Raw genomic sequence first — 115,343 nt, 5'->3', positions numbered from 1 at the left:
TTCGAAGCCAGCAGAAGCGGCAACACAGCGTGCTTCGTTAGTCTCTGAATCAAGCAACCAGATTGAGTTTAGTAGGTCATCGTTAGCTGATTTGGTGATTTGAATACCTTGGATCATGACTTTCTTCTCCGTATAAGACTTATTTTTATGACCTAACCCCTGAGGTTTAAGCCTGATTTTGCAAAATTATGACTAGTGAAAAATATGACCGGATGTCGGTATTTATGATAATGAGAAGCCTTGTGAGCAAAAGGTTCCAACCGTCATGAGCCATATTTTTTAGTAGTTATAATTCACAATCACCGCTTGCAGGGGATGTCGTTAGTTTTTTAATTTTCTTGTTGAGTTGCGTATTATATACCTCGGTGGTGATGATTGTGTATTGATTTAGATCAAATTACAACAAAAAACCTTAAATTATGAAGGGCGATTTTATTGAGCTAGGTCAACTAAGCCGCACTTTTATTGATGATTAACTAATGTTTTATCATTTAAAAAATAGTTTAATGGATCATTTGTAGTAAAATTACATCATAAATTGAGCGCCATTCCCCTAACCTCTCGGAAAATGGATCCTTGTCTCGATCAATCTGTAAGCGCTGACGTTGATAAATAACGTACAATCGGTGCTTAAAATGAAAAACGTCAAAGTAGGAAAAAAATGAAATTAATTGGTGCGCACGTATCTGCTGCCGGAGGTGTACATAACTCACCAGAAAATGCCAACAAGCTTGGAGCCAATGCGTTTGCCCTATTCACCAAAAATCAGCGCCAATGGGCAGCCAAGCCACTGGAGCAGGATGTGGTTACGGCGTTCAAGGCGCGGTGCCAGCAATACGGCTTCAGCCCTGATGCTATTCTTCCCCATGACTCATACCTGATAAACCTTGGAGCACCAGAGAGTGAGAAGCTGGAAAAGTCGCGCAATGCGTTTATTGATGAAATGGCCCGCTGTCAGCAGTTGGGGTTGCACTTGTTAAACTTCCACCCTGGTAGCCATTTGAAAAAAATGCCAGAGAATGACTGCCTATCTTTGATTGCCGAGTCCATCAACCTTGCACACGCCGAGGTACCCAATGTCGTCGCGGTGATTGAAAATACAGCAGGGCAGGGCAGCAACCTCGGCTGGCGCTTCGAGCAACTGGCTAGCATCATTGAGCAGGTTGAAGATAAATCTCGGATTGGGGTCTGCATCGATACTTGCCATGCCTTTGCCGCCGGTTATGACTTGCGCAGTGAAACGGCCACGGATAAGACGTTTGCTGAGTTTGATGAGGTTATCGGAATGGAATACCTGCGTGGTATGCACCTTAATGACTCTAAAGGTGGACTAGGGAGTCACCTTGACCGCCATCATAGTTTAGGGGAAGGCGAAATTGGTTGGGACTGCTTCCGCTACCTCATGAAAGATAGCCGGTTTGATAATATTCCATTGGTACTGGAAACCATCAATCCAGATATTTGGCAACAGGAAATCGCAACCTTGCGTTCGTTTATTCCTGAAGCCGAATGATATTTGCAATAATGGATCAACGAGCACCAATATAGGGCAATGTCGGCTGGGTTTTATTGGGTGATATTTTTAAGTTGTTTGTTTTATAAGGTTATTTTTCTTCATCTTAACTTTGGCACTAATCTTTCATAGTTGCTTTTAGTGATAAAGCAAAGAGAGGGAAAGGTTATGAATAGTGAAATGATGGTTTTGAATTATGGCGCCTCACGATTACCACAGGCTCACCGCCACATTCAGGGGCGGGGACATTGGCGTACGCCCATTACCCCTAAAGCGCGCTATCAAGTGGATTGAATACTGCGCCCATCTTCTCCTTTTGATAAGCCTCTTATCCAGTTGAGTGGGTAGGGGCTTTGTTTTATCAGCTAAACCCATACAATAAGCAGCAAAAGTAATACCACTGGGTTTGGTATAAGAGGAGCAGAAAATGAGTGCTGTACTGAGCTGGCAAGATGTCATAGAAGCCGAACGCGATAAACTGTATTTCCAGCAAGTGGAGCAATATGTCGCATTAGAGCGAGCGGCTGGAAAAAATATATATCCCCCCCAAGAGGATGTATTCAGTGCGCTGATAGCGACACCGCTATCAGAAGTCAAGGTGGTGATTTTGGGACAGGATCCCTATCACGGTCCGGGTCAAGCGCATGGTTTAAGCTTTTCGGTCCGCCCCGGAGTGAAGATCCCGCCGTCTCTGGCCAACATGTACAAAGAGCTGATAACGGATATCGACGGCTTTGTCCCGCCAAATCATGGTTACCTGCAGAGCTGGGCTGAGCAGGGTGTGTTGTTGCTCAACACTGTGCTGACAGTAGAGCAGGGTAACGCCCACTCGCATGCCAAGATTGGCTGGGAGGTGTTTACTGACCGCCTGATTGAAGTGATTGATCAACATTGCGAGGGCGTTATTTTCTTGCTGTGGGGCGCACATGCCCAAAAGAAGGGAAAGAAAATCAATACCGAACGCCATCATGTGCTGCGTTCTGCCCATCCATCACCATTGTCTGCATACAGAGGATTCTTTGGCTGTAAGCATTTCTCTCAAACTAATCAGCTATTAAGACAGATGAATAAGCCAGATATTAACTGGTTGCTGAAAGATTAAGCTTTACTTGTCAAGATGTATGGATAATGTAAAATATTTGCTCATTAAATAACCAAGATCAAGGTGCGTTATTTCATCTTTATATACACTTTCAGTAATGGAGTTGACTGGGAGGTTTATGCAATGATGCTGGATGATATTCACACTGAACATGGTTATATTTGCCGACTGTTGAAGATCCTACAACAGAAGTTGGTCGCGATACGAAATGGGCAAGAGGTTAACTATGGCCTGATCAAAGACATTGTGGATTATCTGCAGAACCATGCCGAATGTTGCCACCATCCTAAAGAGGATGTGCTCTACCATTATTATCAAGCTCACTATGCCGATAATGCTGGTCAGGTAGCAAGCCTGGAAAAAGAGCATGAAGAGCTGGCAAGATTAACTCAGGAATTTGCCGATACGGTTGATATGATCCTGATGGACGCGGTGATCCCACTCGATGTGTTTGCCGAAAAACTCAATGCTTTTGTTGTTAGCCAGTTTGCTCATTTGGAGTTTGAGGAAAAACACATTCTACCTTTGATCCGTAAGCACTTTACCCAAGAGGATTGGCTGGCGGTGTCACAACAGTATGAGAAGTGCGATTGTGACCCGCTATTTGGCGGCCAGGTTACCGAGCGGTACCGTCATTTAGCTGAGCGGTTGCAAGCATAATCGACGGAGTGACCAATATAAATGAAAGGGCCGGCGCTGAGCCGGCTCTTTGGTTGATCGTTTGGTCTTTACAGGCTAGAAATCAATATCTTCGTATGATGAATCTTTGAACATATCAATATCAGCCAATTCACGGCGCAACCTTTCCCTATCTTTTAGCGCTTCAATTTCACGCCACTTGCGTTTTACCGGCTTGCTACGAGCACCGCGTCTTGGCGTTTCTGTTGCAAGAATGTCATCGAATGCATAGCTGTCCATAGAGCACCTCTTCCTTACAATCGGTTCTATTTAAATATCATAGCAAGACCCAAAATAAAATTGATGTGTTTCGCAAATGTTACTTAACGATGAATATTTTATGTGCGGCAGGTCCCAATGCGAGCGGGGTTGTATAAAAAAGCACCGGAAAGAGAAAGGGTTAGCCGTTGCTTAGATGTGTGAAAAGTCAAAGATCGACACTCAATTCGCCAGTATTATGCGAGATAGGCAATATTCATGTAAGGGATGTTGATTTTTGCTGGTTATCTTTGCATGATCATCTGCCATCTGTAGTTATACCGTAATAGGTTAAGTTGGCAGGTGGCTATCTTCTTAAGCCTCTTGTTAACATCATGCCTACATCTAGCTGCGCTGGATAGCGGCCCACACTGGCTGGCGTGGCTCATGTGCCGCTGTCTTTTACCACATAATAAAACTAAGGTTGTAGTAACTGTTTTGTTTAATCGGCAGATTATTGTCAGGTTGGCAAGCGGGCTGAACCGATACTTTTTGCTTGCGGCCTGATTGGCCGGCTTCAGCTACTTATTGATTTTTAGAGGGTTCGACGTGTCAAGTCAGATTAATTTTTTGAACGATCTGTTATGGGGCTCAGTGCTCATTTATTTGCTGATTGGCGTTGGCGTGTTTTTTACCTATCGGTTGGGGTTTATTCAGTTCCGTCATTTTGGCCATATGTTCAGCGTGATGAAAAACAGCCGTAAGTCGGATAAGTCAGGTATTTCATCATTCCAAGCACTGTGTACCAGCCTGGCAGCCCGTGTCGGCACCGGTAACATGGCGGGTGTTGCTGTGGCGCTGACGCTTGGCGGCCCTGGTGCTATTTTCTGGATGTGGTTGATTGCCATGTTGGGTATGGCGACGGCGTTTGCCGAAAGCGCGCTGGCTCAGCTCTACAAGACCCGAGATGATGACGGTAACTACCGTGGTGGCCCTGCTTATTATATGGAAAAAGGGTTGGGCATGCGCTGGATGGGGGTTGTATTCTCCATTTTCCTTATTATTGCGTTTGGCTTGGTCTTCAACTCGGTTCAGGCTAATTCGATCACCCTTGCGATGAATGTCGCCTTCGGCTGGAACCCGGCTTATGTCGGCGTTGTGCTGGTGGTGATGGCCGGTGTGATTATTTTCGGCGGCCTGCGGACGATTGCCCGTACTGCCGAGATCCTGGTGCCTGCGATGGCCCTGTGTTACCTGGTGCTTGCCCTGTTCATCATGTTTACCAACCTTGGCAAGCTACCTGAAGTGCTGGGTTTGATTTTCCGTAGTGCGTTCGGCCTGGAAGAAGCGGCGTCGGGGGCGTTGGGCTACACTATTGCTCAGGGCATGATCAATGGCCTCAAGCGTGGCTTGTTCTCCAATGAAGCTGGTATGGGGTCGGCACCGAATGCTGCCGCTTCCGCCACGCCTTATCCACCACACCCTGCTTCTCAGGGATATGTGCAGATGCTCGGCGTATTCATGGACACCATTGTGATCTGTTCGGCGACGGTAGCGATTATCTTGATGTCGGGCGAGTATGTCCCGCATAGCGAGATCACTGGTATTGAGTTGACCCAGCGTGCTTTGAGCTCTCAGGTGGGCGGTTGGGGGGCCATTTTCATTGCCGTGGCGATCTTCTTCTTTGCTTTTACCTCCCTGGTGGCCAATTACTCATATGCCGAAACCAACTTGATTTTCCTCGAGCACAACCATAAAGCGGGCCTGACCGTGTTCCGGTTTGTGGTACTGGGTATGGTGATGTTCGGTGCGGTGGCCGATTTGCCGACGGTCTGGGCCATGGCGGATGTGTCAATGGGGATGATGGCGATAATCAATTTGATAGCTATTGTGCTGCTGTCCGGTACAGTGGTGAAACTGGCCAAGGATTACAACCAGCAGCTCAAGCAAGGGAAAGTCCCTACCTTTGATAGCAAGGATTACCCTGAGCTACACGCTCAGCTAGAAGAAGGGATCTGGGATCAGCCTAAAAAGGGGTGATTTACGCTAGCCATCGAATTTGACGATAGCAGTAATAGAAAAGACCATGCGTACAACGCGTGGTTTTTTTTTGTCATGCTGTTAACATCTTAGCCATATAAGATCAAAAGGAAGCATCCCATGTTAATTGTGGTTTCACCGGCAAAAACACTCGATTATGACTCTCCGTTGGCAACAGAGATGTTCACCCAGCCTGAGCTGACTGATCATTCGGCAGAGCTGATAGAAGTGTGTCGCGAGCTGACCCCGGCCCAGATAGCCAGCCTGATGAAAGTCAGTGATAAAATCGCCGGTTTGAATGCGGCCCGTTTCGCTGAGTGGCAACCTGAATTTACCACCGATAACGCCCGCCAAGCGATTTTAGCCTTCAAAGGTGATGTTTATACCGGTTTGGCCGCCGAAACCATGGATGACGCCCAATTTGCTTATGCTCAGCAGCATCTGCGAATGCTATCGGGCCTGTATGGCCTGCTGCGCCCGCTTGACTTGATGCAGCCATACCGCCTGGAAATGGGGACCAAGCTGGCCAACCCGCGCGGCACCAATTTGTACCAGTTTTGGGGCAATATCATTACTGATAAGATCAACCAGGCATTAGTTGAGCAAGGTGATGATACCCTGATCAACTTGGCGTCAAATGAATACTTTAAGGCGGTTAAGGCCAAGCAGGTGGCGGGTAAGGTAATAACTCCAGTGTTCAAAGACTGCAAGAATGGTACTTACAAGGTTATTAGCTTCTACGCTAAGAAGGCGCGTGGCATGATGGCGCGTTACATCATTGATAACCAAGTGGATTCGGTGGAAAAGCTCAAGCAGTTTGATACCGCGGGTTATTACTTTGTGCCAGCCGAGTCGACGGCGACCGAGTTGGTGTTTAAGCGCGAAGAGCCGTAATTATTATCGTGTAGAGTCGTGGTACCAATATTATTGGGTTTGGTATTAGAAAAAACGGGCTGGTGAATACCAGCCCGTTTATGTATTAGGTGAAAGCAGAAGTATTACTTCTTCGCTTTTTTCTTTTTCACAGCCGCTTTCTTTTTCGGATCTTTTTTCTTCTTCTTTTTCACGGTCAGGGCTTTTTTGTGTTTCGGGCGCATGCCTTCGATAAAACGCTCTGCTACTTCTTCGTTCATGTAGCGACCAACACGATCGATCATGCTTTGATCATGTGCTTCGATAAGCGATATGGCAGTGCCTTTCTTACCGGCCCGGGCGGTACGGCCAATTCTGTGTAGGTAAACGTCGGCAGTACGTGGCATGTCGAAGTTGATGACGTGGCTGATATCCGGCAGATCGATACCACGGGCAGCAACGTCGGTTGCCAGCATGATATTTATTTCGCCATCACGGAAGCGGCGGATAGTATTGTTACGCGAGGCTTGGGCCATTTCGCCTTGGAGCCAGCAGCAAGGGATCTGCATCGCAGCAAGCTGGTCACGCAGTGTCGCCAGACGTTCTCGAGTCTTGACGAAAATGATGGTGCGTTCGGCTTCGCTTTTAAGAATCGTCTCCAGCAGCGCCAGCTTGTGGGCCATGTCGTCGCAGCGGTGGTAGTACTGATGGATTTTCTTGCGCTCACGACGTGGCGGCTCGGCATTGACTTCAACTGGCTCGTTAAGGATGGTGCTTGAGAAGTCGCGGACACCTTTGCCTTCCAAGGTTGCGGAGAACAGTAAGCTCTGGCGGCGCCAGCGACATTCGTTGTGAAGACGTTGGACGATTTTACCAAAGCCCATGTCCAGCATGCGGTCAGCTTCGTCGAGGATCAGGCATTCAATTGCACGGCAGTCAAAGCGCTCGCTTTCGATGTACTCCATCAGGCGACCCGGTGTTGCCACCACGATATCTTGGGTTTTGCCCAATAGCTCGGCATGCTCATCGTAGGAGATGCCGCCGGTAATGGTGAAAACCTTCAGCTGGGTGTGCTTGGCAAGCGCGCGGGCTTGATCGGCGACCTGAATAGCCAGCTCTCGGGTTGGTGTTAGTACCAGTACGCGCGCAGGCCCCGGCTTTTTACGCGGGAAATCCTGCAGGTGCTGGATCATCGGCAGAAGAAATGCTGCGGTTTTTCCGGTACCGGTAGGAGCGGACGCTAGTACATCTCGGCCATCCAGCGCGTGCGGGATCGCTTCAGCTTGGATCACGGTTGGGCGATCGTAGCCGAGATCGGCAATGGCCTGCAGCAGCTCGCTATCTAATTCTAATTCGGAAAACTCTCTCACCAGTCATTTCTCCTTGGGGAAATAAGGGAATCCCCCTCTTTTATATGGGGAGCCTATAGATCGCCGGTTACGTGCAAAAAACATAAGGGGCGGCATTATAGAGATTATTGCCGCAACGATCACCGATAAAAGTATAAAAACTTCCGCATTTCGCCAAATTGAATGCGGTATTCACATTACATTTTCAAGTAAAACGCCTTGGTTAGGGCAATAAAGCCCTTGCTGTACAGGCCGCCTTGGTGGATCACCAGTTGTTCGCTTTGGCACGATGACGGATTTGTCCCCAATTCGATCAGCAGCCGGCTCGGTGGTTTGCGCTCGGTGGTTTTCACTTTGCACAACCGCTGGCAATAGAGCTGGTGGACACGCGCCGCTTCGATCAATTGCTCGCCTTCATACACCGGTAAAATGAGGCTGGCACTTCCCGTTGGGCTCAGCAGGTGGCGAATAGCCGCCAGCAACTCGTGATGTGGCAAGGTATCGGTATGACGTGCCGTTGCCCGTGCTTGGCTGTCAGCCTGCTCACCATGGTTGAAATAAGGCGGGTTACAGACAATCGTACCGACGGAGCCGGCTGGTTGCTGGTTAGCCCAAGCCTGAACGGTTTGGTGCGCTATTTTGATGCGTCCTGTCCATGGGGAGTCGGTGACGTTGCGCTGAGCTGCCAATGCTGCACCGTTGTCAATTTCAATCGCGGTGATGGGATTGCCTTGCTTAGCTGTGCGTTGTGCTGCCATCAGCGCTAGCAAACCGCTACCTGTGCCGATATCGAGGATCGGGCCAGATGGCGGCAGGGTTACCCAGGCACCGAGCAGAACCCCATCAGTACTGACGGGCATACCACAGCCGTGGTCATTAATGTGGAATTGCTTGAAGGTGAAACCTTTTGCCATGGCGTAGCTGGACCTTGTGATGTTTTTGACCTTGCCATTATAGCCTGCTCGGGAACAATTTAAGAATGATAACCTTCTGTTGAATAGTTGTTGCATGGTTATTGATTCTGTTTTTTATGTTTTTCATAAGTGGATTTTATCGGTATTTAACTTTGATCTGGTTGTTTTTTTTGGTTGTATATACTGGTTTTTTAGTGTTGAAACCAAAGAATGTAGTGTTTTTAACTGTGATATTGCTTATTGAGTGCTTTTTCGTCATTATGCTGCGAGCAAGGTCACATTCAGGTAATCCTTTTTTGTGGCCAAAAAAATAACAATATTTACAAAACAGCAGACATAACATCAAGAGTGGAAGGTGCAGTTTGAAAAAGTCACTCAGTTTTACCGATATCATGGCGTTGGGTTTTATGACCTTCGCTTTCTTCTTAGGCGCAGGTAATATCATATTCCCGCCACAGGCTGGCCAGCAGGCTGGTGATCACCTCGTACCGGCGATGTTCGGGTTCCTTTCAACCGGTGTTACCTTGCCGCTTGTTGCCATTATTGCCGTTGCCGTTGCCGGCGGTTGGAAAGGCATGACCCAAGACTTGCCGTCGAAAGTCGCCACATTACTGGCTGTGCTGATCTTTATCGTGATCGGCCCGGCATTTGCCGCTCCGCGTGCCGGTTTGGTTGCCTATGAAATGGGCGTGAAACCGTTTATTGCCGATGCAGGACAGCTTAGCCTTACAGTTTTCTCTATTGTCTTTTTTGGCATAGCGATGTTCCTGTCGCGTTCACGTGGCAATTTGGTTGATTTGGTCGGTAAGTTCCTGACACCGATTTTGTTTGTGGCCTTAGTGGTATTGGCTGTGAGCGTTGTCGTCAATCCGCAAGATGCGATTGAAGCGGCCAAGGGTGACTATGTCGAGATGCCGTTCCTCAAAGGCTTTGTCGAAGGGTATAACACCCTGGATGCGGTTGCCGCCTTGCTGTTCGGTATGGTGATTGTTGATGCCGTGCGTAACAAAGGTGTGACCGATGAGCAAGCAACCCGTAAATACCTGATCATGGCCGGCCTTATTGCCGCTGCCGGTCTGGCATTTGTGTATATCTCCCTGTTCTACTTGGGAGCGACCAGTGTCAACATTGCGGCCAATGCGTCGAATGGTGGTGACATTCTGGCGATCTACGTTGCGGCGCTATTTGGCCCTGCCGGCCAGATGATGTTGTCGTTGATTGTGTTGTTGGCATGTTTGACCACCGTGGTTGGCCTGATCAGTGCGTGTTCTGAGTACTTCTCTTCGCTGACTCGCTGGTCTTACGAAAAATGGGCGGTATTGTTATCAGTGATTTGCTGTGTGGTGGCCAATGTAGGTCTGAACCAGCTGATTGTCCTGTCGCTGCCAGCGCTATTTGCTCTGTATCCAATTGCAATGGCATTGGTTATCCTGACGTTCATCCGCCGCTGGTTGCCAAGCCCGACACTGTCTTACCGCGTTGTTATGCTGGTGGCGCTGTCGTTCAGCATGATTGATGCCGCTAAGGTCGCAGGGTTTAATGTTTCTGCATTCCGTGTTTTGCCGTTGTTTGATTACGGTATGGCGTGGGTGATGCCGACATTTGCGGCGCTGGTTGTGACTTGCTTTGTTGGTTCACAACAGGCGATTAAGCAAGACCAGCAGGAAAGCCAAACCGCTTAAGGTGATATAGATTGTATCGCTTTGACTAAAAGAGCGAAGACAAAAAAGGGATGCCTCGGCATCCCTTTTTGTATTTCCAGCCGCTCACGCACGGTTGGAGGGGGGCGATGAAAAAAGCGTTACAGCGTTTCGCTGTACTCAGTTAGGATTTGTTCACACCATGTCGTGATACGCTCATCGCTCAATTCATATTGGCTATCTTCATCCAGAGCCAGGCCAACAAATAGCGTGCCGTCGTCGGTAAGTGCTTTCGAGGCTTCGAAGTCGTACCCTTCATTTGGCCAGTAGCCGACAAACTGGGCGCCGGTCACCAGCAGTTTCTCGTGCAGCATGCCCATCGCATCGAGGAACCATTCGGTATAGCCTTCCTGATCGCCAAGGCCGAATAGGGCCACGGTTTTGCCACTCAAGCTGAGCCCGTCGAGTTGCTCCCACACGGCTTCCCAGTCTTCCTGCAACTCGCCGAAATCCCACGTCGAGATCCCAAGGATCAGCATGTCATACTGGTTCATCCCGCTGATATCTGCTTCTTTGATATTATGTAAATCAACCAGTTCAGCACCGATGCATTCGCGGATTTTCTCCGAGGCCATTTCGGTATAGCAGGTGGTTGAGCCGTAGAATAAGCCAATCTTCATGCTGCTTGTCCAATGTGTAACGAATAATGATAGGGGATTCTACCTAGCTTGGGCGGTCTTGACTATTTCTGAGTGATTGAGTCAGAAATTCCGGTTGCAACTGGGCCGAGTCGTTACATTTGACTGGAAATCGTCTACCATTGAGTACTGTGTATTTATCCATGTGTTTTTGCGGGAAATAACCCCTAAAGCGTACACCGAGGTTGTAGTGGAAAACGATGAAGTGATCATCGAGCGGTTTCTCGATGCGATGTGGATGGAGCGGGGCTTGTCTGAAAATACCCTGATGTCATACCGCAATGATCTGAAAAAAATGGAGAGCTGGCTCGACGAGCAAGGGCTAACGCTAGAGCGGGTGTCTACCGATGATCTGCAGCGATATCAGCAGTGGTTGTTCGATGCTGACTATAAACAGACTTCCCGGGCCCGCATGGTGTCGGCGATCCGTCGTTTGTTCCAGTATTTAAATCGGGAAAAAATGCGCGATGATGATCCCAGCGCTCTGCTCGTTAGCCCAAGGCTGCCCAAGCGCCTGCCCAAAGATATTACCGAAGAGCAAGTCGATGCTTTGTTGTCGGCTCCCGATCCCAACGATCCGATAGAGCTGCGTGACAAGGCGATGCTTGAGTTGCTGTATGCCACCGGGTTGCGTGTTACAGAGTTAGTCAGTCTGACGATGGAAAATGTCAGTTTGCGCCAAGGAGTGGTGCGGGTTATCGGTAAAGGTAATAAAGAGCGCCTTGTGCCGATGGGCGAGGATGCGATTGACTGGATTGAACAGTTCCTGCAAAACGGGCGCCCCCTATTGTTAGGGGAGAAAAGCTCGGATGTGGTATTCCCGAGCAAGCGAGCCAAACAGATGACTCGCCAGACATTCTGGCATCGGATCAAGCACTATGCGGTGAAGGCCGACATTGATGCAGAGACATTGTCCCCCCATGTGATGCGCCATGCGTTTGCGACCCACTTGCTCAATTACGGGGCGGATCTACGAGTGGTGCAGATGCTGCTCGGGCATAGCGATTTATCGACCACCCAGATTTATACCCATGTTGCGACCGAGCGACTCAAACAGCTACATGGTGAGCACCATCCACGAGCTTGAGTGGCTGTTTAGCCTTGCTTACCGTGATGGCTAACCTGCATCTGGTTGATACTTGGGTATATACTAGAAAGGGTGAGATTATTTGCGGAATGTGAAATTTTTTTGCACTATCGGGGTCATATACCCCGTAGTGATGGGTGCTGGCGGTGATCGCCATACTCCGGCACGAACTTATTTTTTTAAAGGAAAGAGTCGCATGCACTTTTTGAGTCGTACGTTACTTGCAACCGCAGTGGCAATGACTGCCTTTACGGCATCAGCCAAGCCAGATGAGGCGGCAATTACAAGCAAGTTGAGTAAACTGGGGCTGGCGCCGGTTTCTATCAGCGCTTCACCGCTACCTGGGCTCAATGAAGTCGTGACTGAGCGTGGCATTTTTTATGTGTCCGATGATGGTGGCCATTTCATTCTTGGCAGTCTATATCAGGCTACTGATGCAGAGCCGGTTAACCTGACCGAGCAGAAGATGGCTAAGTTGAACAAGGCCAAGCTACAGGGGATGGAGGACGAAATGATCGTCTATCCGGCCAAAGATGAAAAATATGTGGTAACGGTCTTTACCGATACCAGCTGTGGTTATTGCCGCAAGCTACACAGTGAAATGCAGGCCTACAATGATGCGGGTATCACCATTCGCTATTTGGCCTTTCCACGTGGGGGGGAGCGCTCGCGTAACTTCGGTGAGATGAGTGCTATTTGGGGAGCCAAAGATCCGGCGAAAGCGATGGATCAGGCCAAAGAAGGCACCTTTAACCCTGCCGGTGTTGAGACACAGAACGATTTGATCAATAAACATTATCAGCTCGGTGTCGCAATGGGTGTTTCCGGTACGCCGGCGATGATTTTGGAAGATGGCACTATGCTGCCGGGTTACCAGCCGGCGCAAATGCTGCGTCAGATGCTAGATAGCCGCGGTTAAAAAAGCATACACCCAGTGACTCGGGTACAAGGCCTCGGCTAAGACCGGGGCTTTTTTACACGCCGAATTTCTGTTGCCCGCTCATGTTCAGCGCCTATAATGGCTTGAGGCACATATGCCCAAGTAACCCTAACTTATCCCCTGCCTATAGACTGACCCAATGATTGAAATTAAACGCCGTCCAGAAGCCGATACCAGCCAGTTTACCGACTCAACTCCGCCTATCTTGCAGCGGATCTATGCTGCCAGAGGTATTTCTAGTGAAGTTGAATTGGAGCGCGGGGTACGCGGGTTGCTGGGTTATAACCAGCTGTACGGCATTGCCCCAGCGGTGGCACTGCTTAAGCAGGCATTAGCCGAGCAGCGTCGGATCATCGTTGTCGGTGATTTCGATGCCGATGGGGCAACAAGTTCAGCATTGTCCGTGCTGGCATTGCGGATGCTAGGCAGCCGTAATGTCGATTATCTGGTCCCTAACCGTTTTGACGATGGCTACGGCTTGAGCCCTGAAGTGGTTGAGCAGGCTGCCGATCGCGGGGCTGAACTGATCATGACGGTGGACAACGGGGTCTCTTCTATTTCTGGGGTTGCCGCAGCGAAAGCGCGCGGTATTCAAGTATTGGTCACTGACCACCACTTACCGGGAGATGTATTACCGGAAGCTGATGCCATCGTGAACCCCAATCTGCATGAGTGTACGTTTCCCTCCAAAGCATTGTGTGGGGTAGGGGTTGCCTTCTACCTGATGCTAGCCGTGCGTGCGTCGCTGCGTGAGGAAAACTGGTTTGCCGAGCAGGGGCTACCAGAGCCTAATTTGGCCGAGTTGCTGGACTTAGTCGCGCTGGGGACCGTGGCCGATGTGGTGGCTCTGGACGGAAATAATCGTATTTTGGTTCATCAGGGCCTGCAGCGTATTAGGGCTGGTAAGTGCCGGCCGGGGATCCGTGCCCTGATTGAAGTCGCCAACCGCGATCCAGCCCGTTTGGTCGCCACCGATTTGGGTTTTGCCTTGGGGCCGAGGATCAATGCGGCTGGACGTTTGGATGACATGTCATTCGGGGTGGAATTATTGCTGTGTGACAACATTCAGGCTGCGCGCAGAATGGCCACCGAGCTTGATGCCTTGAATCAGACTCGCAAGGAAATTGAGCACGGAATGAAAGAAGAGGCGGTGGCGATCTGTGAGCGCCTTAAGTTCAACAAACAGGACATGCCATACGGTTTGTCGCTGTTCCAGCGAGACTGGCACCAAGGCGTGATAGGGATTCTTGCCTCGCGTATCAAAGAGCAATATCACCGCCCGGTGATTGCCTTTGCTGATGCCGGTAACGGTGAAATCAAGGGCTCGTGCCGCTCTATCCCCGGTTTGCATATGCGTGATGTGTTAGATCTTATCGATACCCAAAACCCAGGGATGATCCTCAAGTTTGGCGGCCATGCCATGGCGGCAGGACTGACCATTCCTGAGACGCAATTGGACGCCTTTAATCAAGCCTTTGACAACGCGGTACGTGCTGAACTCGACGAAGATGCATTGCGTGGCGTGTTGCTCAGCGATGGTGAATTAATGCCGCAGGAGTTGAACTTGCAGGTGGCAGAAGTGTTGCGGGCTGGTGGGCCGTGGGGGCAGCAGTTCCCCGAGCCGATGTTTGATGGCCGCTTCCGTCTGCTGCACCAGAAGCTGGTGGGTAGCAAGCATCTCAAGATGATGCTTGAGCCATTGGCTGGTGGCAGCGTGATTGATGCTATTGCCTTCAATGTTGATGTTCGTCGCTGGCCGGATGCCTCGGTCCAGCAGGTAGAATTGGCATACCGACTGGATGTCAACGAGTTCCGCGGTAACCGCAGCGCCCAGTTATTGGTCGAGCACATCACGGCTGTTTAAGTGCCGTTTGGCGGGCAAAAACAGTCTGCCGCTATCCCGGTTGCAGAGAGGCAAGGTGAAAAGCCGCCTCTTTGTAACAGACGGCGTTTTTGTGATCGGGTTAAAAAAATAAATTCGCCGATTCCCTTCCCTTTCCACTGTATATTCTATCTACAATTCGATAGAATCCTTCGGTTATGTCCATTTCGGCTATGAAGAGTGGCAATGTTCGAGATTAATCCTATTAAAAACCGACTTGAGGATGTATCAGCACGTACTGATATCCTTAGGGGGTACCTTTGACTATGATGCTAAGAAAGAGCGTCTAGAAGAGGTCAATGCAGAGTTAGAGCAACCTGATGTATGGAATGAACCCGATCGCGCACAGGCGCTGGGGAAAGAACGTTCATCATTAGAAGCGATTGTTGATACGATCGATCAGCTGGACCAAGGCGTGGAAGACGTCGAAGGTTTGCTTGAGCTGGCGATTGAAGAAGAAGATCAAGAGACATTTGACGAGATTGAACCAGAACTCGCTGAGCTAGAAAGCAAACTGGCCAAGCTTGAGTTCCGTCGTATGTTCTCTGGCGATCACGATGGCTCAGATTGCTATATCGATCTACAGGCTGGTTCGGGTGGTACCGAAGCACAGGACTGGACGTCTATGATGCTGCGTATGTACCTGCGCTGGGCAGATGCCAAGGGCTTCAAAACAGAAGTTATCGAAGTATCTGAAGGTGATGTAGCTGGCCTTAAGTCGGCAACTGTCCGTATTAGCGGCGAATATGCTTACGGCTGGTTACGTACAGAAACGGGTGTTCACCGCTTGGTGCGTAAGTCACCATTTGACTCCGGTGGCCGCCGTCATACGTCATTCTCATCAGCATTTATTTACCCGGAAGTGGATGACAACATTGATATCGAGATCAACCCATCTGATCTACGTATTGATGTTTACCGAGCTTCGGGCGCAGGTGGTCAGCACGTAAACACCACTGAGTCGGCAGTACGTATTACCCACGTGCCGACCAATACCGTGGTGCAGTGTCAGAATGACCGTTCTCAGCACAAGAACAAAGATCAGGCGATGAAGCAGTTGAAAGCGAAACTGTTCGAGCTTGAGATGCAGAGACAAAATGCTGAGAAGCAAGCCAATGAAGACTCAAAGTCTGACATTGGTTGGGGTAGCCAGATCCGCTCTTATGTGCTGGATGACTCCCGTATTAAAGATTTACGTACCGGGGTGGAAAATCGTAACACCCAGGCCGTACTTGACGGCGATTTAGACCGTTTTATTGAAGCCAGCCTGAAATCAGGTCTGTAACCGACTCCGGTTAAAACATTTAAGGGTTAACCCATGACTGATCAATTACAAGATGAGAATAAGCTGATTGCTGAACGTCGCGCGAAATTGGATAAGATCCGCGAAAATTGCAAGGCAAACGGCCACCCAAATGATTTCCGTCGCGATAGCCTCGCGGCAGATCTGCAGGCTAAATACGGCGAACTGACTAAAGAAGAGCTTGCTGAAGCGGGTAACGTAGTAGCAATTGCTGGCCGTGTAATGGCTAAGCGAGGTCCTTTCCTTGCGATTCAAGATGTCTCTGGCCGTGTTCAGGCTTACGCTGACAAGAACGTTCAGAAAGAGCTGAAAGAAAAATACTCAGGTCTGGATATCGGTGACATCATCGGTGTTAAAGGAGCCCTGCATAAATCAGGTAAAGGCGACCTTTACGTTAACATGGACGAGTACGAGCTGCTGACCAAAGCACTGCGTCCTCTGCCAGAAAAATTCCACGGCCTGACTGATCAGGAAATGCGCTACCGCCAGCGTTACGTTGACCTTATCGTTAACGACGACTCGCGTAATGCGTTCATCATCCGTTCTAAGCTGGTAGCTGCAATTCGTAACTTCATGATGTCTAAAGACTACCTTGAAGTTGAAACGCCAATGATGCATGTGATCCCTGGCGGTGCGACAGCGCGTCCGTTCATCACTCGCCACAATGCACTGGACATCGACATGTACCTGCGCGTGGCACCAGAGCTGTACCTGAAGCGTTTGGTTGTGGGCGGTTTCGATCGTGTATTCGAAATCAACCGTAACTTCCGTAACGAAGGTCTATCGCCACGTCACAATCCAGAATTCACCATGATGGAATTCTACCAGGCTTACGCGGACTACAAAGATTTGATGGATCTGACGGAAGAGATGCTAAGTACGGTTGCGATGGAAGTACTGGGTTCAACGGCGATGCCTTACGGTGACGAGACGGTTGAGTTCGGCGGTACCTACACGCGTATGAGCATGTTTGAAGCGATCAAGCACTACAACCCGAACCACGAGCAAATCCAGGCGCTGACAGAAGAAGATCTGCAGAACCGTGAGCTGATGGTTTCTATTGCCAAGTCTGTTCACGTTGAAGTGGAAGATTTCTGGACATGTGGTCAGTTGCTAGAGGAGATCTTTGGTGAAACGGCTGAGCCGAAACTGATCCAGCCAACGTTCATTACGGGCTACCCGGCAGATATCTCGCCATTGGCACGTCGCAGCGATGACAACCCGTTCTTCACTGACCGCTTTGAGTTCTTCATTGGTGGCCGTGAAGTGGCGAATGGTTTCTCTGAGCTTAACGATGCTGAAGATCAAGACGCACGTTTCAAGGCACAGGTTGAAGCGAAAGATGCCGGTGATGACGAAGCCATGTTCTACGATGCTGATTACATTACAGCGTTGGAGCACGGTCTTCCGCCAACAGCGGGTCAGGGGATCGGTATCGACCGTCTGGCAATGCTGTTCACCAACACTCACACTATCCGTGACGTCCTTTTGTTCCCGGCTATGCGCCCGCAGAACAACGACTAATCCACGCTGATTGTGAATGATGAAAGCCACCTCCGGGTGGCTTTTTTATTGGCTATCAAAGCAATCTAAGGGCCTTTCTGATTGGGATCAGAGAGGCCTTTTTAATAGTTTCCAATAATAAATCTGGTTACAAAATGTTCGTATAGTAAACGCGTGGGTGTGATGAGGGGCACGTTTTCCGTAATTGATAATTATGTATACAAAGCCATATATCGCCAAACTTTGTGCTATTGATAGTGTGAATAAGTTACCGTTTTGCATGGATTTTAGTGTTTTGTTTTGGATTTATCGTCTGATTCTGGTGATTAATGATGTGTTTAAATTGTATCTGGATTGTAAAAATTATTCTTTTAAGTTTGTGTTCACTGTGTAAAATGACGCCCAATCTCGTGATGGACAGCGGGAATGGGAACTAAATATAGTTTTTAAAGCACAACAGACTGGAGATGGACGATGAAGAAATCGCTATCAGGAAAGATATTTGCAGGCTTATTTGCCGGCCTGATCATCGGTACGGCAATACAGTACCTGTTTAATGGCGTGACCTTGATGGATACTTATGTGCTCGGCTTGGCAGAAGGTGCTGGCGGCATGTTTGTCTCGTTGATCAAGCTATTGGTTGTTCCTTTGGTGTATGTGTCGATTGTTTGCGGCATCGTTGAACTGAAAGACATTACCGCGTTTGGTCGCCTCGGTGGTAAAACCTTTGCCCTATACATTATCAATACCATCATCGCCATTACCGCAGCCTTAACGGTTGGGATGATTTTCCAACCGGGCGCCGATGCCAATTTGGCCGGTACCGTGTCGGAAGCCGTTGAACTGACGACGACAGAAACCCCGGATATCTTCTCACTGATTGTAAACATCGTACCGAGTAACCCGGTGCAGGCATTTGCCAATGGCGATATGCTGCAGATCATTTTCATGGCGATCCTGACCGGCCTGGCGATTCAGGCACTGGATACCCGTGGTGGCCCTGCCATCAAGACCTTTAAAATGGCCAATGAGATCATGATGAAGCTGGTTGGCCTGGTGATGAGCTTAGCGCCATTCGGCGTGTTTGCCCTGATGATCCAACTGGGTGCCACTTTGGATGCCAACACCTTGATGTCAGTAGCCGGTTATGTGGCTCTGGTTGTCTCGATGCTGGTGTTCTGGATTTTCTTCTTCTACCCAATGATGGTGGGTCTGGCAACCGGTATCAAGCCGAGTGAGTTTCTCCGCCATACTCGCGAACAGATCCTGTTCTCGCTATCAACGGCGAGCTCGAATGCAACGATTCCTGTAACTATGCGTACACTGACTGACAAAATTGGTGTGTCGAAATCTGTGGCTGGCTTTGGTGTTCCATTGGGGGCAACGATGAATATGTCTGGGGTATCTATCTACATTGCCCTGGCAACGCTGTTCGTGGCCAATGCTTTCGGCCAGCCAATCAATAGTGCTGATATCTTCACTCTTGGTCTGACTATCCTGCTGCTCTCTATCGGTGCCGGTGGTGTACCGGGTGGTGGTGTGGTGATGGTGGGTGTGCTGCTGCACCAACTAGGCCTACCACCTGAAGGTTTGGCAATCATTGCAGCTGTTGACCGTATCAATGATATGTTCTGCACCAGCTCGAACGTGGTCGGTGACACGGCAGTCAACACCATTGTGGCGAAATCAGAAAATGAAATCGGCACCGCCGTTGAAACCGATTCAGAGCTTCAGGCTGAGCGCGCTACGGTGAGTTAACAATAGGTCTCAATGGGATGAAACATGAAAGCGCCTTCGGGCGCTTTTTTTATTTGCGTCTAAAATTTTTGTCTATCGCCAGACTTAGCTACAATTTTAATATTAAATTAATTGCGCATTAGTTGGATTGTATTAACTGGTTGGTTACAGACTATGTCTGAAATGGCACCTTAGCCAATAAGGATGCTCTGGCCGAGAAGGTATCGCGGATGAAAAGAACAAAGGGAAACAGTTCTGTCTTGGGGACATTGGTGATTTTAGGTGGTGGGGCACCGACCTGGATAAAGGTACTGGAGAAAGCGGGCTGGGCTTGCCATCGCTGTTACGATCTCCGTGCTGCCGAATCGTTGATGCTGGAAATTGGCCCCTGTATTGGCGTTGTCGATCTCACTCGGGATGACTTTAGCCTGCAAGGGGTGGCTGGGCTGGTCAACCGCAACAAACAGGTGCGCTGGCTGGCACTGGTACAAGAGCGTCAACTTAACCATGATTCTATTTGCCAGTTTATCGTTAACTTCTGTATCGATTACTTCACCGACCCGGTACCTGAAGCTCAGTTACTCGGCACCATCGGTCACCAGTTAGGGATGCTCCAATTGGAGCATAGGGTGTGGCCGCAGCTCGGAGTGTTTGGTCAATCTGGTTTGCAGGGCGAGCAGGCAGCAATGAAAAAGCTTCGTCATCATGTCAAAAGGATCGCGATGGCAGATGTCCCGGTTTTGGTCCAGGGAGAGATCGGCACTGGCAAGGAGTTGGTTGCCCAGGCTATCCACCAAGCGTCGACCCGTGGCAAGGGGGCGTTTGTCAGTGTGAATTGCGAAGCATTAACAGAGAGCTGGATGGCAGAGCTAGCGACTGGTAAACCGGCTGAGTGTTGCCTAGCCGCAGCAGATGGTGGGGTGCTGTTTTTTGATGAAATTACCCAGCTTGATCTCGAGCGCCAGCAGGAATTGGTTCGTTTGCTACAAGACGAAGCCTTTACTATGGTTTCGGGCCGAAAAGTGTCAGTGGATACTCGGGTTATTGTTTCAACCCGTTATTCTCAAGAAGAACTTTTGGAGTCCGGGCTGATCAGTGAGGAGTTGTACTTTAGGCTTAATGCCTTGGGGGTGATGGTGCCAGCACTCCGTGAGCGGGGCGAAGATATCGTGCTGTTGGCCGAGTTTTTTATGCTGAAATTTGCCCGTCAGTACAATAGCCCGGTCAAGCAGCTATCATCGGAAGCTGGCCAGCTACTGGTGAGTTATTCTTGGCCTGGCAATGTCAGGGAATTAATAGGCCATATCAAGCGGGCTATTTTGTTGGCTGATGATAAAGTATTACAAGCCGATCACCTTGATCTACCCCGAGTGATGGACGATAAGCAAAGCCTCAAAAAAATCCGGGCTGATTCGGAGCGTGGGGCAATATTGACGGTGCTCGAAAACAATAAAGGGCAAATATCAGCTGCTGCCAGGGAGCTGGGGGTGTCGAGGGCCACCATGTACCGCCTGCTCAACAAGCATGATTTAGTGCCACCGCCCAAACACTTTCGTCAAAGCTGAAACTGGTGGCATTGTCTGGCGTTATACGTGATAGCGGTGAATAATTCATCAAATTCTGCGGGGCCAAGCTAATGCGCAGAGCATTGTTTTTTTATCACCGCAATCGAGCCTAGGTGGTTGTTTTGTATCCACTACTTGTTACAATAAACCCATACTTCACATCTTCATAACTTATTACCGGAGGAGCTGATATGCCAGTTACTATCACGATGTCGTACACCAGTTCATTCGGTGAGACCTGCATCAAACCTAATCATTAACGGCAATCCGCTGTGTAAATGGGCCGCGGATTTCTGTCGCGGCTAGCTAAGTTTTTGCTTATGTTGTCAGCCTGAACGGCAGGATCTGTGTCCCTCCAACTATCTGTAATTATTTGGAGAGTACAATTATGCGCCAATCAGTATATCTACGCCTTGCAGTCTTTCTTGTCCAACTCGATGTAAAACGTGAGGATGCCCAGTGGCGTCGAGAACACCGTCGTGTTCAGGTCCACCTGCCGTACCATCTTTCGGCTTATATGCTAAAAGACATCGGTATCGATGAAGAGCAGCGTATGGCCCCACATCTACTGAGCACCTCTGCGAGTCGTAAGGTTCGCAATTTGAGACGGGAATACAAATCTAGACTCGTGACGTAATGCCTCCCTCCGTAAAACGGTTGCGGAGGGAGGAAAACATGACGAACTGTTAGCGACAGGGAGAGACCGTCATGGCTTGTAACATTTACCAACGCTTTGCGACGAATGCTCTCTAGAGCAAGGGTGGAAGCTTAGGTAAAGTAGCCGGGCATCAACAAAGGTGTCTACCTAAGTTGGTTGAGCTAATGTTTTTTGGCCCCCGTATTACGGGGGCTTTTTTTTTGCCTGCGATTTGCTGGCGGGGGCATTGGCAAGTCAAGGGCAAGGGTTGGAATATTGAACGCCGACCTGTTGCAGATCCTGCAACACCTCTTCACTTAGCTCGACATCTAGGCTGTCGATGTTTTCGTTAAGTTGTTCGAGCGTAGTGGCGCCGATGATATTGCTGGCGACAAAAGGACGTTGGTTGACGAAGGCCAGTGCCATCTGGCTAGGGTTCAAGCCATGCTTGTGGGCAATATTGACGTAGGCTTCGGTAGCGGCAATGCCTTGCGGTTTGAAGTAACGCGAAAAGCGTTCGAACAAGCTGCAGCGGGCTCCTTCCGGGCGGGCATTATTTAGGTACTTACCACTAAGGGTACCGAAAGCGAGTGGTGAGTAGGCCAGTAGCTCGACCCCTTCATGGTGGCTGATCTCCGACAAACCGACTTCAAAGCTGCGGTTGAGCAGGTTGTAGGGGTTTTGGATGGTGACCACTCGTGGCAAGTTGTGCTTTTCGGCCAGGCGTAAAAATGACATGACGCCCCAAGGGGTCTCATTGGATAGGCCGATATAGCGGATTTTCCCCGTTCTGACCAATTCGGCGAGTGCTTCAAGCGAGTCTGTCAGGGTAACGCCGGAATGATCCTCTTGGTATTGGTAGTTGAGCTGGCCGAAGCAGTTAGTCTCACGTTGTGGCCAGTGCAGTTGGTACAGGTCGATATAGTCGGTTTGCAACCGATTGAGGCTGGCTTCAACAGCGTCGTGGATATTGCGCCTGTCGAGGGCCATGTCCGGTCGGACATAAGGTAAATTGCGGGGCCCAGCCACCTTGGTCGCAAGGATAACCTTGTCACGTTGGCCGGTTTTTTTTAGCCAGCTACCAATATAAGTTTCGGTGAGCCCTTGGCTTTGTGCGTTGGGTGGAACAGGGTACATCTCGGCGGTATCAATGAAGTTAATCCCGCGTTCAAAGGCTAAATCAAGTTGGCTGTGTGCCTCTTGTTCGTTGTTTTGCTCACCAAAGGTCATGGTGCCGAGGCAGATTTTGCTGACCTCAAGGCTCGAGTGGGGGATCTTGTGGTATTTCATTAGCCCTCCTTGGACTGAGCAGATGTTCTGTCTTCGACTATAGCGCGAGTTTTATAGTGTGAGAAGTCCTACAGCACCTCGGCAGGTCCCTACCTTAGCCTTGCTGGGTTAGGGATTGTGACTAATAGTTAGGTATTGTCGAAACTGGTAATGCAGAGTAACGCTGGGGGAGGCGCGATGAAGCTGTCACAACTGAAACACTGGACCAAAGCGGGAGGCGGGGCTACTCCTGCTTGTATTTTGACAAGTTATGCAGGGTGTTCTGATTACCTGATCGAAGTGGAATACAAGCATCACCTCGAGCCGCTCAAAACCGAAAGTGGGGATATGGTTAAGTTTCAGTCCATCGAGCAGGTGAGGGAGCTGTTGCGGCCGCTGGGGATCACCAGTGTGACACTAAGGGTCATTGACCCCTATGATGAATTTTCGCCTGATGGGCTGCTGAGTAACTGCCGTGAGGATATGACGATTGCGCTATAACCGTGCCTAAAGGATAAAGTACTTTTCCAGCAGGCTGGCGGTAAACTGGGTCTTGAGGTAAAACCCTCTTGGCAGGGTTTTGATCGGTTGGCCATTGGCGCCGTATGCTTCGGTCTGCGCTTTACTGTTTGCCGCTTTAGGGCGCAATTGAAGTACTTCACCGTGGCGTGCGGTGATCTGCTCAACTTGGCCGAGTACGATCATATCCATCAGCTCCTCCCAGTCCTGCCGGAGTTGTTGCTCTTCCTCTGGTGAAGGGCTCCACAGTAGCGGAGAGCCGACATGACGATCGGCAAGAGGAATGTCTCGCTCTCCCTCAACCGGGACCCATAGTACCCGTGCGAGCTTATGGCGGATATGGCTGTTTTCCCAGCATAGGCCATGCAGTCCTATTAGCGGGGCAACACAGACGAAGGTCGTTTCCAGCGGTTTGCCGTGATATCCCACAGGAATAGTCTTGAGCTCAATGCCCAGGTCGTCGAAATCAGGCACCGGTTTGCTACCGGCACTGGCACCGAGGTGCCACTCCAGCAATTGCCCGACCCAGCCCTTGTCACGGCGGAGATCCGGCGGGACGACAATATTGGCGATCTGTGCCAGTTCACCGAGGGTCATTCCCGCGAGAGCGTTGGCACGCATCAAAAGTTCCTGTTCAGTCTTCGGGGTGGGTTGCATGACGTTTACCTTCTTTGTGGCAGGAGATCCTACCATAGCCGCCGTAGAGGATCCTATTATCTAGTTATCCACAGGGGGATGAAGGAAAAACTTTCCACCAGCCTGTCTGTGCATTTATACAGGTGTTGGTTGGTAAATTAATCAGTTTCCTGGTGCTTTTTTGAGTGATTGGTGCTTTTTGATGTGGATAAAATGATGATTGGTTGATCTTTGACCGATCGTGGTTGGTGGTGCAAAAATACGAGCTGTAAAACGTGGTTAGAGTTGCTTTTTTGGTTTTTAATTCATGTTTATTAAGGTTTTTACTTTAATGTTGAGTCTCTGTTTTTATTTATTAGTTACTACAAACTCAATAGTAATCCTCTGGATTGACGGCTTCTTAACAAATCTATCCACAGAAAACGTGTATAAATGTGGGCTATGTCTCATTGGGGTGTTCATAAAGTATCCAGTCACCGAAAGTTATCCAGATAATGAGGCTTGGCTAGTAAAATAGACGGATAAATAACAATGTTTGTTTACCCATTGAGTTGTCTGTGAAAAAATCACTATTAATAGAGATTTAATTGAGGTCGTCCAGTGATTGATGGCGATGGGTACCGCCCTAATGTGGGTATTGTGATCTGTAATAGCCATGGCCAAGTATTCTGGGCTCGACGATATGGACAACATTCTTGGCAGTTTCCGCAAGGTGGGATTGATGAAGGGGAAACCCCTGAGCAAGCCATGTACCGGGAATTATACGAGGAAGTAGGGCTAACCAAGAAGGATGTACGAATTGTGGCGTCAAGTCGCCACTGGCTTCGTTACAAGTTACCCAAGCGCTTGGTGCGCTGGGATTCCAAGCCGGTTTGTATCGGGCAAAAGCAGAAATGGTTTCTGCTCAGTCTAGAGTGCGATGAGTCAAAGGTGAATATGCAACGTGGCAGTACGCCAGAGTTCGATGGTTGGCGTTGGGTCAGCTATTGGTACCCGGTGCGTCAGGTTGTGTCTTTCAAGCGAGATGTTTATCGCAGAGCATTAAAAGAATTTGCTGCTATAGCTATGCCTTTTAAAGAGCGCAAAGAGCGAAAAAAGCGCCGGGGCAAGCGCGGCTAGGCCTGTTGGTAGGGAGCGGGGCGGATTATGCTGACGCAACTAAGAGAAATTGTTGAAAAGGTGGCGACGGCCCCGAGTCTGCTTGATGCCCTTGAACAACTGGTGATCAGTACGTGTAAGGCGATGAAGACCGAGTGCTGCTCGGTATACATTGCCGATCACCAACGCCAGCGCTTCACCTTAATGGCTACCAAGGGGCTTAAAAAGCCCCACCGTCATGTCGGCTTGCCTTTTGGTAAAGGGCTGGTTGGTTTGGTTGCCGACCGGGCTGAGCCCATAAATGTTGCCGATGCCCGGCATCACCCTCATTTCAAACATCTTCCCGGGATCGGGGAAGAGTCCTTCAGTTCGTTTTTTGGTACGCCAATTATCCATCAGCGCCAAGTGCTCGGGGTACTGGTGATCCAGCAGCGTGAACAGCGCGAGTTCGACGAAAGTGAAGAGTCCTTTATGGTCACGCTAGCCGCGCAGCTGGCAGTATTGCTGGCCCATGCCAAGGCGCAGGGTATGTGGCCGGATCAACATAACGGTTTGCACTTGATGGGATCGGCTGCGTCAACCGGGGTCGCGGTTGCCCGTGCTTGGTGGGATGATAACCAGCCCCGGCTTGAGTTGGTGGCCCCGGCTTCTTGTTTGGACCGGGATGCTGAGCAAGAGCGTCTGAGTATTGCTATTGAGTTGGCGAGTGCGGAGTTTCGTCGGCTGCGCAAGCGTTTCGACAGTGAACTGCACAAGGAAACGCTGGCGATTTTCGACTTGTTCAGTCATTTGCTCAACGATCCCATGCTGCGCAAGGATCTGTCCCATAAAATTGCCGGTGGCGACATGGCCGAGTGGGCGATTCGCCAGGTAGTGGAAATCTATTCTGTTCGCTTTTCCAATATGGAGGATGCCTACCTCAAAGAGCGAGTGCAGGATATCCGCGAGCTCGGCCAGCGGTTGTTGTACTTTTTGGCCAACGAGAAAGCCACTGAGCACTCTTGGGATGAGCCGGTAGTACTACTGACTCGTGAATTGACCGCTGCAATGCTGGCTAGTGTCCCGCGCGACAAGCTGGCGGCGGTGGTTTCCCAGGAAGGGGCCGCGAACTCTCATGCCGCGATTCTTTCCCGAGCGCTGGGGATCCCTGCTGTGATGGGGGTCGATTTTGTTCCGGAAAAAATTCATAACAGCCAAGTCATTGTCGATGGTTACCGTGGCGATCTGCTGGTCAATCCCAATCGTCATGTACTGGCTGAATACCTACGCTTGCAGAAAGAAGAGCAGGAATTGGCCGAAGTTGTCGAAACTGGGTTGGATAAACCCGCGGCGACGCTTGATGATGAACGTATTAATATTTTCCTCAATGCAGGGTTGAGTGCAGATACCAGTATAGCGGTCAACCGCGGTGTTGACGGTGTTGGTTTATACCGTACCGAGGTCCCTTTTTTGCTGCAGCGCAGCTTTCCTTCGGAAGAAGAACAAACCCAGCAGTACCAATCTATTCTCAAAACCTATGGCGGCAAGCCGGTGGTCATGCGCACGCTGGATATTGGTGGTGATAAACCGTTACCTTACCTGGCTATTGAAGAGGATAACCCCTTCTTGGGTTGGCGCGGGATCCGTTTCACCCTCGACCATCCAGAGATTTTCTTAATTCAGGTTAGGGCGATGCTGAAAGCCAGTATCGGGCATGACAACATGGATATCCTGTTGCCAATGATCTCCGGAATTGCTGAGCTGGACGATTCGTTGGCCTTGATAGAGAGAGCCTATACCGAGGTGGCAAAAACAGCGGCTGAACAAGGGTATGTATTGCGCCGGCCACGGGTCGGTATAATGATTGAAGTTCCCTCCATCCTTTACCAGTTACCGGCCTTGAAAGGGCGGGTCGATTATATTTCGGTCGGTAGCAACGACTTAACTCAGTATTTGTTGGCCGTTGACCGGAACAATTCACGGGTTGCCGGTATCTATGATGCGCTACACCCTGCTGTAATCCATGCTCTCAAGCATATTATTGACGTCAGCCAGCAGCTTGAGCTGCCGGTCAGCGTATGTGGCGAGTTAGCCGGTGATCCGATTGGTGCCTTGTTGCTGGTGGGAATAGGGTATCGTTCGCTCAGTATGAATACCCGTAACGTTGCAAAGATTAAATACATTTTGCGTCACGTGTCGGTCAGCGACATGGAACAGTTGGCGGAGTTCGCCTTATCGGCGACTTATGCCGATGAAGTAAGGCGTAATACTATTGAGTTTGTTGATGGCCATGGCTTGGGTGGGTTCATTCGTGCTGGTAAGTAAAGTCATCGTTTTAGTTGGTTGGTATAACCGTTTTCGTTGGTTGGTATAAGCAGCATGACCGACATGGTACCTTTGTATGCAAACGAGTTATGGGTGTTTGCTTGGTGCTTGGCTCTGGGGGGCGTGGTCGGGATCCTGGCTGGCCTGTTGGGGATTGGTGGTGGTTTGCTGGTGGTACCGGCGCTGGTATGGTTGCTGCCTCAGGCGGGTATTGATGCCGATATGGTGATGCATATTGCTCTGGGAACGTCCCTAGCGAGCATTGTTTTGACCTCGGGCTCGTCGGCGCGTAACCATTTCAAGCTAGGTAATGTGGATTTAGCCATCGTTCGCAGCTTGGCTCCGGGAGTCATTTTGGGAGGGCTGGGTGGCAGTTTTGTCGCAGAATTAGTGCCTTCATCGATGTTGCCGAAAATTTTTGCCATTATTGTGTTATTGCTGGCAACCCAAATGCTGTTGTCACTGCGCTTTAGCGCTCAGCGTGATATGCCGAGTGGTGTGGGCACATTTTGCTCTGGTGGGGTGATCGGGGTTGTGTCTAGCCTGGCCGGTATTGGTGGTGGTTCGTTGACGGTCCCTTACTTGAACTGGCACGGGGTAGAAATGCGCCGGGCCATCGGGTGTGCCTCTTTTTCGGGTGTACTGATTGCGATTGCTGGCATGAGTGGGTTTGTGTTGGCGGGTGTGGGTGAGCAAACGCTGCCTGCGATGAGCTTGGGTTATGTGTACCTGCCGGCTTTATTGGGTATCGTATTGGTCTCAATGCAGACGACACGTTTTGGTGCGGCTTGGGTAAGTTATCTACCGACACCGGTACTTAAGAAAATATTTGCGGTTTTTTTACTGTTTATCAGTATCAAAATGTTTATGGGATAATCATCATAGGCCTATCGCCTGTGAAGAATAGAGATTTATTAGATGAGCCAAGGTTTTTTTACGTTTCCAAATATTGATCCGGTATTGATTGAAATTGGACCGTTAGCCATCCGCTGGTATGGCATGATGTATCTGTTGGGGTTTGTGTTTGCCATGTGGTTGGCTAACCGCCGGGCTGACAAGCCGGGCAGTGGCTGGACCCGCGATCAGGTCAGCGATTTATTGTTTGCCGGTTTCCTTGGGGTAGTACTCGGTGGCCGTATCGGCTATGTGTTGTTCTACAACTTCCCGTTGTTCCTTGATAATCCTCTGTACTTGTTCAAGGTTTGGACCGGTGGGATGTCCTTCCACGGTGGTTTGCTCGGTGTGATTGCGGCTATGTTTTTGTATGCCTACAAAAACAATCGAACCTTCTTCAACGTCGCTGATTTTATCGCCCCGCTAGTGCCATTTGGGCTGGGCGTCGGCCGTGTGGGCAATTTCATCAATGGTGAGCTCTGGGGGCGGGTGACCGACTCGCCATTGGGCATGGTGTTCCCGACCGGCGGTCCACTTCCTCGCCACCCTTCTCAGCTGTATGAATTCTTCCTCGAGGGTTTGGTCTTAATGATCATCCTTAACGTATTTATCCGCAAACCACGACCGGCAGGGGCTGCCTCGGGACTGTTCCTATTCGGCTACGGTAGCTTTCGCTTTATCGTCGAGTATTTCCGCGAACCAGATGCGCATCTGGGCTTGTTTGGTGGCTGGATCAGTATGGGACAGATCCTGTCGTTGCCGATGGTGATTGGTGGAGCTTTGATGATGCTATGGGCTTATAAATACCAGCCGAAAGGCAAAACAGCCTAATCCAAATATACTCTAAGACAGGGCAGCCATTGGGCTGCCCTTTTTTATAGCGGGATATAACCTGAATAATTCGTGGTTTCGTGTAGAATTAGCCGCACTTTATTTGTTAACTAAGGCCAGCGGAACCATGAAACAGTATCTCGCGCTTTGCCAGCGCATTGTGGACGAAGGAGTATGGGTTGAGAACGAGCGAACGGGCAAGCGTTGCCTAACGGTGATCAATGCCGATTTGAATTATGATGTAGCCAACAACCAGTTTCCGCTGATCACTACGCGCAAAAGCTTCTGGAAAGCCGCGATTGCCGAGATGTTGGGTTATATCCGTGGCTATGACAATGCCGCTGACTTCCGTGCTCTGGGTACGAAAACGTGGGACATGAACGCCAATGACAATGCCGCGTGGCAGGCTAACCCTTACCGCAAGGGTGAAGATGATATGGGCCGCGTCTACGGTGTGCAGGGCCGTAGTTGGCAAAAGCCCGATGGCAGCACGATCGATCAGCTGCGCAAGATCATTGATAACCTGAGTAAGGGGATTGACGATCGTGGTGAAATTCTGACCTTCTATAACCCGGGTGAGTTCGATATGGGCTGTCTGCGTCCGTGCATGCATACCCACACGTTTTCTTTGCTGGGTGATACTTTGCACCTCACTAGCTACCAGCGCTCTTGCGACGTGCCACTGGGGTTGAACTTCAACCAAATCCAAGTCTTCGCCCTATTGGCGATTGTCGCCCAGATCACTGGTCATAAGCCTGGTCAGGCCTACCATAAAATCGTCAATGCGCACATCTATGAAGATCAGTTGGAGCTAATGCGTGATGTCCAACTTAAGCGTGAGCCGTTCCCATCGCCGCAGCTGAAGATCAATCCAGACATCAAGTCGCTCGAAGATCTTGAAACCTGGGTCACCATGGATGACTTTGAAGTCATTGGTTACCACCATCACGACCCAATCAAGTACCCTTTTTCTGTATAAAAGTATTTCTCCCGGTAACAAGGTGTTGTTGCTGAAATAACTTTACCCGCTAAAAAGTCCCTTTTGGGGCTTTTTTTATATCTCGCATTAGAGAGGGAAATAGAAATACAAGTAAATTTACGCTTGTCAGTTCTTGGTACAAAAACAGTTTACATTCTTACGAAGTAAGGCAGTGAAGACAATTAGACGATACCGCTCCTCAGTAGCGCATAGAAAGCGTATAGACGATGTGCAGTGAGTTACCCCTGTAAAGACTACTTTGTACTGTTAGCGAGCGTCTGGGCTCTTTTAGGGGGAAATCGAAGTCGGGTAGTAAAGAGTAATTGCAATGCCATATAGGGATAGCAGGGCGAGGGGCTAAACCGAGATAATAAAAAACCCGCCGGGGCGGGTTTCTTTTTAAAGCATCGTATTGGTGCTTAGGCAGTAAGAGCCAAGATAATGCCAGGTACTAGAACAAAAACAGTGCCTAGGTAAGCCACAACGGCCATCTTGTTTTTTGCGGCAACATCGCCCAGCCAGAAAGCACCTTTCACTGGCAGTTCTCGTAGGAATGGGATACCGAACACAACCAGAGTCGCCATAATGTTGAATACTAGGTGGACCAATGCGATTTGCAGAGCAAATACCGCGAACTCACCACTTGCAGATGTTGCTGCGATAAGGGCTGTGATACAGGTACCGATGTTCGCACCGACGGTGAACGGATAAACCTCACGTACTTTCAGGACGCCAGTGCCTACCAGTGGAACCATAAGGCTAGTGGTGGTAGAAGATGACTGCACCAAAATTGTCACAACACTGCCAGAAGCAATACCGTGAATTGGACCACGGCCGATAGCTGATTTCAGGATGTCGCGGGCGCGTCCAACCATCAGCTTACGCATTAGTTTACCCATTAAGCTGATTGACGTCATGATAATGGCAATACCCATCACGATCATCACGATACCGCCAATAGTAGGAGAGAACATCGTGCCGACAGACTTGAACAGGTCTGTCGCCGGGCCTGTCAGGGTCTTCATAAAGTTGAAACCGTTGGCCGCACTCATGTCACCGGCAGCGACCATTGGCGATACCAGCCACTCTGAGATACGATCCATAAGGCCGAACATAATTTCCAGAGGAAGAAAGATTGCCACTGCGATTAAGTTGAATACGTCGTGAATCGTTGCAGAAGCAAACGCACGGCGAAATTCTTCTTTACAGCGGGCATGGCCTAAGCTCACCAAGGTATTAGTGGTTGTTGTGCCAATGTTGGCGCCCATAATCATCGGAATAGCGGTTTCAACCGGCAGGCCGCCAGCAACCAAACCAACGGTAATAGAGGTTGTTGTGCTTGACGATTGAGTTAGCGCCGTTGCGATAAGACCAATCATTAAGCCGGCAACCGGATGCGAGGCAAATTCAAAGAGCGTTTTCGCTTGATCGCCAACCGCCATCTTGAAGCCACCGCTGACAACAGAAACGGCAACAAGTAGAAGGTATAGCATGAACGCTAGGTTTGCCCAGCGGACCCAATGCATAGAGCTGCTCATTGGCTGTTCAGCAGTAGTGGCTTGGGTAGTCATAATCATTTCTCCATGACAGGAATATGTCGTTTTGGTTTCATATTTTTGAAATCTGAGGGCGATGGTAGAGAACGATTATTTCAGAAATATGACAACTGCTGTCACGGAGTAAGTTTGTGCTCTTTTTGCGAGGTTAAGACGCGATTTTCGGTGTAATGAATATTTCACCTTGAAATTAAGGTGCTGATTTTTATTGTTTATTTTTAAGTTGGTTGTTTCATGGTGACGTTAAATTTTTTTCTCTTGTAAATGTGCTTTTTTTTAGAGTGAATGAGTAGCCGATGGTTTTTTGAGCCGTCATAAATGACAAGTATGACAGTGTAAATAAAACAGTACGGTTATTGCATGTATTGAAGCTATTATTGCTCGGTTTTACCGATGTTTATGTTCTGAACAAACGATTTAACAATATAGTGCTGTGACGTCTAAACTAAATTTACATTTTTCTTGTGACATTTGTTTCATGCAATTCATGCAAAGGAGTTCCGGTCCATGACCGATGCGATTCGTAAATTCTTAAAACTAGAATCTGCTGGTGGGATTATCCTGATCATCGCGGCAGCAGTGGCCATGATGATAGCAAACTCTCCGTTGCAGGATTTATATAACGGCACTCTGCACACTTATGTTGCAGGCCTATCTATTTCCCATTGGATCAACGACGGCCTGATGGCGGTGTTTTTCCTGCTTATTGGCTTGGAAGTCAAGCGTGAGTTGATTGAAGGGGCACTAAACACTAAGGAAAAAGCGATTTTCCCAGCGATTGCAGCTGTCGGTGGTATGATTGCACCCGCATTGGTCTATGTGCTTTTTAACTTTTCTGATCCGTTGGCGATACAAGGCTGGGCTATTCCGGCAGCAACAGATATTGCTTTCGCTTTGGGTATCATGGCCCTGCTTGGTAGTCGTGTGCCGGTTACTCTGAAGGTCTTTTTATTGGCACTGGCCATTATCGATGATCTTGGTGTTATCGTGATCATTGCCCTGTTCTATAGCAGCGATCTGTCAACCTTGGCGTTGGCTGTGGCTTTTGCGGCAACTGCAGCTCTGTTTGTCATGAATGCTAGAAATGTTACCAAGGTGTCCTGGTACGTGGTGGTTGGTTTGATCCTTTGGGTCAGCGTGCTTAAATCTGGTGTCCACGCAACGCTGGCGGGTGTCGTAATGGGCTTTGCTATTCCGCTATCCGGTGAAAATGGTTTATCGGATGAGCATTCACCGCTCAAAAAAATGGAGCATGCCCTCCATCCGTATGTCGCATTCCTGATCCTGCCACTGTTCGCTTTTGCCAATGCCGGGATCTCGCTAGAAGGGGTCTCTTTGTCTGGCCTGACATCGATGTTACCACTGGGTATCGCCCTTGGCCTGATGATTGGCAAGCCGCTAGGTATCTTCACCGCTAGTTACTTGGCGATTAAAACCGGGATGGCTACTATGCCGGAAGGTATTGGATTTAGGCAGATTTTTGCGGTATCAGTACTGTGTGGTATTGGTTTTACCATGTCCATCTTTATTTCGTCGCTGGCCTTTGTCGGTGCGCCAGAGGATTTCAGTACCTACTCTCGTCTAGGGATTTTGTTGGGATCGACGATATCAGCTGTAGTGGGGTACATGATGCTAAGCCGTTCGTTGCCTAGCGCTGTTGCCAAGGAAAACGGAGGTGTAATATGAAACGCGCATTGATTGTTGTTGGGATCATGATGTCAACTTCAGTGATGGCAGTGCCAGATTATCAAAGCTGTAACCAAGACAGTAGCTCTGACATCTGTCAGGCTTACCTGGCTGGTTTGAACCAAGCTAAGTCGGCAGCTGAGACCACGGCTATGGCTGAAAGCGACAGCTCATTCCGCTCCAGGGCTCTTGAGCAGCGGGTTGGTGAGCGCTATCGAAAAATGACATCGATTGAGCAGAAAAACTCTTCAACTACCGAGCAATAAACATTTTTTTTGATAGATGAAAACTGAATAAGTGTAATATTTCATTTGTGAATGATTGATTACGGTTGAAGCGCCCAGAAGCTAAGCGTAAGCTGACTTCTGGGTTTTTTATTTTTAAGGCAGTCGAATTTCCAATCAGTATTTTGGTAACTTGACGACGTTACCGTAAACTCTTCTTGTACTCGGCTACTCAACCTCTACGTTGGCCCTTGCCCATCCCGATTGGAAATACACATGCTTATGGAAAATGGTTGCTAAACATGTCTCACCTTAACTACAACCACCTTTATTATTTTTGGATGGTCTGCAAGCAGGGCTCGGTTACCAAAGCTGCCGACGCGTTGTTTTTGGCCCCACAGACGGTTACCGGACAGATCAGAGCGCTGGAAGAGCGCCTCAAAGGTAAATTGACCAAACGGGTTGGCCGTAATATCGAACCGACCGAACTGGGTCAGCTGGTTTTCAAGTATGCCGATAAGATGTTCGATCTCAGTTACGAAATGCTGGATATCGTCAACTACACCCAGCGCGAGAATCTGCTGTTGGAAGTGGGTGTCGCTGATGCACTGTCAAAACGCCTGGTCAGCAAGGTCTTGATGGAGGGCTTGCCGGAAGATGAGCGTATTCACCTGCGCTGTTATGAATCAACCCATGAAATGTTGCTAGAGCAGCTATCACAGCACAAGCTGGATATGATTCTGTCTGACTGTCCGGTGGATTCTACCCAGAGCCCAGGCCTATACAGTAAGAAGCTGGGGGAGTCGACGATGAGCTTCTTTTGTACCGAACCGGATAAGCCGCTGAACTTCCCTGCTTGCATAGAGGATTACAAGTTGCTGATCCCGGGCCGGCGTACGGCAATGGGGCGTAAGCTTATCCATTGGTTCGATCAGATGGGTATTACACCGAATATCCTTGGTGAATTTGATGATGCCGCCTTGATGAAAGCGTTTGGCTTGTATCAGCAGTCGATGTTCGTTGCGCCGTCGATTTATGCCGCAGAGCTGGAAGATACCAGCCACAATATCCGCGAGGTGAAGCGGGTGAAGGAAATTCGCGAAGAATACTACGTGATTTTCGCTGAACGGATGATCATGCACCCAGCGGTTAAGCGGATATGTGAGGCAGATTTTAGGAAACTGTTTAAATAAGGTTGCATTTTTGTTCGTTTGATTCAAATATCCATACTGTGTGCTAGAAAACCACCTTTAAATTAAGTACATTAGCGTTAACTTAATTGACAGGTGGTAGCAGTATGGAACTACAGCAAATGGAGCAAAATGCCCCTAAAGCCGTAGCTCTGCTAAAAGCAATGGCCAACGAGCGACGTTTATTTATCCTGTGTTACTTGCTGGAAGAAGAAATGTCGGTTGGTATGATGAGTGAGCGACTGGGGCTTAGCCAATCAGCGCTATCGCAGCATCTGGCCTGGTTGCGGCGCGATGGCCTGGTAGAGACAAGGAAGGTTGCTCAGACGGTCTATTATCGCCTCAAGAGCGATGAGGTCAAAGCGATGATACAGTTGTTACACAAGATGTATTGCGGGACCTGACAGTGCAGCAATTGTTGAGAGGCAGATATAAAAAAACCGGCTTACGCCGGTTTTTTTATCGAAATCATAAACTCAAATTAAAGAGCTTTGATTTTAGCAGCTAGACGAGCTTTATGACGTGCAGCTTTGTTTTTGTGGATCAGGCCTTTAGTAGCCATGCGATCCATAACAGGTTGCATTTCATTGAAAGCTTGAGTAGCAGCTTCTTTGTTGCCCGCTTCGATAGCAGCAATAACTTTCTTGAAGAAAGTACGCATCATAGAACGACGGCTAGCGTTGTGCTGGCGACGTTTTTCTGAAGTGATCGCACGTTTCTTAGCAGATTTGATGTTAGCCAAGGGTATAACTCCAAAACTTGGTACGGTGACATTTTAAGGCCGAGGACTATGCCTCTTTTGCCCGTGATTGTCAAATGATTTGTGCAAATAACCGCCTAACCAATTGAATTGGCACTTGCGGAATAACACGGTTAATATGGCGGCAGATTTTACCAGCATTTGGCTACGGAAGTCACCTTTTGGGGCCATCTTTATGAGGTTTTTTTTGTGAGCAAGCGTCTTTTGCGCTCAGGACTGATTGTCAGCACCATGACATTGGTCTCTCGGGTACTTGGTTTAGTGCGAGATGTGGTGGTCGCCAACCTGATGGGGGCCGGTGCTGCGGCCGATGTTTTCTTCTTTGCCAATAAGATCCCTAACTTCCTGCGGCGGCTGTTCGCCGAGGGAGCCTTTTCCCAAGCCTTTGTCCCTGTTCTGACTGAATACCATGCCTCTGGTGAGGTAGACCGTACCCGCCAGTTGATAGCGAGGGCATCGGGTACCTTGGGGATGATTGTTTCTATTGTTACCTTGCTGGGCATATTGGGTTCGGGCGTTGTAACTGCCTTATTCGGGGCGGGTTGGTTTCTCGATTGGCTCAACGATGGGCCCTCGGCGCCGAAGTTCGAGTTGGCTAGCTTGTTGCTGAAAATCACGTTTCCATATTTGTGGTTTATTACTTTTGTCGCGCTGTCGGGGGCGATCCTCAACACGCTGGGCAAATTTGCCGTTTCCTCCTTTACCCCGGTTTTTCTTAATGTCGCCATCATTGGTTGTGCTTGGTTCGTATCACCGAATTTGAGCCAGCCAGAAATTGGTTTGGCGCTAGGGGTATTCTTAGGGGGGCTGATCCAGTTCTTGTTCCAGCTGCCCTTCCTATATAAAGAAGGCATGCTGGTGAAACCCAAGTGGGGATGGCATGACCCAGGAGTGGTGAAGATCCGCACCCTGATGATCCCAGCACTGTTCGGTGTTTCTGTCAGTCAAATCAATCTGTTGTTTGATACCTTTATAGCCAGTTTCCTCGCTACCGGCTCGATCAGTTGGTTGTATTACTCCGATCGTTTGCTGGAGTTTCCGCTTGGCCTGTTCGGTATTGCTATTGCTACGGTGATCTTGCCTGCGCTGTCACGCAAGCATGTTGATCAAAGTCCGGAGCAATTTGCCCATACTATGGACTGGGGGGTACGCATGGTGCTGCTGCTCGGTCTCCCGGCAATGCTCGGTTTGATGGTACTGGCCAAGCCGATGTTGATGGTGCTGTTTATGCGTGGTGAGTTCAGCCCTAACGATGTTCATCAGGCGTCGATGTCTTTGTTGGCCTATGCGTCCGGCTTACTTAACTTTATGCTGATTAAGGTGTTGGCTCCGGGCTACTACGCAAGGCAAGACACTAAGACTCCGGTGAAGTTCGGTATTGTCGCCATGATAACCAATATGTTCTTCAATGCCATTTTCGCTTATTTCTACGGTTATGTCGGTCTGGCGATGGCTACCGCATTGTCGGCGTTGGTCAATGCGGCGCTGCTGTACCGCGGTTTGCACATTACTGGCGTCTATAAAGTGACAGCCGAGACCTTATGGTTTGTTATCCGCCTTGTCATTGCCGGTGCTGTAATGGCCGGTGCACTGCTGTGGTTATTGCCTGGTATGGCCGTCTGGCTGGAATGGAGCTTCCTGAACCGGGCGATGTGGTTGGCTGGGTTGATCGGCGTAGGTGCTGGCGTTTATCTGGTGGCTGTCATGCTGATGGGGATTCGCCCCCGTCACCTGCGTGCAGCCAGTTAACCAAGCCGAAAGAGCCAGCGAGAGGTGATAAATCACTGATAAAATCTCGCTGGTTGATGCATAAGGCAGGGGTTTGGGTATATAATCCGTCAGTTTTTCACTCTGCGAAAATGAACTTGACGCATGGAATTGATCCGAGGAATACATAATATCCAGCCAAGGCACCGCGGTTGCGTGCTAACGATTGGTAATTTTGATGGTGTTCACCTAGGTCACCAGGCAGTGCTTAGCAATGTCATGGCCAAGGCGAAGGAGCTGGGCTGTCCGGCGACAGTCATGAGCTTTGAACCCCAACCTCAGGAACTGTTTGCTGGTGATGACGCACCAGCTCGACTAACTCGCTTTCGCGACAAGTACTTACGCTTAAAAGCGCAAGGCTTGGCGCGTTTTCTGTGCGTGAATTTCAATCACCATTTTGCCAGTCTGTCGGCACAAGATTTTGTCCGCCGCTTGTTGGTTGAGCAATTGGGTGTTAAGTTTCTGGTAGTTGGTGACGATTTTCGTTTCGGCAAAGGTCGCAGCGGGAACTTCGCCATGTTGCAAGCGGCTGGTAAAGAATATGGCTTTACGGTTGTGAGTACTCAGAGTTTCTGTGTCTCCGAGCAGCGTGTCAGCAGTACCGCTATCCGTCAGGCTTTGGCCGACGATCAGCTTGAGCTGGCAGAGTCCATGCTAGGGCGCCCGTTCAGTATTAGCGGACGTGTCTCCCATGGTAGAAAATTAGGACGGACTATCGGGTTCCCGACAGCCAACGTCCCACTAAAACGCCGGGTCTCACCGGTTTCTGGCGTTTATGCCGTCGAAGTCCACGGCGTGGCCGAAACACCGCTTGCCGGGGTGGCCAATGTCGGTCGACGACCGACAGTAAATGGTGTGCGCCGCCAACTGGAAGTGCACCTATTTGATTTCCAATCTGATCTCTACGGGACCCAGATTGACGTCGTGTTATGCCATAAGCTGCGCGACGAGATAAAATTTGAATCATTTGATGCGTTGAAAGCACAAATCGAGCGTGATGCCCAGTCAGCACGGGTGTGGCTGACTGAGCGTAATAATGTCCAACTTCGCCCAAGTAACGGAATCGAGAATCAATGAGCGACTATAAAGATACCCTGAACCTGCCTGAAACAGGGTTTCCGATGCGAGGCAACCTAGCTCAGCGTGAGCCTGCAATGCTTAAGCGTTGGTACGATGAAGATCTTTACGGTGAAATTCGTAAAGCCAAGAAGGGTAAAAAATCCTTCGTACTGCACGATGGCCCTCCATATGCCAACGGTGATATTCACATTGGTCACGCGCTAAACAAGATTCTTAAAGACATTATTATTAAGTCAAAGACTCTGTCTGGCTTTGATGCGCCATACATTCCTGGTTGGGATTGTCACGGTCTTCCTATCGAACTGATGGTAGAGAAGAAAGTCGGCAAGCCGGGCCAGAAGGTAACGGCTGCGGAATTCCGTGAAAAGTGCCGTACTTATGCTGCCGGTCAGGTTGAAGGCCAGAAAGAAAGCTTTATGCGTCTGGGCGTACTGGGGGAGTGGGATAAGCCATACCGTACTATGGACTTTGGCACCGAAGCCAACATTATCCGCTCGCTAGGTAAAATTGCCGATCAGGGTCACCTGCTTAAAGGCTTCAAGCCCGTTCACTGGTGTACTGATTGTGGCTCTGCACTGGCAGAAGCGGAAGTAGAATACAAAGATAAAGTCTCGCCTTCTATCGATGTTCGCTTTAAAGCGGCTGATGAAGCAGCAACTGTTGCGAAATTCCAGTGTGCTGATGGCCATACCGGTGAAGGCGATATCTCTATCGTGATCTGGACCACGACACCTTGGACCTTGCCAGCAAACCGTGCTGTTGCGGTTCGTGACGATCTGGAATACGTACTTATTCAGGTTGAAGGTGAGAAGAAAGAGCGTCTGATCGTAGCGGCTGAGCTAGCGAAAGATGTCCTAGACCGTGCGGGAATCGAACACTTCCACAACCTAGGTTTCTGTAAAGGTGCTGATCTGGAGTTGATGCAATTCAACCACCCGTTCTACAGCTTTAACGTACCGGTGATCCTAGGCGATCACGTAACGACTGAATCTGGTACGGGTTGTGTACACACCGCACCAGGCCACGGCCAGGAAGACTTCGCGGTAGGCCAAAAATACGGCCTAGAAGTGGCGAACCCTGTTGGTAGCAACGGTGTTTACCTGCCAGATACCGAGCTATTTGCCGGTCAGCATGTATTCAAAGCGAATGATGCCGTTGTTGAAACCTTGAAAGAACACGGTGCGCTATTGCATCACCACGCTTACGAGCACAGCTACCCGCACTGCTGGCGCCACAAGACGCCAATCATCTTCCGTGCGACTCCTCAGTGGTTCATCTCGATGGATCAGGCTGGTCTGCGTGCGAAAGCGTTGGAAGAAATTAAAGCTGTAGAGTGGATGCCTGAATGGGGCCAGAGCCGTATCGAAGGTATGGTTGAAGGTCGTCCTGAGTGGTGTATCTCTCGCCAGCGTACTTGGGGTGTGCCAATTGCCCTGTTCGTTCACAAAGAAACGCAAGATCTACACCCGAACAGCGCAGAGCTGATCGAGAAAGTCGCGCAGCTTGTTGAGCAGAAAGGCATCCAAGCTTGGTGGGACCTTGATCTAGCAGACGTCATGAGCGAAGACGATGCGGTTAAGTACGAGAAAGTACTTGATACCTTGGACGTATGGTTCGACTCGGGTGTGACTCACTTCTCGGTCGTTGATAGCCGCGAAGAATACAACGGCAACAGTGCCGATCTATACCTTGAAGGTTCTGATCAGCACCGTGGTTGGTTCCAATCGTCCCTGATTTCGTCGGTAGCGATGAAAGGTGTCGCGCCATACAAACAAGTACTGACCCACGGCTTCGTGGTTGATGGCCAGGGCCGTAAGATGTCGAAATCTATCGGTAACGTTGTTGCGCCGAAAGATGTAACCAACAAGCTAGGTGCCGATATCCTGCGTCTGTGGGTTGCGTCAACGGACTACACCGGTGAAGTGGCTGTATCTGACGAGATCTTGAAGCGTTCAGCTGATGCTTACCGCCGTATCCGTAACACGTCACGTTTCTTCTTGGCGAACCTAAGCGGATTCAACCCAGAAACTGACCTGGTTGCCCCAGAAGAGATGGTCGCACTGGATCGCTGGGCTGTAGGCCGTGCAATGGCTGCGCAGGAAGAAATCATCAAAGCATATGATGAGTACAACCTGCATACTGTTACCCAGCGCCTGATGCAGTTCTGCTCGGTTGAAATGGGTTCTTTCTACCTGGATGTGATTAAAGATCGCCAGTACACAGCAAAACAAGGTGGCCATGCGCAGCGCAGCTGTCAGACCGCACTATACTACATCGTAGAAGCCTTGGTTCGCTGGATGGCGCCTATCATGTCGTTCACGGCCGATGAGATCTGGAACGAAATGCCAGGCCAGCGCGATAAATTCGTGTTTACCGGTGAGTGGTTCGAAGGACTATTCGGTCTCGCAGAAGGCGAAGCGCTGAACAACGAGTTCTGGGCTGAAATCCAGACCGTGCGCGGTGCGGTGAACAAACTGCTTGAAGGCGCACGTAAAGACAAAGTGATTGGTGGTGCACTGCAGGCTGAAATTACGCTGCACGCGTCGGAAGCATTGGCTGCCAAGCTGAACAAGCTGGAAGATGAACTGCGTTTTGTTCTGCTAACATCAAAAGCAGAAGTCGTTGTTGCTGACAGCAAGCCAGAAGGCGCACAAGAAACTGACGTTGACGGTCTGTTTGTGACTGTTGCAGCGTCTGAAGCGGCGAAGTGTGACCGTTGTTGGCACCACGTTGCCGATGTTGGCACTATCGAAGGCCACGAAGAAGTGTGTGGTCGCTGTGTCAGCAATGTCGAAGGTGAAGGTGAAGAGCGTAAGTTTGCCTAATGAGTAAGTTATCGTCTGAGAACAGACTATCGCTGAAACAATCTGGGGTTCGCTGGCTATGGCTGGCGGCTCTGGTCTTTGTTATTGATATCGCCAGCAAGTTGCTGGTGATGAATACAATGGAATACGGTTGGCCAAACCGTATTGAGCTGCTGCCATTCTTTAACTTGCTGTATGTGCATAATACAGGTGCGGCATTTAGCTTTCTGAGTGATGCTGGCGGTTGGCAGCGTTGGTTGTTCGCGGCGATAGCCCTCGGGGTTTGTGCCATGTTGATGTTCTGGATGCGAAAGCTTCCGGCAAGCCACAAGCTCGCGAATGTCTCCTATGCCCTGATCATTGGCGGCGCGTTGGGTAACCTGTTTGATCGCTTATACCATGGCTTTGTCGTCGACTTCTTGGACTTTTATGTGGGTACCTACCACTGGCCAGCCTTTAATATCGCTGATATGGGGATATGTATTGGTGCCGGATTGATCATCCTCGAAGGTTTTCTGTCTGACAAAGACAAAAAGAAGCAAACCGTCAAACACTAGCCTTGCCTGAGCTTATAACCCAAAGCGCCGCCCGTTGATACGGGCGGCGCTTTGTTGTTAAATGGGCGGATAAAATATTCTAGAAGGGATCCTACATGCCGGTTATTACGGAAAGCAGTGAAGTTCTTATGCATTTTGCCATCAAGCTAGAAGATGGTTCTGTGGCAGATTCAACCCAGTCGATGGGCAAACCGGCAAAATTTACCATGGGAGATGGCAGCCTGACCGATAATTTCGAAAAATGCTTGCTGGGGTTGGCTCTGGGGCAGAAAAGCAGCTTCGATCTTGCGCCTGAAGACGCGTTCGGCTTACCCAATCCTGATAATATCCACCATGTTGACCGTACCAAATTTGGTACTGATGCCCCTGCCGAAGTCGGCAACATTATCGCCTTTGCCGGACCTGATGGCAGTGATATCCCGGGCATTATTACGGAAGTTCTCGGTGATTCTGTGACCGTTGATTTCAACCACCCGCTAGCAGGGCAGCGTGTGACTTTCGACGTGGAAGTCGTTGCCATTGAAAACTAAGAGTCGTTAGCAATGAAAATCTTACTCGCGAACCCTCGGGGTTTTTGTGCCGGTGTTGACCGAGCCATCAGTATTGTTGAGCGTGCGCTGGATATGTACCAGCCGCCAATTTATGTTCGCCATGAAGTTGTCCATAACCGCTTTGTGGTTGAAGGCCTCAAGCAGCGCGGTGCCATTTTTGTCGAAAAGCTGCATGAAGTACCGGATGACAATATTGTCATTTTTTCTGCCCACGGGGTATCGCAGGCTGTGCGCAACGAAGCCAAGGCACGTCAGCTGACCGTGTTCGATGCGACTTGCCCGTTGGTAACCAAAGTCCATATGGAAGTCGCCCGTGCTAGCCGCCGCAGCATGGAAGTGGTACTGATTGGCCATGCTGGCCATCCAGAAGTGGAAGGCACCATGGGGCAGTATGCCAGTGAGACTGGCGGCATGTATCTGGTCGAGAAGCCAGAAGATGTCGAAGCGTTGAGTGTGAAAGATCCAAGTAATTTGCACTACGTGAGTCAAACGACCTTATCTGTTGATGAAACGGCTGATGTCATCACCAAGCTGCGCGAAGTGTTCCCTGAGATCCAGGGTCCACGTAAAGACGATATCTGTTATGCGACCCAGAACAGACAAGATGCAGTACGTGAAATGGCGACGGATGTCGATGTCATGATCGTGGTTGGTTCGAAGAACTCATCAAACTCCAATCGCTTGCGTGAGCTGGCCGAGAAACTTGGCACGCCGGGCTTTCTGACTGATTGTCCGGAAGATATCGATCAGGCATGGTTTGATGGCAAAGCGAAAATCGGTATTACTGCCGGGGCATCGGCGCCGGAAGAGCTGGTTAACCAGATTATCGCCCGGATCCAATCACTGACCGATGCTAGTGTAGAGGAATTGTCCGGCCGAGAAGAGAACATGTTCTTTGAAGTGCCGCGCGAGTTGCAGGTCAGGAACGTCTAAGCACAAGCCGCCGACAGTGTGCTTTTTGGATTTATTAGCCCCAGCCATTGCTGGGGCTTTTTTTATCGTTCTCAACAGGCTACATTGGGAGCCAGAGAGTAATACCAAACAGAACCAGGGAGATGAAACGCAATGGTTAGAATTGCGATTGCTGGCGCAGCAGGACGTATGGGCCGTCAGTTACTGAAAGCGACACATTTGTCCGAGCAGGCGGTATTGGGTGCAGCGACCGAGCGTCCCGAGTCAACACTGATTGGTGCGGATGCCGGTGAGTTAGCGGGCATTGGCCCGGTATCGGTGATTATCGTCGAGGACTTGGTCAAGGCCGCCGACGACTTTGATGTACTTATCGACTTCACAGCACCTGTCGCGACATTAGCGAACTTGGCCTTCTGCCAGCAGCACGGTAAGAAAATCGTTATCGGCACTACGGGTTTCAGCGATGAAGAGCGTGCCCAGATCGACAAGGCTGCGCAGTCGGTGCCTGTTGTGATGGCGCCAAACTACAGTGTCGGCGTCAACCTGGTGTTTAAGTTGCTGGAGAAAGCCGCCAAGGTGATGGGAGATTACTGCGATATCGAAGTGATCGAAGCTCACCACCGTCATAAAGTCGATGCACCGTCTGGTACGGCGATAGGTATGGGCGAGGCAATTGCAGGCGCTATGGGCAACAAGCTGAGCGATGTGGCCGTTTATGCTAGAGAAGGGATCACTGGTGAACGAAGCCGTGACGAAATTGGTTTTGCCACTATCCGTGCCGGCGATATTGTCGGCGAGCATACCGCGATGTTTGCTGATATTGGTGAACGGGTTGAAATAACCCACAAGGCGACTGATAGGATGACGTTTGCTAATGGTGCCGTCCGGGCAGCTGCCTGGCTCCACAGTAAACCTGCGGGTTTCTATACCATGCAGGACGTGCTAGGGCTCGATGAGCTGTAAATCTTCCAGAATAGACCGGCCAATTGGCCGGTTTTTTTTATTCCTTAGCGGGTGTGTTGCCGGTTAATGGCTGTGATGATGTAGAACAAGGAGTTGTGCAAACCATTCCCGAGGGAAATTTCTTACCGGTTCGGCACTGCCGTTATGCTTGATGAGTGCATATTCAGCCACTTTCTTCTCGTTCGTTTAGCGTCTTGGTTAGGGGGTAGAATGTAGACTGTATTTTCTTGTATTTGTGTCGTATTTTACCGTGTTTGTTCTAATTACTGGCCTTTGTGCTTAAAAAGCGGTGCAAAGTGTGCCTTTGGTGGCGGTTTGATGCTGTTTTTTTGTTTTTGTTTTTTTTGTGATTTAGGCAAACGATAAACTGGATCGGCGGTGAAAAAAAGACCGATCAATGCTGGGGTTTTCTTGTTCTTTTGCCAGCTTCTACTGGTTTTAGCTATGAGGTGGCTAAAAAATAATTATATTTTTCGTGATCTGTTGACAGATTCCGTCGCCATAACTAGAATGCGCGCAATTTGTCAAAATTCGGCTTGACTCGGGTTTTGACTTTGTATGGAATGGGTAATTGCAACTTTATCTGTTTTAACTGCATTTTTATATTTTTTGGAGGTTGTCTTGAGCAAATCAGCGCTGTTAGTCCTTGAAGATGGGACAGTGTTCCGCGGCGTGTCCATTGGGGCAGATGGTTCGGCCGTTGGTGAAGTTGTTTTTAACACCTCGATGACGGGGTATCAGGAAATTCTCACTGACCCTTCTTATTCTCAGCAGATTGTTACTCTTACTTATCCCCATATTGGAAATACCGGAACCAACTCCGAAGACGAAGAATCCTCCTCTATCCACGCCCAAGGCCTGGTAATTCGTGACCTCCCTCTTATCGCTTCCAACTTCCGTAATCAACAGACCCTTTCTGATTACCTGAAGTCCCAGAACATCGTTGGCATTGCCGATATCGATACCCGTAAGCTAACTCGCCTACTTCGCGAGAAAGGCGCACAAAACGGCTGTGTCGTTGCGGGTAACAACCTGGACGAAGCGCTGGCACTGGCAAAAGCGAAAGAGTTCCCAGGCCTGAAAGGCATGGACTTGGCTAAAGAGGTCACAACCTCTGAAGCATACCAGTGGAAGCAGGGATCTTGGACGCTGGAAGGCGGCCTGCCTGAGGCCAAAGATGACAGCGAACTGCCATACCACGTTGTGGCGTATGACTTTGGTGCCAAGCGCAATATCTTACGTATGCTGGTTGACCGTGGCTGTCGTTTGACAGTGGTTCCTGCACAAACTTCTGCAGAAGAAGTATTGGCCCTGAACCCAGATGGTGTATTCCTATCAAACGGCCCTGGTGACCCAGAGCCATGTACCTATGCGATTGAAGCAACCAAAGTGTTCCTAGATAAAGGTCTACCGGTATTCGGTATCTGTCTAGGCCACCAGATCCTGGCTCTGGCTTCTGGTGCACAAACAGTGAAAATGAAATTTGGCCACCATGGTGCCAACCACCCAGTTAAAGATCTTGACCGCGATGTTGTCATGATCACCTCACAGAACCACGGCTTTGCCGCTGATGAAGCAACGCTGCCTGACAACCTGCGAGCGACCCACAAGTCACTGTTTGACGGTTCGCTACAGGGTATCCATCGTACTGACAAGCCGGCATTTAGCTTCCAGGGCCACCCTGAAGCAAGCCCAGGCCCGCACGATGCAGCGCCACTATTTGATCACTTCATTGACCTAATTAAGCAGCACAGCGCCTAAGCCGGAGTAGTAAGCAATGCCAAAACGTACAGATATTCAAAGTGTTCTAATCCTAGGTGCTGGCCCGATCGTTATCGGTCAGGCCTGTGAGTTCGATTACTCAGGTGCTCAGGCGTGTAAAGCCCTACGTGAAGAAGGCTACCGAGTTATCCTGGTTAACTCGAACCCAGCTACTATCATGACTGACCCAGACATGGCCGATGCGACTTACATCGAGCCAATCCACTGGGAAGTGGTACGCAAGATCATTGAAAAAGAGCGTCCGGATGCCGTTCTTCCTACCATGGGTGGCCAGACGGCACTGAACTGTGCACTTGATCTTGAGAAACACGGCGTACTGGAAGAGTTCGGCGTGGAAATGATTGGTGCTACGGCTGACGCGATTGATAAAGCCGAAGATCGTTCTCGCTTCGATAAAGCGATGAAGTCGATTGGCCTTGAGTGTCCGCGTGCTGATACTGCGAAAACCATGGAAGAAGCTTACAAAGTTCTCGATATGGTTGGCTTCCCTTGTATCATCCGTCCATCGTTCACTATGGGGGGTACCGGTGGTGGTATCGCCTATAACAAAGAAGAGTTCGAAGAAATTTGTCGCCGTGGCTTGGATTTGTCACCGACGAACGAACTGCTTATCGATGAATCACTGATTGGCTGGAAAGAGTACGAGACAGAAGTTGTTCGTGACAAGAATGATAACTGTATCATTGTTTGTACGATTGAAAACTTCGATGCCATGGGGATCCACACCGGTGACTCCATCACCGTTGCCCCAGCACAAACACTGACAGACAAAGAATATCAGCTAATGCGTAATGCATCGCTAGCGGTATTGCGCGAAATCGGTGTTGAAACAGGTGGTTCGAACGTACAGTTTGGTATCAACCCGAAAGATGGCCGTATGGTTATCATCGAGATGAACCCGCGTGTATCTCGTTCTTCTGCATTGGCATCGAAAGCGACGGGCTTCCCGATTGCAAAAGTAGCCGCGAAACTGGCTATTGGCTTTACCCTAGACGAGCTGATGAACGACATCACTGGCGGCGCAACACCGGCTTCGTTCGAACCAACCATCGACTACGTTGTGACTAAGATCCCTCGTTTTAACTTCGAGAAGTTCGCGGGTGCGAACGACCGCCTGACGACTCAGATGAAGTCTGTTGGTGAAGTGATGGCGATTGGCCGTAACCAGCAAGAATCAATGCAAAAAGCGCTACGCGGCCTAGAAGTTGGCGCTAACGGCTTTGATGAAATGGTTGACCTAGACGCGCCAGACGCGCTAACAACCATTCGTCATGAACTAAAAGATGCGGGCTCTGAGCGTATTTGGTATATCGCCGATGCCTTCCGTGCTGGTATGTCAGTTGATGGCGTATTCAACCTAACCAATGTTGATCGTTGGTTCCTGGTACAAATCGAAGATATTGTAAAAGAAGAGCAAGCGGTTAAAGAGGGCGGTTTTGCTGGCCTGAATGCAGACGTACTGCGTAAGCTGAAGCGTAAAGGTTTTGCTGATGCGCGTTTGGCGAAACTGTTGGGTGTGGCTGAATCTGAAATCCGCAAACTGCGTGATAAGTTCGACATTCACCCAGTCTACAAGCGTGTTGATACCTGTGCTGCTGAATTCTCTTCGGACACGGCGTACATGTACTCATCTTACGATGAAGAGTGTGAATCACAGCCAACGGATAAAGATAAAATTATGGTATTGGGTGGTGGCCCGAACCGTATTGGTCAGGGTATCGAGTTCGATTACTGCTGTGTTCACGCTTCGCTTGCGCTGCGTGAAGACGGTTACGAAACCATCATGGTTAACTGTAACCCAGAGACAGTTTCGACTGACTACGACACATCTGACCGCCTGTACTTCGAACCGGTAACGTTGGAAGATGTACTTGCTATCGTCCGTGTCGAGAAGCCAAAAGGTGTTATCGTTCAGTACGGTGGTCAAACACCACTGAAACTGGCTCGTGCACTTGAAGCGGCAGGCGTGCCGATTATCGGTACCAGCCCTGATGCCATTGACCGTGCAGAAGACCGTGAGCGTTTCCAGGCTGCTGTTGAGCGTCTTGGCCTGCTACAGCCAGAAAATGCAACCGTAACGACTATGGAGCAGGCTGTTGAGAAATCAAAAGAAATTGGTTTCCCTCTGGTTGTACGTCCGTCATACGTCCTGGGTGGCCGTGCGATGGAAATCGTATACGACGAGCAAGACTTGCGCCGTTACTTCAATGAAGCGGTTAGCGTATCGAATGAATCGCCGGTTCTACTAGACCGTTTCCTTGATGATGCAATCGAAGTTGACGTTGATGCCATCTGCGACGGTGAACGTGTGGTTATCGGCGGTATCATGGAGCACATCGAGCAGGCAGGTGTTCACTCTGGTGACTCAGCATGTTCGCTACCAGCGTATACGCTAAGCCAAGACATCCAAGATGTAATGCGTCAGCAAGTTGAGAAGCTAGCGTTCGAATTGGGCGTACGTGGTCTAATGAACACCCAGTTCGCGGTGAAAGACAACGAAGTCTACCTGATTGAAGTTAACCCGCGTGCTGCGCGTACGGTACCATTCGTTTCGAAGGCTACAGGCGCACCGCTGGCGAAAATCGCTGCACGTGTAATGGCTGGTCAGTCTCTTGAGTCGCAGGGCTTTACCAAAGAGATCATCCCGCCGTACTACTCTGTAAAAGAAGTGGTACTGCCGTTCAACAAATTCCCGGGCGTTGACCCACTGCTTGGCCCTGAAATGCGCTCTACCGGTGAGGTTATGGGTGTTGGCGATACGTTTGCAGAAGCGTTTGCCAAAGCTGAGCTTGGCTGTGGTAAAGAGAAACAAGCGAAAGGACGTGCTCTATTGTCTGTTCGCGGTAACGACAAGCAACGTGTGGTTGACCTAGCTTCCAAGTTGGTTAAGCAAGGCTACGAGCTTGACGCAACGCATGGTACTGCGGTCGTTCTTGGTGAAGCCGGTATCAACCCTCGCTTGGTGAACAAAGTACATGAAGGTCGTCCTCATATTCTTGACCGTATCAAGAACAACGAGTACTCGTACATTGTGAATACTGCGGAAGGCCGCCAGGCGATTGAAGATTCGAAAGTTCTTCGTCGCGGTGCCTTGGCTGAGAAGGTGAACTACACCACGACGCTGAACGCTGCCTTTGCAACGTGTATGGCTTGGAGTGCTGATGACCGTAACAAGGTGACTTCAGTACAAGAGTTACATGCTCGCATCAAAAACGCGTAACCTCGGTTTTAGTTAGCGCGAATTAATGAACAAACGGCCTGCCATGCAGGCCGTTTTGTTATCTAAAAGAAGCGGAATTCACCTAACTGTCATGGTTTTGTATAACTGTGATGCCATTAATACTTTGTGTCATTTGTAATTGAAAATCCTTTTGCAACCCTCAACTGAAGCGCGTACAATTAGCCGCGTCGCATAAGCGATACTTATTTTTTTTTGGAGACTTAGATGAACGATACCGACCATCCCCCGAGTATGAAGGTGGAAAATCAAACCTGTTAACGGTGTCGGTCTCCAATGATTCCGAACTAGCCTCAGGTTCGGAATAGTCTGTTACTTCTCATCTTTAGATGACCCTTTTCAAACATACTTTTCCTCGGTTTTCCCAGCCATTATCTCAATATAGAATCTCGCCAATGTGTGGTGAATGACAGGCTTTTTGCTGTCTGTAGATCGTTTTTATATCTCTGCAGATAGGAACTAGCACATTCGCGCCGTGTTATGGTGGTTTCTGGTGGTCGTTACTGTTAGCTAATCGGGAGATTCGCCATGGCGGTAATGAACTATGCAGCTGATGCTGTGCTAGTAAACGAAAACTTGGCTGAGAACGATGTTCTGGCCGTACGCAACGCGTTTTTGAAATATGACATCGAAGAACAAGCCAAATTGCTGGTCAAGATGCCTATTTCAGAAGCGATTGCTATCTTGCATGAGATCCCACTTCGCCATGTACAGATCCTGTTGGATCTGCTTGATGATATGGATGAAGAAGTTTGTATGCGTCACTTGGCTAACGGCCTGGGCTTAATTTGTTCGGAAGCGGAGCCTGCAGGTCACTATCTGCAAAACAGTGTATTTAGCCACGTGCGTGAGCGTATTGGCTGGATTGTTGGCTTGGCGCTGCTGGGTATTGTATCGGGTCTTATCATCTCTCACTACGAAGATACCCTGAGCCAGTTGGTACTTCTGGCCGTGTACATGCCTGTTATTGCCGCTGCTGGTGGTAACACCGGCTCTCAGGCAGCAACCTTGGTTGTCAGAGCCTTAGCAATGGAAGAGATACGCTGCCGGGATTGGGTCAAGGTAATGTGGAAGGAATTCCGAGTTGCGCTGGTGATCGCCGGTGTTTTGGCCGCGGTTATCATGGGACGCGTGATGATGTTCAGCGATGGCTCGTCATTACCTATCGGTATGGAACTGATGGATATCTCGATGGCCATCGGGGTAGCCATTTCTTTGCAGGTTGTGCTGTCGACAACGGTAGGCGGTGTGCTGCCGATGATTGCCCGTGCAGCCAAGCTTGATCCTGCGGTACTGGTGAGCCCGGTATTGGCATCGGTAGTCGATATTACCGGTATGATCATTTACTTCAAGACGGTCAATGCATTCCTAGCGCTGGCCTAGTCCAAACTGCCTCAATATTTAGACCATAAAAAAGCGAGTGACGATGAGTCACTCGCTTTTTTGTTTAGCTTATCGACACACTTTAGTGTCAGTATTGCTTGTATAGGCTTTGGTATAACGTGCGCTCGAACGTTTCGATCGGCGGCGCAATAGCCGGTTGGCTTTCATCCCGCTCTGGTGGGAAGTAGTTACTCACCATTTGGACGAAAAGCAAGGTTTTACCTGATTCGGTTGTCAGCACCCCGGCGAGGTTATAAGTGCCGTACAATGAACCGCTCTTGGCGCGGATCTTTCCCTGCAATGGCTGGTGGCGGACACTCTGGCGGTAGCGTAGGGTGCCGCTTTGGCCACTGACTGGCATGGTGGAGAGCAGGTTTAGCTTATCGTTATGCTGATAAATGTAAGTGATCACTTCCATTATTTGGCTCGCTGTCATGCGGTTATTGCGTGACAGGCCTGAACCATCAACCAGTATTGTCTGCTCTAGGTCGATATGGGCTTTCTTCTTGATGATGGCCTTTATTGCTTTGCTGCCGTTGGCAAAACTGCCCGGCTGGCTGAAATACTTGGCACCTAGGGTTTTGGCGATGTTATCGGCATACAGGTTATCGGAACCCTTGATCATATGGTCGAGTAATTCGTTCAGCGGTGCTGATTTATGGGTCGCAATGACCTTGCCTTTGGCATCCGTCGTTTTGTCATCTCGCTTTATCTGACCTTCTAGCTTGATCCCGAGACGTTTTAATTCAGCCATGATCACTTGGCTGATATAGGCTTCGGTGTCTTGTACCGCGAAATTGAGCGGCAGCGGCTTGTCGCGCTTTACTAGGCAGCCGCTCAAGTGATAGTGGTTACTTCCTTTATCAACCAGTTCAAGGTCACAATGACTCGCTTTCTGCTCTTCCTTGGTTGTTACTCGCGCACTGGTCGTGACGGTCAGTGGCTGGTGGCTGGGAATATTAACCCTGGTGCCCTCTCCGATTTGACGATTGCTGTATAGTGCCCCCTGTACACAGTTGTGCTCAAGGCTCAGGCTGCTCGATGGCGCGCTATAGCACACCCCCAGTATATCCCACGGCCACCCCGGCGCTTGCTCATAGCCACTGAACTGGCTGCCGTTAAGCAGAAAGTCCCCTTTGATGGTGCTACCAGTATGGGCCTTGAGCTTGCCCAGTAATCCTGTGAGCTGCCTTCGTGATAAAGAGGGATCACCACTGAAGCGCAGCACGATATCATCCTCTTGCTGTTCTAGCTGGGTAGTAAAGCGGTAGTCCTTGCCGAGGTATAGCTGGGCAGCCAGTGCCGTGACCATTTTCTGGATACTGGCAGGAGGTTGAAACTGGTTTTCACGCTGCGCATAAATCATCTTGCCGGTATTGGCATCTGCAACGAGCAAGGCAGTATCGTTGCCGTAGGGTAGCGAGCGGAGATCGGGGTGAAATGTCGCAGGGGCCGTTGAGGCTGGCTCTGTATTGATATTAGTGGGTTGGGCGACTGCCATGGGGGAAAGCAGCGACAAGCTAGCTGTTATAAGTACAAGACGAAGTGGCAGTTGCATCTGTGGCCCCTGTTTTCTGAACGATGAGTTTGAACATTAGATATTGAACATGGATATTTGATTCTCATTACACCCATGATAAACAATATGGGACAGATAAAAAGTCAGAGGCAGGAAAGCTTGTTGGAGCGGGGACAAAAAGTCTCTATAACAAGAGATTGCAAACATAAAAAAACACCGGCCAGAAGGCCGGTGCTTAGAAAAGGCTGTGTTAACGCTCTATATCCAAATTGGATTAGAAGTCGTAACGTGCACCTAGTACGAACTGGTCAGAAGTATCTGCACGAGTATCAGCACCTGCATCAGAAGTGCTTAGGTTGTTGAACTTGTATGACGCGTAAGTACGGAAGTTCTTGTTGAAGTAGTGAGTCGCATCGATAGCGATTGCATCTACTAGAGCTTCGTTAGATGAAGCGTCTGCGTCTTCTAGGTAGTTGTAAGTACCTGTGAATACAGTTTTGCCGTAGGTGTAAGCTGCCGCAAATTCGTAACCGCGTACTTTCGCAGCGTCAGTGTTGCGTGAGTCTTGGTAAAGACCTGCTACGTAGAAGTCACCCATGGTGTAAGAAACACCAGCGAATGCGTTTTTAGCTGTCTTTTCTAAAGCGGTATCTTCATCAATTAGAGCTTCTTGCTCACCGTAACCCGCACCGAACGTTAGGCCCATATCCAGTGCGTACATTGCACCGATAGAGTAGCCGTCAACGTCGTAGGTGTATTTTGCGCCATTTACGTCTTCAGCGTCGTTGTCACCAGCGAATACGTAGTTAGCTTTAACAACTAGGTTGTCGCCACCTAGGTCGAAAGAACCCACGTACGCTAGGTTGTTAGACGTACGGTCAGCTGCAGCAATTTTACCACCCGCTTCGTTACCGTGGTAAGACATGATATCAGTCATGTCAGTGATCATGCCTAGAGAGCCGTCAGTCTTACCGTAAACAACTTGGCCGAAATCGCCGCCGATACCTGCGTTTAGGTGACGGTTATCAACTTTACCGCCTTTGTATTCAGCGTATTCACCTTCGTAGAAGCCGATGCCGTATACAGAATCAGTAATGTCTGTTTTTGCTGCAATATTAATACGTGTACGAGTCTGATCAGTAACTTTGCTGTCACCAGCGTCGTTGTCTGTCATTACCGCACGTGCTTCAATACGACCGCCAATTGCTAGGCTTGAAGTTTCGTCAGAGTAAACTTCCGCTGCTGTTGCTACAGAAGAGATTGATGCTGCTGCTACTGCTAGAGCAATCAGTTTCTTGTTCATTGTCGAATCCTTTTGGAATTATTTTGTTGTATGCATATCAATGCTAAATGCATGCTGTTCTTTTTACTGGTCTCTGGCCCGATCTGTTAGTAAAAAAAACTGAAAAATACTTTATTCCAATAGGTTGCGATCTTTTTGTGATGCTTATTGTCTTTAATATCAGTTGTTTATAGGTATTAAATAAAGTTCGGCTTTAAGGGCGTTTTTTAGCTGTTTTTAGGATTTGGTTCTTGCTTTTTTAGTCGGAAATAATTGTTTTATTAAATGTTTTTGTGATCTTTAGCGCATAAATTTTAAACGGCATGCGCTAGGCGTATGAATTGTGAAATTTTTATGATTTCTGACCGATAAGCTAGCGTCTGTCATGTAAAGTGTGCCGCTCAATGAACAGGATGATCTCTTGGGCATCTTTGTTTAGAATGAAGTGTTCCCATTAGTAATCGCTGAGTTCGACCAACCTGTCGGACTGGCTTTGTTTTGCCTAATAGCAGTCGCTATACGGGCGTTGAGGTAATAAGAGTTATGGATAAGATTCCAATGACGGTACGCGGCGAGAAGCTGCTACGCGAAGAGCTGGAAGTATTAATGAAGCGTCGCCCGATCATTTCACAGGCCATTGGTGAAGCACGTGAATTGGGTGACCTGAAAGAGAATGCTGAATATCATGCTGCCCGTGAAGAGCAGGGTATCTGTGAAGCGCAGATCCGTGATATCGAGTACAAGTTGTCAGTATCGCAGGTGATTGATGTCACCAAGATACAGAACACCGGTAAAGTGATCTTCGGTACGACAGTCAGCCTGATTGATGTGGATACAGAAGAAGAAGTCACGTATCAGATCGTGGGTGACGACGAGGCAGATATCAAAGCCGGTCGTATTTCGGTGAACTCACCGATTGCTCGTGGTCTTATCGGTAAAATGCAGGATGACGAAGTGACAATCACCACACCGGGCGGTGCGCGTGAGTTTGAAATTTCGGAAGTTGCTTACATTTAATATGACTAAAGTGTTATTAAATGTATCTGTAAAGAATGGATCATGGCATTCCGTGCCATGATACAGGCATAAAAAAGGCCGCAGCGGCGGCCTTTTTTATTTGCGCGGAAGCTCGATCTTACGTTCTTCGCTCTGGCGGTACAGTACCAGTGTCTTACCGATCACTTGGACTTTTTCTGCCTTGGTTTCGCGAACAATTGCGTCAACGATCAAAACCTTGGTCTCGCGCTCTTCAGCAGCCACTTTAACCTTGATAAGCTCGTGGTGGTTAAGTGCCAGTTCAATTTCGGCAATCACGGCTTCAGTCAGGCCATTTGCGCCCATTAGGACAACAGGCTTTAGGTTGTGGGCAAGACCTTTAAGGTATTGCTTCTGCTTGGTGCTTAGATTCATGTCGGCTCTATTATTAAATTAGGGTTGAAAACCGCGTATTCTAACGCCATATAGTCTAGAAGACTAATTTGTTTAGTATACGCCATTTGTGGTGTTGCTGAGTATACTTGATAAGTACCCAAACTCATTAGGTAAATCATGAGTAAGAAAAAACATTCGGGCAGTTCTGGCCGATGGCTGAAGGAACATTTTGATGACAAATATGTTCTAGAAGCTCAAAAAAAGGGCTACCGCTCTCGCGCGATTTTTAAAATCGAAGAAATTCAAAACAAAGATAAGCTCCTGAAGCCCGGCATGACCGTGGTCGATTTGGGAGCGGCTCCTGGTGGGTGGTCACAGTATGCGGCAGAGGTTGTTGGTGATGAGGGGCAGGTGATTGCCTGTGACATCTTGTCAATGGACTCGCTACCTGGTGTGAGCTTTCTGCAGGGGGATTTTCGAGAGGAGGCAGTCTTGGATGCGCTGCTTGAGCGTATCAAGCCGGATATGGTTGATGTCGTGTTATCTGACATGGCACCGAACATGAGTGGCAACTTGGCTTCAGATCAGCCTAGAGCTATGTATCTTGTTGAACTAGCATTAGATATGTGTAGACAAGTACTTGCGCCTGATGGCAGCTTTGCGGTTAAAGTTTTCCAAGGTGAAGGCTTTGACCAATATCTGGCAGAAGTGCGTAGTATGTTCAAGGCAGTCAAAATTCGTAAGCCAGATTCGTCACGAGATCGCTCTCGTGAGGTATATATTGTGGCTACAGGTTACAAACTGTAGTACCCTAAATTCATCTATTAGTTATCGCGAGGTTAACACCTTGAGTGACATGGCAAAAAACTTGATTTTGTGGTTGGTCATCGCTGTGGTTCTGATGTCTGTTTTTCAGAGTTTCGGTCCCGGTGATAGTGCTGGCCGTCAAGTCGACTATACAACCTTTGTCCGTGAAATCGGTCAGGATCAGATAAGGGAAGTGCGATTCAATGATCGTGAAATTACCGTATTCAAACGTGATAACACGCGATACGTCACTTATCTACCTGTCGTTAACGACCAAAAGCTGTTAGACGATCTTATTAACGCTAACGTAAAGGTCATGGGTACTCCGCCTGAGGAGCCAAGCCTACTGGCCTCAATCTTTATATCCTGGTTCCCGATGCTCTTGCTCATCGGTGTCTGGATCTTCTTTATGCGCCAAATGCAGGGCGGCGGTGGCAAAGGAGCCATGTCGTTCGGTAAGTCTAAGGCTCGCATGATGAGTGAAGACCAGATCAAAACAACCTTCGCTGACGTAGCGGGTTGTGATGAAGCCAAAGAAGACGTGAAAGAGTTGGTGGATTACCTGCGCGATCCAAGCCGCTTCCAGAAACTGGGCGGTAAGATCCCAACGGGTGTCCTGATGGTTGGTCCTCCTGGTACGGGTAAAACGCTGTTGGCGAAAGCCATTGCCGGTGAAGCGAAAGTTCCATTCTTTACTATTTCAGGTTCTGACTTCGTTGAAATGTTTGTCGGTGTGGGTGCATCCCGTGTCCGCGACATGTTCGAGCAAGCGAAAAAAGCTGCACCTTGTATCATCTTTATCGATGAGATTGATGCGGTAGGTCGTCAGCGTGGTGCTGGTGTAGGTGGTGGTCACGATGAACGTGAGCAAACCCTGAACCAGATGCTGGTTGAGATGGATGGTTTCGAAGGTAACGAAGGTATTATCGTTATCGCCGCGACTAACCGTCCTGACGTACTGGACCCTGCGCTATTGCGTCCTGGTCGTTTCGACCGCCAGGTTGTGGTTGGCTTGCCTGATGTCCGCGGCCGTGAGCAAATTCTTAAAGTTCACATGCGCAAAGTTCCGCTGGATGGAGATGTGAAGCCAGAGCTTATCGCTCGTGGTACACCGGGGTTCTCAGGGGCTGACTTGGCGAACTTAGTCAACGAAGCCGCATTGTTTGCAGCCCGTGGCAACAAGCGCACCGTGTCGATGGTTGAGTTCGAACTGGCGAAAGACAAAATCATGATGGGCGCAGAGCGCAAGTCAATGGTGATGACCAACGAGCAGAAAGAGTCAACGGCTTACCACGAGGCTGGCCACGCGATTATCGGTCGTTTGGTTCCGGATCACGATCCGGTTTACAAGGTCTCTATCATTCCTCGTGGCCGTGCACTGGGTGTAACCATGTATCTGCCTGAGCAGGATCGTGTTAGCCACTCTCGTGAATTCTTGGAGTCAATGATTTCAAGCCTTTACGGTGGTCGACTCGCTGAAGAGCTTATTTACGGTGTTCAAAAAGTATCTACCGGTGCCTCGAATGATATCGAGCGTGCAACAGATATCGCCCGTAAGATGGTGACTCAGTGGGGCTTCTCTGAAAAGCTAGGTCCATTGCTTTATGCTGAAGATGAAGGCGAGGTTTTCCTTGGCCGTTCAGTAACGCAGAGCAAGCACATGTCAGACGATACGGCGAAGCTTATCGATAATGAAGTTCGTACGCTTATTGACCGCAACTACGAGCGAGCGCGTGAAATCCTAGAGCAAAACATGGATATCATGCACGCAATGAAAGATGCGTTAATGAAGTACGAAACCATCGATGCTGGTCAAATTGATGACCTGATGGAGCGTAAGCCAGTTATCCGAGCACCAAAAGGCTGGGGTAACGAGGACGACACCATGAAAGCTGACGCTGTTGCTGACGAGCAACCTGCTGAGCAAGAGGAAGCGGCGGCTGAGCCAAAAGCCGAAACGCAACCTGAGCAAGCACCTGATACTCAATCAGTACAGAACAAAGAAGACGACAAGCCACAAGCCTAATCGTTGCTAGCTAATCAAAAACCCCGACTTAGTTCGGGGTTTTTTGCATATAGAACACCGAATATCCAGGAGCGGTACGCGTGATCCTCAAGAGCAAAACCAAAACGTTAGATCTTTCCCGTCCCCACACCATGGGGATTTTGAATGTCACCCCAGATTCTTTTTCCGATGGCGGGCGCTTTAACCGGATGGACGCGGCTTTGCGCCATGCCGAGGAGATGCTGGCGGCGGGCACGTCGATTTTAGATATTGGTGGCGAATCAACGCGGCCGGGTGCCGATGAGGTATCGGTTGAGCGTGAGCTTGAGCGGGTAGTACCGGTGATTGAAGCCTTGCGTCAGCGTTTTGATTGCTGGATTTCGGTTGATACCAGCAAGGCGCAGGTGATGAGCGAGGCGGTAACGGCAGGCGCCGATTTGATCAATGATGTCCGTGCCCTGCAAGAGCATGGAGCACTTGAGGCTGCAGCCAAGGCCGGCGTTCCTATTTGTGTAATGCATATGCAGGGTCAACCGCGTACAATGCAACATCAGCCGTCATACCAAGATGTTATCGCCGATGTCGGTGACTTTTTGGCTGAGCGAATTCAAGCCTGTGAGCAGGTCGGGATCCCCCGTGAGCAGTTATTGCTCGATCCCGGTTATGGGTTTGGTAAGACCCTGGAGCACAATTATCAATTGCTGGCTCACCTTGATGAGTTCCATCGTTTCGGCCTGCCGTTATTGGTTGGCATGTCACGAAAGTCGATGGTGTTCAAATTATTAAATAAACAACCAGCCGATTGCCTGGCTGGTAGCCTTGCCTGCGCTGCTATCGCCGCAATGAAAGGGGCACAGATCATCAGAGTTCACGATGCGAAAGAGACCGTTGATGTCCTCAAAGTGTGCGAGATGACACTGTCCCAGTTGCGGAGCGAGTAAAAGCCGGCGGGCAAGAAAGAAAATAGATAAGTTGCTAGGAGCAGATAATGGCAGAACGTAAGTACTTTGGTACCGACGGGATTCGTGGTTTGGTGGGCAAAGCCCCAATTACACCGGACTTTGTATTGAAACTGGGTTGGGCGGCTGGACGTGTATTGTCCCAGCAGGGCACCAAGAAAGTGATTATCGGTAAAGATACCCGTATCTCTGGCTACATGCTGGAATCGGCACTGGAAGCAGGCTTGGCAGCCGCTGGCTTGCAGGCGGCATTTACCGGCCCAATGCCAACCCCGGCTGTTGCTTATCTCACACGTACGTTTCGTGCAGAAGCGGGTATCGTGATATCGGCGTCCCATAACCCTTATTACGACAATGGCATTAAGTTCTTCTCATCAGAAGGAACAAAACTGCCGGATGAGATCGAATTGGCGATTGAAGCCGAAATGGACAAGCCCCTGACTTGTGTTGAGTCGGCAATGCTGGGCAAGGCATACCGCATTAACGATGCGGCCGGTCGTTATATCGAATTTTGTAAAGGCACTTTCCCGAGTAAGTACGACTTGTCAGGCTATAAAATTGTGGTCGACTGTGCCCACGGCGCGACATATCACATTGCGCCAAGCGTGTTCAAAGAATTAGGTGCCGAGGTGATCACTATTGGCTGTGAGCCAAACGGCACTAACATCAATGACAAAGTGGGCGCGACAGATGTTGCGGCTCTTCAAGCTAAGGTATTGGAAGAGAATGCAAACTTTGGTATTGCGCTAGATGGTGATGGCGACCGGGTGATCATGGTCGACGAAGAAGGCAACAAAATTGATGGTGATCAGATCGCCTACATTATTGCCCGTGATGCTTTGCGCCGCGGCGAGCTCAAAGGCGGTGTAGTCGGTACGCTGATGACAAACCTTGGTATGGAAAATGCCCTGAAGAACCTGGGGATCCCGTTTGTCCGTGCCAAGGTCGGTGACCGCTACGTGATGGAAGAGCTGAAGAGCCACGGTTGGTTGATCGGTGCCGAAAACTCAGGCCATGTTATCTTGCTTGACAAGGTGACGACGGGCGACGGTATTGTCGCTGGCCTACAGGTGATGGCGTCGATTGTCGGCAGCAAGATGACCCTAAAAGAGTTGGCGGATGGCATGACCATGTACCCTCAGGTACTGGAGAACGTCCGTTTTGAAGGGGATTCTAATCCGTTGGAATCTGATGCAGTTGTTGCTGCAACCGCAGCCGTTGAAGCTAAACTCGGTGATAAGGGGCGCGTCTTGTTACGCAAATCAGGCACTGAACCTTTGATCCGTGTAATGGTGGAAGGGGAAGATGCTGCGCTGGTTAAAGAGTCAGCCTTGCTGATTGCTGACGCAGTGAAAGAAAATTGCTGATATAGCCCTAAATTCAACTGACGGGTGTCGGTTTTGTCTAAATCTTCGACAAGTAATTCAAGAAACAGAGTTTTCGTTGATATTTTACTTGTCAGTGAAGAGCGCTTTCGCTAGTATTCATTCCGCTCCTAATGGAAGGGGTGCGCTGGCACTGCTGAAGCAAAGCCGGCACAACAATTTAACCATAGGTGGAACCCATGTACGAAATTCTACTTGTGATTTATCTGTTGGCTGCGCTTGGTGTTATTGGCCTAGTTTTGGTTCAGCAAGGTAAAGGCGCAGATATGGGAGCTTCATTTGGGGCTGGCGCATCAGGAACCCTGTTTGGCGCGAGCGGCTCTGGAAACTTTTTGACCCGAATGACCGCAGTTTTTGCGACTATCTTTTTCGTCATCAGCCTAGTGCTTGGTAATATGAGCGCCAAAAAGGCAAACGAAACAAGTGGTTGGGAAGACCTAAGCGCTCCGGCGACTGAGCAAGTTGTTGAGCCAATTCAGAATGCACCCGTTAACAGTGACATTCCTGAGTAAATAAAGAATTTAGCCGAGATGGTGAAATTGGTAGACACGCTAGCATGAGGTGCTAGTGCCGCAAGGTGTAGGGGTTCAAGTCCCCTTCTCGGCACCATTATTAGTCACTTGAAAGAGTGCTGTCTGATCGATATAATCTGTATCAGATTACGGACGCGGGGTGGAGCAGCTTGGTAGCTCGTCGGGCTCATAACCCGAAGGTCGTCGGTTCAAATCCGGCCCCCGCAACCACTTTCCGAAAAAACAGCTATTATTAGTAAGGTTGTTTTTTCTATCACAGCGACCCGCTGTGGTAATCAGGGTCCAGTGATAAAAAACCCCGTAATTCGGGGTTTTTTATTATCTGAAACATGACCATTCAGGTATCTACTGGGCTTTATAGCCCTTTTTTTGTTTCCGGGGGGTTGTCTTGACAGCTTTAGAGATGCAATTGACCGAACTGCTTGATGCGCCGGTAACGGCGACAGGCTATGAACTTGTCGGTCTGGAATTTATCCGTGCAGGTGAACACTCAACACTACGAGTATTCATCGATCATGAAAACGGTATTAACGTTGATGATTGTGCCGAAGTAAGCCGCCAGGTAAGCGCGGTGATGGATGTTGAAGATCCAATCACTGTAGCCTATCACCTGGAGGTCTCTTCCCCTGGTCTAGAAAGGCCGCTTTTTAAAGCCGCACATTACCAACAGTTTATTGGCCACGAGGTCAACCTGGTGTTGAAAATGGCGATGGGCAACCGTCGTAAGTGGAAAGGTGATATCGTTGCCGTTGAAGGTGAGCTTGTCACATTAAATGTTGATGGCAATGAAGAAACATTTGCACTGAGCAATATTTCCAAGGCCAACCTGGTTCCAAAATTCTAACCGCTAAATTGGGGCATTAGAAATGAACAAAGAAATCTTGGCTGTCGTTGAAGCGGTATCCAACGAAAAAGCTGTACCTCGTGAGCGTATCTTTGAAGCACTAGAGATCGCACTGGCCACAGCAACGAAGAAAAAACACGAAGCGGAAATCGATGTTCGCGTAGCTATCGACCGCAAGACGGGTGAATTCGAAACCTTCCGTCGCTGGAAAGCGGTTGAAGAAGTGACTCAGCCTACGCTGGAAATCACTTTGGAAGCAGCCCAGTTTGATGATGAAACCATCGAGCTTGACGGCTTCGTTGAAGACGAAATCGAATCGGTTACTTTCGATCGAATCACCACGCAGACTGCGAAGCAGGTTATCGTACAAAAAGTACGAGAAGCTGAGCGTGCTCAAATCGTTGAACAGTTTATTGACAACGAAGGTGAGCTAATCACCGGTGTAGTAAAGAAAGTTAACCGCGATGCTGTTATTATTGACCTTGGTAATAATGCAGAAGCTGTTATCCAGCGCGACGACCAGTTGCCACGCGAAAACTTCCGTCCAGGTGACCGTGTTCGTGGTCTTCTGTACGCAGTACGTCCTGAAGCGCGCGGTTTCCAATTGTTCATGACTCGCTCTAAGCCTGAGATGCTATCAGAGCTATTCCGCATCGAAGTGCCGGAAATCGGCGAAGAGATGATTGAACTGATGGGTGCGGCTCGTGATCCAGGCTCTCGTGCCAAGATCGCTGTGAAGACTAACGACAAACGCATTGACCCTGTGGGTGCATGTGTGGGTATGCGTGGTGCACGTGTACAGGCTGTCTCTGGTGAACTCGGTGGCGAGCGTATCGATATCGTACTGTGGGACGAAAATGCCGCTCAGTACGTGATCAATGCGATGGCTCCAGCAGAAGTAAGTTCTATCATCGTTGATGAAGACAACCATACTATGGATATCGCTGTTGAGAAGGATAACCTTGCTCAGGCAATCGGCCGTAGTGGTCAGAATGTTCGCTTGGCGTCTCAGCTGACTGGCTGGGAACTGAACGTGATGACAGTTGAAGATCTTCAGAAGAAACACCAAGAAGAAGCCCAAGAGTCTATTGAAGTGTTCACTAAGCACCTTGATATCGACGCTGACTTCGCCACTGTATTGGTTGAAGAAGGTTTCACTACGCTTGAAGAAATCGCCTACGTACCGGTAGCCGAGCTGATGGGTGTCGATGGCCTGGATGAAGACACAGTTGAAGAACTGCGTAACCGTGCGAAAGAAGCGCTAACCACGCTTGCCCTTGCTCAGGAAGAAACTTTTGAAGGTGTTGAGCCTGCTGAAGATCTACTGGGTCTGGAAGGCTTGGAGCGTGAACTTGCGTTTAAGCTGGCTGCGAAAGGCGTTACAACGCTAGAAGATCTTGCTGATCAGGGTACTGATGATCTTACTGATATCGACGGCGTCGATGAAGCAAGAGCGGGCGAGCTGATTATGGCTGCTCGTAATATTTGCTGGTTCAGTGACGAAGCATAAAAATTTCATACGCAAGGGAGAAGCAGCATGTCAGAGGTTACAGTTAAAGCATTAGCCGAGGAAATTGGTACGCCGATTGACCGTGTGCTTCAACAGTTTGCCGATGCTGGTATCAGCAAGAAAGCTGAAGAAAGCGTAAGCCAACAGGAAAAACAGACACTGTTAGCCCACCTGAAGAAAGAACATGGTGGCGATAGCAGTGCTGGCGAGGCTCCTACACGCCTTACTTTGCAACGTAAGACCCGAAGTACGCTGAGTGTTTCGGGCTCAGGTGGCAAAAATAAAAGTGTTCAGGTAGAAGTGCGCAAAAAGCGCACCTACGTAAAGCGTTCTGCGCTTGAAGAAGAACAGCGTGCCGCGGAAGAAGCAACACGCCAGGCTGAAGACAAAGCCCAGCGCGAAGCGGAAGAAGCCGCTCAGCTAGCAGCCAAAGAAGCTGCCAAGCGTGAAGCAGAAGAGCAGGCAAAACGCGAAGCTGAAGAAGCTGCTAAGCGTGCTGCTGAAGAAACGCGTTTAGCTGAAGAAAAAGCTAAACAAAATGCAGAACAGAATGCAGATCGTAATGCTGAGGACCAGCAGAAGCGTGATGCAGAAGATAAGCGTTTGGCCGAAGAAAAAGCTAAACGCGCCGCCGCTGATGAACAGGCTAAAAAAGAAGCTGAGTCGCTACAACGTCGCCGGGAAGAGGAAGCCAAGCGTAAAGCCGAAGAAGACAGTCAGCGTCAGCTAGAAGAGGCACGCAAAATGGCAGAAATGAATGAAAAGAACTGGTCAAAACCTGACCAGGAAAAAGGTAATATGGATAAAGCAGACTACCATACTACAACGTCTAGCTACGCACGCGCAGCTGAAGACGAGCAAGATCGTAAGGAAGAGGGTGGTACTACCCGTCGTCGCAAGAAGAAAAAAGCGGCTCCTAAACAAGACAACCGCGGTGGCCGTAACCAGCGTGGCCGTGGTAAGCCTCAGATGAACAAGCCGACGTCAATGCAGCATGGCTTTGACAAGACCGCGACCGTTGCTAAGCAAGATGTCGTGATCGGCGAGACTATCGTTGTTTCTGAACTTGCTAACAAGATGTCTGTAAAGGGCGTTGAAGTTATCAAGGTGATGATGAAGATGGGTGCGATGGCAACCATCAACCAGGTTATTGACCAGGAAACTGCAGCACTCGTTGCAGAAGAAATGGGTCACAAGGTTGTTCTACGTAAAGAGAACGAACTTGAAGAAGCGGTACTGTCTGACCGTGACGAAAACCTATCTGTTGTTCCTCGTGCTCCTGTTGTTACCATCATGGGTCACGTTGACCACGGTAAAACATCAACACTGGATTACATCCGTAAAGCGCACGTTGCTTCTGGCGAAGCGGGCGGTATTACGCAGCACATCGGTGCATACCACGTTGAAACTGACAACGGTATGATCACTTTCCTTGATACTCCTGGACACGCCGCGTTTACCGCAATGCGTGCCCGTGGTGCTCAAGCGACAGATATCGTTGTTCTTGTTGTTGCAGCAGATGATGGTGTAATGCCACAGACTGTTGAGGCAATCCAGCACGCGAAAGCGGCAGGTGTTCCTCTAATTGTTGCTGTTAACAAGATCGATAAAGAAGACGCAAACCCAGACAACGTTAAGAATGAGCTAGCTCAGTACGATGTTATCCCTGAAGAGTGGGGCGGTGAGAACATGTTTGTTCACATCTCTGCGAAACAAGGTACTAACATTGACGGCCTGCTAGAAGCTATCTTGCTTCAGTCTGAAATTCTTGAACTGACAGCAGTTGCAGAAGGTATGGCGAGCGGTGTTGTTGTTGAATCACGCCTAGATAAAGGTCGTGGTCCAGTTGCAACAGTACTTGTACAAGCCGGTACTCTTCGCAAAGGTGACATCGTTCTTTGTGGTCTTGAGCACGGTCGTGTTCGTGCAATGCGTGATGAGCTGGGTCAAGAAATCGACTCTGCGGGTCCTTCTATCCCGGTTGAGATCCTTGGTCTTTCTGGTGTGCCTTCTTCAGGTGATGAAGCAACTGTTGTACGTGATGAGCGTAAAGCACGTGAAGTTGCACTTTACCGCCAAGGTAAATTCCGTGACGTGAAACTGGCTCGCCAGCAGAAAGCGAAGCTGGAAAACATGTTCTCGAACATGACAGCCGGTGAAGTCGCTGAACTTAACGTTGTACTGAAAGCTGACGTACAGGGTTCTGTAGAAGCGATTGCTGACTCACTACGCAAGCTATCAACTGACGAAGTTAAGGTTAACATCGTTGGTTCTGGTGTTGGTGGTCTGACTGAGACTGATGCCGTACTTGCTGCAGCCTCTAACGCGATTCTTCTTGGCTTCAACGTTCGTGCCGATGCATCTGCGCGTCGTACCATTGAAACTGAGAACCTTGACCTACGCTACTACTCAATCATCTACCAGTTGATTGACGAAGTGAAAGCGGCAATGGGCGGTATGCTGTCTCCTGAATTCAAGCAGGAAATCATTGGTCTTGCTGAAGTTCGTGACGTGTTCAAGTCGCCTAAGATCGGTGCTATCGCCGGTTGTATGGTTACTGAAGGTACCATCAAGCGTAACAACCCAATCCGCGTATTGCGTGATAACGTTGTTATCTACGAAGGTGAGCTTGAGTCACTACGTCGCTTCAAAGACGACGTTCAGGAAGTTAAGAACGGCTACGAGTGTGGTATCGGCGTTAAGAACTACAACGATGTTCGTGTTGGCGACCAGATCGAAGTTTACGAAATTGTTGAAATCCAGCGTACTCTTGACTAATTTCAAGAGTCAACAAGCTGTTTTATAACAAATAATTTTATGGGGAGCTTCGGCTCCCCATTCTTTCAAGAGAGTTTTCTCTAAGAGAGGATTGAATGTCTAAAGAATTTAGCCGTACTCAGCGTGTTGCTCAGCAGCTGCAAAAAGAGTTGGCAGTGATCCTACAGCGCGAGTTGAAAGATCCACGCATTGGTATGACAACTATCTCAAGTGTTGATGTATCACGTGATATGAACTACGCGAAAGTGTATGTAACTTTCCTTACCATTGGCGAGCAAACACCGGAAGGTAGTTTGGAAGCACTCCGTGAAATTGCACCATACATCCGTTCATTGCTAGGTAAGGAAATCCGCCTACGTGTGACGCCTGAGCTAAACTTTATCTTTGATCAATCTTTGACTGAAGGTATGCGTATTTCTAACCTGGTTTCAAAAGCTGTGCGTGATGACGAAGATCGCCGCGGTGACGAGCCAGAAGCTGAAGGCGAGGAATAAAGCATGGCACGTCGTCGTAAGGGCCGTCCGATAGACGGTGTTATTCTGGTGGATAAGCCAACGGGCATTAGTTCAAATGATACACTTCAGAAAGTGAAGCGTATCTTTTTTGCTCAAAAAGCTGGCCATACAGGAGCGTTAGATCCTTTAGCGACGGGCATGCTGCCGATTTGTTTCGGTGAAGCGACAAAGTTTTCCCAGTTCTTGTTGGACTCGGATAAACGCTACCGGGTGATTGCCAAACTGGGTGAGCGCACTGATACCTCAGATTCTGATGGTGAAGTGGTGCAGACCCGGGAAGTGAAAGTCGACCGTGGCCAACTTGAACGCTGCATTGCCAAGTTCCGTGGCACCACCGATCAAATCCCGTCGATGTACTCGGCATTGAAATACCAAGGCCGTAAGCTGTACGAATATGCCCGCGAGGGAATTGAAGTACCCCGTGAATCTCGCAAAATCACTGTTTATTCTGTGGAGCTGCTGCGCTTTAGCGATAACGAAGTAGAAATGGAACTGCATGTGTCGAAAGGCACTTACATCCGTACTATCGTTGATGATCTTGGTGAGATGTTAGGATGTGGTGCACACGTCACCTTCTTGCGCCGGACGGGAGTATCCAACTACCCAATGGAGCGGATGATGACCATTGAGCAGCTTGAAGCCCTGCTTGAACAGGCCAAGGAGCAAGATATTGCCCCTTCAGAGCTGCTGGATCCACTGTTGCTACCCACTGACACCGCGGTGCAAGATCTACCTGAAGTGAATATCCCTCCAGCATCGGCGGTATATATCCTTAATGGTAACCCGGTTCGTGCGGGCCGTTTGCCGGCAGAAGGTACGCTAGTGCGAATTACTGTTGCTGAACAGAAAGAGTTCATCGGCATTGGCGTGGTTGATCCAGAGGGTCAGTTGGCACCTAAGCGTGTTATGGCGAACCCGCAGGCATAGCGAAACAGCAATAAATTATCTTGTAGTTATTTTGCGCTCCACGTATAATCCGCGGCTCGGGTGTCGGCTGAATCAGAGATTGGCTGGCGCAAATTAGAAACATCTTTGTATTAGGAATGAGTTATGTCTCTGAATGCAGAAACTAAAGCAGCAATCGTTGCTGATTACGCGCAGTGCGAAAACGACACTGGTTCACCTGAAGTTCAAGTTGCTTTGCTAACAGCACAGATCAACCACCTTCAAGGTCACTTTGCTAACCACAAGCACGACCACCACAGCCGTCGCGGTCTACTACGCATGGTTTCTCGTCGTCGTAAGCTTCTAGACTACCTAAAAGGTAAGAACCTAGATCGTTACCAAGACCTAATCAAGCGTCTAGGCCTACGTCGCTAAGATTGCTTTCTGAAAGGAGCCGAATGGCTCCTTTCTTTTTATTCCTGCACTTCCATCTGTAATAACACGAGTCGTTTTCGTCGACCTTTAGGTCGCGACTAATGACAGTTTTCCTCCCGAGAGGGAATTTTCATTAGTCGCGATACGTGAAATTACCGTAAAGTGCTTTTCATCACATGACGCTTTTCCTTGTGTCAGATATACTTAACGGCGCAAATAGAAAGCGGATTAAATTAAGGAAATTCACGTGAATCCTATCGTAAAGACTTTCCAGTACGGTAACCACACGGTTACTATCGAAACTGGTGTAATGGCACGTCAAGCTACTGCTGCTGTAATGGTAAGCATGGATGATACGTCTGTATTCGTCTCTGTTGTTGGTAAGAAAACAGCGGTTGAAGGTCAAGACTTCTTCCCTCTAACTGTTAACTACCAAGAGCGTACTTACGCTGCGGGTAAAATTCCTGGTGGTTTCTTCAAGCGTGAAGGCCGTCCATCAGAAGGCGAAACACTAACCGCTCGCCTGATTGACCGTCCAATTCGTCCGCTATTCCCAGATGATTTCAAGAACGAAGTACAAGTAATTGCTACTGTTGTTTCTATCAACCCAGACGTTAACCCAGATATCGTGACAATGATCGGTACATCTGCGGCACTGGCTATCTCTGGTATTCCTTTCAATGGCCCTATCGGTGCAGCACGTGTTGGTTTCATCAACGATCAGTTGGTATTGAACCCGAGCAACACTGAACTTGAAGAGAGCAAGCTAGACCTTGTTGTCGCGGGTACTGAAGGCGCAGTATTGATGGTTGAGTCAGAAGCTGACCGTCTATCTGAAGAGCAAATGCTACAAGCGGTTGTTTACGGCCACGACCAGCAGCAAGTTGTTATCAACGCGATCAACGAGTTCGCGGCTGAAGTAGCGACTCCTGCATGGGATTGGACAGCACCAGCTGTAAACACTGAGCTTAAAGCACTTGTTGCTGAAAAAGCAGAAGAGCGTCTATCGACGGCTTACCAAATCACAGAAAAGATGGCGCGTTACGAGCAAGTTGGCGCAATCAAATCTGACGTAGTTGAATCACTACTTGCAGAAAACGAAGCACTAGACGAGCGCGAAATTCGTGACATGCTTGGTTCTCTAGAGAAGAACGTTGTACGTAGCCGCATCATCGCTGGCAACCCTCGTATCGATGGCCGTGAAAAAGACATGGTTCGTGCGCTAGACGTACGTACTGGTGTACTTCCGCGTACTCACGGTTCTTCACTATTCACTCGTGGTGAAACTCAGGCGCTTGTGACTGCAACGCTTGGCACCCAACGTGATGCACAAATCATCGATAGCCTAATGGGTGAGAAGAAAGATCACTTCCTTCTACACTACAACTTCCCTCCATACTGTGTAGGTGAAACAGGTTTCGTTGGTTCGCCTAAGCGTCGTGAAATTGGTCACGGTAAACTGGCTAAGCGTGGTATTGCTGCAGTAATGCCATCTGTTGACGAATTCCCATACACAGTACGTGTTGTATCAGAAATCACAGAATCTAACGGTTCATCGTCAATGGCTTCTGTATGTGGTACGTCTCTTGCGCTTATGGACGCAGGTGTGCCAATCAAGGCATCTGTTGCGGGTATCGCAATGGGTCTTGTTAAAGAAGGCGATGACTTTGTTGTTCTTTCTGACATTCTGGGTGACGAAGACCACCTAGGTGACATGGACTTCAAAGTAGCGGGTACTGAAGACGGTATCACTGCACTGCAGATGGATATCAAAATCGAAGGTATCACCAAAGAAATCATGCAGATTGCTTTGAACCAAGCAAAAGGTGCGCGTACGCATATCCTTAGCGTGATGGACGAAGCAATCAACACGCACCGTGAAGATATCTCTGAGTTTGCTCCGCGTATCCATACGCTGAAGATCAACCCTGAGAAGATCAAAGACGTGATCGGTAAAGGCGGTGCTGTTATTCGTGCACTAACCGAAGAAACTGGCACAACAATCGAAATCGAAGACGACGGTACAGTGAAGATTGCTGCGACCGAAGGTACTGCTGCGAAAGAAGCTATCCGCCGTATCGAAGAGATCACTGCTGACGTTGAAGTTGGCCGCATCTACACCGGTAAAGTAATGCGTATCGTTGATTTCGGTGCATTTGTTTCTGTTATCGGTGCGAAAGAAGGTCTTGTTCACATTTCTCAGATCTCTCAAGAGCGTATCGAGAAAGTGGCTGATCACCTTGAGATGGGTCAAGAAGTACAAGTTAAGGTACTGGAAATCGACCGTCAGGGCCGTATCCGCCTGAGCATGAAAGAAGCACAAGCTGATCAGAACCCAGCAGCCGCTGGCGAAGAGAAGCCAGAAGCATAAGGCTTTTTGCTAAAATCATGATATAAAGGGGCTATTCAGCCCCTTTTTTTATTTTATTGAGACCTTACCGGAAAATCCCTTGCATTAATCGGTCAGGAGAACGCGGTGGCGTCTCTTATGGGCTACGATGGTATATGCTAGAGATAGACGTGTCTCACTCAGGGAGAACTGCATTGATTGCAAATAGGATAAAACTCACGTGCCTTGCACTGGTCTTGATACTTTCCGGCTGTTCATCACCCCAGTCGCAATGGACCCAGCCACCGATGGCGGTACCGTTCCAGCCGACTATCCAACAACAAATTCAGTTGGCCCGGATTGACCAGCTGCTAAAGCGTGATGACTTGGATAACCAAACCTTGGCGCAGGTCTATTATGAGCGTGGCTTGCTACATGACAGCCTGGGGCTGCGTGACTTGGCAAGACTGGACTTCAACCAGTCACTTTCTCTGAAACCGGATCAACCGGATGTCTTCAATATCTTGGGTGTGTACTTTACCCAAGGCGCCCATTTCGATGCTGCCTATGAAGCCTTTGACTCGACCCTTGAGCTCAATGTCCGCCATCCTTTTGCTCAGCGTAACCGTGGTATTGCCCTGTATTATGGTGGCCGCTATGAATTGGCATTTGACGATCTCAATGCTCACTATCAGCACAATATCAATGATCCTTACCGGGTGATTTGGTTGTATATCGTAGAGCTTGAACAAGACTCTGAGACCGCTACTGAGAAATTGCGTAACCGCTATGATGCCGCTATTGACCATCAAGACTGGGGCTGGCAAATCGTTCGCCTTTACCTTAATGATGTCAGTGAGTCTGAATTCCTGCGTCAGATCGCCACTGAAAGTGAAGACAATGATGTGTTGGCAGAACGCCTGACGGAAGCGTATTTCTATCTGGGCAAGCGCTACCACTCCAACAAAGACTTTTCTTCAGCGTTGATGCTCTACAAGCTGACCTTATCTGCTAATGTCTATGAGTTTGTCGAGCACCGTTTTGCCTTGCTTGAGCTAAACCGTCTGATGACAGAAGTAAGCCTTAGCCAACCGGTTGAGCCGCCTGCACCGCCAGCGCAAGAGGAAGTGTGATTTAGTCATTTCAGGGCGAGACAAGATTTAAACAAAAGCCGCGGCAATGCAATTGCCGCGGCTTTTTTGTTAAAGATGCTAAACGCTCTCAGGTCTACTCGATGTTAAGACCGGCGAGGTTATGCCAGTAGCCGTTGCAGTGGTGGCCACCTTTTAGTGGTTGCTGCTGCTCACCATGCTGGTTGGCACGGAAGCTATCGACCAGCGACAGAGTGTCAATGCCCATCGGGCTGAGGCGTACGACGTCCACCAAGCCAGCCATACCCGGCTGATCGTTGATCAGGTTGTAGCAGTAACCTGATTGGGTCTGGATGCCGTTGAGGGTAAAGACTTTCTGCTCTTCCTGGCTGTTGACCGTGATCCCTGTTGGGTATTTGATACAGCAGGTCTCGCAGTCGTCTTTCGCTTTGTCTTCAGCGCGGGCGGTGAAACAGCGGGCCGAGTAGGCGAGCGGCAGGTAGCCGTAGCTGAACACCTCGGTTTCGAATTTGTCACGGATCCCCAACTGTTCACACTCGCTGGCCACGTTCTGCAGCCAGTCGCGTGATAGCTCAACCGGCATACACCAGCGGATCATGCCTTTTTTCAAAAACAGGTTGAGGGTCTGGGCGTTGTAGCAGTTCACCGCAGGGCCAACCACGAAGGGGACCTTGCTTTCATGGGCCAGCTGGATTGCCGAAACATCGTTGGCCTCGATCGCGAAGTCGCCGTTATCAATGTATTTTTTCATTACATTGACCTCACTTGGCGCTTCGAGCAGGGCCATGGTGGACAATACGACCTGTTTGCCGCTGGCAGAAAGCGTCTTAGCAATATCGAACCAGTGTGCGGGCTTCATCTCGCGGCGTTTGGAGCAGACGGTTTCGCCAAGGTAGATGATATCGGTGTTAGCCTCTGCAGCCTGCTGGTAGAACGCCTCGACGTCCATTTTTGGCCAGAAATAGAGTAGGGGGCCAAGAGAATATTTCATTGTTGGCTCCTTATTGCCATTTACGGTGGTAGGCACCGAGGGTGGTTTGCTTGCCTTCCGATACATTGCCGAGGCAGGCATTCCAAGCTGGCTCAACGCTGTAGTTCTCCGGTGAGGCTAGGTAGCGGTCAATCGCAGCACGCCAGGTTCGGGTGACCTGCTCGACATAGGCAGGGCTGCGTTGGCGGCCTTCGATTTTCACCGAGGAAATATTGGCCTTGAATAGCTCAGGTAAGATCTCAAGGGTATTGAGGCTGGTTGGCTCTTCGAGTGCATGGTAGCGGCGATCTTCGCCATCAAGGTTGACGTCGAACCGGCCCTTGCACAGGGTTGGGTAACCGGCATTCTCACCGTGGGCATAGCGGTCGATCAGCACTTCGTTGAGGCGAGACTCCAGACCCGTTGAGGTTTCCTGCCAGCGGACGAATTTTGCCGGCGAACAGGCACCAACGGTATTCGGCGACTCACCCGTCATGTAGGAAGACAGGTAGCAGCGTCCCTCTGACATGATGCACAGGCTACCAAAGGCGAATACTTCTAGCTCGACATTGGTATTGCGTGCCAGTTGCTTGACCTGGTGGATCGACAATACGCGCGGCAAGACAACCCGTTTAACATTGAAGTTCTGCTGGTAGAAATCTATCGCGGCGGTATTGGTCGCCGAAGCCTGTACCGATAAGTGCAGCTCGAGATCCGGATACTTGGCTGCGGCATACTCCAATACTGCGATGTCTGCGACGATCAGTGCGTCGACCCCCATGGCAGCAGCGTTGTCGACCGCATTGCGCCAGCGATCAAAGCCATCGGGATGGGCAAAAGTATTGAGGGCAACATGCAATTTACGGTCGTGGTCACGCACGTACTGCACGGCTTTTTCGAGTTTACGTCCTGTAAAGTTTAAACCTGCAAAGTGGCGCGCGTTGGTATCGTCTTTGAAACCGATATAAACCGCGTCGGCGCCGTTATCAATGGCAGTTTTCAGCGCCGGTAAGTTACCGGCGGGGCAGAGTAGCTCCATATTATTTTTATCTACCAGTGTGTAAAATTAAGTAATAGAAGCAAATAGTAGGGGGCAGGCTGCCACCGTGTTTTGATATCAGGCAGGTTTTGTTGATTTAGGACAACTTATTTTCCACTTTTGTTTAACTCAATAACCATTATTGGTTGCTGCTGTCTAATGGTGATTGTGCTTGTGCAGCGTCGCTTCCAGTTCGTTTCTCGGTAGCGGTTTGTAGAAGTGGAAGCCCTGGATCGCATTGCAGTCGAGGTTGGACAGCAGAGTCGCTTGCTGGCGAGTTTCGACGCCCTCGGCCACCACGCTCATGTTGAGAGACTTACCGAGGTTGATGATGTTTTCGATCAATGTCAGCTGTTTGGGCACATCTTCGATATCTTTGATAAAGGCGCGGTCTATCTTTAGTTCGTCCAATGGGAAACGGGCGAGGTAGGACAGGGACGAGTAACCGGTACCGAAATCATCGATAGAGAGTGAGAATCCCAGTTTCTTGATCGCGTTGAGCATTTGGATCGTGTGTTCGCCATCGCTCATTACGGCGCTCTCGGTGAGCTCGAACGTGATGTCATTGGGGTTGACTCCGGTCGCCTTGCGCAGCTTGTCGACAAATTGGATCAGATTGGGGTTGCCGAACTGCTGCGGTGACAGGTTAATGGCGACCTTGCCGGGTAGCAGACCTTGGGTTTTCCAGTAGCGGACGGTGGTAAAGACTTCGCGCATGACGACCTGGCCTAACTGCTCAATCAGCCCTGAGCGCTCGGCGACGGGGATAAACTGTGCCGGGCTGATATAGCCTTCAACCGGGTGCTTCCAGCGCACCAGTGCCTCGGCACCGTTAATCGAGAAGTCACGGGCATGTACTTTCGGTTGGTACCACACTTCTAGGCCATTATTTTGCAGGGCTTTCTGCAGTTCGATTTCCAGCCAGAGTTGCATCCTGGCTTCTTTGTTCATCTCCTCGCTGAACTTGACAGCCCGGTTGCGGCCGCGGTTTTTGGCCTCGTACATGGCCGTATCGGCATTTTGCAGCAGGATACGGGCATCATTACCGTCCCCCGGGTATTGCACCATGCCAAGAGAGCAGGCTAAGTGTTTGCTGAAATGATGCAGGTCGAAAGGTTGGTTGATCAGGGCGATGACCTGATCGGCTGTCAAGCTTCCTTGTTGCTCATGTTCAGGATTTGGCAGCAAGATGGTGAATTCATCCCCGCTGAGGTGGCCGATAATGGCATCGTCGGGCAATAGTCGCTTGAGCCGCTGTGAGATTTCCTGCAGCACTTGATCACCAATATGGTGCCCAAGTGAGTCATTGATACTTTTGAAGTTATCGATGTCGAGGTACAGCATCACCAACGGGGTCTTCTGGTGGATCAATTGCTCTAGTTGACGGCTGAATCCATGGCGGTTCAGTAGCCCGGTCAGCGGATCGGTATGGATAGAAGGAGTGCCCTTGTCTTGTTTGGCGCCCGCAGGGCTGTATGGTTGCAGGAGCACCAGCTGTGCTGACGTTCCTAGTACCTCGACGGTTGATGTAGAAAGCTGCAGTGCCTGCTGTTGCGGGCAGTGGCGGCTGGTCTGGCAAAGCCAGGCCTCTCCGTGCTGGAGTGAAGCCAACTGCGTGCGGGTAACGGGTTGCTGCTGATTATCAACGACCAGTTTGCTGAACGTCTTACCCTTAAGATCATTGGGGTGTTCGAAGCCAAAAAGCAAGGCCGCTTTGTTATTGGCAGAGACAACTGTGTCGCCTTCAACGATGCAGCTCCCGTCATTCATTAGCTGGTTGAGGCTCTGCAGATGCTTTTCATGTTCTTGGATAGCATTGATCAGGATTTGGCGTTCTGACGTGTCGACGCAATGCAGCACGATATGGTTTATCTTGCCATCATCACAACGCAGCGGTGTTAGGCTGAAGTGCATACTGGTATCGTGGTGGTTGTCATCAAGGATGACTTCACTCTCCAGCGTTTCGCCATTTAATGCCCGATCATAAAAAGGGCGCATTGAGTGGTAGAATGTCTTGCCAAGTATATCGGTATCGCCGAGTCCGATGAGATCGTCACGGCTAAGGCCGCTAAGCTCGCAGTAGCGGTTGTTTACCATCAAATATTTATGCTGGTGATCCAGTACTGCAAACAGGAATGGGCTGTGATCAGTGAGAAGGGGAAACCAATGGTTCAGTTGCTCTGTCAGCATGATCTTGGGACATTCTTCCATAGTTTCTGCCAACTAGCGAGGTGGCAGGTGGGTTTGCAACCACTATATCTAGGTCATTGTCACAATACCAAGTTTTACCCAATCAAAGCTGTATTTTTTGACTCAAGGCATAAAAACACTGCCATATATTGCCATACAATCACTAGAGATATGCGACCGACTACAGGAAAAATTATTCAGTGATTGCTCAACTTAGAAAACAATTGGTTCAAAATGGCCCGGCGCTATTGCGTGTTCCTGTCAAACTGGCTCCTTTTCCGCTGCAGAAAAAAGTGATGCTGGATGGATTGGCCATGGTATTCAAAGAAGCACTGGAAGATGGTGATTTTGAGTTTCTTGAAGATCGCTGGCTAAAAGTCGAAGTACGCGATTTGGATCTGCGCTGGTACATCAGCTACCAGAATGAGCAATTGGTGGTGGCTGAACATGTCGATCAGGAAGATGTCAGTTTTAGTGGCGAATGTAATGATCTGGTATTAATTGCTGCTCGCAAAGAAGATCCTGATACACTGTTCTTCCAGCGTCGCCTTCGTATCGAAGGTGACACCGAGCTGGGACTGGAAGTGAAGAACCTGATGGATAGCATCGATCTGGACTCGCTACCGGCACCGGCGAAATTTGTACTGCACCAGTCAGCTGACTTTATCCATAAAGGCATGCAGTCGGCGGCTGGGCAAGAAGAGGTCATGAATGCTCATTAGATCTGAGGCTCCGGCCGATATTATGCCGATCGATTCCCTGCTTAAGTCTGTATTTGAGACCGAGGCTGAAGCAGCGTTAGTGATGCGGTTGCGTGAAAACGGCAAGCGTACCTTATCACTGGTGGCGTGCAATGATGACGGTGAGCTCGTCGGCTATATGTGTTTCAGCCCAGTGATGCTCGACGGTGAAGATCATCACTGGCAGGGTTTGGCTCCGATGGCTATCAAGCCGGAATACCAGCGGCAGGGGATTGGTCAGGCAATGATCGAAGAAGCCAAGCAAACCCTGGCAGAGCTGGGATACCCAGTGATCGTAGTGCTGGGTCACCCTGACTATTACCCGAAGGCGGGCTTCGCCCCGGCAGCGTCTAAAGGTATTCAATGCCCTTGGCCTGTACCAGAAGAGGTGTTCATGGTATTGGAAGCTGTACCCGGTGCGATGGATGGTAAGACAGGCATGATCAGTTACAGTGAAGAGTTCAACGCGCTGTAGGCTGCCATTGAGTCTTCGTTTCATTAAAATACCACCGCAAGGTGGTATTTTTTTATATTTGAGTGGCCTCGAATGCAGCGGGATCTGATAGTATTCCGGGCCAAAGTGAACATCATCAAGGTGAGTGGATGAAACAGCGTGATTTACAGCTGATGAAGGCGATCGGACTAACCTATTGGCAGATCCGTAAACCGGGCTTTTTTCCCGAGCAAGAGCAGCCGATGATTGATTTGCCGGACACTTGCCAGCTGTTGTTTGTCTGTGACGAAGAGTTGGACGAGCATGACCGTTGGCTGTTTGGTCGGATCCTCGGCAGTATGAAGCTGACACCGGAGCAAGCATTGTGTATTCCCGCCGCAGCTGTTGAGCAAGTCCGTGAACACCACCTCAAATGGTGTTGGGTGGCTGGTTGTGAAGCGGCCCATCCGGCAGGTTGCCAGCGACTGACATCATCCTCACTGAAATCGATGCATACCAATCCCGGCGCGAAAAAAGCGCTGTGGCAACAGATTTGTTCTTATGACGCATAATATTGTTTTACTAGAGCCACATCACCTGGATGATGTTTGGCGTATCGAGCAAGCCGCTCACATGTACCCTTGGGCGGAGTCGATGATCCGCAAAGCGCCAAATAAGATCGCCGCCAATTATGTGCTGGAGATCGATGGCCAGCTAGCGGGCTATTGCTTTGGTCAATTGGTAGCTGGTGAGGCTACCCTGCTCAATATTGCTATCGACCCCGTTTTTCAGGGAAAGGGCTACGGCAAGTTATTACTGGAAGGTTTTCTATCGCAACTTGAACAGTTGAACGCGCAAGATGTATGGCTCGAAGTCAGGGCAAGCAATCAGCGTGCTTATCAGTTGTATGAATCCTTGGGCTTCAATGAGATAAACCGCCGTGAAGGCTATTATCCGTCACCGGATGGTCGCGAAGATGCATTAATCATGACTTACATGATGATGTAGCTGGTGTCGAAGTGTCGTTTGCACTGCCATCAACCGTGTTAGCACTGTCTCTTTGGCTGGAGTTTGCGTATAATTCCGCCATCTTTGGGTCTAGCACCCTAAAAATACATTGGAACCTGCCGCTGCATTGTACGTGCGGTCGTCGCGGGTTCAATCAGAGAAATCTCTCACAGGATTATCAACGTTATGTCTTTTCTATCTGAAGTGAACAAACGTCGTACGTTTGCCATCATTTCTCACCCGGATGCGGGTAAAACAACCATTACCGAAAAAGTTCTGCTATTCGGAAACGCTATCCAGAAAGCTGGTACGGTTAAAGGCCGTGGCTCAAACCAGCATGCTAAGTCTGACTGGATGGAGATGGAAAAAGAACGTGGTATCTCGGTGACCACGTCGGTGATGCAGTTCCCATACAATGACTGTTTGGTTAACCTGCTGGATACCCCGGGACACGAAGATTTCTCGGAAGATACCTACCGTACTCTTACCGCGGTTGACTCATGCCTGATGGTTATCGATGCCGCGAAAGGTGTCGAGGATCGTACCCGTAAGTTGATGGAAGTTACCCGTCTGCGTGATACGCCAATCGTCACTTTCATGAACAAATTGGACCGTGATGTTCGTGATCCAATGGAAGTGCTTGATGAAGTTGAAAGCGAGCTTGGTATGGCTTGTTCGCCAATTTCATGGCCGATTGGTTGCGGTAAAGAATTCAAGGGTGTTTACCATATCCACCGTGATGAAACGATCCTGTATGAATCTGGCCATGGCCATGAAATTCAGGAAGTGCGTATTATCAAAGGTCTTGATAACCCAGAGCTGGATGTGGCTGTGGGTGAAGATCTTGCTGCAAGTGTTCGTGATGAACTTGAGCTTGTGATCGGTGCATGTCCTGAGTTTGATCATGATCTTTTCCTTGCTGGTGAGCTGACGCCTGTTTATTTCGGTACGGCACTGGGTAACTTCGGTGTCGACCACATGCTTGATGGTCTAACGAAATGGGCACCAGCGCCGCAAACGCGTCAAGCCAACGAGCGTGATGTTGAAGCAGCGGAAGAGAAATTCTCTGGTTTCGTATTCAAGATCCAAGCAAACATGGATCCTAAGCACCGTGACCGTATTGCGTTTATGCGTATCGTATCGGGTACTTACAGCCAGGGCATGAAAATGAATCATGTCCGTACCGGTAAAAATGTGAGTATTTCCGACGCCGTGACCTTTATGGCAGGTGATCGTGCCCGCGCCGAGAAAGCGTATGCGGGTGACATTATCGGTTTGCATAACCACGGTACGATTCAGATCGGTGATACTTTCACCCAGGGCGAGAACCTGAAGTTTGCAGGTATTCCAAACTTTGCGCCGGAATTGTTCCGTCGTATCCGCCTGAAAGATCCACTTAAGCAGAAGCAGTTGCTAAAAGGTCTGGTACAGCTGTCGGAAGAGGGCGCGGTGCAGGTTTTCCGTCCGCTGCAGAACAACGACCTGATCGTTGGTGCGGTCGGTGTGCTTCAGTTTGACGTGGTGGTTGCCCGCCTGAAAGCCGAGTACAACGTTGAAGCTATCTATGAAGGCGTTAACGTGGCAACGGCCCGCTGGGTAGAATGTGGCGACAGCAAGAAGCTGGAAGAATTCAAGCGCAAGAGCCAGTCAAACCTAGCGTTGGATGGCGGTGATAACCTGTCTTACATCGCGCCGACCATGGTTAACCTGAATCTAGCGAAAGAGCGTTTCCCTGATATTGATTTCCGTGCGACCCGCGAGCACTAATTGCCCGCAAGCCGCTAGCATCATGTTCTAGATCGAAGCCGTCACATTGTGGCGGCTTTTTGTTAAATACGACTGACTAATCCTTCATATTGAAACAAGCATGAATCAGCCATTTGTCGGCATTAATTGGCTATATTTCTTCACGTTAAGGCGGCATATTATAACCATTGAAGAGCAATATTATTTAAGCTCGTCAAACATGAAAATAAAAAATCATTCTATATGTAGGTATTAATTATCTATTTATTATAAGAAATATTATTGAATAATAAATATACCTTAAAGATCACTTTTACGTTTATATAACGATGGTTATTTTAATACCTATTAACCGTTCATACTAATTCTCCTGGAGATAATGTAATGAGTGTTTCCAATGATCTATATCCAAATGCCTCTACGCCACTTGAAAGAAAAGAAAGTGGGGTTCCCTATGTTCGTCCCGGCCTTCATGTTGAATCTTATAATGACTTCGATCCCCTTCGGCATGTGATTGTGGGCATTGCTGATAACCAGCATATCCCTGAAGCTTGCCCGGCAAGTAATGAAAAGATCCCCGCAGATTCACCGATGCGTGGAGGAAAAGCCGGGCGTCGGACGCAAGAGTCTATTGATCGCGCCAATGAATGTTTAAACGGCTTTGCTAAGCAATTAGAAGATCGGGGTATTATTGTTGACCGCCCAGGAGCGGTTGATTGGCATCAGCGTATTACTACTCCAGATTTTACGATTAGCTCTGGTTTTGGTGTTATGCCTCCGCGAGATTGTTTGCTGACCATGGGAAAAAGTATCCTCATGGCACCGATGAGTTTCCGTAGCCGTTATTTTGAGTATCTCGCTTATGTTGATTTACTTCGTGAGTATTTTGAATCTGATCCTGAATGCTTAATTGAACAAGCACCACGCCCTCGCTTATCTGATGATAGTTTCAGGATGGACTATGTTGCTGCCTATGAGCACCTTTCTGATGAAGAAACGATGGCGCGTTCGTTGCGAAAAGAATATTCAACCAAAGAAACTGATATTCTATTCGATGCTGCGGATGTAATGCGTTTGGGTAAAGATATCTTCGTGCAGCATGGACTGACAACGAATCTGGCCGGTATTCGCTGGATTAAGCGTAAGTATGAGCCTCAGGGTTTCCGTGTTCATACTTTAAGTTTTGAAGACAACCACCCAATCCATATCGACGCAACATTCTGTCCGCTTCGTCCGGGGCTCATGTTATTGAACCCACATCGTCCGTTATTCAAAGGCCAGCGTGAAATATTTGAAAAGAACGACTGGCAAATTGTTGAAGCGGTTAATCCGGCCTGGGATAATCCACCACCGCTGTGTTACTCAAGCACTTGGCTATCAATGAACACGTTGATCCTTGACCATAAAACAGTGTGCGTCGAAGCATCGGAAAAAGCCCAGCAAGAGCAGTTTGACAAACTTGGTTTTGAGGTCATTCCTGTTGATTTGCGTGATGCTTATGCGTTTGGTGGTGGTTTACATTGCGCAACGGCAGATGTATGGCGTGAAGGCCAGTGTGAAGATTACTTCCCGAATCAATTTTCTGGGGCACATGATATTAGTCACTGGGAATACTAACCCATAATAAACGTCTCCTTGGGATTATTCAACGGGGTGGAATAATCCAAATATCGATAGAGTCCGGTCGCGTTATTGCTTCCGGACTTTTGGTGTTTATTTCAAGCTGATAATTATCGCTGTACCAAGCATCTTGATATTACTTGTCTATATACTCACTTTGTGCGATGTCACATTTGTTTTATATTGAACTTGTTTGTTATCACACTTGTTTGTTTTAGTGTTAGTACTTTGGGACATAAGCCGACAAAATAGCGGAAAATCAGATTAGAGGTAGATTATATGTGTCAGCGTGTTATAGCGAATACACCGAAGTTTCTGCTGTTTGATTTACAGTCGGCACTGGAAACAAAGCATCTACTTTTTTGTGCCGATTATGTGCTAGTTTGGCCACGAAATAGCGGATGCACACTGTATCTCGGCACCTCGAGTCATAATATTGCCCCTGGCCAGCTTGCTTTGCTTGCACCATTTTCCCCTCATCGCTTTGAGTTTGAGTCGACGAATAAGGGCGGGGTTGAAACGCAATGTGATGTACTGCATTTTCGCCTTAATGCGCTGGGGCAGACTTTCATCGATAGTGTGCAATTTAGCGCGATCAAGCAGATGCTTGACAAAGCCCGTAGTGGTTATTTGTTTGATGTGGCTGCAGATTCAAATGTTAATAAGTATCTTCAAGTTATCAATAATTCTTATGATTTTTCGCAGGTACTAAACTTACTCCATTTGCTGGAGGTGCTCTCGACACAAACGAGAAATTGCCTAACTGATTGTGATTATGATGTGGTTGACAGCCAGCGGATAGAAAATAAAGTGCGGATTGTATTGAAGTACATTGAAGAAAACTTAGGTGAACCGCTCTCTGTGACAATGGTCGCGAACCAACTCCATATGGCTGATAGTACTTTTTCTCGTTTCTTTCATGCCAACTTAGGGGTGACTTTTCGCCAGTATCTTATTGAGCAACGGGTTCGCCAAGCCGTACGTTATTTGATTACCACCGATTGGACGATTGCGCAGATCGGCGCAGAGGTCGGGTTTTCATCTCTGTCTAATTTTAATGCGAAGTTTAAGAATATAATTCGAGTTACCCCGAGAGAGTACCGAGCAAGCCACCTCAATAAGCAGCATTATCATGCTAATTATCGCAGTGTGGTAGGACAGTTGCAAAACCAACTAGTCTGAAAGTTATCACTCTATTAATCTTTTATTTATCAGATGGTTGATGGATAAAGTTTGGCGAAAGCATAAAACAGTCATTTATTAGCATTAAATGACTGTTTTTATTCATGCCATGGCGCCTATTATATAAAGGCGAGAGGGAGAGTGAGTTTTCTGTATGAAAATTAATATTAATGAATGAGTTTGTTCTCATCGATTATATTATGGCTTTCTACTTTTTATATCTATTTTCACATGTTGCTATATTAAAGTATAGGTGGGGTGTGGCTGTTTTCTATTGGGAAATTAACGGTTTATCTATCAGAGATAGCAATATATCAAATATATAGCTAACGATATTACGTTGGTAAAAAAACAGGGAGATATGGTCATGAATAAACTTTATGTCGGATCTGAAGTCGGGCAACTGCGGCGGGTTATTATTCACCGCCCTGAGCGAGCGTTAACTCACCTAACCCCATCAAACTGCCATGAATTATTATTTGATGATGTGCTCGCTGTTAAACGTGCTGGTGAAGAGCATGACATTTTTGCCAATACGCTTCGCGAGCAAGGAGTTGAAGTCTTACTGCTGCATGATTTGTTATCTGAAACCCTTTCTGTTCCAGAAGCGAGAGAATGGTTACTCACTTCACAAATATCTGATTTCCGTCTGGGAGGCGTGCTTGCCAATGATGTCCGGTGCTTTTTAGCCGATCTGCCCAATCAAGAACTTGCTTCAATTTTACTTGGTGGCCTTAGTTATGGCGAGCTGCCTGTTCAATCATCTTCGATGATGCAGGGAGTGCACGAGCGTACAGATTTTGTTATCGAACCGCTGCCCAACCACCTGTTTACACGCGATACTTCTTGCTGGATCTATGGTGGTGTCTCAATCAATCCAATGGCGAAACCTGCTCGTCAGCGTGAAACGAACCACCTTCGAGCAATCTATCGTTGGCACCCTTCTTTTGCTGGGCAAGGTTTTATTAAATATTTTGGTGACGAAGAGCGCAATTACGAGAACTCTACAATCGAAGGTGGCGATGTACTGGTGATTGGCAGAGGGGCGGTGCTTATCGGTATGTCCGAACGTACAACTCCGCAGGGGGTAGAACAGTTAGCATCTAGCTTGTTTAAGCGTGATGAAGTGAATCAAATTATTGCTATGCAGCTTCCTAAGCACCGCTCTTGTATGCACTTAGATACGGTCATGACACACATGCGGGAAGATACTTTTTCCGTTTACCCAGAAGTTGTACGCAAAGACGTTCAATGTTGGCGTTTGACTGGGGATGAGTCTGGCCAGGTCGATGTAAAAGAAGCCGGATATTTTGTCACTGCAATCGAAGAAGCTCTAGATGTAGGCCCGCTGAACCTTATCACGACAGGCGGCGATAGTTTTGAATCTGAGCGTGAGCAGTGGAACGATGCGAATAATGTTTTAACCGTTAAGCCAGGTGTGGTGATTGGTTATGAGCGCAATGTCTACACCAATGAGAAATACGATAAAGCTGGGATAACGGTGCTTCCCATTCCTGGGAACGAACTCGGTCGTGGTCGAGGTGGTGCTCGCTGCATGAGTTGCCCAATTGAACGAGATGGTATCTAAGTCAGTCAAGCTTTGAATAGCCACGACTATCCGTAATAAACAAGAAAGAGACGATCCTATGACCAAACAAACAGTTGTTGTTGCTCTCGGTGGTAATGCCTTATTGCGTCGCGGTGAACCATTAGAGGCAGATATTCAACGCCAAAATATTGCGACCGCAGCAAAAACCATTGCTGACATTGCACAAGAGTACAATGTCATATTAGTGCACGGAAACGGTCCGCAAGTTGGTCTGCTGGCGCTGCAGGGGATGGAATATAAAGAAGTCAGCCCTTATCCACTTGATGTGCTGGGTTCAGAAACTCAGGGCATGATCGGTTATCTATTAATGCAAGAACTTAAAAATCTTCTGCCAGATCAGAAAGTTTGTTGCATGCTAACGCAAATGCGGGTTGATCCTGACGATCCTGCTTTTGCTGAGCCCACGAAACCTATCGGCCCTGTATACAGCGAGGCTGAAGCCTGCGAGTTAGCGGAAAAATACCATTGGACAGTGAAATCAGATGGCCAGTATTACCGCCGTGTCGTACCAAGCCCCAAGCCTGCCGGTATCATTGAAGATGAGACAATTTTAACCCTTGTCAAACAGCAGCACTTGGTGATCTGTACTGGAGGGGGCGGGATTCCGGTGAAAACAGAAAACGGCAAACTGGTAGGTGTAGAGGCCGTTATTGATAAAGATATGTCTGCAGCATTTCTTGCAAAACAGCTTAATGCCGATATGTTGCTAATTCTTACCGATGCAGAGGCTGTGTATCTAGACTGGGGGAAAACGAGCCAAAAAGCATTGCGAAGCACCACTCCGAGAGAATTAGCACAATACGTTTTTGATGCCGGCTCTATGGGGCCCAAAATTGATGCCTCTTGTGAATTTATCAATCAAGGCGGCAAGCTGGTGGGTATCGGTTCACTGGGGGCTGGGTTGCAGATCTTATCTGGGGAGGCTGGTACGTCGATTATTGCCGATTAGTAAGGAAGCAATATAAGAATGGTCAAACCATAAGTCACTTACATGAGGGGCGACGCTCGTAGTGTTATAGCGGTAACGATGCATCGGCCAGAACAATACAGATTCTTTAGAGGGAATAAAATATGGCTTTTAATCTTCGAAACCGCAACTTGTTAAAACTACTGGACTTCACTCCGCGTGAAATTCAACACTTGTTAGATCTCTCAGCCGAGCTTAAGAAGGCGAAATACGGCGGCTACGAGCAGCCGCGTCTGACGGGCAAAAACATCGCACTGATTTTTGAAAAAAGCTCAACTCGTACCCGGTGTGCATTTGAAGTGGCCGCCTTTGATCAAGGAGCTAAAGTGACATACTTAGGCCCATCGGGCTCACAAATTGGCCATAAAGAGTCAATGAAAGATACCGCGCGTGTATTGGGCCGTATGTACGATGGTATCGAGTACCGAGGCTTCGGTCAGGACACGGTTGAAGTGCTTGGTTCATATGCGGGTGTTCCTGTATGGAACGGTTTGACGGATGAGTTTCATCCTACTCAAATTCTGGCTGATTTTCTGACAATGCAAGAGCATGGGCAGGGCAAACAATTGCACGAAATGACATTGGCCTATCTTGGTGATGCCCGTAATAATATGGGGAACTCACTGATGGTTGGTGCGGCAAAAATGGGGATGGACATCCGTCTGGTTGCGCCCCAAGCACACTGGCCAGAAGCAGAACTCGTGGCGCAATGCCAAGCTATTGCCGACGAAACGGGAGCTAATATCACCTTGACTGACAATGTTGAGGAGGGGGTCCACGGTTGTGATTTTTTATATACCGATGTTTGGGTCTCAATGGGTGAATCTAAGCAAGCATGGGATGAGCGGGTCGAGATTATGATGCCCTATCAAGTTAATATGGAAATGCTCAAAATGACATGTAATCCCAATGTAAAGTTTATGCATTGTCTACCTGCGTTCCATAATGATGAGACAACGGTGGGGGCCGATATTGCTGAGAAATATAATATGAAAGGCCTAGAAGTGACGGAAGATGTATTTGAATCAGGCCATTCGATTGTATTTGATGAGGCTGAAAATAGAATGCACACAATCAAAGCCGTTATGGTAGCTACCTTAGGGCAGTAATATATTTTTTACCATCATCTCAATTATTCTTATGGATCCATTAAAGACGCATTCAGATTCAATTTTTATGGGTCTGAATGTCGGTCTACTTATAAAAATAAACTTTATATTTTAATATATTGTTTGTTTTTGGCTCACGTAAAATAGAATTAAAGCGTATCTTGCGTTATGTAAATAACATTCAGTTGAGTGAATAAATTAAGCAGGTATTGGCATAATTATGGCAGCTTTTCGCTAGTAGTTACCTCCCAACATTTCTAATATAAAGTCATCATTACATGAGTATCCCGGGACTCTTCTTTATCGTAATGACGTAGCTAAATTTATTTTTAGAGGATGAGATCATGAAAAAGACGGCGACCAGTCCCTGGAATAATAACAAGTCACATTTTCTTGCTATAACCGGTATCAGTGAGCTGCGATTTATACGGCGAGCAACAACGACAATGGCATCACCGGTGAAGCCGCCCCCCATAGTTACGTCCCCACCGAATGCCGATGGCTGCAATATAGCTGCTGAAAAGAGTGACGCTGATATTGTTGTTAGAACGGCATCTCTTGCCGATCTTGAGGCGATTGAGTGCATGGTACAGTACTGGGCTGAATTAGGTGAAAATTTACCTCGCGAACAAGATGAGATAGTCAGGGACATTGATTGCTTTGTGGTTTTTGAATCGCAGGGGATAGTAACTGGGTGTGCTTCATTACACGCGTATGATTCATGTTTAGCGGAAATTCGGTCGCTGGGCATTTACCCTGGCGCTCAAGGGCAAGGCCAAGGGACGGCATTGGTGGAACATTTGGTCGAGAAGGCGAGACAAATGGCCATTCAAAAAGTATTCGTACTTACTCGAGTTCCAGCGTTTTTTCAGAAACAAGGCTTTATGCTAACGTCACGCGCGCTATTGCCTGAAAAGATCATGAAAGACTGCCAAGGGTGTCCGCGAGAGCATGAATGCGATGAAGTGGCGTTGGAAGTGTGCTTTGAGCAATAGCTGCTGGGTGTTTCAATGCCCAGCAGGGGATCTCTTCCCCCTTTCATTGACATGGCAGGTTATGTCAATGAAAGGAGATATTAAGAACAGTGAACTCAGCTGGAATTACAGCTTTATGTTGTATGCGGATACCTGTCAATTATCTAACGTGAAACTATGTTGTGCTCTACATGGTTATGGCGGTTCTGAAAGGCTTTTGCAGTAACATAATAGGATATACAAGCAAGCATTGACGCGTATATTGGCGCTTCGACCCAGCCGAGGTCAAAATAAAGGAAGAATGTACACCCGGTCATAAAGCCGATCACGATCGAGACTAATGCCGCATAGATGTTGGCAGGGATAAAATGAGCCAGTAGTGTCGGAGCAACCAAAGCCGCCATTAGGGTACCAGAGCCTAAAATAGCGAGCATCGATAACATAAAAGGCGGAGCGTATAACATTAGCGTGAAACCCGCAGCTCCTAATATCCATACCGCAAAGCGGTTGAGGTATAGCAAAGAGCGGTCTGAAAGTTTGCAGTTAGGCCAGATAGCTTGGCGTAGGTCATGGGACACTGACCCTGCGATAGAGTGCAAAACTGAGTTAGTGGTTGATTTCATCGCAAAGAGAATAAACAACGTCACCACGGCAGATACCGTTGGTGACAAAAAGGTGGTTAAAAATGTTGGCATCGCTTGATCGGGGTTTTCAAGTCCTGGGACTTTTACCCTGACATAAAGTCCAGCGATAGGCACTAGGCTTAGCAAGCAAGCCATCGGCGTCATATAGGCGGCGATATGGTGCAATTTGGTTTTTGATGACAGGGCCATAAACCGAACAGACATGTAAGGCAAGGTGGTGCTGTAAATAAACGCATAGGGTAGCACTAGCAACACATGCCATGCCGACGCGCCATATGGACCCGAATTGCTCGGGGCTAACAGTTCGGGATCGATCGCATCAAGACTCGCTAATAGTTCCGCTATCGGTAAATCTGAGAAAATCGTCCAGATAATAACCAATGCCGAAATACACATTCCTACTACCATAAAGGCATCAGTCAATGCGACGGCAGCAAGCCCTCCGATTGATGTATAAACCACAATTATCGCTAACATTAATAGCGAAGCGGCATGGTTATCGACACCAAGCCAAGGACCGGCCAGTAACCCTAGTGCTTTTATTTGACCAACCAAAAATACCAAAAGTAAAACAATGGTGATTACCGCCACGAAGGCTTGGGTTAACCGCTTAGCGGTGTCTGGGCCTTCATGACTGTTGGCAATGTATTCTGGTAAGGTTAAGCTTCCTATCTTATTGGCTTTGGTGTGAAGAAATCGGGCGCAAAATAACACCGCAAAGATCATGGCTGGGGCAAAAAAGAAATTACCAAGTAGCTCAATTGCGCCGTATTTATAGGCAACGCCAGGTGAGCCCATAAACCCCCACCCCGAAAAACCGGTCGCGACAATGGTTGCTCCGCCAATGAACGGACCTAGGCTGTTAGCGGCTAATAAAAAGCCGCCTTCCCCCTTGCTTGAGTGTACAATACGGTTGCTGTATAGCGCTAAGGCTATCATGATGATCACAGTGGCAATGAGTAGCGCCCAGTTTAATGAGATGGCCATCATGACCTCCTAGTCGTTATTGGCTGATAGCTTTGGCTTGTTTGGCACTATTGTGCTTCTTGGTCATCGTTAAGACGATTTCGCCCATCCCCCCTCCGATAACAAGGAGCCCCCCTAAGGTTTGCAGTGCGGTGAGTGATTCGCCAAACATGCTGATACCGATACCTGCACCCACCACTGTTTCGAGATAAGAGACACAGGCAAGCTCTGCCGCTTTAAGGTGCTTAGCGGCAATCGTTAGCAGTGACAGGGCGCCAAAACCAATGAAAAACCCCATAGAAATTAACCAAACCCAAGAGCTTAGATCCATCTCAGCCAGTGACGGTGGATTAACCGTAAAGCACAAGGCAATGGCGATAGCACCAAACAAGAAATTAAAAAATGAGCGGGAGTCAGAGCTGACATCGGTACGGTAGCGACTAAAGAATAAATACAGCCCGTAGCCAACACCGGATGCCAAACCTAACATATCACCGAGGAAGTTTTCCTTGGAAAAAGAAAGTGACATGGATAAGCCATTTGTAGCGTCATAATTTATGATACCAATAATGAATAAACACCCGATAAAAACAGCCGTGAGTAAGCCGGCGGTTAACTTTGATATCTTTTCCTTCAAGAATATCGCAGCCAAAATGGTTGAGAAGACTGGGCCGGTATAGATAAGAAATACGGCATTAGCCAGTGTTGTATGTTGTGTTGATGAGACATAGGCGGCTAAACAAAGCCCTAAACAGACTCCGCTAGCAACAACGGAAGGGGTTAATTTTGTCGACTTAATGAGCATTGTTTTGCCCTGATTAAACATCAGGACAAAGACACAAATGGCGCCAACAGTCATTCGAGTAAAGGCGATGACATCACCGCTGGTATTGATGTTACGGGCGAACAATCCGACACAGCCCATTAGCGCTGCCGATACAATCATGGTGCTGTAGCCTAGTGTTTTTGTATTCATGACTAACCTCGTTGATCGTTATTGTTTGATGAGTCATAGAGCATTCCTCCGCCCGTTATTTGCTGATAGCCAAAAATACTGGCAACAATCATCCATAACAGTAGGTTGGCAATAATAAACGCGTCGATAGACCAGTATCCGGTAAGCATTTTCTATCCTTATGCAAGATATGGTTTAAAGTGGAATGAACTCGACCATGCTTAATTCATTGAGGTAGTGTCGACTATATCTTATAGGTCTCACCTTTCAGGAACCCTGACGCATGTACCGTTTTTTACTCAATGAAGGTCAGCGATAAAGAGCCGTTTGTTGGTGTTTATTTTGAATGACCGTGATTATGATAACTAGTCAAAAGCTGCTAACAACTTGCTGAATACTGCTGATATTTTTGAATATTAACTTCGTGTTGAGGCGGTAATTACCGCTCACCAGTCGGCGTTTTGTGATGTTAACCAGATCTTAGTGCTAGTGGGTGTACTATTCTGGATATGAGTGTTAGTGCAAAGCAAAAAGGATGATGGCATGAACAGGGTCGAAGAGTTCGGGATCTCGCTAAGTACCGCGTTGGCGGCGGATAATCAGATTTATACCTTACCCGGCGAGGCATTTCCGCTTGGCTCATCAGTACGTGAGGGGGGGGTTAACTTCAGTGTTTATTCCAAAGATGCTACCCGGGTGACCTTGCACCTGTTTGCCAGTGCCGATGCTGCGGGACCTTTTCGTTCCTTTGAGCTGAGCCCTGCCCTGCATAAGCGTGGTCATTATTGGTTTATCTTTGTGGGCAATATCGGCCATGGTCAGTACTACGGCTTTCAGGTAGATGGCCCATGGCTACCTGAGCGTGGACTGCGTTTCGACTGCGAGAAAGTGTTAATTGACCCCTATAGTCAGGCGATAGGCTTCGGTCGCAACTACAGCCGCCAGCGAGCTATCGGGTCGGGCGATAACATGGATGCCTGTATGAAGAGTATTGTGGTCGATCACAGTGACTTCGACTGGCAAGATGATGTCGCACCTCGCCACTCTCTAACCGATACCATCATCTATGAAATGCATGTTGCTGGATTTACCCGCCATCCTTCTTCCGGTGTGGTGCAGGCCAAGCAAGGTACCTTCTCTGGGGTCATCGAGAAAATTCCGTATTTGAAATCGCTCGGGGTGACGGCCGTTGAGTTGATGCCGGTTCAGCAGTTTGATGTCGATGATGCACCTGAAGGGCGTGATAACTACTGGGGTTATAGCCCGATAAACTTCTTTGCTGTCCATGCTGACTACAGCGTCGAGAAAGCCCCCCTTAGTGCAATCGATGAATTCAAGACCTTGGTGCGTGAGTTGCATAAAGCCGATATTGAGGTGATCCTCGATGTGGTATTCAACCATACCTCGGAAGGGGATGAGCATGGGCCGACATTTTGCTTCAAAGGGCTGCAAAATGGCGCTTATTATTTGCTGGACAAGGAAACGGGTCATTACGGTAACTACAGTGGCTGTGGCAATACATGCAACGCCAACCATAGCGTCCTGCGCCGGATGATCATCGATGCACTGCATTATTGGGTGACTGAGATGCACGTTGACGGGTTCCGTTTTGACTTGGCTTCGGTATTGGCTCGCGACAGTCAGGGTTCACCGATGAAAGAACCGCCGCTGCTGTGGTCGATCGACTCCGATCCGATTTTGTGTAGTACCAAGATCATCGCCGAGGCTTGGGATGCGGCTGGGTTGTATCAGGTGGGGTCGTTTATCGGTGATCGTTGGAACGAGTGGAACGGTAAGTTCCGTGATGATGTCAGGGCGTTTTGGCGAGGTGATACCGGTTATGCTAGCCGGTTTGCTTCAAGGATCCTGGGCTCACCGGACATGTACTGTAGCCGCCACCACTCACCGCATCGGTCGGTCAACTTTATCTGTGCTCATGATGGCTTTACCCTCAATGATTTGGTGAGTTACAGCGAGAAACACAATGAAGCTAACGGCGAGGGTAACCGTGACGGTGACAACCATAATGTGTCAAGTAACTACGGGGTCGAAGGGCCAACCGATATCGCTGAAATAGAGTTGCTGCGTCATAGGCAGTGCAAGAACATGCTAGCCACATTGTTCTTGGCGCTAGGTACGCCGATGCTTAATATGGGCGACGAAGTCCGCCGAACCCAACAGGGCAACAATAATGCCTATTGTCAAGACAATGAACTTAGCTGGTTTGATTGGCGTTTGGTCGATACCCACAGTGACTTGCTACGCTTTGTCACCTTGCTCAGCCAACTGCGGACCGCCGAGCCAACCATTGACTGGAACATGCATATGTCGCTCAACTCGGTATTGGAGGATGTCGGGATCCGTTGGCACGGGATCCAGCCTGATCAGCCGGACTGGTCGGAAAGTTCCCATTCTATTGCGCTGACGGTGTATCACCCGATCACTCAAGACGAACTCTACGTGGTGTGCAATGCTTTTTGGGATCCCCTCGAGTTTACCCTGCCGGATCGCCACTGCAGCGATTGGCACTTGGTGATCAATACCGCCAAGCCATCCCCCCATGATATTTACTCCATTGATGAGGCACCGCTTTACACCCGCGATACCATTTTGGCGACTGGGCGTAGTATGATCGTCATGGTAGCCAAGGCCATCAAGGCCACAAAACAGGATAGATAGGCATGATGTCGTTGATCAAGCGTGGGGTAGCGGCCTATGACCGCTGGTGTGAAAAAATGGGGCTAGTGCCCGAGAACCGTCGTTGCTGCGCACCGGTCCGCTATGACAGTGACGACTCGCGCCATCCCGCGAATAGAGGCAAACAGGAGGGCGGTACAGTAAAGGTCAAACCTGATGCTGATTGATAGCCATTGCCACTTCGATTTTGCGCCGTTTTGTGATGATCCCGAGTACTACTTGGCACTATCGCATCAGGCCGGAGTTGGGAAAATCGTCATCCCGGCGGTTGGCCAGCGAAACTGGCAAGCAGTGCGTGATCTGTCAGCCCGTTTTCCCCAGCTTTACTTTGGTTTAGGGTTGCATCCTTTTTTCAGTGTCGAGCATGATGTTAGTACCTTGATTCAATTGGAATATGAGCTTGCGTCGGAGGCCGAACAACGAGAAAAAAAACAATCACACTGCGTTGCTGTCGGGGAATGTGGACTAGACTTTGCCATTGTGAATGCCGACCGGGATCAACAGATTTCGTTATTGGCAGCCCAGTTACAGTTGGCTAACCGCTTTGAATTACCGGTCATACTCCATTGCCGCAAGGCTTTTCCCGAATTGCTTCGGGTTTTGAGGCAAAATATGCCTATTGCTGGTGGGGTGTACCATGGATTTAGTGGCAGCCATCAACAAGCGGTGCAGCTTATTGATCTAGGTATCAAAATTGGGGTCGGTGGAACGATTACATATCGCCGAGCCAATAAGACTCGAAATACAATAGCCGCACTGCCATTGGATGCACTTCTGCTTGAAACAGATGCACCCGATATGCCAGTAGCTGGGTTTCAAGGGGAGCCAAACCGGCCCGATCGGTTGGTGAAGGTGCTGGGTGAACTGGCAGCAATCCGAACGGAAAGCGAACAGGAAATTAAGCAGGCAACTAGCTTAACCACTGCTGAACTTTTCCGTATTCCAATGTGAAGCGCTGTCACAAATTAAACGTTTGCGTGAATCGTTTGCGCGAAACCGTGACGTAGCTCACATTTAGGATTGAACTTTCACTCTCTTTCCTTGCAAACTGTGATGTCGGCGTTATTTTATCCGCCGCTGCATGAGTATAATGCGCCGGACTCTTAATGAGCCGAATTGTCGAGACGCCAACTTAACTAAAGGGAAGCCATAAACTATGAGCATGTTTATGAGCCTGGTTGGGATGGTCGTACTGCTAGGTCTTGCAGTACTTCTATCTGATAACCGTAAAGCTATTAATCTACGTACAGTGGGTGGCGCATTTGCCATTCAATTTTGTTTAGGTGCATTTGTTCTTTATGTACCTGTTGGCCGTGACGTACTGTATGGTATGTCTACAGCCGTTGCCAACGTTATCGCTTATGGTAACGACGGTATTAACTTCCTATTCGGTGGCCTGACTTCAGACAAAATGTTTGAAGTGTTCGGCGGTGGCGGCTTCGTGTTTGCCCTGCGCGTACTACCAGTAATCGTTTTCTTCTCTGCACTGATCAGCGTACTTTACTACCTGGGCATCATGCAGGTTGTGATCAACATCCTAGGTGGTGGTCTACAGAAAGCACTGGGTACATCTCGCGCCGAATCCATGTCTGCAACAGCTAACATCTTCGTTGGTCAAACGGAAGCACCTTTGGTGATCCGCCCGTTCGTACCAAAAATGACTCAGTCTGAGCTGTTTGCGGTTATGTGTGGTGGTCTGGCGTCTGTAGCGGGTGGTGTACTTGCTGGTTATGCCTCTATGGGTGTACCTCTAGAGTACCTAATCGCCGCTTCATTCATGGCAGCTCCTGGTGGTCTTCTATTTGCTAAGATCATCAAACCTGAAACTGAAGAAGCTGTTGAGCAGCTAGCAAGCGATGCTAATGACGCTGACGACAAGCCAGCGAACGTTATCGACGCAGCAGCAGCGGGTGCTTCTTCTGGTATGCAGCTTGCGCTAAACGTTGGTGCAATGCTTCTTGCGTTCATCGGTCTGATTGCGCTAATCAACGGTATGCTAGGTGGTATCGGTGGCTGGTTCGGTATGCCACAGCTGACACTAGAGCTTATCCTTGGTTATGTTTTCTCTCCTCTTGCATTCCTAATCGGTGTGCCATGGGAAGAAGCAACGATTGCCGGTTCATTCATCGGTCAGAAGCTGGTAGTTAACGAATTCGTTGCTTACCTGAACTTTGCCCCATACCTAGCGGAAGGTGCTGAGGTTGTTCTTTCTGATAAGACGAAAGCTATCATCTCGTTCGCACTATGTGGTTTCGCTAACCTGTCTTCAGTAGCTATCCTACTGGGCGGTCTAGGTGGTCTGGCTCCAAGCCGTCGCCACGACATCGCACGCTTCGGTATGAAAGCGGTAGCAGCAGGTACGCTTTCTAACCTGATGTCTGCAACAATTGCGGGTCTGTTCATCACTCTGGCTTAATGACAGATTGCGAATAACCTGATAAAACGCCGCGGTCCTCCGCGGCGTTTTTGTTTTTCGGGCTAGAGGCTAGAGGTATAGCAAAGAGCTGAAGCAATAGCTTGACAGGGTTTAGCCTTCACAAAATTCGCCCATCGCCCATCGCCCATCGCCCATCGCCCATCGCCCATCGCCCATCGCCCATCGCCCATCGCCCATCGCCTTTCAACACATATAGTAAACATCCTCGCTATCGTTTCTATTTGATGCCATAAAATCGATTGCGCTCCGGTTTCTAGCAAACCTCTTTGCTACCATTACTTTCATAGCGGGGCAGACTACACTTTCCTTTGTGCTGTAACAGACAGAGAAATTGATTATGAGTGAAGTACTGCTAGCGCTGGTAGCCGGGTTTATTGTTGGCATATTGTTTTCTGCGATTAAACTGCCGATACCGGCTCCGCCGGTGCTCTCGGGGGTAATGGGAATTGTGGGTGTCTATGGTGGCGGGGTGGCCTACCAGTGGATAGTCGAACGATTCTTTACCTGACGAAATCTGTTCGTTGGGTAAACACATTGTCCACGCTGGGAAACGTATATTTCGTGGTGGCAACAAGGTCTGCTTGGTATTATAGGGCAGCACCATCACAAACTGATTTTCGCTACTCTGGTCAATACCTTCATGGTGTTACCTATCGCTAGGCAAGGCCGGGGTAGCGTATTTGCTGGGAAGTGTTTATTGTCACTTCCCACGCGGTGAAAAGGATATCAATCAGGGAAATGCGAGTGCATTGTTTACCTGAGTCTTCAAGGAGTCAAGTCCGTAACCCCGTCGACTGATGGCTGGTTGTCGGGATACTGTTCGCGCTGCGAACCGTTTAGCGGTGGCGCAATGAATACCGTCAGGCGCATCTATTGCTAGGCAAGATCATTGCTTGGCAGGAAATAGCTTGGTAGAAACTAATTGGACTGGAGATAGTCATGAGCGAATTGAAAGCGGCTGCACTACGTGCACTTAAACTAATGGATCTTACCACTCTGAACGACGACGACACCGATGCAAAAGTGATCGAGTTGTGTAAGAACGCAAAGAGCCCGGTAGGCAACACAGCGGCCGTATGTATTTACCCACGTTTTATCCCAGTTGCTAAGAAGCAGCTTCGTGAGCAGGGTACACCTGAAGTACGTATTGCAACAGTTACTAACTTCCCGCACGGTAACGACGATATCGACATCGCAGTTGCAGAAACCAAAGCGGCTGTAGCTTACGGTGCTGATGAAGTAGACGTAGTATTCCCATACCGCGCACTGATGGCTGGCAACGAAGACGTTGGTTTTGAGCTGGTTAAGCAGTGTAAAGCTGCGTGTGGCGACATCATGCTGAAAGTGATCATCGAAACCGGTGAGCTGAAAACAGAAGAGCTAATCAAGAAAGCGTCTGAACTTTCAATCAAAGCCGGTGCTGACTTCATCAAGACGTCTACCGGTAAAGTACCTGTGAATGCCACCCCGGAATACGCTGAAATCATGCTTAACGTGATCAAAGATATGGGCGTAGCGAAAACCGTCGGTTTCAAACCTGCCGGTGGTGTTCGCACAGCAGAAGACGCACAGCAATACCTAGCGATGGCTGATCGTATCCTAGGTGCTGAGTGGGCTGACAACATGCACTACCGTTTTGGTGCTTCAAGCCTATTGGCTAACCTTCTGAACACGCTTGGCGAAGGCGAAAAAGCAGCTGAAGGCGGCTACTAATCTATTCCAGTAAGGTGGCATTTTTGCCACCTTACTATTAGGTCTCCTGACCGACTTATCCGTGATGTTTTACTGTTTGGTTTTTACTTTGTTCTGTGTTCGGAATAAGGGCGGCCTGCCTATACCTGAGAATCATTGTTTATAAAGTAAAACGTCATAGACCCTACATAAAAAACATGATTGGGGAATACCATGTATTTACCACAAGAAATTATCCGTAAAAAACGTGACAACATTGAACTAACTGCTGACGAAATTAACTTCTTCATTCAGGGTATTGCCAAAGATACCGTATCAGAAGGCCAAATTGCAGCATTCGCCATGGCGATTTATTTCAACGACATGACCATGGATGAGCGTGTGGCACTGACTTGTGCGATGCGTGACTCAGGCATGGTTATCGACTGGAGCCACATGAACTTCGATGGCCCGATTGTCGACAAGCACTCGACGGGTGGTGTTGGTGATGTGACCTCATTAATGCTTGGCCCTATGGTGGCAGCATGTGGTGGTTATGTACCGATGATTTCTGGCCGTGGCTTGGGCCACACAGGTGGTACACTGGACAAGCTGGAATCTATTCCCGGCTACAACATTACCCCGAGCAACGACGTATTCGGTCAAGTGACCAAAGAGGCTGGCGTGGCAATTATCGGCCAAACTGGCGATCTTGCACCGGCTGATAAGCGTGTCTACGCTACCCGTGATGTAACGGCAACAGTCGACAATATCTCTCTGATCACAGCTTCTATTTTGTCGAAGAAGCTTGCTGCAGGCCTTGGTTCGCTAGTCATGGACGTGAAAGTCGGCTCTGGTGCCTTCATGCCAACTTATGAAGCGTCTGAAGAGCTGGCAAAATCTATCGTCGCGGTCGCCAATGGTGCGGGTACCAAAACCACGGCACTGCTGACAGACATGAATCAGGTGCTGGCGTCGACTGCTGGTAATGCACTCGAAGTTCGTGAAGCCGTGCAATTCCTAACCGGTGAGTACCGTAACCCTCGCTTATTTGAAGTCACCATGGCATTGTGTGCTGAAATGTTGGTAAACAGTGGTTTAGCAACAGATGTCGAGCAGGCACGCGAGAAGCTTCAGGCGGTTCTGGATAACGGTAAAGCGGCTGCGTGTTTTGGTAAAATGGTTGCTGGGCTAGGTGGCCCGGTTGACTTCATGACCCATTACGACAACTACTTGGATACAGCCGAGTTGGTGAAACCGGTATACGCAGAAACCGCAGGTTATGCCTTTGCTATGGATACCCGTGCACTGGGTATGGCGGTAGTGGGGATGGGCGGTGGACGTCGTGTTGCTGCTGATACTATCGACTACGCTGTGGGCCTGAGTGATATGATCTGTTTGGGTGATGAAGCCAATGCCGAGAAGCCGCTGGCAGTGATCCACGCTCGTAGCGAAGCGCAGTGGGAAGAAGCCGCCAAAGCGGTACGTGCCGCGATTACTATTTCTGATCAGAAACCAGAGCCGACACCAGTTGTTTACCGTCGTGTCCGCCCTGAAGATGTGTAATGGAGTCATCATGAAACGTTCTATTATTCTTGTTCTAGATTCATTTGGGATTGGCGCAACTGAAGATGCCGTTAAGTTCGGTGATGTAGGTGCCAACACAATGGGCCATATTGCCAAAGTCTGTGCCCGCGGCGAAGCGGATAACGGCCAGCGCAGCGGTAAGCTTGACCTGCCAAACCTAAACAAGCTTGGGTTAGGTAAGGCGTGTGAAGAGTCTTCTGGTTACTTCCCTGAAGGCCTGGATCCCGACGCCGAAATTACCGGTGCGTATGCTCATGCTGCCGAGTTGTCTTCAGGTAAAGATACCCCATCTGGTCACTGGGAAATTGCCGGTGTCCCTGTTCTGTTTGACTGGGGCTACTTTACCGACAAAGAAAACAGCTTCCCGAAAGAGTTGACCGATCGCATCCTTGCACGCGCTGGCTTGTCGGGTTACTTGGGTAACTGCCATGCATCAGGTACTCAGGTACTGGATGACTTGGGTGAAGAGCACATGAAAACCGGTATGCCGATTTTCTACACCTCGGCGGATTCGGTATTCCAGATCGCTTGTCATGAAGAAACCTACGGTCTAGATCGTTTGCTAGAACTTTGCCAAATCGTGCGTGAAGAGTTGGCTGACTACAACATCGGCCGTGTGATCGCTCGTCCGTTCATTGGCCCAGGTAAAGGTCAGTTTGAGCGTACCGGTAACCGCCGTGATCTGTCGGTTGAGCCACCTGCAGCGACTGTGCTGCAGAAGCTAGTCGATGAGAAAAACGGTGATGTGATCTCTATCGGTAAGATCTCTGATATCTACGCTGGCTGTGGCATCACTCAAAAAGTGAAAGCAACAGGTATCCCTGCACTGTTTGAAGCGACGCTAGAGCAAATCAAACAAGCGGGTGACAACACCATCGTATTTACCAACTTTGTTGATTTTGATTCGGCCTACGGTCACCGCCGTGATGTTGCCGGTTACGCTGCAGCACTTGAGTACTTCGACAAGCGCTTGCCTGAAATCATTGAACTGCTTCAGGAAGACGATGTCTTGATCCTGACGGCCGACCACGGTTGTGATCCAACCTGGCCTGGTACCGACCATACTCGCGAGCATATCCCGGTATTGGTTTCTGGTCCTAAAATCGCAGCAGGCTCACTGGGTCGCCGCGAGACTTTTGCCGATATTGGCCAAAGCTTGGCGGAGTACTTCGGTACGTCTGATATGGAATACGGTAAATCATTCTTGTAGCAAGCTAAGGCAGGTAAAGCCTGCCCAAAAAGACGATTTTTTTTACTGTTTCGGTCTATATTTGTCCTAGATCGAAACAGTGTTTACAAGACAAGATTACATTGAGTTGGTTATGCAAAAAACCAACAGATGACAGAAAGGAAATAACGATGGCTACTCCTCACATTAATGCTGAAATGGGTGACTTTGCAGATGTAGTACTGATGCCGGGCGATCCGCTACGTGCTAAGTACATTGCAGAAACGTTCCTAGACGATGCAAAAGAAGTGTGTAACGTACGTAACATGTTCGGTTACACAGGTACTTACAAAGGTCGTAAGATCTCTGTAATGGGTCACGGTATGGGTATCCCTTCATGTTCTATCTACGCGACTGAGCTGATCAAAGACTACGGCGTGAAGAAAATTATCCGTGTGGGTAGCTGTGGTGCAGTACGTGATGACGTGAACCTGCGTGATGTTGTGATCGGTATGGGTGCGTCAACGGACTCTAAAGTTAACCGTATCCGTTTTGGTGACCACGACTTCGCAGCACTGGCTGATTTCGGCATGGTACAGAACGCGGTTGACGCGGCAAAAGCTAAAGGCGTAGACGTTAAGGTGGGTAACATTTTCTCTGCGGACTTGTTCTACAACCCAGATTTCGACTTCTTCCAGACGATGAAGAAATACGGCATTGTCGGTGTTGAAATGGAAGCGGCAGGTATCTATGGTCTGGCTGCTGAGTTCGGTGCAAAAGCACTGACTATCTGTACTGTCTCTGACCACATCTTGCGCGGCGAAGCGACAACCTCTGAAGAGCGTCAGTTGACCTTCAATGACATGATGGAAATCGCATTGGAATCTGTTCTACTGGGTGATGCTGAAGAAGCGTAAAACAGTACGAGAACAACAAAAAGGGCTTGCCACTGGCAAGCCCTTTTTTTATCACTGTCTTTTTGCCTAATCCTGATTGGTATTATTGGCCATTTAATCGTTTTTAACCTCGCTGGGCAGGACGGGGAAGTGCCAATTTTCTTTTCGGTTACCGAAGGTAATGGCCAGCAGGAAACCGATGACCATCGCACTGGCGATCAGAGTCCGGATAATATTGGTGATAGCATCAATATCGGCCATGGTTTCGGCGATAAGCTTGTCATGCTCTAGCGTGATACGGACAAAACCTACGACTTGGTGCTGGCTCATGATTGGCTCAATCAGTTGCTGGCGGCCATAGCTGGCAACGGCCAGCGGGGTCGACAGCCCTGTTACTTGCGGCAGCGGCAAAGCATCTTGGCTTTTGGCCAGAGTAATGCCTTCCAGATCATAGATGCTGGCATCGAGCAGCAAGGGTTCTTTGGCCAGTTGCTCGACAAGCAGTTGCAGCCGGTCTTGGTTTTTTTCAATCACGTCCGTTGATGCCGTATCGGCGGCCTGCCGGACAACTAAGCGTGAGAGCTGCTGAGTTTGATCGCTCAGGGTACGGTAGTTTTGCTTGGCCAGGTTGGAACCATATTCAACCATGGTGATCACTGCCGCTAGGCAGCTTAACAGGATGAACAGTCGCCAGACTTTTTGGAATTGGGTCAGTTTTTTCTTCATCATATCGGCAGTGTATTCAAGACCAATCTCATTTTTGAGCTTGCTCTGGTAATTTGCAATAGGGTAAGTTGGTTAACCAAGCGACTTCAAAATGCTCGATTCAGCATTGAATCCTGCATCTTGAGGTTACTTAGATAATTAGGCGTTTACTTTAACATGGATGGTTTGCAAGTGCTCAAAATAAGGAAACACACCTCTTTACTACAGCGATTTCCGGAAGTGGTGTCGGCCAGCAATCGTGACCGACAGCGTTCGACAACCTTGATTTTCGGTCGCTCGATAGATGCGGTTGCGGTTCACGCGATAGAAGCTGCGTATGGTGCTCCGCTGACGCTGACGGCAGCTTGGAAAGTGGGGCAATACGACTGTTTGTTGTTGGCGACCCCGTATTCATTGCATCTGGAACGATGCGTGACTCGTGCGCAGCTTGATATTGCCGACCTTACTCAATGTCCAGATCTACGCGAGCCCGGCTTGGTGGTGATGGATATGGACTCGACGGCAATTGAAATCGAGTGCATTGATGAGATCGCCATATTGGCAGGCGTCGGTGAGCAGGTGGCGGAAGTGACCGAGCGGGCGATGTTGGGTGAGCTGGATTTTGAACAAAGCCTGCGCCAGCGGGTTGCGGCATTGGCGGGCAGCGATGCCGCCATTCTCGAGCAAGTCAAAAGCCAGCTCCCGTTTATGCCCGAGCTGCGTGAGCTGGTGGCAACTCTGCACCATTATGGCTGGAAGGCGGCGATTGCATCAGGCGGCTTTACTTACTTTTCCGATCACCTCAAGCAGGAGCTGGATCTCGCTCATGCCCAGTCTAACACCTTGGAAATTGTCGATGGCAAACTCACGGGTCAAGTACTGGGCGATGTTGTGGACGCACAAGCCAAAGCGACGATATTGCGCAATTTGGCCGAACAACATGACATTCTACCGCACAATACCGTGGCTGTTGGCGATGGTGCCAATGATTTGGTGATGATCAATGCTGCTGGGCTTGGGGTGGCCTACCATGCCAAGCCGAAAGTTGAGGATGAGGCCCCGGTAGCAATTCGTTTTGCCGATCTCGGTGGCTTGATCTGTTTACTGTCAGTCTCTTTGGTGCCGCAGCAGTTGGGCTGGTAGGCACCAAAGAAAGCGAGTTGGTTATCTTATTTCGAGCCTGATCAGCACTTCATCGGTGATATCTAGGATCTCGCCACTGCCGATAACCGAGTTGAGCTCTTGTTCCAGTGATCTTGCCCGGTGCAATACCAGTCGGGCAAGCTCGCCGAGCTCTTTACCTATCAAAGCCGTCATTGGGCTCAGTACCGGGGCGGCCGTGATCCTGAGTGCCATAAAACTACCGGCCGCTTTGGCGTGATTGATATAGTTGATCCGCTCTTCGATCGTACGGAATTCATCAAGCAGCTTGGCATCAATTCGCAGGGGGTGGCCCGGCTGTTGTTCAATCGCCAGATAGATCTCATGGATGAAGGGCTGGTTGATCTCAATTGGTCGCATGGTTTCAGACAGCAGTTGTTTTACCCGGTTGCGAAATAATGGCTCCAGTGAGCAACCTTTTCCGCCGGCGAGTTGGTTGAACAGTTTGATCGGCGGCGGAGGAGGGAAGTTACAGCCAACCGCCTTTAATTTGATCTTGTGGTCAACTTTTTCGGCAAAGTACGGAATCGTCTTCAATTTGGTCAGTAGCATTTGGTGCATGGCCAGCAACAACTCTCCTTGCGGCAATTTCTCCTCGGTCATCTCCAGTTTATTTTCGTTGTGCAGAATGAGCTTACGCAGGAAATGCTCGCTTTGTGCTGCTTGTTGCCCGGATCCTGTCGTCAGCTGGATATTGCAGTAGTCAGGGCTGATCCTGACGACGCGGTAGGGGACGTGACTCAATGGGCTATTTTTATTGCTTTTTTGCAAGCCGGGGAATGAGACCTCCACCTGCTCATCACGGTGCAGTGCTAACGGAGTCGCCAGTTTGATATTCAGCCCACGAGTAGAAAAATCAATGCTCTGCCCTGTGACCGTCTGGCTATCCGCGGTGGACAGGGTGATAGGCGTATCGAACAAATACCGGTCTTCGCTTCGTTGTGGCCGTGGATCAAAATACACCGCTTTGGCCGCTGATACCGGGTTGCGAGGATGGCGGAATACCTGCAGGGCCTTGCTCGGTAGTTGTGGTTTGACGCTCAGGCGGTAATCTTGCTGGGCGTTGTGGTTGGTAAGATCTTGCAATACCCCGACATGGGTCAAGGTGCTTAGCTTGTCGACCATATCAGGCGCAATTTGCTTGAGGCTATCGATATCCTCTTGGTCGATAGGCTGCAAGCTCAGACGCATTACCCGCCAGCTATCACGTTGCGCTCCTACATGCCAGAATAGGCGACGTTGCTCGGTATTCATCTCTGGCAGGGCTGCTGAATAGAAGAAGGTTTTACCATCATGTTCGTGAATAAAACTGTACAGCAGTGTGCTGGACTGTTTCAGGCCAGCTTTGCCTAGGCTGGCCAAGCGCTCTTGTGAAATTAAGTGGTTGAGGACAGGTTGGTTCCGTTCATCGTGCCAATGGGCCCAGATATGGCGATTGTATTGGGTCAGCAGGCAGTAGGTCAGTTGGGTATCGGAGAGAAACACCGGTAGGCTGGTACTGTGCTTGAGAAAACAATGCTCGTAACCACGGGTACGGATTTGGATGACTTTGTCATCGTGGTTGTGCCGAGTTCGGTTTTGGGATTGGTTCAGGCCCTGATCAATCACCGATTTAATTAATGTATTGTCACTTAACAGTTTCAGGCGAAGCCACTTGTAGCTGTCGTTATCCGGATTTTCGTCAATTCCGAGGATCCGGTAACTCAGACCCTTGACTAAGCGTGGGTCATTCAACTTCTCGGCCAGAGCAGGAAAGCGCACGACTATGTTCATACCGAGCTTATAGTTGAACGCGGCAGGGACTTTGAACTTGGCACCGGAATAAGATAGATCGGCACTGATCCCATTGACCGTCTGGCTCAATGGTAGTTCCAGCACGGCTTGGGTGGCAATTTGCCAGCGGTTCTCGTTACGGGTCAGGTAGTGACCAAAACGAAGCAGCGGTGCCACAAGCGGGTTGTCTGACTGCGAGGCCGCTTGGGCGACCGGTTTGGGCTGCAGTTTTCCTTGCTGGTGCATTACCCGGAAGTTGTTGCGGGTGTTCATCAGCGCTTCGTACAGGCCGACCCTGAACTGGTTACCAAAGATTTTGATCCGCTTGTGGTAGGTATTGATCGCCACATCATCGAGCCAGTGCTGGCGGCCGTTGAGTTGGTAGGGGCGACACTCCCCCTGAACGCGGCCGCGTAGGTCCACGGCCTTCAGGCAAGGCGACATGATGCGGTTTAATTCCATTTTCAACTGCAGCCGGGTTGGGCCGTCTTCGCCTTCGGTCAGCATCTGGAAGACGTCGTTAAAATCCTCGCTATCGTAAACAGGGATTAGTCTTTCAATCAGTCCTTTGTAATCGTCAAGCACCATAGTTATTTTTGATTATCTCATTATTCGTTTATTATCGGCGTATTTCCTGAAGCGTTGAGTTTTTTGCAACCTGCAGGTACCCCTATTCTACATCCCTTCGGGATGTGTTTAACCAAATATATCAAGGTGAATCATGGCAAAAACCAAGCGGGCTTATGTGTGTAGTGATTGTGGCGCAGACTTCCCCCGCTGGCAGGGTCAGTGTAGCGCGTGTGCGGCATGGAATACGATCACTGAGTTCACAGTTCCCAAAACACGATCCGCCTTGGGTGGGAGTTCAGCATCTGGCACAAGCAGCTATGCCGGCGCTACGACCAAGATACAGAAATTGTCAGAGGTCGAAACCAAAGATTTGCCTCGTTACAGCTCCGGTATCTCCGAGCTGGACCGGGTGTTTGGTGGCGGTATCGTACCGGGCTCTGTACTGCTACTGTGTGGTGATCCGGGGGCCGGCAAGTCTACTTTGCTACTCCAGAGTATCGGCTCGGTAGCGGCCTCGAAATCGTCGCTGTATGTGTCGGGTGAGGAATCGATCCATCAGATCTCGCAACGGGCCAAGCGATTGGGAACCCAGAATCTCGATAATATCAATGTGGTGGCCGAAACGTCGGTGGAAGCGATTATCGAACATATTCGGGCGCAGAAAACTGAATTTGTGATTATTGACTCAATCCAGACCATGACGGTTGCGCACAATGATTCGGCAGCAGGGAGCCCGAGTCAGGTTAAGGAATCTGCGGCAGCGTTGACGCGGTTTGCCAAGACCGAAGGCGTAACGTTTATGATTGTCGGTCACATCAATAAAGATTCCAACGTCGCGGGTCCGATGCAGCTGATCCATATTGTTGATGGTTTATTTGCCCTGTCGTCGACGGCGGATGAGAAGTTCCGGGTACTGCGTACGTCCAAGAACCGCTTCGGTGCCGATTCTGAGTCATGTTTCTTTGCCATGACCGAGACGGGCATGAAACAGGTGAAGAACCCGTCGGCGATTTTCCTTAGCCGTTCGGACAAGAACCATGCGGGCTCAGCCTGTACCACGCTGTGGGAGGGAACTCGTCCGTTGCTGGTGGAAATACAGGCGCTGTGCAACAACTCGGTGACCGAGAATCCCCGTCGCCTGACGGTGGGTTACGACAATAACCGTCTGGCAATGTCGATAGCGGTCCTCGCCCGTCATGGCGGGGTCATGCTGTCTGATATGGATATCTTCGTCAACTGTGTCGGGGGGATCAAAATTGAAGAGACCTCAGCGGATTTGGCGGTGTTATTGTCTATTTTCTCTAGTTTCAAAAACGCCCCTATCCCGCAGGATGTATTGGTGTTCGGTGAGATTGGCCTGAATGCCGATATCCGGCCAGCAGCCAACGGGGTGGAGCGGATCCGCGAAGCGGTCAAGCAGGGCTTTACTCGAGCCATTGTGCCTAAAGCCAATGCCAGCCGTCAGATCCCGGGGATTGAAATTATCGCGGTGGAAGATCTGCAGGAAGCCCTCACGGCGTTTGAGCGGGTAGCATTGTAGGTTGGTGCTAAATGACAGGTAAAAGAAAGGGCTGCATGATGCAGCCCTTTTGGTCTCTAGCGGACGGTAAGTGAGTTACTTAGCAATACGCTTGTACTTGATACGGTGTGGCTCAGCCGCTTGTGCGCCCAGTGTTTTCTTCAGCCAATCCGTGTATTCGGTGTAGTTACCTTCGAAGAAGTTAACCTGACCTTCGTCACGGTAGTCAAGAATGTGGGTAGCGATACGGTCAAGGAACCAACGGTCGTGCGAGATCACCATGGCACAGCCCGGGAACTCAAGCAGTGCTTCTTCTAGTGCGCGAAGCGTCTCGACGTCAAGGTCATTGGTTGGTTCATCGAGTAGCAGTACGTTACCGCCTGCTTTCAGAAGCTTCGCCAAGTGAACACGGTTACGCTCACCACCCGACAAATCACCAATGCGTTTTTGTTGATCACTACCACGGAAGTTGAAGCGCGATACGTATGCACGAGCAGGGACTTCGTAGTTGTTGATACGGATGATTTCCGAGCCTTCAGAAATTTCCTGATACACGGTGTTGTTGTCGTTCATGCTGTCACGGAACTGATCAACAGAGGCTAGGCTTACAGTCGTCCCCATATCAATGGTGCCAGAGTCAGGTTGCTCAGCACCGCTCAACATCTTGAAGAGGGTTGATTTACCTGCACCATTCGCACCAATGATGCCAACAATCGCACCCTTAGGCATGCTGAATGACAGATCATCAATAAGAACACGATCACCGTATGATTTGGTTAGGTTCGTTACATCGATGACTTTGTCACCCAAACGCTCACCTGGCGGAATGAACAATTCATTGGTTTCATTACGCTTTTGGTGATCGCTGGTGTTTAGCTCTTCAAAGCGCGCCATACGTGCTTTTGATTTCGCCTGACGGCCTTTCGGGTTCTGACGAACCCACTCTAGCTCTTTGGCGATGGTTTTCTGGCGAGCTTGCTCTTGGGATGATTCCTGCTTTAGACGGGCATCTTTCTGCTCTAGCCAAGAGGTGTAGTTACCTTCCCATGGAATACCTTCACCACGGTCAAGTTCCAAGATCCAGCCTGCAGCGTTATCGAGGAAATAACGGTCGTGGGTAATCGCCACAACGGTGCCACTGTAATCAACCAGGAAGTGCTCAAGCCAAGCCACAGATTCAGCATCAAGGTGGTTCGTTGGCTCATCGAGTAGCAGCATGTCTGGCTTGTCGAGTAGCAGGCGACAGATAGCAACACGGCGGCGCTCACCACCTGACAGGTGTTGGATTTTCGCATCCCACTCTGGCAGGCGCAGGGCATCAGCGGCACGCTCAAGCTGCATGTCTAGGTTGTGGCCGTCTTTGGTTTCGATCAGCGCTTCAAGTTCGCCTTGCTCTTTGGCCAGCACATCGAAGTCTGCATCAGGTTCTGCGTAAGCAGCGTAGACAGCGTCTAGGCGAGTAAGGGCATGTTTAACATCAGCCACCGACTCTTCAACGATTTCACGTACGGTTTTCTCTTCGTCCAGTACCGGTTCCTGAGGTAGGTAGCCTACCTTCAAGCCTGTTTGTGGACGCGCTTCACCTTCGATATCGGTATCGATACCTGCCATGATGCGCAGTAGGGTTGATTTACCCGAGCCGTTCAAACCGAGTACACCAATTTTGGCGCCAGGGAAGAAGCTCAATGAAATATCTTTTAGGATTTGACGCTTAGGTGGGACGATTTTACCCACGCGCGACATGGTATAGACGTATTCAGCCATATCCGTTTGCGATCTCTAAACTAAATGAAGGGGGTATTTTACCTGTTCTGGACATAAGTTTAACAGCAATGTTCATAATTAGTGGCCCAAGTGAGCGATAAGATACCACTCTGTACACACCTTTGTGCTGCCCGTACAGTTTCTTGCGTTATCTCTTTGCAATATCGTCATGTTAATTTTCTGCTGTGCTGCATGGATGGTGTTTGGCCCGCGGTAGCAAAGGCGAATAATGCAATTATTAAAAAGTGCAAATTGGTATTACGCTCAATAATGGGCTGCCTATTGGACACGGCAGTGCTTTTGCTGGTGGCAGAGGCTTGTAGAGATGGAATTAATATGCAATAAAACACACAGGTTGTTTGACCTGAATCAATATGGGCAACGAATGGAAGGGTGCTGTGTCTAGCAATAACAACGTCAGAGTATTTTCAGGTCTTGTGCTGTTTGTTGGCTTGTTGATGTCGCCTTTGATGCGAGCATCGACGCTGGAGCAGCAACGTGTATGGTATGAGCAGGCCCAAGTTTCTCTTGAGGAAAAAGATGAGGCCGCGTACAAGAAACTGCGTGGTAAGTTGGATGACTACCCTCTTACGCCTTATCTTGATTACCGCGAGTTTATTCAGACCCTGTATGACAAATCACCCAGTGAGGTGGAGGCATTCATTGAGCAATATGCCTCCTTGCCATTTAGCACCACGGTCAAGGATCGCTATCTGACCCACCTTGCAGCCACCGAGCGTTGGCAGAATTTTGTCGATGTTCAGCCGTTGCCGCCACGCAGCCAAGTACTGCGCTGCCATTATTATTACGCCCAAAGCAAAATTGGTAACAAGGATGTGGCTTGGCAAGGGGCGAATACATTGTGGCTGACCGGTAAGTCGACCCATGATGCGTGCGATCCGTTGCTCAACACTTGGCAAAAGGCGGGTAAGCGGACCGATGCGCTTGTTTTGGAACGGATGCTGTTGGTGTATGCCGAAGGTAACCGCGCCCGGCTCAATTACCTCAACAAGCAGCTAGGTGCCAAGAGCAAGCAAGCCGGTAAGGCGGTGCTCGAACTTTACGACAAACCGCAAGGTGTCGCCGCTTTTTCCAAGCGCAGTAAAGTGACGCCGCTCAATCAGAACCTGACCGTGTTGGCCTACAAAAAGCTGGTGCGCAGCGATATAAAAGAAGCGGTGAAGCAGTATGACAAAACGGTGCAGGGCCAGCATTTAGAAGAAGCCAAGCGCCAGTCACTGGCTGATTATACCGCCAGCCGATTGATGGCAACCGATGATGAACCGCTGCAGAAGTGGCGGGATAAAGTATTGGCAAAAACCAGCAATGTCAGTTTGCTTGAACGCCGTATTCGTCAGGCTATGCGGGAAGACAAATGGAACGAGGTTGAGCTGTGGGTGAACCGCTTGCCTGATAAGGCCAAGCAGAGCACTCGCTGGACTTTCTGGCAGGCGCGTTTGGCAGAGCGTGACGGCAACAAAGAACTCGCTTCGGAAAAGTACACCCAGATCTTGGGTCAGCGCGATTTCTACAGTGCCGCGGCAGCGACGGTGCTGGGCAAGCCAATCACTTACCCGGTAAAAACAGCGGGTGATGGTCAGGCTGATATCAAGGAATATGCAAAGGCCCTTGCACGGGTCAAAGAGCTTATCGCCGTGGACAAATTGCTGGCGGCCAACCGTGAGTGGCATTATTTGTTAAGGGGGATGGACAACGACCAAATCGTGGCCTTGGCTGCCTATGCGGCGACCCATAAATGGCACCATCTTGCGGTACAGGCGACAATCTCCGGCCAGCTATGGGATTACATCGAACTACGCTTCCCGGTTGCCCATAAATGGTGGTTTGATTTCTTTAGCAAGAAGCGTGAATTACCGGTCACCACCATGATGGCATTGGCCCGTCAGGAGAGTGCACTCAATATCGAGGCCATTTCACCTGTCGGTGCGCGTGGGCTTATGCAACTGATGCCAGCTACGGCCAAAGAAACGGCCAAGAAGCTGGGGCGTAACTACGAAGGGAAAAGCAGCTTGTTTGATCCTGGCGTCAATATTCGCCTTGGCAGCGGTTATTTGAAAATGATGCTCGAGCAATATGACAACAACCGTATTTTCGCCTTTGCCGCTTATAATGCAGGGCCGAGTCGTGTGACGCGCTGGCGCAAAGGTACGGATGGCAGATTGGATGTCTACGCCTTTATCGAGGCTATTCCGTTCAACGAAACCCGGGGCTATGTCCAGAATATACTTATGTTTGAAATCTATTATGGCGACCTGACCCAAAGCCCAGTCCCATTGCTGACCGAAAATGAGATCAACACCAAGTATTAGCTTTTTTTACACAAAGGCTAGGTTGTCGGTGGTTAAAGGGATAGAATCAGTACTCGAGAACGAGTACATCAAATGAGGATGACATGTCGAATAGCCAAGAAACCCCGGAATTTACCGAGTGGCGACAAGTGGTTGATATCTTGCGCCAGGCAACAACAGAGCAGAAAGACGATACTTTGTTAAGGCTGTTGCTCACGCCCGATGAACGGTCGGTGTTACTTTCCCGGGTTAATATTCTACATGAACTGCTCAATGGCGAGCGTAGCCAACGTAAGATCAGTGAACTGCTGGGGGTCGGGGTGGCAACCATCACCCGGGGCTCTAATGAGCTCAAGCACCATGATGATGATATCAAGGTGTGGTTATCCGCGTTGCTTAAAGAGCAAAGCCCTCACAACTGAGAGCATACAATTGAAAAAAAAGCCTCCTGAACGCGAAGTTCAGGAGGCTTTTTTTTCTCGGAAGCTGACCGATATAGCGATTAATTTATTTTGAAAATAATACCGGGTGAATAAATGGGATAAGAGCCAATATCAATGCCTGTTGGTAGACCGAGCTACGGCTGAGTAGGTGGTTGGTTAGCATCGCAATCGCACCGCCTTTTTGTTTGATGTTGGTCTGGTTGAACATTTCGTCCATCACATCACCCAGCTCTTCGCCTTGGTGTAGTTTGTCCAGAGCCTGTGGGGGAAGCGGTAGTGATGCCGAGCGTGCTTCACCGCGGGTTTCACCGTTTTCGATCACCATCCAGGCAAAGGTAAAAGATCCATCGATACCGGCTTCTAGGCCAACGTAATAGTCTGCCTGCGGCGCCGCTTGACGGGCATTGCTTACGCGGTTTCTTGCACCCTGCAAGGTTTCGTCTGCGCACATTGGCTGGTCGCGGACCCCGCTGTTCACGCTGATCCCCTCAATTGTAAACTGCTCGCCGGGAAAGGTGTGGTTGAAGGCATTTTCAACGGCTGAAATCTTGGCGGGATTGGTTGAAGCGACAATAATCTTAGGCATAGCAAACATCCATTATCTGAGTGCTTACTATTCTAATACCAAACTGAATATTAGTCTGTTCATAGGACTGAATATTACTCAGCTTGGTATATGATTTGGCGGCGTGTTGTCACGCCGCCAAATTGGCATAATCAACAGGGCTTATGTTACCTGTGATTAACGGTTGTATGCCCAGTCTGACTGGATGATGAAACCATGGATCTGGAACTCCCCGTTGTTGACAAACAAGTTAGGGAAATCAGGCTGCGAGGTTGAGAATACGACACCGTCGGCAAGCTGTGTCATGTGGTAGAAATCAGGTTCGCTACCACGAACAGAGGCGAATACCGGCTGCTTAGGTTGGTAAACCGCGGTTTTAGTGGCAAGTGCATAGCTACCCACAGGTGCACACCGTGAGATGTTTTCATTATCTACCAATAGGCCCAGACAATCTTCACGCAACATGTGCTGAGGGATGGCACGCTTGCTGATCACATCCACCGAAGCGCCGCTGCGAAAAGACATGAAGTCTTTGCGGTGGATGATTGGGATATAGGTGCTGGTGGTACCTTGATCAACGTTGTTGTTGATCGTCGTCGTGGCTTGAGTGCCAGTATCCACTTGGCCTGTTAGCAAATAACTGATTGACGTGCTCAGTGCCTCGGCAATTTTCTCCAGTTCGCGAACTTCAATACCGTATTTACCAGACAGCTTACGGCTCATTGTCCCTTGCTGAAGATCAAGAGCTTCGCCCAATTGCTTTTGGCTGATCCCTTGGATTTTAGCTAATCGCTTAATTCGTTCTAAATATTCCATACTCACTAGCTTCCTGCTGATAAATGGTCTGATGCAAAAACGCATTCTTAAATGTCATATTGATTGTACTGATAACAATCGATTCGGGATCTGGCAGGTATAAAAAATGCGATTGGTTTCGTTATGGGCATATCAGTTTTTTTCAAGATGGGCAAAAAAGGGAACAATTTTCGTAAATTGAAATAAGATCCAAGCGTTAATTTTGTTGGACTAAGATCACTTTTTGTAGCGTGTATGGCGAGGTGGTGAACAGAGATAAAGGTGCTGTAAATTTCTCTGTTATTTTTTTAAGGTTATGAAAAATAATGCTTTAATGGGTTTTTATATGTTTATGGATAATGGGGTGACTAAGCTTAATGAAATGTTTTTGTTGTATTGGTTTTAATTATGAATTTCTCTCATGTTGGCTGGTTTTTTACGATAAACAGCAACAAAGCGCCAAAACGCTCCAGGAGAGGTGAGTCAAACATGTATGCTTTTAGGGAATAAAGAGGAAGGTGGACCTTCCTCTTTAAAAGGGATTAGCGAGTTAGGTAGGTATACAAGAACTTGGTGATCTCTACCATGTCATCAATTTTGATGAACTCTTCCGTCGTGTGCACCTTCGCCATACCGGTAGACAGGTTCACCGTCTTCAGGCCTTTGCTGTTGAAGATGTTTGCGTCACTGCCGCCGCCCGTTGGCTTGGTCATAGGCTCGATGCCGTTGGCTTCGAAAGCCGCTTTGATCTGCTCAACATGCGAGTCATTATCGGCAATGCGGTAAGCGTTGTAAGCGCGCTTAGACGCAATGTTGATTTCCGCCCCGTGCTTTTCAGCCGCTGCTTCAAATGTGCTGATCATGTGGTCGACTTGCGCTTGTAGTTTGTCGTCATCCAGTGAGCGCGCTTCTGCTTCGATAAATAGTTCAGGCATGACGATGTTCGTCGCCTGGCCACCTTTTACCACACCGATGTTTGCGGTGGTTTCTTCATCGATGCGAGATAGCTTCATGTTGGTGATTGCATCGGCAGCAACCGTCAGGGCATTGATCCCTTCTTCCGGAGCAAGGCCGGCGTGGGCTGGCGTACCGGTGATGTTCACCTTCAGGTTCTGCTGGCCTGGTGCCGTCGTGATGATAGTACCGATAGGGCCGCCTGAATCGAATACGATACCGGTTAACGACTCTACCTTGCTCATGTCGAAGTTCTGCGAACCGTGTAGGCCACCTTCTTCATATACAGTGAACGCCAACTCGATAGTCTGGTGCTCTGCACCGTCAGCCTTGATCGAGCGCACCGCTTCCATAATGGCTGCAATACCTGATTTGTCATCACCGCCTAGAATCGTGTTGCCTTTCGAGCGGATGATACCGTCTTCGATAATTGGCTCGATGCCGTTACCTGGAGTAACGGTATCCATGTGGCAGCTTAGCAAGATTGTGCCTTCCAGCTTGCCTTCTAGTTTGGCGTAGATGTTGAAGCCGTTGGAGATCTCAGCAGGAACAGGAAGCTTTTGTACGTCAAAGCCCATTTCACCTAGCTGCTCGGCCAGTGTTTCGGCAATCGCTTTTTCGTTGCACGACTCACTGTCGATTTTAACCAGTTCAATAAAGTGTTGGACCAGACGGTCCTGATTGATATTTGCCATTTAAAGCACCTCCGTTATGGCAGCCATATTACGTGAACTGGCTGAACTAACATTGATCTGTTCACCAATATCGTGGGTGTAATCACTATAAAACCTAAAATGTTAAGGGTATTGTTCTGGGGTGTTGGGGAAATGTGCTGTCGTGGTTGGGGAGGTGTGGGGGAGTCGTTAAGGGGATGGCTCCAAGTCCTTACTCGTATGATTTGAAGCCTAGGGTAAAAAGTGTCGTGGTTTACATCAATGTCTCGTAGAACTCATCCATTAGGTTTTCGAGTAGAAAGAGCTGCTCAGTTTCTTCTTCACTTAGCTCGTCCTTGTTGTAGAGCAAATCCATTTGGGCCTGAATAGTCGCTACCTCTTTCATCACCTCCACATTATGTTGCTCCAATATCTCATCCAGATCTTGCGCGTGTAGTGGAGAAATATAGAACGAGGCGATGAAAACCGTCATTGCAGTAAAGAGCAGCGGCTTGATTGGTGTCAGTGCCTTGATTTTTGTTGTAGGGGATTTCATTGACCGGCTCCATTGGCTTTATTGTGATAGGAGATAAAGCGTATGGAATTGATTATTGGATAACTATGATATTGCTCAATGATTCTTAGTAAGAAATGAATGATTACAAATAATGAGCGGCTAGCATCATTCCATGAATAGGGGCAGTCCATCAATGTTATTAGTGATAACTTATGTTCGAGTTAAGCTGCTGACTATTAGGGATCTTAAAGGTGGTGATAGTAAGCGTGCTACACGGCTTTTGAATGATGATTTGCATATATATTTCAAAGTTTTAGTAGCATGAAATTGCTAAAACTTATTACGGGTGAAAAAGCATAGATGCAATGCTCATTCTGAGACTACGCTCACTCGTAACTGTGGCACTTATTTGTTACCTTACAGGCGTTTTTGACTCACTCTGATCTGACTATGACTTCACAATACATCATCAATAAAGTTGTAGAAATTGGGGATACGTTGCATCGCTGTGGGTGCCCACCCTACAAGGTGGAAAAGTATACCCAGCACTATGCAAAAAAATATGATGCGGATGTCATGGTGCAGGCCATGCCAACCTCGATTAACTATCAGTTTCTTGGCAAGAGAGATACCGTCGTTCTAAAGCGCTACAAACCCGCCTCTATTGACCTCGCCTTACTGGCCAATACCATTGACCGTATTAATCAACCTCGTAAAGAAAAACCAGCGCAAGACTTTCACTACCCTAAATGGGTTGCAGCATTGGCCAATATGGGGATCCCCCCAGCTTATCTTCTGTTGGTAGGTAGTACATTAGAAGCGGTTGGGTATGCCACCTTGCTTGGGTTGATGGTTTGGTTAGTACAGTTGATTTGCCATGGCCGCCGTGCAATTGCTGTTGAGTTTATAGCGGCATTGATAACCGGTTTGTTTGTTGCCTTCATTGTGAGCCTTGGCATTAATGTGCCTGTTTGGGCGCTGTGTATTGCTTCGATAGTCTTGTTTGTACCCGGATTATCGATTGCTAACTCATTGGAGTGTTTGGCATTCAATGATTTGGTCTCTGGGACCGCTTTGCTCGGGCAAAGTATGCTAACCCTACTCAAGCTGTTTATCGGGGTGATGATTGGTTTGAGCATTGGTGAGGCTTGGTGGGGCCCCGTGGATACTATCCCGTACACCAATGAAATTCCCCTATGGCTGCATGTCTTTGGCTTGATGTTGATTTCAACGTCGATCGGGGTGATCTTCAATGCCCGCCCACAAGATATTTTGCTTGGGCTACCGGTTGCGGTATTAGGGATGTGGGGGCCGATGTACTTGGGCTTTGGTGGCGACTGGGTAGTGGGCACTTGGGTGACAACCGTGTTGATCACCTTGTATGGCACTAAAATTGCCAAGTTGCTTAATCTAACCGGCTCTATTTATATTGTGCAGGGGATCATTATTCTGGTTCCCGGCAGTCGGGTGTTGATTAGCGCGAGCCAATCAGTATTCGAGCAATCTATCTTGCCTATCCCTAATATCGGCTTGTCTGCCATCTTCATGTTTTCAGCAATTGTGGCAGGGCAGATCACGGCCTATTCACTTTACTCGCCAAAGATAGATCGTTAATCACTAGTTATTATTAAATACCGCTAGTTCAGTAAACTAGCGGTATTTTTAAAAGTTTAAGCTGCTACTTTTAGCTATCAACTTACAGGTAAGGTTTGGAACCCGCACTGCAGAAGGTATTGGTAGGTGTGTTGGTAATAGCTACATGGGCGAGTTGGGTCGCCGTCGTTTCCTTCTGGTACAAAGATCACCATGCCTTGTCGTGCGCGCGTCAGCAGTACTCGGTAAGCATTCTCTAGATAGCGTTTATCTTGCTCTTTGTTACGTTTTTGCCACTTAGTGCCTTTGAAGCGCCAATGCTCAAATCGTTTATCAATATAACGATAGTCTGCATCCCATCCAACCAGACACCAGTCTAGCTCAAGCCCTTGGACATCAAACTCAGTAGCAACATCTTCTAGGAAGTGACATGAGCGGATATTGTCGTGCATGCGCCGGAGCAAACCGGACACCTATTCCGGCATTATCCGGACAGTCATTCCGTTTTAATCCGGACACCCATT

General features: G+C 49.0%; 98 protein-coding genes, 2 tRNA genes and 1 pseudogene (1 of these 101 running past the window's edge). 75 read left to right on the top strand and 26 right to left on the bottom strand.

Annotated elements, in window-relative coordinates; all coding sequences use genetic code 11:
• Window positions 1–117 carry the 5' end (the start) of an autonomous glycyl radical cofactor GrcA gene (gene grcA / locus ACVA53_RS06840; RefSeq protein WP_255042935.1) on the bottom strand. The gene continues 261 nt to the left of window position 1, outside the view, so the window shows 117 of its 378 coding nt (coding positions 1–117); the start codon lies at window positions 115–117; its stop codon lies beyond the left edge, outside the window.
• Between the two features lie 544 nt (window positions 118–661).
• Here grcA and nfo point away from each other — a divergent pair.
• The 3 genes from nfo to ACVA53_RS06825 all read left to right on the top strand — a co-directional run bounded on the left by nfo (window position 662) and on the right by ACVA53_RS06825 (window position 3,275).
• Window positions 662–1,513, top strand: coding sequence for a deoxyribonuclease IV (gene nfo / locus ACVA53_RS06835; RefSeq protein ID WP_255042934.1), 852 nt, complete (start codon window positions 662–664; stop codon window positions 1,511–1,513).
• A gap of 427 nt (window positions 1,514–1,940) precedes the next feature.
• Window positions 1,941–2,615, top strand: a complete 675-nt coding sequence (gene ung / locus ACVA53_RS06830; RefSeq protein ID WP_446504766.1) for a uracil-DNA glycosylase — start codon at window positions 1,941–1,943, stop codon at window positions 2,613–2,615.
• A gap of 123 nt (window positions 2,616–2,738) precedes the next feature.
• A complete protein-coding gene (locus ACVA53_RS06825) occupies window positions 2,739–3,275 on the top strand; it encodes a hemerythrin domain-containing protein (protein WP_255042932.1) in 537 nt (178 codons plus the stop codon).
• Window positions 3,276–3,350: 75 nt separating this feature from the next.
• Here the strand turns inward: ACVA53_RS06825 and ACVA53_RS06820 are convergent, their stop codons facing one another.
• On the bottom strand, window positions 3,351–3,533 hold the full coding sequence (locus ACVA53_RS06820) for a DUF3545 family protein (RefSeq protein WP_255042931.1): 183 nt from the start codon (window positions 3,531–3,533) through the stop codon (window positions 3,351–3,353).
• Window positions 3,534–4,100: 567 nt separating this feature from the next.
• Between ACVA53_RS06820 and ACVA53_RS06815 the strand changes: the two genes are divergently transcribed.
• Together ACVA53_RS06815 and yaaA are read left to right on the top strand one after the other, a co-directional pair.
• Window positions 4,101–5,531, top strand: coding sequence for an alanine/glycine:cation symporter family protein (locus tag ACVA53_RS06815; protein ID WP_255042930.1), 1,431 nt, complete (start codon window positions 4,101–4,103; stop codon window positions 5,529–5,531).
• A 120-nt stretch (window positions 5,532–5,651) separates the two neighbouring features.
• Complete coding sequence (gene yaaA, locus ACVA53_RS06810) at window positions 5,652–6,425, top strand: peroxide stress protein YaaA (protein WP_255041892.1); 774 nt, start codon at window positions 5,652–5,654, stop codon at window positions 6,423–6,425.
• Window positions 6,426–6,529: 104 nt separating this feature from the next.
• Here the strand turns inward: yaaA and srmB are convergent, their stop codons facing one another.
• Together srmB and ACVA53_RS06800 are read right to left on the bottom strand one after the other, a co-directional pair.
• Window positions 6,530–7,753, bottom strand: a complete 1,224-nt coding sequence (srmB, locus tag ACVA53_RS06805; RefSeq protein ID WP_255041893.1) for an ATP-dependent RNA helicase SrmB — start codon at window positions 7,751–7,753, stop codon at window positions 6,530–6,532.
• A 176-nt stretch (window positions 7,754–7,929) separates the two neighbouring features.
• Window positions 7,930–8,646, bottom strand: a complete 717-nt coding sequence (locus ACVA53_RS06800) for a tRNA1(Val) (adenine(37)-N6)-methyltransferase (protein ID WP_446504765.1) — start codon at window positions 8,644–8,646, stop codon at window positions 7,930–7,932.
• Between the two features lie 362 nt (window positions 8,647–9,008).
• Between ACVA53_RS06800 and brnQ the strand changes: the two genes are divergently transcribed.
• Window positions 9,009–10,328 carry a branched-chain amino acid transport system II carrier protein gene (brnQ, locus tag ACVA53_RS06795; protein WP_255041896.1) on the top strand — a complete coding sequence of 440 codons (1,320 nt, stop codon included), beginning with the start codon at window positions 9,009–9,011 and terminating at the stop codon, window positions 10,326–10,328.
• A gap of 119 nt (window positions 10,329–10,447) precedes the next feature.
• Here brnQ and fldB read toward each other — a convergent pair whose 3' ends face one another.
• Complete coding sequence (gene fldB, locus ACVA53_RS06790; protein ID WP_446504764.1) at window positions 10,448–10,966, bottom strand: flavodoxin FldB; 519 nt, start codon at window positions 10,964–10,966, stop codon at window positions 10,448–10,450.
• Window positions 10,967–11,174: 208 nt separating this feature from the next.
• On the opposite strand from fldB, the gene xerD reads away from it, so the two are divergent.
• The 8 genes from xerD to ACVA53_RS06750 all read left to right on the top strand — a co-directional run bounded on the left by xerD (window position 11,175) and on the right by ACVA53_RS06750 (window position 21,638).
• Window positions 11,175–12,071 (top strand): site-specific tyrosine recombinase XerD, encoded by an 897-nt coding sequence (gene xerD / locus ACVA53_RS06785; RefSeq protein WP_255041997.1) that lies wholly within the window; start codon window positions 11,175–11,177, stop codon window positions 12,069–12,071.
• Window positions 12,072–12,267: 196 nt separating this feature from the next.
• Window positions 12,268–12,990 carry a bifunctional protein-disulfide isomerase/oxidoreductase DsbC gene (gene dsbC / locus ACVA53_RS06780; RefSeq protein ID WP_255041899.1) on the top strand — a complete coding sequence of 241 codons (723 nt, stop codon included), beginning with the start codon at window positions 12,268–12,270 and terminating at the stop codon, window positions 12,988–12,990.
• A gap of 160 nt (window positions 12,991–13,150) precedes the next feature.
• A complete protein-coding gene (gene recJ / locus ACVA53_RS06775; protein WP_446504763.1) occupies window positions 13,151–14,875 on the top strand; it encodes a single-stranded-DNA-specific exonuclease RecJ in 1,725 nt (574 codons plus the stop codon).
• 204 nt (window positions 14,876–15,079) lie between these two features.
• Window positions 15,080–16,178 (top strand): peptide chain release factor 2 gene (gene prfB, locus ACVA53_RS06770; protein WP_255041902.1). Its coding sequence is split into 2 segments (ribosomal slippage): window positions 15,080–15,154 and window positions 15,156–16,178, totalling 1,098 coding nucleotides; the frame shifts between segments, so codons are not numbered across the junction.
• A 33-nt stretch (window positions 16,179–16,211) separates the two neighbouring features.
• Entirely contained in the window at window positions 16,212–17,720 is a 1,509-nt protein-coding gene (lysS, locus tag ACVA53_RS06765; protein ID WP_446504762.1) for a lysine--tRNA ligase, read from the top strand.
• 453 nt (window positions 17,721–18,173) lie between these two features.
• On the top strand, window positions 18,174–19,457 hold the full coding sequence (locus ACVA53_RS06760) for a dicarboxylate/amino acid:cation symporter (RefSeq protein ID WP_446504761.1): 1,284 nt from the start codon (window positions 18,174–18,176) through the stop codon (window positions 19,455–19,457).
• A gap of 209 nt (window positions 19,458–19,666) precedes the next feature.
• Window positions 19,667–21,001, top strand: coding sequence for a sigma-54-dependent transcriptional regulator (locus ACVA53_RS06755; protein ID WP_446504760.1), 1,335 nt, complete (start codon window positions 19,667–19,669; stop codon window positions 20,999–21,001).
• Window positions 21,002–21,389: 388 nt separating this feature from the next.
• Window positions 21,390–21,638 (top strand): hypothetical protein, encoded by a 249-nt coding sequence (locus ACVA53_RS06750; RefSeq protein WP_446504759.1) that lies wholly within the window; start codon window positions 21,390–21,392, stop codon window positions 21,636–21,638.
• Window positions 21,639–21,893: 255 nt separating this feature from the next.
• Here ACVA53_RS06750 and ACVA53_RS06745 read toward each other — a convergent pair whose 3' ends face one another.
• On the bottom strand, window positions 21,894–22,928 hold the full coding sequence (locus ACVA53_RS06745; protein ID WP_446504758.1) for an NADP(H)-dependent aldo-keto reductase: 1,035 nt from the start codon (window positions 22,926–22,928) through the stop codon (window positions 21,894–21,896).
• A 177-nt stretch (window positions 22,929–23,105) separates the two neighbouring features.
• Here ACVA53_RS06745 and ACVA53_RS06740 point away from each other — a divergent pair, with 177 nt between their 5' ends.
• Window positions 23,106–23,408 (top strand): DUF6482 family protein, encoded by a 303-nt coding sequence (locus tag ACVA53_RS06740; protein WP_255041910.1) that lies wholly within the window; start codon window positions 23,106–23,108, stop codon window positions 23,406–23,408.
• A gap of 6 nt (window positions 23,409–23,414) precedes the next feature.
• Here the strand turns inward: ACVA53_RS06740 and mutH are convergent, their stop codons facing one another.
• Window positions 23,415–24,083: a DNA mismatch repair endonuclease MutH gene (mutH, locus tag ACVA53_RS06735; RefSeq protein ID WP_255041911.1), complete on the bottom strand. Its 669-nt coding sequence runs from the start codon at window positions 24,081–24,083 to the stop codon at window positions 23,415–23,417.
• A 579-nt stretch (window positions 24,084–24,662) separates the two neighbouring features.
• Between mutH and rppH the strand changes: the two genes are divergently transcribed.
• From rppH to ACVA53_RS06710, 5 genes are all read left to right on the top strand, one after another.
• The gene (rppH, locus tag ACVA53_RS06730) at window positions 24,663–25,181 is read left to right on the top strand and encodes an RNA pyrophosphohydrolase (protein ID WP_039465987.1); all 519 of its coding nucleotides are present in this window, start codon (window positions 24,663–24,665) and stop codon (window positions 25,179–25,181) included.
• A 27-nt stretch (window positions 25,182–25,208) separates the two neighbouring features.
• Window positions 25,209–27,464 (top strand): phosphoenolpyruvate--protein phosphotransferase, encoded by a 2,256-nt coding sequence (gene ptsP / locus ACVA53_RS06725; protein WP_446504757.1) that lies wholly within the window; start codon window positions 25,209–25,211, stop codon window positions 27,462–27,464.
• Between the two features lie 54 nt (window positions 27,465–27,518).
• Window positions 27,519–28,340, top strand: coding sequence for a sulfite exporter TauE/SafE family protein (locus ACVA53_RS06720; RefSeq protein ID WP_446504756.1), 822 nt, complete (start codon window positions 27,519–27,521; stop codon window positions 28,338–28,340).
• Window positions 28,341–28,382: 42 nt separating this feature from the next.
• The gene (gene lgt, locus ACVA53_RS06715) at window positions 28,383–29,189 is read left to right on the top strand and encodes a prolipoprotein diacylglyceryl transferase (protein ID WP_446504755.1); all 807 of its coding nucleotides are present in this window, start codon (window positions 28,383–28,385) and stop codon (window positions 29,187–29,189) included.
• 127 nt (window positions 29,190–29,316) lie between these two features.
• Window positions 29,317–30,168, top strand: coding sequence for a thymidylate synthase (locus ACVA53_RS06710; protein ID WP_446504754.1), 852 nt, complete (start codon window positions 29,317–29,319; stop codon window positions 30,166–30,168).
• 419 nt (window positions 30,169–30,587) lie between these two features.
• On the opposite strand, the gene ACVA53_RS06705 is transcribed toward ACVA53_RS06710, so the two are convergent.
• Window positions 30,588–31,739: a Na/Pi symporter gene (locus tag ACVA53_RS06705; RefSeq protein ID WP_446504753.1), complete on the bottom strand. Its 1,152-nt coding sequence runs from the start codon at window positions 31,737–31,739 to the stop codon at window positions 30,588–30,590.
• A gap of 492 nt (window positions 31,740–32,231) precedes the next feature.
• Between ACVA53_RS06705 and nhaA the strand changes: the two genes are divergently transcribed.
• The 4 genes from nhaA (at window position 32,232) to ACVA53_RS06685 (ending at window position 35,228) form a co-directional block, all read left to right on the top strand.
• Entirely contained in the window at window positions 32,232–33,410 is a 1,179-nt protein-coding gene (nhaA, locus tag ACVA53_RS06700; RefSeq protein WP_446504752.1) for a Na+/H+ antiporter NhaA, read from the top strand.
• The gene (locus tag ACVA53_RS06695) at window positions 33,407–33,676 is read left to right on the top strand and encodes a hypothetical protein (protein WP_446504751.1); all 270 of its coding nucleotides are present in this window, start codon (window positions 33,407–33,409) and stop codon (window positions 33,674–33,676) included. The genes nhaA and ACVA53_RS06695 overlap by 4 nt, the downstream gene beginning before the upstream one ends.
• 260 nt (window positions 33,677–33,936) lie before the next feature.
• Window positions 33,937–34,827 carry a transcriptional activator NhaR gene (gene nhaR, locus ACVA53_RS06690; protein ID WP_107350706.1) on the top strand — a complete coding sequence of 297 codons (891 nt, stop codon included), beginning with the start codon at window positions 33,937–33,939 and terminating at the stop codon, window positions 34,825–34,827.
• Window positions 34,828–34,931: 104 nt separating this feature from the next.
• A complete protein-coding gene (locus tag ACVA53_RS06685) occupies window positions 34,932–35,228 on the top strand; it encodes an ArsR/SmtB family transcription factor (RefSeq protein WP_107350705.1) in 297 nt (98 codons plus the stop codon).
• Window positions 35,229–35,305: 77 nt separating this feature from the next.
• On the opposite strand, the gene rpsT is transcribed toward ACVA53_RS06685, so the two are convergent.
• Window positions 35,306–35,566, bottom strand: coding sequence for a 30S ribosomal protein S20 (gene rpsT, locus ACVA53_RS06680; protein WP_255041925.1), 261 nt, complete (start codon window positions 35,564–35,566; stop codon window positions 35,306–35,308).
• 207 nt (window positions 35,567–35,773) lie between these two features.
• Between rpsT and murJ the strand changes: the two genes are divergently transcribed.
• The 10 genes from murJ (at window position 35,774) to ACVA53_RS06630 (ending at window position 50,621) form a co-directional block, all read left to right on the top strand.
• Window positions 35,774–37,333: a murein biosynthesis integral membrane protein MurJ gene (gene murJ / locus ACVA53_RS06675; RefSeq protein WP_446504750.1), complete on the top strand. Its 1,560-nt coding sequence runs from the start codon at window positions 35,774–35,776 to the stop codon at window positions 37,331–37,333.
• A gap of 123 nt (window positions 37,334–37,456) precedes the next feature.
• Window positions 37,457–38,428, top strand: coding sequence for a bifunctional riboflavin kinase/FAD synthetase (gene ribF / locus ACVA53_RS06670; RefSeq protein WP_446504749.1), 972 nt, complete (start codon window positions 37,457–37,459; stop codon window positions 38,426–38,428).
• A complete protein-coding gene (gene ileS, locus ACVA53_RS06665; protein WP_446504748.1) occupies window positions 38,425–41,256 on the top strand; it encodes an isoleucine--tRNA ligase in 2,832 nt (943 codons plus the stop codon). Before ribF ends, ileS begins: the two co-directional genes overlap by 4 nt.
• Entirely contained in the window at window positions 41,256–41,792 is a 537-nt protein-coding gene (gene lspA, locus ACVA53_RS06660) for a signal peptidase II (protein WP_255041931.1), read from the top strand. Before ileS ends, lspA begins: the two co-directional genes overlap by 1 nt.
• 95 nt (window positions 41,793–41,887) lie before the next feature.
• Window positions 41,888–42,322, top strand: coding sequence for an FKBP-type peptidyl-prolyl cis-trans isomerase (fkpB, locus tag ACVA53_RS06655; RefSeq protein ID WP_255041933.1), 435 nt, complete (start codon window positions 41,888–41,890; stop codon window positions 42,320–42,322).
• Between the two features lie 12 nt (window positions 42,323–42,334).
• Window positions 42,335–43,276 carry a 4-hydroxy-3-methylbut-2-enyl diphosphate reductase gene (gene ispH, locus ACVA53_RS06650; protein ID WP_255041934.1) on the top strand — a complete coding sequence of 314 codons (942 nt, stop codon included), beginning with the start codon at window positions 42,335–42,337 and terminating at the stop codon, window positions 43,274–43,276.
• Window positions 43,277–43,408: 132 nt separating this feature from the next.
• A complete protein-coding gene (dapB, locus tag ACVA53_RS06645; RefSeq protein WP_446504747.1) occupies window positions 43,409–44,218 on the top strand; it encodes a 4-hydroxy-tetrahydrodipicolinate reductase in 810 nt (269 codons plus the stop codon).
• Window positions 44,219–44,839: 621 nt separating this feature from the next.
• Entirely contained in the window at window positions 44,840–45,979 is a 1,140-nt protein-coding gene (gene carA / locus ACVA53_RS06640; protein ID WP_446504746.1) for a glutamine-hydrolyzing carbamoyl-phosphate synthase small subunit, read from the top strand.
• A 16-nt stretch (window positions 45,980–45,995) separates the two neighbouring features.
• Window positions 45,996–49,220, top strand: a complete 3,225-nt coding sequence (gene carB, locus ACVA53_RS06635; RefSeq protein ID WP_255041938.1) for a carbamoyl-phosphate synthase large subunit — start codon at window positions 45,996–45,998, stop codon at window positions 49,218–49,220.
• Window positions 49,221–49,766: 546 nt separating this feature from the next.
• Window positions 49,767–50,621 carry a magnesium transporter gene (locus tag ACVA53_RS06630; RefSeq protein WP_255041940.1) on the top strand — a complete coding sequence of 285 codons (855 nt, stop codon included), beginning with the start codon at window positions 49,767–49,769 and terminating at the stop codon, window positions 50,619–50,621.
• A gap of 88 nt (window positions 50,622–50,709) precedes the next feature.
• On the opposite strand, the gene dacB is transcribed toward ACVA53_RS06630, so the two are convergent.
• Together dacB and ACVA53_RS06620 are read right to left on the bottom strand one after the other, a co-directional pair.
• Window positions 50,710–52,179, bottom strand: a complete 1,470-nt coding sequence (gene dacB, locus ACVA53_RS06625) for a serine-type D-Ala-D-Ala carboxypeptidase (protein WP_446504745.1) — start codon at window positions 52,177–52,179, stop codon at window positions 50,710–50,712.
• Between the two features lie 235 nt (window positions 52,180–52,414).
• Window positions 52,415–53,443: a porin gene (locus ACVA53_RS06620; RefSeq protein WP_446504744.1), complete on the bottom strand. Its 1,029-nt coding sequence runs from the start codon at window positions 53,441–53,443 to the stop codon at window positions 52,415–52,417.
• 522 nt (window positions 53,444–53,965) lie between these two features.
• Between ACVA53_RS06620 and greA the strand changes: the two genes are divergently transcribed.
• Window positions 53,966–54,439 carry a transcription elongation factor GreA gene (gene greA / locus ACVA53_RS06615; RefSeq protein ID WP_255041943.1) on the top strand — a complete coding sequence of 158 codons (474 nt, stop codon included), beginning with the start codon at window positions 53,966–53,968 and terminating at the stop codon, window positions 54,437–54,439.
• Between the two features lie 96 nt (window positions 54,440–54,535).
• On the opposite strand, the gene yhbY is transcribed toward greA, so the two are convergent.
• Entirely contained in the window at window positions 54,536–54,832 is a 297-nt protein-coding gene (gene yhbY, locus ACVA53_RS06610) for a ribosome assembly RNA-binding protein YhbY (RefSeq protein WP_107300350.1), read from the bottom strand.
• Window positions 54,833–54,970: 138 nt separating this feature from the next.
• On the opposite strand from yhbY, the gene rlmE reads away from it, so the two are divergent.
• The 15 genes from rlmE (at window position 54,971) to nlpI (ending at window position 70,911) form a co-directional block, all read left to right on the top strand.
• The gene (rlmE, locus tag ACVA53_RS06605; RefSeq protein ID WP_255041945.1) at window positions 54,971–55,600 is read left to right on the top strand and encodes a 23S rRNA (uridine(2552)-2'-O)-methyltransferase RlmE; all 630 of its coding nucleotides are present in this window, start codon (window positions 54,971–54,973) and stop codon (window positions 55,598–55,600) included.
• Window positions 55,601–55,649: 49 nt separating this feature from the next.
• The gene (gene ftsH, locus ACVA53_RS06600) at window positions 55,650–57,626 is read left to right on the top strand and encodes an ATP-dependent zinc metalloprotease FtsH (protein WP_446504743.1); all 1,977 of its coding nucleotides are present in this window, start codon (window positions 55,650–55,652) and stop codon (window positions 57,624–57,626) included.
• 80 nt (window positions 57,627–57,706) lie between these two features.
• Window positions 57,707–58,546: a dihydropteroate synthase gene (gene folP / locus ACVA53_RS06595; RefSeq protein WP_446504742.1), complete on the top strand. Its 840-nt coding sequence runs from the start codon at window positions 57,707–57,709 to the stop codon at window positions 58,544–58,546.
• A gap of 47 nt (window positions 58,547–58,593) precedes the next feature.
• On the top strand, window positions 58,594–59,931 hold the full coding sequence (glmM, locus tag ACVA53_RS06590; RefSeq protein ID WP_255041948.1) for a phosphoglucosamine mutase: 1,338 nt from the start codon (window positions 58,594–58,596) through the stop codon (window positions 59,929–59,931).
• Between the two features lie 197 nt (window positions 59,932–60,128).
• Window positions 60,129–60,461, top strand: coding sequence for a preprotein translocase subunit SecG (gene secG / locus ACVA53_RS06585; protein WP_446504741.1), 333 nt, complete (start codon window positions 60,129–60,131; stop codon window positions 60,459–60,461).
• Window positions 60,462–60,473: 12 nt separating this feature from the next.
• A tRNA-Leu gene (locus ACVA53_RS06580) sits at window positions 60,474–60,558 on the top strand.
• Window positions 60,559–60,615: 57 nt separating this feature from the next.
• A tRNA-Met gene (locus ACVA53_RS06575) sits at window positions 60,616–60,692 on the top strand.
• Window positions 60,693–60,870: 178 nt separating this feature from the next.
• Window positions 60,871–61,326 (top strand): ribosome maturation factor RimP, encoded by a 456-nt coding sequence (gene rimP, locus ACVA53_RS06570; RefSeq protein WP_255041950.1) that lies wholly within the window; start codon window positions 60,871–60,873, stop codon window positions 61,324–61,326.
• Between the two features lie 22 nt (window positions 61,327–61,348).
• Window positions 61,349–62,836, top strand: a complete 1,488-nt coding sequence (gene nusA / locus ACVA53_RS06565) for a transcription termination factor NusA (protein ID WP_255041951.1) — start codon at window positions 61,349–61,351, stop codon at window positions 62,834–62,836.
• Window positions 62,837–62,863: 27 nt separating this feature from the next.
• Window positions 62,864–65,614 carry a translation initiation factor IF-2 gene (gene infB, locus ACVA53_RS06560; RefSeq protein WP_255041953.1) on the top strand — a complete coding sequence of 917 codons (2,751 nt, stop codon included), beginning with the start codon at window positions 62,864–62,866 and terminating at the stop codon, window positions 65,612–65,614.
• Window positions 65,615–65,709: 95 nt separating this feature from the next.
• The gene (rbfA, locus tag ACVA53_RS06555) at window positions 65,710–66,108 is read left to right on the top strand and encodes a 30S ribosome-binding factor RbfA (protein WP_107350682.1); all 399 of its coding nucleotides are present in this window, start codon (window positions 65,710–65,712) and stop codon (window positions 66,106–66,108) included.
• Between the two features lie 3 nt (window positions 66,109–66,111).
• On the top strand, window positions 66,112–67,056 hold the full coding sequence (gene truB / locus ACVA53_RS06550) for a tRNA pseudouridine(55) synthase TruB (protein WP_255041956.1): 945 nt from the start codon (window positions 66,112–66,114) through the stop codon (window positions 67,054–67,056).
• A 123-nt stretch (window positions 67,057–67,179) separates the two neighbouring features.
• The gene (gene rpsO / locus ACVA53_RS06545) at window positions 67,180–67,449 is read left to right on the top strand and encodes a 30S ribosomal protein S15 (protein WP_006646210.1); all 270 of its coding nucleotides are present in this window, start codon (window positions 67,180–67,182) and stop codon (window positions 67,447–67,449) included.
• A gap of 247 nt (window positions 67,450–67,696) precedes the next feature.
• Complete coding sequence (gene pnp, locus ACVA53_RS06540) at window positions 67,697–69,820, top strand: polyribonucleotide nucleotidyltransferase (RefSeq protein WP_373689554.1); 2,124 nt, start codon at window positions 67,697–67,699, stop codon at window positions 69,818–69,820.
• A 173-nt stretch (window positions 69,821–69,993) separates the two neighbouring features.
• Window positions 69,994–70,911 carry a lipoprotein NlpI gene (nlpI, locus tag ACVA53_RS06535; RefSeq protein WP_255041966.1) on the top strand — a complete coding sequence of 306 codons (918 nt, stop codon included), beginning with the start codon at window positions 69,994–69,996 and terminating at the stop codon, window positions 70,909–70,911.
• Window positions 70,912–71,005: 94 nt separating this feature from the next.
• Here the strand turns inward: nlpI and ACVA53_RS06530 are convergent, their stop codons facing one another.
• The 3 genes from ACVA53_RS06530 to ACVA53_RS06520 all read right to left on the bottom strand — a co-directional run bounded on the left by ACVA53_RS06530 (window position 71,006) and on the right by ACVA53_RS06520 (window position 75,089).
• Complete coding sequence (locus ACVA53_RS06530; RefSeq protein WP_446504740.1) at window positions 71,006–71,881, bottom strand: U32 family peptidase; 876 nt, start codon at window positions 71,879–71,881, stop codon at window positions 71,006–71,008.
• 10 nt (window positions 71,882–71,891) lie between these two features.
• Window positions 71,892–72,899, bottom strand: coding sequence for a ubiquinone anaerobic biosynthesis protein UbiU (gene ubiU, locus ACVA53_RS06525; protein ID WP_446504739.1), 1,008 nt, complete (start codon window positions 72,897–72,899; stop codon window positions 71,892–71,894).
• Between the two features lie 156 nt (window positions 72,900–73,055).
• Window positions 73,056–75,089 carry a sensor domain-containing protein gene (locus ACVA53_RS06520; RefSeq protein ID WP_446504785.1) on the bottom strand — a complete coding sequence of 678 codons (2,034 nt, stop codon included), beginning with the start codon at window positions 75,087–75,089 and terminating at the stop codon, window positions 73,056–73,058.
• A 200-nt stretch (window positions 75,090–75,289) separates the two neighbouring features.
• Between ACVA53_RS06520 and ubiT the strand changes: the two genes are divergently transcribed.
• From ubiT to ACVA53_RS06465, 11 genes and pseudogenes are all read left to right on the top strand, one after another.
• Complete coding sequence (ubiT, locus tag ACVA53_RS06515) at window positions 75,290–75,811, top strand: ubiquinone anaerobic biosynthesis accessory factor UbiT (RefSeq protein ID WP_255041969.1); 522 nt, start codon at window positions 75,290–75,292, stop codon at window positions 75,809–75,811.
• Window positions 75,801–76,304, top strand: coding sequence for a GNAT family N-acetyltransferase (locus ACVA53_RS06510; RefSeq protein WP_446504738.1), 504 nt, complete (start codon window positions 75,801–75,803; stop codon window positions 76,302–76,304). The genes ubiT and ACVA53_RS06510 overlap by 11 nt, the downstream gene beginning before the upstream one ends.
• Window positions 76,305–76,432: 128 nt before the next feature.
• Window positions 76,433–76,834: a DNA polymerase III subunit psi gene (locus ACVA53_RS06505; RefSeq protein ID WP_255041971.1), complete on the top strand. Its 402-nt coding sequence runs from the start codon at window positions 76,433–76,435 to the stop codon at window positions 76,832–76,834.
• Window positions 76,824–77,270 (top strand): ribosomal protein S18-alanine N-acetyltransferase, encoded by a 447-nt coding sequence (gene rimI, locus ACVA53_RS06500; protein ID WP_255041973.1) that lies wholly within the window; start codon window positions 76,824–76,826, stop codon window positions 77,268–77,270. Before ACVA53_RS06505 ends, rimI begins: the two co-directional genes overlap by 11 nt.
• 186 nt (window positions 77,271–77,456) lie before the next feature.
• Window positions 77,457–79,037: a peptide chain release factor 3 gene (gene prfC / locus ACVA53_RS06495; RefSeq protein ID WP_255041975.1), complete on the top strand. Its 1,581-nt coding sequence runs from the start codon at window positions 77,457–77,459 to the stop codon at window positions 79,035–79,037.
• 363 nt (window positions 79,038–79,400) lie between these two features.
• Window positions 79,401–80,633 carry a serine/threonine protein kinase gene (locus ACVA53_RS06490; RefSeq protein WP_255041977.1) on the top strand — a complete coding sequence of 411 codons (1,233 nt, stop codon included), beginning with the start codon at window positions 79,401–79,403 and terminating at the stop codon, window positions 80,631–80,633.
• Window positions 80,634–80,915: 282 nt separating this feature from the next.
• Window positions 80,916–81,818, top strand: a complete 903-nt coding sequence (locus tag ACVA53_RS06485) for a helix-turn-helix domain-containing protein (protein WP_255041978.1) — start codon at window positions 80,916–80,918, stop codon at window positions 81,816–81,818.
• A gap of 367 nt (window positions 81,819–82,185) precedes the next feature.
• Window positions 82,186–83,406 carry an arginine deiminase gene (gene arcA, locus ACVA53_RS06480; RefSeq protein ID WP_255041979.1) on the top strand — a complete coding sequence of 407 codons (1,221 nt, stop codon included), beginning with the start codon at window positions 82,186–82,188 and terminating at the stop codon, window positions 83,404–83,406.
• Between the two features lie 58 nt (window positions 83,407–83,464).
• The gene (gene arcC, locus ACVA53_RS06475) at window positions 83,465–84,376 is read left to right on the top strand and encodes a carbamate kinase (protein ID WP_255041980.1); all 912 of its coding nucleotides are present in this window, start codon (window positions 83,465–83,467) and stop codon (window positions 84,374–84,376) included.
• A 122-nt stretch (window positions 84,377–84,498) separates the two neighbouring features.
• Complete coding sequence (argF, locus tag ACVA53_RS06470) at window positions 84,499–85,503, top strand: ornithine carbamoyltransferase (protein ID WP_446504737.1); 1,005 nt, start codon at window positions 84,499–84,501, stop codon at window positions 85,501–85,503.
• Between the two features lie 536 nt (window positions 85,504–86,039).
• Window positions 86,040–86,498, top strand: a pseudogene (locus ACVA53_RS06465) (GNAT family N-acetyltransferase); the annotation flags it as partial.
• A 143-nt stretch (window positions 86,499–86,641) separates the two neighbouring features.
• Here the strand turns inward: ACVA53_RS06465 and ACVA53_RS06460 are convergent.
• From ACVA53_RS06460 to ACVA53_RS06450, 3 genes are read right to left on the bottom strand one after another with little or no spacing between them, the layout of a single operon-like run.
• On the bottom strand, window positions 86,642–88,108 hold the full coding sequence (locus ACVA53_RS06460) for a sodium:solute symporter family protein (protein WP_446504736.1): 1,467 nt from the start codon (window positions 88,106–88,108) through the stop codon (window positions 86,642–86,644).
• 16 nt (window positions 88,109–88,124) lie between these two features.
• The gene (locus ACVA53_RS06455) at window positions 88,125–89,063 is read right to left on the bottom strand and encodes a DMT family transporter (protein ID WP_446504735.1); all 939 of its coding nucleotides are present in this window, start codon (window positions 89,061–89,063) and stop codon (window positions 88,125–88,127) included.
• Window positions 89,064–89,065: 2 nt separating this feature from the next.
• Window positions 89,066–89,212, bottom strand: coding sequence for a hypothetical protein (locus ACVA53_RS06450; RefSeq protein WP_255041987.1), 147 nt, complete (start codon window positions 89,210–89,212; stop codon window positions 89,066–89,068).
• Between the two features lie 373 nt (window positions 89,213–89,585).
• Here ACVA53_RS06450 and glgX point away from each other — a divergent pair, with 373 nt between their 5' ends.
• The 9 genes from glgX to deoD all read left to right on the top strand — a co-directional run bounded on the left by glgX (window position 89,586) and on the right by deoD (window position 99,519).
• A complete protein-coding gene (gene glgX, locus ACVA53_RS06445; RefSeq protein ID WP_446504734.1) occupies window positions 89,586–91,721 on the top strand; it encodes a glycogen debranching protein GlgX in 2,136 nt (711 codons plus the stop codon).
• Between the two features lie 2 nt (window positions 91,722–91,723).
• Window positions 91,724–91,906 (top strand): hypothetical protein, encoded by a 183-nt coding sequence (locus tag ACVA53_RS06440; protein ID WP_255041990.1) that lies wholly within the window; start codon window positions 91,724–91,726, stop codon window positions 91,904–91,906.
• Entirely contained in the window at window positions 91,896–92,690 is a 795-nt protein-coding gene (locus tag ACVA53_RS06435) for a TatD family hydrolase (protein ID WP_446504733.1), read from the top strand. The genes ACVA53_RS06440 and ACVA53_RS06435 overlap by 11 nt, the downstream gene beginning before the upstream one ends.
• Before the next feature lie 205 nt (window positions 92,691–92,895).
• Complete coding sequence (locus ACVA53_RS06430; protein ID WP_446504732.1) at window positions 92,896–94,155, top strand: NupC/NupG family nucleoside CNT transporter; 1,260 nt, start codon at window positions 92,896–92,898, stop codon at window positions 94,153–94,155.
• Window positions 94,156–94,513: 358 nt separating this feature from the next.
• Entirely contained in the window at window positions 94,514–94,684 is a 171-nt protein-coding gene (locus ACVA53_RS06425) for a XapX domain-containing protein (RefSeq protein WP_255044663.1), read from the top strand.
• Window positions 94,685–95,115: 431 nt separating this feature from the next.
• Entirely contained in the window at window positions 95,116–95,889 is a 774-nt protein-coding gene (gene deoC, locus ACVA53_RS06420) for a deoxyribose-phosphate aldolase (protein ID WP_255044664.1), read from the top strand.
• Between the two features lie 192 nt (window positions 95,890–96,081).
• Window positions 96,082–97,413 (top strand): thymidine phosphorylase, encoded by a 1,332-nt coding sequence (deoA, locus tag ACVA53_RS06415; RefSeq protein WP_446504731.1) that lies wholly within the window; start codon window positions 96,082–96,084, stop codon window positions 97,411–97,413.
• A gap of 10 nt (window positions 97,414–97,423) precedes the next feature.
• On the top strand, window positions 97,424–98,644 hold the full coding sequence (locus tag ACVA53_RS06410; RefSeq protein WP_255044666.1) for a phosphopentomutase: 1,221 nt from the start codon (window positions 97,424–97,426) through the stop codon (window positions 98,642–98,644).
• Between the two features lie 149 nt (window positions 98,645–98,793).
• A complete protein-coding gene (gene deoD, locus ACVA53_RS06405; RefSeq protein WP_255044667.1) occupies window positions 98,794–99,519 on the top strand; it encodes a purine-nucleoside phosphorylase in 726 nt (241 codons plus the stop codon).
• A 93-nt stretch (window positions 99,520–99,612) separates the two neighbouring features.
• Here deoD and ACVA53_RS06400 read toward each other — a convergent pair whose 3' ends face one another.
• On the bottom strand, window positions 99,613–100,227 hold the full coding sequence (locus ACVA53_RS06400; RefSeq protein WP_446504730.1) for a YtjB family periplasmic protein: 615 nt from the start codon (window positions 100,225–100,227) through the stop codon (window positions 99,613–99,615).
• Window positions 100,228–100,380: 153 nt separating this feature from the next.
• On the opposite strand from ACVA53_RS06400, the gene serB reads away from it, so the two are divergent.
• Window positions 100,381–101,346, top strand: coding sequence for a phosphoserine phosphatase (serB, locus tag ACVA53_RS06395; RefSeq protein ID WP_446504729.1), 966 nt, complete (start codon window positions 100,381–100,383; stop codon window positions 101,344–101,346).
• A gap of 21 nt (window positions 101,347–101,367) precedes the next feature.
• Here the strand turns inward: serB and ACVA53_RS06390 are convergent, their stop codons facing one another.
• A complete protein-coding gene (locus ACVA53_RS06390; RefSeq protein ID WP_446504728.1) occupies window positions 101,368–103,725 on the bottom strand; it encodes a PilZ domain-containing protein in 2,358 nt (785 codons plus the stop codon).
• A 133-nt stretch (window positions 103,726–103,858) separates the two neighbouring features.
• Between ACVA53_RS06390 and radA the strand changes: the two genes are divergently transcribed.
• The gene (gene radA / locus ACVA53_RS06385) at window positions 103,859–105,247 is read left to right on the top strand and encodes a DNA repair protein RadA (protein ID WP_255044671.1); all 1,389 of its coding nucleotides are present in this window, start codon (window positions 103,859–103,861) and stop codon (window positions 105,245–105,247) included.
• Between the two features lie 75 nt (window positions 105,248–105,322).
• On the opposite strand, the gene ettA is transcribed toward radA, so the two are convergent.
• On the bottom strand, window positions 105,323–106,990 hold the full coding sequence (gene ettA / locus ACVA53_RS06380) for an energy-dependent translational throttle protein EttA (RefSeq protein WP_255044672.1): 1,668 nt from the start codon (window positions 106,988–106,990) through the stop codon (window positions 105,323–105,325).
• Between the two features lie 398 nt (window positions 106,991–107,388).
• Here ettA and sltY point away from each other — a divergent pair, with 398 nt between their 5' ends.
• Together sltY and trpR are read left to right on the top strand one after the other, a co-directional pair.
• Window positions 107,389–109,320, top strand: coding sequence for a murein transglycosylase (gene sltY, locus ACVA53_RS06375; protein ID WP_446504727.1), 1,932 nt, complete (start codon window positions 107,389–107,391; stop codon window positions 109,318–109,320).
• An 83-nt stretch (window positions 109,321–109,403) separates the two neighbouring features.
• Window positions 109,404–109,721, top strand: coding sequence for a trp operon repressor (gene trpR, locus ACVA53_RS06370; RefSeq protein WP_255044673.1), 318 nt, complete (start codon window positions 109,404–109,406; stop codon window positions 109,719–109,721).
• 85 nt (window positions 109,722–109,806) lie between these two features.
• Here the strand turns inward: trpR and yjjX are convergent, their stop codons facing one another.
• The 4 genes from yjjX to ACVA53_RS06350 all read right to left on the bottom strand — a co-directional run bounded on the left by yjjX (window position 109,807) and on the right by ACVA53_RS06350 (window position 113,265).
• A complete protein-coding gene (gene yjjX, locus ACVA53_RS06365) occupies window positions 109,807–110,328 on the bottom strand; it encodes an inosine/xanthosine triphosphatase (protein WP_255044674.1) in 522 nt (173 codons plus the stop codon).
• A 156-nt stretch (window positions 110,329–110,484) separates the two neighbouring features.
• On the bottom strand, window positions 110,485–111,123 hold the full coding sequence (locus ACVA53_RS06360) for a helix-turn-helix domain-containing protein (RefSeq protein WP_255044675.1): 639 nt from the start codon (window positions 111,121–111,123) through the stop codon (window positions 110,485–110,487).
• A 521-nt stretch (window positions 111,124–111,644) separates the two neighbouring features.
• Window positions 111,645–112,751 (bottom strand): M20/M25/M40 family metallo-hydrolase, encoded by a 1,107-nt coding sequence (locus ACVA53_RS06355; protein WP_446504726.1) that lies wholly within the window; start codon window positions 112,749–112,751, stop codon window positions 111,645–111,647.
• Window positions 112,752–112,983: 232 nt separating this feature from the next.
• Window positions 112,984–113,265, bottom strand: a complete 282-nt coding sequence (locus tag ACVA53_RS06350) for a hypothetical protein (protein ID WP_446504725.1) — start codon at window positions 113,263–113,265, stop codon at window positions 112,984–112,986.
• 411 nt (window positions 113,266–113,676) lie between these two features.
• Between ACVA53_RS06350 and ACVA53_RS06345 the strand changes: the two genes are divergently transcribed.
• On the top strand, window positions 113,677–114,840 hold the full coding sequence (locus ACVA53_RS06345) for a threonine/serine ThrE exporter family protein (protein ID WP_255044678.1): 1,164 nt from the start codon (window positions 113,677–113,679) through the stop codon (window positions 114,838–114,840).
• 77 nt (window positions 114,841–114,917) lie between these two features.
• Here ACVA53_RS06345 and ACVA53_RS06340 read toward each other — a convergent pair whose 3' ends face one another.
• Window positions 114,918–115,271 carry a DNA/RNA helicase domain-containing protein gene (locus tag ACVA53_RS06340; RefSeq protein WP_446504724.1) on the bottom strand — a complete coding sequence of 118 codons (354 nt, stop codon included), beginning with the start codon at window positions 115,269–115,271 and terminating at the stop codon, window positions 114,918–114,920.
• Between the last annotated feature and the right edge of the window lie 72 nt (window positions 115,272–115,343).

It is taken from the genome of Photobacterium sp. DNB23_23_1 (assembly GCF_052873815.1).
Note: the sequence above shows the minus strand (reverse complement) of the source record. Positions and strands in the feature narration are given on the sequence as shown.

Bases quoted from the DNA above. Each gene is read 5' to 3' on its own strand.
- ACVA53_RS06685 (WP_107350705.1), top strand. From the start codon at position 34,932: ATGGAACTACAGCAAATGGAGCAAAATGCCCCTAAAGCCGTAGCTCTG.
- ACVA53_RS06450 (WP_255041987.1), bottom strand. From the start codon at position 89,212: ATGCTTACCGGATACTGGTCTATCGACGCGTTTATTATTGCCAACCTA.
- ACVA53_RS06440 (WP_255041990.1), top strand. From the start codon at position 91,724: ATGATGTCGTTGATCAAGCGTGGGGTAGCGGCCTATGACCGCTGGTGT.
- lspA (WP_255041931.1), top strand. From the start codon at position 41,256: ATGAGTAAGTTATCGTCTGAGAACAGACTATCGCTGAAACAATCTGGG.
- ACVA53_RS06825 (WP_255042932.1), top strand. From the start codon at position 2,739: ATGATGCTGGATGATATTCACACTGAACATGGTTATATTTGCCGACTG.
- greA (WP_255041943.1), top strand. From the start codon at position 53,966: ATGGATAAGATTCCAATGACGGTACGCGGCGAGAAGCTGCTACGCGAA.
- secG (WP_446504741.1), top strand. From the start codon at position 60,129: ATGTACGAAATTCTACTTGTGATTTATCTGTTGGCTGCGCTTGGTGTT.
- ACVA53_RS06755 (WP_446504760.1), top strand. From the start codon at position 19,667: ATGAAAAGAACAAAGGGAAACAGTTCTGTCTTGGGGACATTGGTGATT.
- ACVA53_RS06750 (WP_446504759.1), top strand. From the start codon at position 21,390: ATGCGCCAATCAGTATATCTACGCCTTGCAGTCTTTCTTGTCCAACTC.
- ACVA53_RS06390 (WP_446504728.1), bottom strand. From the start codon at position 103,725: ATGGTGCTTGACGATTACAAAGGACTGATTGAAAGACTAATCCCTGTT.
- ACVA53_RS06760 (WP_446504761.1), top strand. From the start codon at position 18,174: ATGAAGAAATCGCTATCAGGAAAGATATTTGCAGGCTTATTTGCCGGC.
- rbfA (WP_107350682.1), top strand. From the start codon at position 65,710: ATGTCTAAAGAATTTAGCCGTACTCAGCGTGTTGCTCAGCAGCTGCAA.
- ileS (WP_446504748.1), top strand. From the start codon at position 38,425: ATGAGCGACTATAAAGATACCCTGAACCTGCCTGAAACAGGGTTTCCG.
- ettA (WP_255044672.1), bottom strand. From the start codon at position 106,990: ATGGCTGAATACGTCTATACCATGTCGCGCGTGGGTAAAATCGTCCCA.
- ubiU (WP_446504739.1), bottom strand. From the start codon at position 72,899: ATGGAGCTACTCTGCCCCGCCGGTAACTTACCGGCGCTGAAAACTGCC.
- glgX (WP_446504734.1), top strand. From the start codon at position 89,586: ATGAACAGGGTCGAAGAGTTCGGGATCTCGCTAAGTACCGCGTTGGCG.
- ACVA53_RS06745 (WP_446504758.1), bottom strand. From the start codon at position 22,928: ATGAAATACCACAAGATCCCCCACTCGAGCCTTGAGGTCAGCAAAATC.
- fldB (WP_446504764.1), bottom strand. From the start codon at position 10,966: ATGAAGATTGGCTTATTCTACGGCTCAACCACCTGCTATACCGAAATG.
- nfo (WP_255042934.1), top strand. From the start codon at position 662: ATGAAATTAATTGGTGCGCACGTATCTGCTGCCGGAGGTGTACATAAC.
- carB (WP_255041938.1), top strand. From the start codon at position 45,996: ATGCCAAAACGTACAGATATTCAAAGTGTTCTAATCCTAGGTGCTGGC.
- fkpB (WP_255041933.1), top strand. From the start codon at position 41,888: ATGCCGGTTATTACGGAAAGCAGTGAAGTTCTTATGCATTTTGCCATC.
- prfC (WP_255041975.1), top strand. From the start codon at position 77,457: ATGTCTTTTCTATCTGAAGTGAACAAACGTCGTACGTTTGCCATCATT.
- ACVA53_RS06435 (WP_446504733.1), top strand. From the start codon at position 91,896: ATGCTGATTGATAGCCATTGCCACTTCGATTTTGCGCCGTTTTGTGAT.
- ACVA53_RS06800 (WP_446504765.1), bottom strand. From the start codon at position 8,646: ATGGCAAAAGGTTTCACCTTCAAGCAATTCCACATTAATGACCACGGC.
- ispH (WP_255041934.1), top strand. From the start codon at position 42,335: ATGAAAATCTTACTCGCGAACCCTCGGGGTTTTTGTGCCGGTGTTGAC.
- recJ (WP_446504763.1), top strand. From the start codon at position 13,151: ATGATTGAAATTAAACGCCGTCCAGAAGCCGATACCAGCCAGTTTACC.
- nhaR (WP_107350706.1), top strand. From the start codon at position 33,937: ATGTCTCACCTTAACTACAACCACCTTTATTATTTTTGGATGGTCTGC.
- dapB (WP_446504747.1), top strand. From the start codon at position 43,409: ATGGTTAGAATTGCGATTGCTGGCGCAGCAGGACGTATGGGCCGTCAG.
- ACVA53_RS06520 (WP_446504785.1), bottom strand. From the start codon at position 75,089: ATGCTGACAGAGCAACTGAACCATTGGTTTCCCCTTCTCACTGATCAC.
- deoA (WP_446504731.1), top strand. From the start codon at position 96,082: ATGTATTTACCACAAGAAATTATCCGTAAAAAACGTGACAACATTGAA.
- ACVA53_RS06340 (WP_446504724.1), bottom strand. From the start codon at position 115,271: ATGCACGACAATATCCGCTCATGTCACTTCCTAGAAGATGTTGCTACT.
- ACVA53_RS06360 (WP_255044675.1), bottom strand. From the start codon at position 111,123: ATGGAATATTTAGAACGAATTAAGCGATTAGCTAAAATCCAAGGGATC.
- deoC (WP_255044664.1), top strand. From the start codon at position 95,116: ATGAGCGAATTGAAAGCGGCTGCACTACGTGCACTTAAACTAATGGAT.
- dsbC (WP_255041899.1), top strand. From the start codon at position 12,268: ATGCACTTTTTGAGTCGTACGTTACTTGCAACCGCAGTGGCAATGACT.
- ACVA53_RS06490 (WP_255041977.1), top strand. From the start codon at position 79,401: ATGAGTGTTTCCAATGATCTATATCCAAATGCCTCTACGCCACTTGAA.
- rimI (WP_255041973.1), top strand. From the start codon at position 76,824: ATGACGCATAATATTGTTTTACTAGAGCCACATCACCTGGATGATGTT.
- trpR (WP_255044673.1), top strand. From the start codon at position 109,404: ATGTCGAATAGCCAAGAAACCCCGGAATTTACCGAGTGGCGACAAGTG.
- ACVA53_RS06355 (WP_446504726.1), bottom strand. From the start codon at position 112,751: ATGGCAAATATCAATCAGGACCGTCTGGTCCAACACTTTATTGAACTG.
- ACVA53_RS06400 (WP_446504730.1), bottom strand. From the start codon at position 100,227: ATGATGAAGAAAAAACTGACCCAATTCCAAAAAGTCTGGCGACTGTTC.
- ACVA53_RS06485 (WP_255041978.1), top strand. From the start codon at position 80,916: ATGTGTCAGCGTGTTATAGCGAATACACCGAAGTTTCTGCTGTTTGAT.
- mutH (WP_255041911.1), bottom strand. From the start codon at position 24,083: ATGCAACCCACCCCGAAGACTGAACAGGAACTTTTGATGCGTGCCAAC.
- yhbY (WP_107300350.1), bottom strand. From the start codon at position 54,832: ATGAATCTAAGCACCAAGCAGAAGCAATACCTTAAAGGTCTTGCCCAC.
- ACVA53_RS06345 (WP_255044678.1), top strand. From the start codon at position 113,677: ATGACTTCACAATACATCATCAATAAAGTTGTAGAAATTGGGGATACG.
- ACVA53_RS06820 (WP_255042931.1), bottom strand. From the start codon at position 3,533: ATGGACAGCTATGCATTCGATGACATTCTTGCAACAGAAACGCCAAGA.
- ACVA53_RS06530 (WP_446504740.1), bottom strand. From the start codon at position 71,881: ATGAAATATTCTCTTGGCCCCCTACTCTATTTCTGGCCAAAAATGGAC.
- ACVA53_RS06505 (WP_255041971.1), top strand. From the start codon at position 76,433: ATGAAACAGCGTGATTTACAGCTGATGAAGGCGATCGGACTAACCTAT.
- lysS (WP_446504762.1), top strand. From the start codon at position 16,212: ATGACTGATCAATTACAAGATGAGAATAAGCTGATTGCTGAACGTCGC.
- dacB (WP_446504745.1), bottom strand. From the start codon at position 52,179: ATGCAACTGCCACTTCGTCTTGTACTTATAACAGCTAGCTTGTCGCTG.
- glmM (WP_255041948.1), top strand. From the start codon at position 58,594: ATGGCAGAACGTAAGTACTTTGGTACCGACGGGATTCGTGGTTTGGTG.
- infB (WP_255041953.1), top strand. From the start codon at position 62,864: ATGTCAGAGGTTACAGTTAAAGCATTAGCCGAGGAAATTGGTACGCCG.
- ACVA53_RS06710 (WP_446504754.1), top strand. From the start codon at position 29,317: ATGAAACAGTATCTCGCGCTTTGCCAGCGCATTGTGGACGAAGGAGTA.
- ACVA53_RS06630 (WP_255041940.1), top strand. From the start codon at position 49,767: ATGGCGGTAATGAACTATGCAGCTGATGCTGTGCTAGTAAACGAAAAC.
- ptsP (WP_446504757.1), top strand. From the start codon at position 25,209: ATGCTGACGCAACTAAGAGAAATTGTTGAAAAGGTGGCGACGGCCCCG.
- ACVA53_RS06695 (WP_446504751.1), top strand. From the start codon at position 33,407: ATGAAACGCGCATTGATTGTTGTTGGGATCATGATGTCAACTTCAGTG.
- ACVA53_RS06705 (WP_446504753.1), bottom strand. From the start codon at position 31,739: ATGACTACCCAAGCCACTACTGCTGAACAGCCAATGAGCAGCTCTATG.
- ACVA53_RS06410 (WP_255044666.1), top strand. From the start codon at position 97,424: ATGAAACGTTCTATTATTCTTGTTCTAGATTCATTTGGGATTGGCGCA.
- nhaA (WP_446504752.1), top strand. From the start codon at position 32,232: ATGACCGATGCGATTCGTAAATTCTTAAAACTAGAATCTGCTGGTGGG.
- ftsH (WP_446504743.1), top strand. From the start codon at position 55,650: ATGGCAAAAAACTTGATTTTGTGGTTGGTCATCGCTGTGGTTCTGATG.
- ACVA53_RS06455 (WP_446504735.1), bottom strand. From the start codon at position 89,063: ATGAATACAAAAACACTAGGCTACAGCACCATGATTGTATCGGCAGCG.
- ACVA53_RS06620 (WP_446504744.1), bottom strand. From the start codon at position 53,443: ATGAACAAGAAACTGATTGCTCTAGCAGTAGCAGCAGCATCAATCTCT.
- arcC (WP_255041980.1), top strand. From the start codon at position 83,465: ATGACCAAACAAACAGTTGTTGTTGCTCTCGGTGGTAATGCCTTATTG.
- yjjX (WP_255044674.1), bottom strand. From the start codon at position 110,328: ATGCCTAAGATTATTGTCGCTTCAACCAATCCCGCCAAGATTTCAGCC.
- ung (WP_446504766.1), top strand. From the start codon at position 1,941: ATGAGTGCTGTACTGAGCTGGCAAGATGTCATAGAAGCCGAACGCGAT.
- ACVA53_RS06460 (WP_446504736.1), bottom strand. From the start codon at position 88,108: ATGGCCATCTCATTAAACTGGGCGCTACTCATTGCCACTGTGATCATC.
- deoD (WP_255044667.1), top strand. From the start codon at position 98,794: ATGGCTACTCCTCACATTAATGCTGAAATGGGTGACTTTGCAGATGTA.
- argF (WP_446504737.1), top strand. From the start codon at position 84,499: ATGGCTTTTAATCTTCGAAACCGCAACTTGTTAAAACTACTGGACTTC.
- serB (WP_446504729.1), top strand. From the start codon at position 100,381: ATGGATGGTTTGCAAGTGCTCAAAATAAGGAAACACACCTCTTTACTA.
- yaaA (WP_255041892.1), top strand. From the start codon at position 5,652: ATGTTAATTGTGGTTTCACCGGCAAAAACACTCGATTATGACTCTCCG.
- radA (WP_255044671.1), top strand. From the start codon at position 103,859: ATGGCAAAAACCAAGCGGGCTTATGTGTGTAGTGATTGTGGCGCAGAC.
- ACVA53_RS06430 (WP_446504732.1), top strand. From the start codon at position 92,896: ATGAGCATGTTTATGAGCCTGGTTGGGATGGTCGTACTGCTAGGTCTT.
- ACVA53_RS06510 (WP_446504738.1), top strand. From the start codon at position 75,801: ATGCTCATTAGATCTGAGGCTCCGGCCGATATTATGCCGATCGATTCC.
- truB (WP_255041956.1), top strand. From the start codon at position 66,112: ATGGCACGTCGTCGTAAGGGCCGTCCGATAGACGGTGTTATTCTGGTG.
- ACVA53_RS06720 (WP_446504756.1), top strand. From the start codon at position 27,519: ATGACCGACATGGTACCTTTGTATGCAAACGAGTTATGGGTGTTTGCT.
- ACVA53_RS06350 (WP_446504725.1), bottom strand. From the start codon at position 113,265: ATGAAATCCCCTACAACAAAAATCAAGGCACTGACACCAATCAAGCCG.
- rlmE (WP_255041945.1), top strand. From the start codon at position 54,971: ATGAGTAAGAAAAAACATTCGGGCAGTTCTGGCCGATGGCTGAAGGAA.
- ACVA53_RS06425 (WP_255044663.1), top strand. From the start codon at position 94,514: ATGAGTGAAGTACTGCTAGCGCTGGTAGCCGGGTTTATTGTTGGCATA.
- arcA (WP_255041979.1), top strand. From the start codon at position 82,186: ATGAATAAACTTTATGTCGGATCTGAAGTCGGGCAACTGCGGCGGGTT.
- ACVA53_RS06740 (WP_255041910.1), top strand. From the start codon at position 23,106: ATGAAGCTGTCACAACTGAAACACTGGACCAAAGCGGGAGGCGGGGCT.
- ribF (WP_446504749.1), top strand. From the start codon at position 37,457: ATGGAATTGATCCGAGGAATACATAATATCCAGCCAAGGCACCGCGGT.
- rpsO (WP_006646210.1), top strand. From the start codon at position 67,180: ATGTCTCTGAATGCAGAAACTAAAGCAGCAATCGTTGCTGATTACGCG.
- nusA (WP_255041951.1), top strand. From the start codon at position 61,349: ATGAACAAAGAAATCTTGGCTGTCGTTGAAGCGGTATCCAACGAAAAA.
- lgt (WP_446504755.1), top strand. From the start codon at position 28,383: ATGAGCCAAGGTTTTTTTACGTTTCCAAATATTGATCCGGTATTGATT.